At 63.6% G+C, this 110644-nt stretch carries 114 protein-coding genes, 2 tRNA genes and 1 pseudogene (2 of these 117 only partly in view); 56 read left to right on the top strand and 61 right to left on the bottom strand.

Annotated elements, in window-relative coordinates; all coding sequences use genetic code 11:
• Positions 1–539: the 5' portion of an LTA synthase family protein gene (locus H5P29_RS23545; RefSeq protein WP_154385196.1), read on the bottom strand. Its footprint begins 1318 nt before the window's first position; 539 of the gene's 1857 nt are visible here — the first part of the coding sequence; it begins with the start codon at positions 537–539; the stop codon falls past the left edge of the window.
• Positions 540–967: 428 nt separating this feature from the next.
• Here H5P29_RS23545 and fabD point away from each other — a divergent pair, with 428 nt between their 5' ends.
• The 7 genes from fabD to gmk all read left to right on the top strand — a co-directional run bounded on the left by fabD (position 968) and on the right by gmk (position 7719).
• Positions 968–1909: an ACP S-malonyltransferase gene (fabD, locus tag H5P29_RS23540; protein WP_154385083.1), complete on the top strand. Its 942-nt coding sequence runs from the start codon at positions 968–970 to the stop codon at positions 1907–1909.
• Positions 1910–2253: 344 nt separating this feature from the next.
• Complete coding sequence (gene fabG, locus H5P29_RS23535) at positions 2254–2991, top strand: 3-oxoacyl-[acyl-carrier-protein] reductase (RefSeq protein WP_067966850.1); 738 nt, start codon at positions 2254–2256, stop codon at positions 2989–2991.
• Positions 2992–3209: 218 nt separating this feature from the next.
• On the top strand, positions 3210–3446 hold the full coding sequence (locus H5P29_RS23530; protein ID WP_055978681.1) for an acyl carrier protein: 237 nt from the start codon (positions 3210–3212) through the stop codon (positions 3444–3446).
• A 29-nt stretch (positions 3447–3475) separates the two neighbouring features.
• Positions 3476–4738: a beta-ketoacyl-ACP synthase II gene (fabF, locus tag H5P29_RS23525; RefSeq protein WP_067964075.1), complete on the top strand. Its 1263-nt coding sequence runs from the start codon at positions 3476–3478 to the stop codon at positions 4736–4738.
• 99 nt (positions 4739–4837) lie between these two features.
• Positions 4838–6058, top strand: coding sequence for an endolytic transglycosylase MltG (gene mltG / locus H5P29_RS23520; RefSeq protein WP_067964073.1), 1221 nt, complete (start codon positions 4838–4840; stop codon positions 6056–6058).
• A 113-nt stretch (positions 6059–6171) separates the two neighbouring features.
• Complete coding sequence (locus H5P29_RS23515; RefSeq protein WP_067964071.1) at positions 6172–7062, top strand: YicC/YloC family endoribonuclease; 891 nt, start codon at positions 6172–6174, stop codon at positions 7060–7062.
• A 3-nt stretch (positions 7063–7065) separates the two neighbouring features.
• Entirely contained in the window at positions 7066–7719 is a 654-nt protein-coding gene (gene gmk / locus H5P29_RS23510; RefSeq protein WP_067964069.1) for a guanylate kinase, read from the top strand.
• A gap of 169 nt (positions 7720–7888) precedes the next feature.
• Here gmk and rsmA read toward each other — a convergent pair whose 3' ends face one another.
• The 6 genes from rsmA to lptF all read right to left on the bottom strand — a co-directional run bounded on the left by rsmA (position 7889) and on the right by lptF (position 15479).
• Entirely contained in the window at positions 7889–8719 is an 831-nt protein-coding gene (rsmA, locus tag H5P29_RS23505) for a 16S rRNA (adenine(1518)-N(6)/adenine(1519)-N(6))-dimethyltransferase RsmA (protein ID WP_154385084.1), read from the bottom strand.
• Positions 8716–9738 carry a 4-hydroxythreonine-4-phosphate dehydrogenase PdxA gene (gene pdxA, locus H5P29_RS23500; protein WP_185910181.1) on the bottom strand — a complete coding sequence of 341 codons (1023 nt, stop codon included), beginning with the start codon at positions 9736–9738 and terminating at the stop codon, positions 8716–8718. Before pdxA ends, rsmA begins: the two co-directional genes overlap by 4 nt.
• 3 nt (positions 9739–9741) lie before the next feature.
• Positions 9742–10677, bottom strand: a complete 936-nt coding sequence (locus H5P29_RS23495; RefSeq protein WP_154385085.1) for a peptidylprolyl isomerase — start codon at positions 10675–10677, stop codon at positions 9742–9744.
• A 129-nt stretch (positions 10678–10806) separates the two neighbouring features.
• Complete coding sequence (locus H5P29_RS23490; protein WP_154385086.1) at positions 10807–13182, bottom strand: LPS-assembly protein LptD; 2376 nt, start codon at positions 13180–13182, stop codon at positions 10807–10809.
• 12 nt (positions 13183–13194) lie between these two features.
• A complete protein-coding gene (gene lptG / locus H5P29_RS23485) occupies positions 13195–14283 on the bottom strand; it encodes an LPS export ABC transporter permease LptG (protein WP_185910180.1) in 1089 nt (362 codons plus the stop codon).
• On the bottom strand, positions 14280–15479 hold the full coding sequence (gene lptF, locus H5P29_RS23480) for an LPS export ABC transporter permease LptF (RefSeq protein WP_154385087.1): 1200 nt from the start codon (positions 15477–15479) through the stop codon (positions 14280–14282). The genes lptG and lptF overlap by 4 nt, the downstream gene beginning before the upstream one ends.
• Before the next feature lie 303 nt (positions 15480–15782).
• On the opposite strand from lptF, the gene H5P29_RS23475 reads away from it, so the two are divergent.
• Positions 15783–17291 (top strand): leucyl aminopeptidase, encoded by a 1509-nt coding sequence (locus H5P29_RS23475; RefSeq protein ID WP_154385088.1) that lies wholly within the window; start codon positions 15783–15785, stop codon positions 17289–17291.
• Positions 17292–17377: 86 nt separating this feature from the next.
• Positions 17378–17827 carry a DNA polymerase III subunit chi gene (locus H5P29_RS23470; RefSeq protein WP_154385089.1) on the top strand — a complete coding sequence of 150 codons (450 nt, stop codon included), beginning with the start codon at positions 17378–17380 and terminating at the stop codon, positions 17825–17827.
• A gap of 43 nt (positions 17828–17870) precedes the next feature.
• Here the strand turns inward: H5P29_RS23470 and H5P29_RS23465 are convergent, their stop codons facing one another.
• Positions 17871–18359: a carboxymuconolactone decarboxylase family protein gene (locus tag H5P29_RS23465; RefSeq protein ID WP_154385090.1), complete on the bottom strand. Its 489-nt coding sequence runs from the start codon at positions 18357–18359 to the stop codon at positions 17871–17873.
• Positions 18360–18445: 86 nt separating this feature from the next.
• Between H5P29_RS23465 and H5P29_RS23460 the strand changes: the two genes are divergently transcribed.
• The 6 genes from H5P29_RS23460 (at position 18446) to H5P29_RS23435 (ending at position 22648) form a co-directional block, all read left to right on the top strand.
• A complete protein-coding gene (locus H5P29_RS23460; RefSeq protein ID WP_154385091.1) occupies positions 18446–19126 on the top strand; it encodes a TetR/AcrR family transcriptional regulator in 681 nt (226 codons plus the stop codon).
• A gap of 57 nt (positions 19127–19183) precedes the next feature.
• Positions 19184–19819 (top strand): hypothetical protein, encoded by a 636-nt coding sequence (locus tag H5P29_RS23455; protein WP_154385092.1) that lies wholly within the window; start codon positions 19184–19186, stop codon positions 19817–19819.
• Positions 19816–20676, top strand: coding sequence for a 23S rRNA (adenine(2030)-N(6))-methyltransferase RlmJ (locus tag H5P29_RS23450; RefSeq protein ID WP_154385093.1), 861 nt, complete (start codon positions 19816–19818; stop codon positions 20674–20676). Before H5P29_RS23455 ends, H5P29_RS23450 begins: the two co-directional genes overlap by 4 nt.
• Positions 20677–20729: 53 nt before the next feature.
• A complete protein-coding gene (locus H5P29_RS23445; RefSeq protein WP_067964040.1) occupies positions 20730–21173 on the top strand; it encodes a hypothetical protein in 444 nt (147 codons plus the stop codon).
• A 16-nt stretch (positions 21174–21189) separates the two neighbouring features.
• The gene (locus tag H5P29_RS23440) at positions 21190–21969 is read left to right on the top strand and encodes a ribonuclease T2 (protein WP_154385094.1); all 780 of its coding nucleotides are present in this window, start codon (positions 21190–21192) and stop codon (positions 21967–21969) included.
• A 79-nt stretch (positions 21970–22048) separates the two neighbouring features.
• The gene (locus H5P29_RS23435) at positions 22049–22648 is read left to right on the top strand and encodes a glutathione S-transferase family protein (RefSeq protein ID WP_154385095.1); all 600 of its coding nucleotides are present in this window, start codon (positions 22049–22051) and stop codon (positions 22646–22648) included.
• Positions 22649–22698: 50 nt separating this feature from the next.
• On the opposite strand, the gene H5P29_RS23430 is transcribed toward H5P29_RS23435, so the two are convergent.
• Positions 22699–23574 carry an alpha-1,2-fucosyltransferase gene (locus H5P29_RS23430; protein ID WP_185910179.1) on the bottom strand — a complete coding sequence of 292 codons (876 nt, stop codon included), beginning with the start codon at positions 23572–23574 and terminating at the stop codon, positions 22699–22701.
• Positions 23575–24080: 506 nt separating this feature from the next.
• Here H5P29_RS23430 and H5P29_RS23425 point away from each other — a divergent pair.
• Positions 24081–24815 carry an FkbM family methyltransferase gene (locus H5P29_RS23425; protein ID WP_067964035.1) on the top strand — a complete coding sequence of 245 codons (735 nt, stop codon included), beginning with the start codon at positions 24081–24083 and terminating at the stop codon, positions 24813–24815.
• 101 nt (positions 24816–24916) lie between these two features.
• Here the strand turns inward: H5P29_RS23425 and H5P29_RS23420 are convergent, their stop codons facing one another.
• Genes H5P29_RS23420 through H5P29_RS23405 form a run of 4 tightly spaced genes read right to left on the bottom strand, consistent with a single transcriptional unit; the run spans position 24917 to position 27210 of the window.
• Positions 24917–25165: a hypothetical protein gene (locus H5P29_RS23420; protein WP_154385098.1), complete on the bottom strand. Its 249-nt coding sequence runs from the start codon at positions 25163–25165 to the stop codon at positions 24917–24919.
• 27 nt (positions 25166–25192) lie between these two features.
• Entirely contained in the window at positions 25193–25633 is a 441-nt protein-coding gene (locus tag H5P29_RS23415) for a hypothetical protein (protein ID WP_154385099.1), read from the bottom strand.
• Between the two features lie 38 nt (positions 25634–25671).
• Positions 25672–26667, bottom strand: a complete 996-nt coding sequence (locus tag H5P29_RS23410) for a hypothetical protein (protein ID WP_154385100.1) — start codon at positions 26665–26667, stop codon at positions 25672–25674.
• Between the two features lie 42 nt (positions 26668–26709).
• Positions 26710–27210, bottom strand: a complete 501-nt coding sequence (locus tag H5P29_RS23405; protein ID WP_154385101.1) for a hypothetical protein — start codon at positions 27208–27210, stop codon at positions 26710–26712.
• 90 nt (positions 27211–27300) lie between these two features.
• On the opposite strand from H5P29_RS23405, the gene H5P29_RS23400 reads away from it, so the two are divergent.
• Complete coding sequence (locus tag H5P29_RS23400) at positions 27301–27678, top strand: hypothetical protein (RefSeq protein WP_185910178.1); 378 nt, start codon at positions 27301–27303, stop codon at positions 27676–27678.
• A gap of 316 nt (positions 27679–27994) precedes the next feature.
• On the opposite strand, the gene H5P29_RS23395 is transcribed toward H5P29_RS23400, so the two are convergent.
• The gene (locus H5P29_RS23395) at positions 27995–28654 is read right to left on the bottom strand and encodes an outer membrane protein (RefSeq protein WP_067964021.1); all 660 of its coding nucleotides are present in this window, start codon (positions 28652–28654) and stop codon (positions 27995–27997) included.
• A 415-nt stretch (positions 28655–29069) separates the two neighbouring features.
• Here H5P29_RS23395 and H5P29_RS23390 point away from each other — a divergent pair, with 415 nt between their 5' ends.
• The 6 genes from H5P29_RS23390 to H5P29_RS23365 all read left to right on the top strand — a co-directional run bounded on the left by H5P29_RS23390 (position 29070) and on the right by H5P29_RS23365 (position 34267).
• Complete coding sequence (locus tag H5P29_RS23390; protein WP_154385102.1) at positions 29070–29834, top strand: SDR family oxidoreductase; 765 nt, start codon at positions 29070–29072, stop codon at positions 29832–29834.
• The gene (gene uvrC / locus H5P29_RS23385) at positions 29831–31915 is read left to right on the top strand and encodes an excinuclease ABC subunit UvrC (RefSeq protein WP_154385103.1); all 2085 of its coding nucleotides are present in this window, start codon (positions 29831–29833) and stop codon (positions 31913–31915) included. Before H5P29_RS23390 ends, uvrC begins: the two co-directional genes overlap by 4 nt.
• Before the next feature lie 105 nt (positions 31916–32020).
• On the top strand, positions 32021–32617 hold the full coding sequence (gene pgsA / locus H5P29_RS23380; RefSeq protein ID WP_154385104.1) for a CDP-diacylglycerol--glycerol-3-phosphate 3-phosphatidyltransferase: 597 nt from the start codon (positions 32021–32023) through the stop codon (positions 32615–32617).
• A 4-nt stretch (positions 32618–32621) separates the two neighbouring features.
• Entirely contained in the window at positions 32622–32876 is a 255-nt protein-coding gene (gene moaD, locus H5P29_RS23375) for a molybdopterin converting factor subunit 1 (protein ID WP_154385105.1), read from the top strand.
• 4 nt (positions 32877–32880) lie between these two features.
• Positions 32881–33348, top strand: coding sequence for a molybdenum cofactor biosynthesis protein MoaE (locus H5P29_RS23370; protein WP_154385106.1), 468 nt, complete (start codon positions 32881–32883; stop codon positions 33346–33348).
• Positions 33349–33499: 151 nt separating this feature from the next.
• Entirely contained in the window at positions 33500–34267 is a 768-nt protein-coding gene (locus H5P29_RS23365; RefSeq protein ID WP_154385107.1) for a YbaY family lipoprotein, read from the top strand.
• Positions 34268–34467: 200 nt separating this feature from the next.
• Here H5P29_RS23365 and H5P29_RS23360 read toward each other — a convergent pair whose 3' ends face one another.
• The 3 genes from H5P29_RS23360 to H5P29_RS23350 form a co-directional block, all read right to left on the bottom strand.
• On the bottom strand, positions 34468–34758 hold the full coding sequence (locus H5P29_RS23360; protein WP_067964007.1) for an immunity 53 family protein: 291 nt from the start codon (positions 34756–34758) through the stop codon (positions 34468–34470).
• 226 nt (positions 34759–34984) lie between these two features.
• Positions 34985–35407, bottom strand: a complete 423-nt coding sequence (gene ndk, locus H5P29_RS23355; protein ID WP_154385108.1) for a nucleoside-diphosphate kinase — start codon at positions 35405–35407, stop codon at positions 34985–34987.
• A gap of 74 nt (positions 35408–35481) precedes the next feature.
• Positions 35482–36174, bottom strand: a complete 693-nt coding sequence (locus H5P29_RS23350) for a glutathione S-transferase family protein (protein ID WP_067964003.1) — start codon at positions 36172–36174, stop codon at positions 35482–35484.
• Between the two features lie 62 nt (positions 36175–36236).
• Here H5P29_RS23350 and H5P29_RS23345 point away from each other — a divergent pair, with 62 nt between their 5' ends.
• From H5P29_RS23345 to H5P29_RS23320, 6 genes are all read left to right on the top strand, one after another.
• Positions 36237–36749: a DinB family protein gene (locus tag H5P29_RS23345; protein WP_067964002.1), complete on the top strand. Its 513-nt coding sequence runs from the start codon at positions 36237–36239 to the stop codon at positions 36747–36749.
• Between the two features lie 205 nt (positions 36750–36954).
• The gene (locus tag H5P29_RS23340; protein ID WP_067964000.1) at positions 36955–37566 is read left to right on the top strand and encodes a hypothetical protein; all 612 of its coding nucleotides are present in this window, start codon (positions 36955–36957) and stop codon (positions 37564–37566) included.
• Positions 37567–37843: 277 nt separating this feature from the next.
• On the top strand, positions 37844–39112 hold the full coding sequence (locus H5P29_RS23335) for an MFS transporter (RefSeq protein ID WP_185910177.1): 1269 nt from the start codon (positions 37844–37846) through the stop codon (positions 39110–39112).
• A gap of 94 nt (positions 39113–39206) precedes the next feature.
• Positions 39207–41084, top strand: coding sequence for an ABC-F family ATP-binding cassette domain-containing protein (locus H5P29_RS23330; protein ID WP_154385110.1), 1878 nt, complete (start codon positions 39207–39209; stop codon positions 41082–41084).
• Between the two features lie 194 nt (positions 41085–41278).
• Positions 41279–43384, top strand: coding sequence for a molybdopterin-dependent oxidoreductase (locus H5P29_RS23325; protein WP_154385111.1), 2106 nt, complete (start codon positions 41279–41281; stop codon positions 43382–43384).
• Between the two features lie 733 nt (positions 43385–44117).
• Positions 44118–44279: a hypothetical protein gene (locus H5P29_RS23320; protein WP_154385112.1), complete on the top strand. Its 162-nt coding sequence runs from the start codon at positions 44118–44120 to the stop codon at positions 44277–44279.
• Positions 44280–44381: 102 nt separating this feature from the next.
• On the opposite strand, the gene H5P29_RS23315 is transcribed toward H5P29_RS23320, so the two are convergent.
• Positions 44382–44774 carry a hypothetical protein gene (locus H5P29_RS23315; RefSeq protein ID WP_154385113.1) on the bottom strand — a complete coding sequence of 131 codons (393 nt, stop codon included), beginning with the start codon at positions 44772–44774 and terminating at the stop codon, positions 44382–44384.
• A 273-nt stretch (positions 44775–45047) separates the two neighbouring features.
• Here H5P29_RS23315 and H5P29_RS23310 point away from each other — a divergent pair, with 273 nt between their 5' ends.
• Positions 45048–47159 carry a DUF294 nucleotidyltransferase-like domain-containing protein gene (locus tag H5P29_RS23310; RefSeq protein WP_154385114.1) on the top strand — a complete coding sequence of 704 codons (2112 nt, stop codon included), beginning with the start codon at positions 45048–45050 and terminating at the stop codon, positions 47157–47159.
• A 6-nt stretch (positions 47160–47165) separates the two neighbouring features.
• Here H5P29_RS23310 and H5P29_RS23305 read toward each other — a convergent pair whose 3' ends face one another.
• On the bottom strand, positions 47166–47798 hold the full coding sequence (locus tag H5P29_RS23305) for a hypothetical protein (protein WP_154385115.1): 633 nt from the start codon (positions 47796–47798) through the stop codon (positions 47166–47168).
• 256 nt (positions 47799–48054) lie between these two features.
• Between H5P29_RS23305 and H5P29_RS23300 the strand changes: the two genes are divergently transcribed.
• The 4 genes from H5P29_RS23300 (at position 48055) to H5P29_RS23285 (ending at position 51054) form a co-directional block, all read left to right on the top strand.
• Positions 48055–48309: a DUF4212 domain-containing protein gene (locus H5P29_RS23300; protein WP_067963983.1), complete on the top strand. Its 255-nt coding sequence runs from the start codon at positions 48055–48057 to the stop codon at positions 48307–48309.
• A 10-nt stretch (positions 48310–48319) separates the two neighbouring features.
• Complete coding sequence (locus H5P29_RS23295; protein ID WP_154385116.1) at positions 48320–50302, top strand: sodium:solute symporter family protein; 1983 nt, start codon at positions 48320–48322, stop codon at positions 50300–50302.
• 122 nt (positions 50303–50424) lie between these two features.
• The gene (locus H5P29_RS23290; RefSeq protein ID WP_154385117.1) at positions 50425–50733 is read left to right on the top strand and encodes a YggT family protein; all 309 of its coding nucleotides are present in this window, start codon (positions 50425–50427) and stop codon (positions 50731–50733) included.
• Positions 50734–50736: 3 nt separating this feature from the next.
• Complete coding sequence (locus tag H5P29_RS23285; protein ID WP_154385118.1) at positions 50737–51054, top strand: hypothetical protein; 318 nt, start codon at positions 50737–50739, stop codon at positions 51052–51054.
• Between the two features lie 567 nt (positions 51055–51621).
• Here H5P29_RS23285 and H5P29_RS23280 read toward each other — a convergent pair.
• The 6 genes from H5P29_RS23280 to H5P29_RS23255 form a co-directional block, all read right to left on the bottom strand.
• Positions 51622–52863, bottom strand: coding sequence for a MalY/PatB family protein (locus H5P29_RS23280; protein WP_246670756.1), 1242 nt, complete (start codon positions 52861–52863; stop codon positions 51622–51624).
• A 58-nt stretch (positions 52864–52921) separates the two neighbouring features.
• Positions 52922–53725, bottom strand: coding sequence for an amino acid ABC transporter ATP-binding protein (locus H5P29_RS23275; protein ID WP_067963972.1), 804 nt, complete (start codon positions 53723–53725; stop codon positions 52922–52924).
• Positions 53722–54645 carry an amino acid ABC transporter permease gene (locus H5P29_RS23270; protein ID WP_154385119.1) on the bottom strand — a complete coding sequence of 308 codons (924 nt, stop codon included), beginning with the start codon at positions 54643–54645 and terminating at the stop codon, positions 53722–53724. The genes H5P29_RS23275 and H5P29_RS23270 overlap by 4 nt, the downstream gene beginning before the upstream one ends.
• Positions 54646–54720: 75 nt before the next feature.
• Entirely contained in the window at positions 54721–55572 is an 852-nt protein-coding gene (locus H5P29_RS23265) for an ABC transporter substrate-binding protein (RefSeq protein ID WP_154385120.1), read from the bottom strand.
• A 143-nt stretch (positions 55573–55715) separates the two neighbouring features.
• A complete protein-coding gene (locus H5P29_RS23260) occupies positions 55716–56678 on the bottom strand; it encodes a LysR family transcriptional regulator (RefSeq protein ID WP_246670757.1) in 963 nt (320 codons plus the stop codon).
• Between the two features lie 322 nt (positions 56679–57000).
• Positions 57001–57324, bottom strand: a complete 324-nt coding sequence (locus H5P29_RS23255) for a YciI family protein (RefSeq protein WP_154385122.1) — start codon at positions 57322–57324, stop codon at positions 57001–57003.
• A gap of 102 nt (positions 57325–57426) precedes the next feature.
• Between H5P29_RS23255 and H5P29_RS32655 the strand changes: the two are divergent.
• Positions 57427–57585: pseudogene (locus H5P29_RS32655) on the top strand (molybdopterin dinucleotide binding domain-containing protein); the annotation flags it as partial.
• A 49-nt stretch (positions 57586–57634) separates the two neighbouring features.
• On the opposite strand, the gene H5P29_RS32650 reads toward H5P29_RS32655, so the two are convergent.
• Together H5P29_RS32650 and H5P29_RS23240 are read right to left on the bottom strand one after the other, a co-directional pair.
• Positions 57635–57760, bottom strand: coding sequence for a hypothetical protein (locus tag H5P29_RS32650; RefSeq protein WP_246670764.1), 126 nt, complete (start codon positions 57758–57760; stop codon positions 57635–57637).
• A gap of 399 nt (positions 57761–58159) precedes the next feature.
• Positions 58160–59059, bottom strand: a complete 900-nt coding sequence (locus H5P29_RS23240) for a LysR substrate-binding domain-containing protein (protein ID WP_154385124.1) — start codon at positions 59057–59059, stop codon at positions 58160–58162.
• A 107-nt stretch (positions 59060–59166) separates the two neighbouring features.
• Between H5P29_RS23240 and H5P29_RS23235 the strand changes: the two genes are divergently transcribed.
• Genes H5P29_RS23235 through H5P29_RS23220 form a run of 4 tightly spaced genes read left to right on the top strand, consistent with a single transcriptional unit; the run spans position 59167 to position 64399 of the window.
• Positions 59167–60270, top strand: coding sequence for a glycine cleavage T C-terminal barrel domain-containing protein (locus tag H5P29_RS23235; protein WP_154385125.1), 1104 nt, complete (start codon positions 59167–59169; stop codon positions 60268–60270).
• An 8-nt stretch (positions 60271–60278) separates the two neighbouring features.
• Positions 60279–61892 (top strand): AMP-binding protein, encoded by a 1614-nt coding sequence (locus H5P29_RS23230; protein ID WP_154385126.1) that lies wholly within the window; start codon positions 60279–60281, stop codon positions 61890–61892.
• Complete coding sequence (locus H5P29_RS23225; protein ID WP_154385127.1) at positions 61889–63562, top strand: acyl-CoA dehydrogenase; 1674 nt, start codon at positions 61889–61891, stop codon at positions 63560–63562. Before H5P29_RS23230 ends, H5P29_RS23225 begins: the two co-directional genes overlap by 4 nt.
• Positions 63563–63592: 30 nt before the next feature.
• On the top strand, positions 63593–64399 hold the full coding sequence (locus H5P29_RS23220; RefSeq protein WP_154385128.1) for a crotonase/enoyl-CoA hydratase family protein: 807 nt from the start codon (positions 63593–63595) through the stop codon (positions 64397–64399).
• Positions 64400–64981: 582 nt separating this feature from the next.
• Here H5P29_RS23220 and H5P29_RS23215 read toward each other — a convergent pair.
• Positions 64982–65707, bottom strand: coding sequence for a glutathione S-transferase family protein (locus H5P29_RS23215; protein ID WP_154385129.1), 726 nt, complete (start codon positions 65705–65707; stop codon positions 64982–64984).
• Positions 65708–65804: 97 nt separating this feature from the next.
• Between H5P29_RS23215 and H5P29_RS23210 the strand changes: the two genes are divergently transcribed.
• Together H5P29_RS23210 and H5P29_RS23205 are read left to right on the top strand one after the other, a co-directional pair.
• Positions 65805–66695, top strand: coding sequence for a LysR family transcriptional regulator (locus H5P29_RS23210; protein WP_154385130.1), 891 nt, complete (start codon positions 65805–65807; stop codon positions 66693–66695).
• Between the two features lie 150 nt (positions 66696–66845).
• A complete protein-coding gene (locus H5P29_RS23205; RefSeq protein ID WP_154385131.1) occupies positions 66846–67862 on the top strand; it encodes a hypothetical protein in 1017 nt (338 codons plus the stop codon).
• Positions 67863–67968: 106 nt separating this feature from the next.
• On the opposite strand, the gene H5P29_RS23200 is transcribed toward H5P29_RS23205, so the two are convergent.
• Positions 67969–68871 (bottom strand): serine protease, encoded by a 903-nt coding sequence (locus tag H5P29_RS23200; RefSeq protein WP_067963948.1) that lies wholly within the window; start codon positions 68869–68871, stop codon positions 67969–67971.
• A gap of 205 nt (positions 68872–69076) precedes the next feature.
• On the opposite strand from H5P29_RS23200, the gene H5P29_RS23195 reads away from it, so the two are divergent.
• Both H5P29_RS23195 and H5P29_RS32645 read left to right on the top strand, forming a co-directional pair.
• Positions 69077–69970, top strand: a complete 894-nt coding sequence (locus tag H5P29_RS23195) for a cation diffusion facilitator family transporter (protein ID WP_154385132.1) — start codon at positions 69077–69079, stop codon at positions 69968–69970.
• A gap of 105 nt (positions 69971–70075) precedes the next feature.
• Entirely contained in the window at positions 70076–70705 is a 630-nt protein-coding gene (locus H5P29_RS32645; RefSeq protein WP_246670758.1) for a hypothetical protein, read from the top strand.
• A gap of 193 nt (positions 70706–70898) precedes the next feature.
• Here H5P29_RS32645 and H5P29_RS23185 read toward each other — a convergent pair whose 3' ends face one another.
• The 5 genes from H5P29_RS23185 to purM form a co-directional block, all read right to left on the bottom strand.
• Positions 70899–71291 carry a tautomerase family protein gene (locus H5P29_RS23185; protein WP_154385133.1) on the bottom strand — a complete coding sequence of 131 codons (393 nt, stop codon included), beginning with the start codon at positions 71289–71291 and terminating at the stop codon, positions 70899–70901.
• Between the two features lie 60 nt (positions 71292–71351).
• Entirely contained in the window at positions 71352–71768 is a 417-nt protein-coding gene (locus H5P29_RS23180) for a MarR family winged helix-turn-helix transcriptional regulator (RefSeq protein WP_154385134.1), read from the bottom strand.
• A 269-nt stretch (positions 71769–72037) separates the two neighbouring features.
• On the bottom strand, positions 72038–72565 hold the full coding sequence (locus H5P29_RS23175; protein ID WP_154385135.1) for a histidine phosphatase family protein: 528 nt from the start codon (positions 72563–72565) through the stop codon (positions 72038–72040).
• A 15-nt stretch (positions 72566–72580) separates the two neighbouring features.
• Positions 72581–73285 (bottom strand): phosphoribosylglycinamide formyltransferase, encoded by a 705-nt coding sequence (gene purN / locus H5P29_RS23170; protein WP_154385136.1) that lies wholly within the window; start codon positions 73283–73285, stop codon positions 72581–72583.
• Complete coding sequence (gene purM, locus H5P29_RS23165) at positions 73282–74346, bottom strand: phosphoribosylformylglycinamidine cyclo-ligase (RefSeq protein WP_154385137.1); 1065 nt, start codon at positions 74344–74346, stop codon at positions 73282–73284. Before purM ends, purN begins: the two co-directional genes overlap by 4 nt.
• A gap of 228 nt (positions 74347–74574) precedes the next feature.
• Here purM and H5P29_RS23160 point away from each other — a divergent pair, with 228 nt between their 5' ends.
• The 3 genes from H5P29_RS23160 to hdaA are packed head-to-tail and all read left to right on the top strand — an operon-like array spanning position 74575 to position 77124.
• A complete protein-coding gene (locus H5P29_RS23160) occupies positions 74575–75132 on the top strand; it encodes a CDP-alcohol phosphatidyltransferase family protein (protein ID WP_185910176.1) in 558 nt (185 codons plus the stop codon).
• Positions 75104–76420: an AI-2E family transporter gene (locus tag H5P29_RS23155; RefSeq protein ID WP_154385139.1), complete on the top strand. Its 1317-nt coding sequence runs from the start codon at positions 75104–75106 to the stop codon at positions 76418–76420. Before H5P29_RS23160 ends, H5P29_RS23155 begins: the two co-directional genes overlap by 29 nt.
• Positions 76417–77124 carry a DnaA regulatory inactivator HdaA gene (gene hdaA, locus H5P29_RS23150; RefSeq protein ID WP_154385140.1) on the top strand — a complete coding sequence of 236 codons (708 nt, stop codon included), beginning with the start codon at positions 76417–76419 and terminating at the stop codon, positions 77122–77124. Before H5P29_RS23155 ends, hdaA begins: the two co-directional genes overlap by 4 nt.
• A gap of 607 nt (positions 77125–77731) precedes the next feature.
• On the opposite strand, the gene H5P29_RS23145 is transcribed toward hdaA, so the two are convergent.
• The 11 genes from H5P29_RS23145 to H5P29_RS23095 all read right to left on the bottom strand — a co-directional run bounded on the left by H5P29_RS23145 (position 77732) and on the right by H5P29_RS23095 (position 89789).
• The gene (locus H5P29_RS23145; protein ID WP_154385141.1) at positions 77732–78016 is read right to left on the bottom strand and encodes a hypothetical protein; all 285 of its coding nucleotides are present in this window, start codon (positions 78014–78016) and stop codon (positions 77732–77734) included.
• A gap of 684 nt (positions 78017–78700) precedes the next feature.
• Entirely contained in the window at positions 78701–79801 is a 1101-nt protein-coding gene (locus H5P29_RS23140) for a helix-turn-helix transcriptional regulator (protein ID WP_154385142.1), read from the bottom strand.
• Between the two features lie 358 nt (positions 79802–80159).
• The gene (locus H5P29_RS23135) at positions 80160–81968 is read right to left on the bottom strand and encodes an ABC transporter ATP-binding protein (RefSeq protein ID WP_154385143.1); all 1809 of its coding nucleotides are present in this window, start codon (positions 81966–81968) and stop codon (positions 80160–80162) included.
• A complete protein-coding gene (locus H5P29_RS23130) occupies positions 81965–82909 on the bottom strand; it encodes an acetamidase/formamidase family protein (protein WP_067963922.1) in 945 nt (314 codons plus the stop codon). The genes H5P29_RS23135 and H5P29_RS23130 overlap by 4 nt, the downstream gene beginning before the upstream one ends.
• The gene (locus H5P29_RS23125; protein WP_067963920.1) at positions 82899–84542 is read right to left on the bottom strand and encodes an ABC transporter substrate-binding protein; all 1644 of its coding nucleotides are present in this window, start codon (positions 84540–84542) and stop codon (positions 82899–82901) included. The genes H5P29_RS23130 and H5P29_RS23125 overlap by 11 nt, the downstream gene beginning before the upstream one ends.
• 51 nt (positions 84543–84593) lie before the next feature.
• On the bottom strand, positions 84594–85514 hold the full coding sequence (locus H5P29_RS23120; RefSeq protein WP_154385144.1) for an ABC transporter permease: 921 nt from the start codon (positions 85512–85514) through the stop codon (positions 84594–84596).
• The gene (locus H5P29_RS23115; protein ID WP_067963916.1) at positions 85511–86416 is read right to left on the bottom strand and encodes an ABC transporter permease; all 906 of its coding nucleotides are present in this window, start codon (positions 86414–86416) and stop codon (positions 85511–85513) included. Before H5P29_RS23115 ends, H5P29_RS23120 begins: the two co-directional genes overlap by 4 nt.
• The gene (locus H5P29_RS23110; RefSeq protein ID WP_067963914.1) at positions 86394–87002 is read right to left on the bottom strand and encodes an ANTAR domain-containing response regulator; all 609 of its coding nucleotides are present in this window, start codon (positions 87000–87002) and stop codon (positions 86394–86396) included. The genes H5P29_RS23115 and H5P29_RS23110 overlap by 23 nt, the downstream gene beginning before the upstream one ends.
• Positions 86999–88105, bottom strand: a complete 1107-nt coding sequence (locus tag H5P29_RS23105) for a transporter substrate-binding protein (protein ID WP_067963912.1) — start codon at positions 88103–88105, stop codon at positions 86999–87001. The genes H5P29_RS23110 and H5P29_RS23105 overlap by 4 nt, the downstream gene beginning before the upstream one ends.
• A 186-nt stretch (positions 88106–88291) precedes the next feature.
• On the bottom strand, positions 88292–88924 hold the full coding sequence (locus H5P29_RS23100) for a LysE family translocator (RefSeq protein ID WP_067963910.1): 633 nt from the start codon (positions 88922–88924) through the stop codon (positions 88292–88294).
• Positions 88925–89129: 205 nt separating this feature from the next.
• Complete coding sequence (locus H5P29_RS23095) at positions 89130–89789, bottom strand: response regulator transcription factor (RefSeq protein ID WP_154385145.1); 660 nt, start codon at positions 89787–89789, stop codon at positions 89130–89132.
• A gap of 132 nt (positions 89790–89921) precedes the next feature.
• On the opposite strand from H5P29_RS23095, the gene H5P29_RS23090 reads away from it, so the two are divergent.
• The gene (locus H5P29_RS23090; protein WP_154385146.1) at positions 89922–91688 is read left to right on the top strand and encodes an ATP-binding protein; all 1767 of its coding nucleotides are present in this window, start codon (positions 89922–89924) and stop codon (positions 91686–91688) included.
• 373 nt (positions 91689–92061) lie between these two features.
• Here H5P29_RS23090 and H5P29_RS23085 read toward each other — a convergent pair whose 3' ends face one another.
• The 4 genes from H5P29_RS23085 to H5P29_RS23070 form a co-directional block, all read right to left on the bottom strand.
• On the bottom strand, positions 92062–92349 hold the full coding sequence (locus tag H5P29_RS23085; RefSeq protein WP_067963896.1) for a GIY-YIG nuclease family protein: 288 nt from the start codon (positions 92347–92349) through the stop codon (positions 92062–92064).
• A gap of 522 nt (positions 92350–92871) precedes the next feature.
• Positions 92872–94209 carry a cytosine permease gene (locus tag H5P29_RS23080; RefSeq protein ID WP_067963906.1) on the bottom strand — a complete coding sequence of 446 codons (1338 nt, stop codon included), beginning with the start codon at positions 94207–94209 and terminating at the stop codon, positions 92872–92874.
• Between the two features lie 107 nt (positions 94210–94316).
• Positions 94317–96326 (bottom strand): hydantoinase B/oxoprolinase family protein, encoded by a 2010-nt coding sequence (locus H5P29_RS23075; RefSeq protein WP_067963905.1) that lies wholly within the window; start codon positions 96324–96326, stop codon positions 94317–94319.
• Positions 96327–96373: 47 nt separating this feature from the next.
• On the bottom strand, positions 96374–98434 hold the full coding sequence (locus H5P29_RS23070; protein ID WP_067966834.1) for a hydantoinase/oxoprolinase family protein: 2061 nt from the start codon (positions 98432–98434) through the stop codon (positions 96374–96376).
• A gap of 201 nt (positions 98435–98635) precedes the next feature.
• Between H5P29_RS23070 and H5P29_RS23065 the strand changes: the two genes are divergently transcribed.
• The 4 genes from H5P29_RS23065 to H5P29_RS23050 all read left to right on the top strand — a co-directional run bounded on the left by H5P29_RS23065 (position 98636) and on the right by H5P29_RS23050 (position 102305).
• Positions 98636–98896 carry a hypothetical protein gene (locus H5P29_RS23065; RefSeq protein ID WP_154385147.1) on the top strand — a complete coding sequence of 87 codons (261 nt, stop codon included), beginning with the start codon at positions 98636–98638 and terminating at the stop codon, positions 98894–98896.
• Positions 98897–99040: 144 nt separating this feature from the next.
• Positions 99041–100198: a transporter substrate-binding domain-containing protein gene (locus H5P29_RS23060; protein ID WP_067963900.1), complete on the top strand. Its 1158-nt coding sequence runs from the start codon at positions 99041–99043 to the stop codon at positions 100196–100198.
• A gap of 134 nt (positions 100199–100332) precedes the next feature.
• Entirely contained in the window at positions 100333–100983 is a 651-nt protein-coding gene (locus H5P29_RS23055; RefSeq protein WP_083948635.1) for an ANTAR domain-containing response regulator, read from the top strand.
• A gap of 656 nt (positions 100984–101639) precedes the next feature.
• Positions 101640–102305, top strand: a complete 666-nt coding sequence (locus H5P29_RS23050) for an XRE family transcriptional regulator (RefSeq protein WP_154385148.1) — start codon at positions 101640–101642, stop codon at positions 102303–102305.
• A gap of 405 nt (positions 102306–102710) precedes the next feature.
• Here H5P29_RS23050 and H5P29_RS23045 read toward each other — a convergent pair.
• Positions 102711–102787, bottom strand: a tRNA-Pro gene (locus tag H5P29_RS23045).
• A 159-nt stretch (positions 102788–102946) separates the two neighbouring features.
• Here H5P29_RS23045 and H5P29_RS23040 point away from each other — a divergent pair.
• The 4 genes from H5P29_RS23040 to H5P29_RS23030 all read left to right on the top strand — a co-directional run bounded on the left by H5P29_RS23040 (position 102947) and on the right by H5P29_RS23030 (position 104154).
• Positions 102947–103252, top strand: coding sequence for an ETC complex I subunit (locus tag H5P29_RS23040; RefSeq protein WP_067963894.1), 306 nt, complete (start codon positions 102947–102949; stop codon positions 103250–103252).
• Positions 103253–103284: 32 nt separating this feature from the next.
• Positions 103285–103361, top strand: a tRNA-Arg gene (locus H5P29_RS23035).
• Positions 103362–103491: 130 nt separating this feature from the next.
• Complete coding sequence (locus H5P29_RS32835) at positions 103492–103626, top strand: hypothetical protein (protein ID WP_256438513.1); 135 nt, start codon at positions 103492–103494, stop codon at positions 103624–103626.
• 165 nt (positions 103627–103791) lie between these two features.
• Positions 103792–104154 carry a phospholipid-binding protein gene (locus H5P29_RS23030; protein ID WP_246670759.1) on the top strand — a complete coding sequence of 121 codons (363 nt, stop codon included), beginning with the start codon at positions 103792–103794 and terminating at the stop codon, positions 104152–104154.
• Between the two features lie 204 nt (positions 104155–104358).
• Here the strand turns inward: H5P29_RS23030 and H5P29_RS23025 are convergent, their stop codons facing one another.
• The 3 genes from H5P29_RS23025 to H5P29_RS23015 form a co-directional block, all read right to left on the bottom strand.
• On the bottom strand, positions 104359–104502 hold the full coding sequence (locus tag H5P29_RS23025) for a hypothetical protein (protein WP_154385150.1): 144 nt from the start codon (positions 104500–104502) through the stop codon (positions 104359–104361).
• Positions 104503–104740: 238 nt separating this feature from the next.
• Positions 104741–104962 (bottom strand): hypothetical protein, encoded by a 222-nt coding sequence (locus H5P29_RS23020; protein ID WP_154385151.1) that lies wholly within the window; start codon positions 104960–104962, stop codon positions 104741–104743.
• A gap of 314 nt (positions 104963–105276) precedes the next feature.
• On the bottom strand, positions 105277–105969 hold the full coding sequence (locus tag H5P29_RS23015) for an outer membrane protein (RefSeq protein WP_154385152.1): 693 nt from the start codon (positions 105967–105969) through the stop codon (positions 105277–105279).
• A 350-nt stretch (positions 105970–106319) separates the two neighbouring features.
• Between H5P29_RS23015 and H5P29_RS23010 the strand changes: the two genes are divergently transcribed.
• Positions 106320–106526 carry a hypothetical protein gene (locus H5P29_RS23010; RefSeq protein ID WP_154385153.1) on the top strand — a complete coding sequence of 69 codons (207 nt, stop codon included), beginning with the start codon at positions 106320–106322 and terminating at the stop codon, positions 106524–106526.
• A gap of 788 nt (positions 106527–107314) precedes the next feature.
• Here the strand turns inward: H5P29_RS23010 and H5P29_RS23005 are convergent.
• From H5P29_RS23005 to H5P29_RS22970, 8 genes are all read right to left on the bottom strand, one after another.
• Positions 107315–107491 carry a hypothetical protein gene (locus tag H5P29_RS23005; protein ID WP_154385154.1) on the bottom strand — a complete coding sequence of 59 codons (177 nt, stop codon included), beginning with the start codon at positions 107489–107491 and terminating at the stop codon, positions 107315–107317.
• Between the two features lie 238 nt (positions 107492–107729).
• Positions 107730–107933 carry a hypothetical protein gene (locus H5P29_RS23000; protein WP_154385155.1) on the bottom strand — a complete coding sequence of 68 codons (204 nt, stop codon included), beginning with the start codon at positions 107931–107933 and terminating at the stop codon, positions 107730–107732.
• 25 nt (positions 107934–107958) lie between these two features.
• Positions 107959–108201, bottom strand: a complete 243-nt coding sequence (locus tag H5P29_RS22995) for a DUF982 domain-containing protein (RefSeq protein ID WP_083948634.1) — start codon at positions 108199–108201, stop codon at positions 107959–107961.
• Positions 108202–108222: 21 nt separating this feature from the next.
• Positions 108223–108651 (bottom strand): hypothetical protein, encoded by a 429-nt coding sequence (locus H5P29_RS22990; protein ID WP_067966828.1) that lies wholly within the window; start codon positions 108649–108651, stop codon positions 108223–108225.
• Between the two features lie 323 nt (positions 108652–108974).
• Complete coding sequence (locus tag H5P29_RS22985; RefSeq protein ID WP_067963891.1) at positions 108975–109271, bottom strand: PRC-barrel domain-containing protein; 297 nt, start codon at positions 109269–109271, stop codon at positions 108975–108977.
• A gap of 288 nt (positions 109272–109559) precedes the next feature.
• Positions 109560–109826 carry a hypothetical protein gene (locus tag H5P29_RS22980; RefSeq protein ID WP_154385156.1) on the bottom strand — a complete coding sequence of 89 codons (267 nt, stop codon included), beginning with the start codon at positions 109824–109826 and terminating at the stop codon, positions 109560–109562.
• Positions 109827–109866: 40 nt separating this feature from the next.
• Positions 109867–110436, bottom strand: a complete 570-nt coding sequence (locus tag H5P29_RS22975; protein WP_154385157.1) for a hypothetical protein — start codon at positions 110434–110436, stop codon at positions 109867–109869.
• 166 nt (positions 110437–110602) lie between these two features.
• Positions 110603–110644, bottom strand: partial view of a hypothetical protein gene (locus tag H5P29_RS22970; protein WP_154385158.1) — the 3' portion only. It continues 183 nt past the right edge of the window; 42 of the gene's 225 nt are visible here — the last part of the coding sequence; the start codon falls outside the window, past its right edge; its stop codon occupies positions 110603–110605.

Genomic DNA, 110644 nt, shown 5'->3' with positions numbered 1-110644 from the left:
ATCGGGATGATCTGCAGGCGGTCGCGCGTCCACGAGAAGGTGGCGTAGTCCATGATCGAGACGAAGAAGGCCAGCGCCGGAATGGCGATCGCCAGGCGCGACATGCGCGCCCAGAACGACAGCGCCGGCATGCGGCGGCGCCAGTAACGCCAGGCAAGCACCAGCAGCGAGATGCCGCCGATGAGGCCGACCGCAATGCCGATGCCGGCGAGCGGCCGCTCGCGCACCAAAAGCGGCATCAGTTCGACGATCTGCCTGATATAGAGGAAATCGGTCGGGTAGAGCGGATCGCCGAGATAGAGCGACTTCTGGTGGCCGACGAAGGCCAGCGCCAGCGCCACGGGTGCTACGACCAGAAGGCCGTTATAGGGCCGGCCGAGCAGCGCGTCGAAACCGATGATCAGCAGTGCAAACAGCGCCACAGTGGTCCAGCTCGGCTTGAACGGCTGCTGGAAGAAATTGAGCGTGTCGACGAAGGAACCGCGGGCGACGAATTCGATGGCGAAGACCAGCACCGCCGAGACGGCGAGCGTGATCATCACCGAGCGCAGCACGCCGAGCGCATAGGCACGCCGGCTGAGTGCTTCAGCCTCGTTTTCCTCGTCGCGGGCGACCGCTTTGCCTGTCGCGAACAGCTTTGCCAACTCAATTTCCTCGAACGCTGGACAGCGGCGTCACGCAACCGTCACGAAACTGTCATCGAAAACCTAGCGCATATGGCAAAATTGAGAAGGATGGGGCAAACAAAACGTTTTTCGCATTAATTCTCTGTGATTATTTGCCCCGGAGGGGTGCCAAAGCCCTCAAGGCTTGACTTGACGGTATCCATTGCGCCAGAGGCACAACGATATGGCGCGCCGCCGGTTCCAACGACGTCCGGCGCAGCACCTCGTGATATGTCTGCCCGCCGAAGCCCGAAAAACCGATTCCGGTTCGGGTCGATGCGGCAAGTAGCCAGGAGACCAACATGGCCGTTGCATTCACTTTTCCGGGGCAGGGCAGCCAGGCCGTCGGCATGGGCAAGGAATTGGCCGATGCCTTTCCGGAGGCACGCCGCGTCTTCGAGGAAGTCGACGACGCGCTCGGTGAAAAGCTGTCGAAGCTGATCTGGGAAGGGCCTGAGGAGACGCTGACCCTGACCGCCAACGCCCAGCCGGCGCTGATGGCGGTGTCGATGGCAGCCTTCCGGGCGCTGGAAGCGCGCGGCCTGTCGCTCAAGGACAAGGTGTCTTACGTCGCCGGCCACTCGCTCGGCGAATATTCGGCCCTTGCTGCCGCCGGTTTCGTCTCGGTCGCCGACGCGGCACGCCTGCTGCGCATCCGCGGAAACGCCATGCAGGCGGCGGTGCCGGCTGGCCAGGGCGCGATGGCTGCGATCATCGGCCTCGAACAGGGCGACGTCGACGCCGCCTGTGCCGAGGCAGCACAGGGCTCGGTCTGCCAGATCGCCAATGACAATGGCGGCGGCCAGCTGGTCATTTCGGGCGAGAAGGCAGCGGTCGAGCGTGCCGCGGCCCTTTGCACCGCCAAGGGCGCCAAGCGCGCGCTGATGCTGCAGGTCTCCGCCCCCTTCCATTCGGCGCTGATGGCACCCGCTGCCGAGAAGATGCGCGAAGCGCTGGCCGGGGTGAAGAAGAACGTGCCGGTCGTGCCGGTCGTTGCCAATGTCTCTGTCACGCCGATCACCGATCCGGAAGAGATCGCCGCCCGCCTCGTCGAGCAGGTCACCGGTCGTGTCCGCTGGGCCGAGACCGTCGAGTGGTTCGGCAACAACGGCGTCACCACGCTTTATGAAGTGGGCGCCGGCAAGGTGCTGTCGGGCCTCGCCCGCCGCATCAACAAGGAGATCGCGACGTCAGCCGTCAACAATCCGGCCGATGTCGAGGCGGCGATTGCCGCGCTCGCCTAGGAGCATCGGTGTTTACGCGGCGACAAACTGTTAAACTGTGGTTTGTAACCGCGGCCGCAATTTTGGTTTGGACGATCGGTTCCTGGCTCGCATTTCAAGATCAGCCGGCAGGAAGTCCTGCAATCCAGCTGGTTGGAATGGTTGCCTTTACGATGCTGATATTTGAGATTTTTCTCTCCTTTTCCATTTTTGTATCCAGCATGATTCAGCTTGTTTTCGTTTCGACGAGAGCTGACGAAACCATGAGGCAATATGGAAACATGTTTTACTACCTGTGTTGGAGAGAATTGCAGGAACACCTTGATAGACTACAAAATGATCCGCGCTGAGATAAAGGAAGAGACATGCTCGATCTGACCGGCCGCAAGGCACTCGTCACCGGTGCATCCGGCGGCATCGGCGAAGAAATCGCCCGCATCCTGCACAGCCAGGGCGCCATTGTCGGCCTGCACGGCACCCGCATCGAAAAGCTCGAGGCGCTGGCCGGCGAACTCGGCGACCGGGTCAAGCTGTTCCCGGCCAATCTCGCCGACCGCGACGAGGTCAAGGCGCTGGGCCAGAAGGCCGAAGCCGAACTCGAAGGCGTCGACATCCTGGTCAACAATGCCGGCATCACCAAGGACGGCCTGTTCGTGCGCATGTCGGATGCCGACTGGGACAGCGTCATCGAGATCAACCTGACGGCGATGTTCCGCCTGACGCGCGAATTGACCCATCCGATGATGCGCCGCCGTCATGGCCGCATCATCAACATCACCTCGGTCGTCGGCGTCACCGGCAATCCCGGCCAGACCAATTATTGCGCCTCCAAGGCCGGCATGATCGGCTTCTCCAAGTCGCTGGCCCAGGAGATCGCCACCCGCAACATCACCGTCAACTGCGTCGCTCCCGGCTTCATCGAATCGGCGATGACCGAGAAGCTCAACGACAAGCAAAAAGAGGCGATCATGGCGGCGATCCCGGCCAAGCGCATGGGCACCGGCAAGGAAGTTGCCTCGGCGGTCGCCTATCTCGCCTCCGATGAGGCGGCCTACGTCACCGGCCAGACGATTCACGTCAATGGCGGCATGGCAATGATTTGATTTGGGATCTGATTGGGATCTGATTGGCCGATTGGCCGGGATAACCGGCCCTTTTGCCTTGGACGCGGTGAATTTTTCGTGTATTGCCGCGCTCCATCAGGTGGCCAGGACGAAACCCGACCGCCGCCCGAGCGCTTGGGAAAGCGTAGATTACAGCTTGATTAGCGGCAATCCGCCCGCTAACGAAGACCTAACAACACCAGACTGAGGATGCCCACATGAGTGACACCGCAGAGCGCGTCAAGAAGATCGTCATCGAACATCTTGGCGTCGACGCCGACAAGGTGACGGAAGCTGCGAGCTTCATCGACGATCTGGGCGCGGACAGCCTCGACACGGTCGAGCTCGTCATGGCTTTCGAAGAAGAATTCGGCGTCGAGATCCCCGATGATGCGGCCGAGACCATCCTCACCGTTGGCGACGCCGTGAAGTACATCGACAAGGCTTCGGCCTGAGCGATCGCGAATTGTCAGGGGTGCCTGCGATGAGGCGTGTGGTCGTCACAGGCCTTGGCCTGCTTTCACCGTTCGGCATGGGCTACGAGCACGGCTGGAAAGAGCTTCTTTCCGGCCGCAGCGCAGCCCGGCGGATCACGGAGTTCGAGGTCGACGACCTTGCCTGCAAGATCGCCAACGTCATCCCTCGCGGCGACGGCTCCAACAACAGCTTCAATCCCGAAGCGGTCCTTGAACCCAAGGAACTGCGCAAGATCGGCGACTTCATCCTGTACGGGATCGCGGCCGCCGACGAGGCATTGAAGGATTCGGGTTGGCAGCCAAAGACGCCGGACGAACAGAATTCGACCGGCGTCATGATCGGCTCGGGCATCGGCGGCATTGACGGCATCGCCGAAAATGCCCTGATCCTCAAGGAGCGCGGCCCGCGCCGCATCAGCCCCTTCTTCATTCCGGGCCAGATCATCAATCTGGTTTCCGGCCAGGTGTCGATCCGGCACGGGCTCAAGGGCCCGAACCATGCCGTGGTCACCGCCTGCTCGACCGGCGCGCACGCCATCGGCGATGCGGCCCGCCTGATCATGTTCGGCGATGCCGACGTGATGGTGGCCGGCGGTGCCGAAGCGCCGGTGACGCGCCTGTCGCTGGCCGGCTTTGCCGCCTGCAAGGCGCTCTCCACCGACCGCAACGACGATCCCGAAAAGGCCTCGCGCCCCTATGACCGCGACCGTGACGGCTTCGTCATGGGCGAGGGTGCGGGTGTCGTCGTCCTCGAAGAGCTCGAACACGCCAAGGCGCGCGGTGCCAGGATCTATGCCGAAGTCGTCGGCTACGGCCTGACCGGCGATGCCCATCACATCACCGCACCGGCCGAGGATGGCGACGGCGCCTTCCGCTGCATGAGCGCTGCCCTCAAGCGCGCCAATCTGACGCCCGCCGACATCGACTACATCAACGCCCATGGCACCTCGACCATGGCCGATACGATCGAACTCGGCGCCGTCGAACGTCTCGTCGGCAACGCCGCCTCCAAGGTGTCGATGTCGTCGACCAAGTCGTCGATCGGCCACTTGCTGGGTGCTGCGGGTGCTGCCGAAGCGATCTTCTCGATCCTCGCCATCCGCGACAACATCGTGCCGGCGACGATCAACCTCGACAATCCGGAGCGCGAGACGGCCATCGATCTGGTGCCGAACACACCGCGCAAGCGGCAGGTCGACGTCGCCCTGTCGAACTCCTTCGGCTTCGGCGGCACCAACGCCTCGCTGGTGTTCCAGCGCTTCAACGGCTGATAGGTTGTGGGAAGGGGCCCCTCGCGGGCCCTTTGCCGTGATTTTTGCCACATTCAAGCCTAGTCTCCCGGCGGGGATTCGACGCAAAGGCGAGGCAAGATGAGCATCAATACGCCAGGGCAGGGAGAGGGCGCACCACGCGCCGCACCGGCCAATCCGGTTTCGGCCAATCCGATCGTTCCAAAGACCGCGCAGGAAGCGCTGCGGCCGGAAGCCGGCACGCCGCCGCCGTCCAAGCGGTCGCGTGCCTCGCGCAACCAGGTCGTCGTGTTCCTCAATTTCATGATGTCGACGGCGGTGCTGGTGATCCTCGCCAGCGGTGCCGCCCTCTATTTCGGCAAGCAGGAATTTGGCGGCGCGGGCCCCTCGACGGTGCCGGCGACCTTCCTGGTCAAGCCCGCCACCGGCGTGGCCGACATCGCCGACCAGCTCGAGCGGCGCGGCCTGATCAGCGACGCCCGCATCTTCCGCATGGGCGTGCGCGCCTATGGCAATGACGGCTCGCTCAAGGCAGGCGAATACGAGATCCAGGCCGGTGCGTCGATGCACGACATCATGGAGCTCTTGAAGAGCGGCAAGTCGGTGCAGTATTCGCTGACCATTCCGGAAGGACTGACCGTCGAGCAGGCGTGGAAACGCATTGCCGAGCAGGAAGCGCTGAGCGGCGACATGCCGACCGAGATGCCCGCCGAAGGCACGCTTGCCGCCGACACCCAGCGCTTCACCCGCGGCCTGACGCGGCAGCAGATCGTCAACAAGATGCTGGCCGACCAGAAGGAACTGGTCGAGACCATCTGGGCCCGGCGCTCGCCTGACCTGCCGCTCGCCGACATCAACGAGTTCGTGACGCTGGCCTCGATCGTCGAGAAGGAAACGGCGCGCGGCGACGAGCGCTCGCGCGTGGCGGCGGTGTTCATCAACCGCCTCAACAAGGGCATGCGGTTGCAGTCCGATCCGACGATCATCTACGGCATCTTCGGCGGCAAGGGGAAACCGGCCGACCGGCCGATCTATCGCTCCGACATCGACAAGCCGACGCCCTACAACACCTACACCATCAAGGGCCTGCCGCCGACGCCGATCGCCAATCCGGGCAAGGCCTCGCTGGAGGCGGTGGCCAATCCCTCCAAGACCAAGGATCTCTATTTCGTCGCCGACGGTTCGGGCGGCCACGTCTTTGCCGAGACGCTGGACGAGCACAACGAAAACGTCGCCCGCTGGCGCGCCTTCCAGCGCAAGGTCGTCGAGGACGAGAAGGCGGCTGACGAGGCCGATCCGGCCAAGAAGGACGCCGCCACCACCAACGCCGTCAAGAAGTAGGAACAGGCCTGCATTGCCCCGCCTGGGGCGCGCGCAGGGCACGCTGCAGGAAGACAGGACGCGCTGCCCGGATGAACCTCTTGAGATGAACCTGCCCAGATGACCCTACCCAAATGACCCTACAAAGCATGACAGGCTTCGCCCGCGTGGCCGCCGAGCACCAGGGAACGGCGATCGCCTGGGAGGTGAAGTCGGTCAACGGCAAGAGCGTCGACGTGCGCCTGCGCCTGCCCCAGGGCTTCGAGCGGCTCGAACCGGCGGTCAGGCAGGCGATCCAGAAGCGCTTTTCACGCGGCAATGTGCAGGCGACTTTGACGGTCAGCCGCACGGCCGGCGCTATGGTGCAGCCGGTCATCAACGAAAATTTCCTGCGCGACGTGGCCGAGCTTGCCACCCGCCTGGTCGAGCAATATGGCGCGGCCCCCGCCAGCGCCGACGGGCTGCTTGCCCTGCGCGGCGTGTTCGACATGCCCGAGGCCGTCGAGACGGAAGAGCAGCGGGCGGCGATTGACGCGGTGATCATGGATGGCCTGGAAAAGGGCCTCGCCGGTCTGGTCGAGGCGCGTAAGGCCGAGGGCGAGGCGCTGCGCGCGCTTTTGTCGGATCACATCGCAACCATCGAGACGCTGACGGTGCAGGCCGAAGCGGATCCATCGCGCGAGCCGGCGCAGATCCGCCAGCGCCTGGCCGAACAGGTGCGGCTGCTGCTCGAGGCGTCCCCCGCGCTCGACGAGACGCGGCTCAACATGGAAGCGGCCTTCCTCGCCACCAAGGCCGACATCCGCGAGGAGATCGACCGGCTGAAGACCCATGTCGCCTCCGCACGCATCCTGCTTGCCGGCGGCGGCGCCATCGGCCGCAAGCTCGATTTTCTGGCGCAGGAATTCAACCGCGAATCGAATACGCTGTGTTCGAAGTCGAATGCCGCCGCAGTGACCGCCATCGGGCTGGAACTGAAGGCCGTGGTCGATCAGTTCCGCGAGCAAGTTCAGAATCTGGAGTAGCGCATGAGCGCCGAGACCCCATCCATCGTCATCAAGCGGCGCGGCTTGATGCTGGTCCTGTCGTCGCCGTCGGGCGCCGGCAAGTCGACAATCTCGCGCAACCTGATCGAAACCGATCCCGAACTGAAGCTGTCGGTCAGCGTCACCACCCGGCCGCGCCGCGGCAGCGAGATCGACGGCGCCCACTATCATTTCACCTCGAAGCGCGAGTTCGAGCTGCTGCGCGACAATGACGCGCTGCTCGAATGGGCCGAGGTGCACGGCAATTTCTACGCCACCCCGCGCGAGCCGGTCGAGCTTGCCATGTCGCAGGGCCGCGACATGCTGTTCGACATCGACTGGCAGGGCGCCAAGCAGCTCAAGGAAAAGATGCGCGGCGACATCGTCTCGATCTTCATCCTGCCGCCGTCGATGGGCGAGCTGAAGGCCCGCCTCAAGCGCCGCGCCGAGGACCAGGACGCGGTGATCGAGACGCGGCTGAAGAACGCCCGCGACGAGATCGAGCACTGGGGCGAATACGACTATGTCGTGATCAACGAAGACCTCAACCGCGCCTTCGCCGAAGTCCGCGCCATCGTCGCCGCCGAGCGCCTGCGCCGCGACCGCCGGCCCGGCCTGTTCGATTTCGTGTCGAAACTGCTCGACGAGAAGCTCTGAGGTTTTCTTACCCTCCTTCTTGTGGCGCCTACCCTCCTTCTTATAGCGAGGGTCGACGCGCGGCGTCGGGGTCGGGGTATTCAGCCACGCCCACGCGTCGGCCTCGCCGACACCCTCCTCACAATGGGGAGGTAATTTACGGGAAGGATAATCTGCGGGGAGGGTGGTCTCACACCGCCTTTGCCAGTGCCACGAATTCCTCGACGCTGAGCGTTTCGGCGCGGCGGGTCGGGTCGATGCCGACGGCTTGCAGCAGCTTTTCGCCGCCCATGCTTTTCAGGCTCTGGCGCAGCATCTTGCGGCGCTGGCCGAAGGCGGCCTCGGTGACCCGGCCCAGCACCTTCACATCGGCTGCCAGCGGCTCCCGGCGCGGCTCCAGATGGATCACCGACGAGGTCACCTTGGGCGGCGGCGTAAAGGCCTGCGGCGGCACGTCGAAGGCGATGCGGGCATCGGTGCGCCAGCCCGCCAGCACGCCGAGCCGGCCAAAAGCGGAACTGGTTGGCTTTGCCACGATGCGCTCGGCGACCTCGCGCTGGAACATCAGTGTCAGCGACTGGTAGAAGGGCGGCCAGGTCTCGACGGTCAGCCAGCGCACCAGAAGCTCGGTGCCGATATTGTAGGGCAGGTTGGCGACGATCTTGACCGGCTCACCAGCGGCGAGGCCGGCGAAATCGGTCTTCAGCGCATCACCCGACACCACCTCGAGCCGGCCGGGATAGTGGTCGGACACCTCGGCAAGGGCGGCCAGGCAGCGCTCGTCGCGCTCGATGGCGATGACCTTCTTCGCGCCATGCATCAACAGCGCGCGTGTCAGGCCGCCGGGGCCGGGGCCGACCTCGATGACGGTGACGCCGGTCAGGTCGCCGGCGGCGCGTGCCACCTTGCCGGTAAGGTTGAGGTCGAGCAGGAAGTTCTGGCCGAGCGCCTTCTTGGCCTGCAGGCCATGGCGTTCGATGACGTCGCGGAGCGGCGGCAGGCCGTCGATGCTGGTGCTCATGATGCCTTTGCCTCGCCGTCGGCGAGCAGCCGCGCCAGCCTCAGCGCCGCGATCAGGCTATCGGGCCGGGCGATGCCCTTGCCTGAAATGTCGAAGGCGGTGCCGTGGTCGGGCGAGGTCCTGACGAAGGGCAGGCCGAGCGTGACGTTGACGGTCTCGTCGAAGGCCAGCGCCTTGGCCGGGATCAGCGCCTGGTCGTGATACATGCAGATGGCTGCGTCGTAGCCGGCACGCGCCCGGGCGTGGAACATCGTATCTGCGGGCAGGGGGCCGAAGGCGTCGATGCCTTCCGCCTTGAGCGCGGCGATCGCCGGGCGGATGATGCGCTCGTCCTCGTGGCCCATCGCCCCACCTTCGCCGGCATGCGGGTTGAGGCCGGAGACGGCGATGCGCGGCCTTGATATGCCGAAGCGGGCACTGAGGTCGCGTGCGGTGATGCGCGCGGTCTCGACGATGGCCTCGGTGGTCAGCGCCTTCGGCACCTCCGCCAGCGCGATGTGGATGGTCACAGGCACCGCGCGCAGTTCCGGCCCGGCGAGCATCATCACAGGGGTGGTGTCGACGCCGGTCCGCTCGGTCGCGAGATGGGCGAGATATTCGGTGTGGCCGGGAAAGCGGAAGCCGGCGTCATAAAGCGGCTTCTTGGCGATCGGGCAGGTGACGACGGCAGCGGCCCGGCCTTCGAAGGTGTCGGCCACCGCACGGTCGATGGCCTCGATGATGCCGGCGGCATTTGCCTTGTCGGGCTGGCCCGGCGTGTCGATGAATGGCGCTGTGAGCGGCACCACGGGCAGGGCTTCCGCGAAGGCTTGCGCAGCACCTGCGGGGTCGGTCTCGACGATGGCGACGTCGACGCCAAGGGCGCGCGCCCGCGCCGCAATCAGCTTCGGACAGCCAAGCAGATAGAAGGGCGGCACGCCGGCCGCCACACGCTGCCGCCAGGCGGCGACAGCGATTTCGGGGCCAATGCCCGAGGGATCGCCCGACGTCAGCGCCAGTGGCAGGCTGCTGGAAGCCACGGCCTAGCGGGTGACGATGCGGGCCTTGGCCCGCAGCTCTTCAAGGTACTTCTTGTTGAGCTCTTCGGCCTTGGCGTCGCCGCCCTTGCCGGTGGCGCCTTCGGCCTGGAAGACCATCTGGGCGACCTTGTCGTCGGAGACTTCGCGCGAGCTGCAGACGCCGATGAACTCGACGCCGCGGTCGGTCTCACGCACCGGCGTGGCACCGCCGGCCTTGAGCTTCTTGATCTGATCGGCCCATTCGGGCGGCAGCTGCGGGGCGATGACGCGGCCGAGGTCGCGCACGGTGACGTCGAGCAGGCCCTTGGCGAATTCGCGTGTCTGGTCGCAGCTGTTGAAACGGGCGCGCATCTGATCGGCCTCGCGCTTGCGCTTGCCGATCGTGCCGCGCTCGGAAGCGGGAACGACGAAGATCACCTGCTGCAGCATGTATTCGGTGGCGCTCGGCTTGGCGCCGCCCTGCTGCAGCATGCGGCGCACCGCGTCCTGCTCGGTCGACATGCCGCCGCCGTCAGCCGAGCGGAAGCGGGCGCCGAGCGCCTGGTTCCAGCCCATCTGGGCGCGGATATAGTCCTTGAAGTGGCTCGATGTTACGCCGGCCTGACCGAGGATCTGGTCCATCTGCGCCGGCTTGAGCTTGTTGGAGCCGGCGAAGCGGGCATAGGCGTCGTCGACCTGCTTGTCGGAGATGCGGATGTTGAGCCGCTTCATCTCGGCGATGCGCAGCGTCTGCTCGATCATCTCCTGGCCGGCATCGCCCTTGCGCTTCTGCAGCTTGAGGAACGCCGCGCGGCGCTGGATGTCGTAGCTGGTGATCGGCACATCGTTGACGATGTACTTGATCTCGCTGGCCTGAGCCGGCGGTGCATAGGCGGTGATCGAAAGCGACGTCGCCGCCACGAGCAGGGCAAGGCCTGCCGAAAAGAGGTGCTTCCGCATAGAAAAAGTCCCGTTCAAACCCCTGATCCGGGCATTGCCCGGATACATCTGCCCCGTCATTGCCGTCTTATGCGGCAAAACGATGTCGGGCCGCCCCGACAACTCAGTGCCGCCGTTCCCGCCGCTGGCCTAGAAGGCGCTCGTCGCGTTGCCGAAGTCGCCGATCGTGCGGAACGAGATGTTGAAGCCGACGGTGCGCGAGACGTCGTCCGGCTTGTTGTGATCGCGGCTCTCGGAATAGGACATCAGATAGGTGAAGCACTCGTCGTCATAAGCGAAGCCGACGCCGTTCTTGACCAGCAGGTCGCCCTGGATGTCGTAGGTGCCGGAGCCGAAGACGCGCCACTGGTCGTTGAAGCGGGCGGTGGCGCCCAGCGTCACTTCGTGGCGGTCGTTGGCAAAGCCGTAGAGCGGCTGCGCCTGGATGAAGGCATAACGCGCCGACACGGCGAGCGGACGGGCGTCGAGGCCGACCTTCATCTCGGCACGGCGGACATCGAACGTACGCTCGTCGAAGCGGCCGCTGACCGAAGCCGAGAAGCCGTTCGGGCTGGCGATGCCGGCGAGCGCGACATAGTCCGACGTGTCGGTCTCGAGGCCGGAATAGGCGCCGGCATTGACCAGATCGGGGGCGGCAAACGAGTTGTCGCCGGCAAGGTGGTAGGACTGGCCGACAAGCGCATTGGTGGTCCAGCCATTGTTGAAGCTGCCGGAATAACGCAGGCCGAGATTGGCGCGGGTGCCGCCTTCCATGCGGTCGTAGCCGGAGAACTTGTCGCGCTCGAACAGCGACGCCGCGTCGAAGACGAAGCTCTGCGCATCCTCGTTGGGGATGCCGAGGCCGCCAATGGCGCTTTCGCTCGGGCGGGCAAAGATCTGCGCCATCGGCTCGAGCACATGGGTCGAACTGGTCGACGAGAATAGCACGGGCCAGCGCAGTTCGAGGCCAAGCGTCGCCATGTAGCGGAACAGCGACGAGCGCACGTCCTCGGCGACGTTGATGCGGGGGTCGGCGGCCATGGTGTTGATGGCGGCGAGCGAAGCGGCCGACGCGTCGACATAGCTGCCGTCGGCGCGGAAGGCGAGCAGCGGCGTCACCAGCAGGCCGCCATCGGTGACGATGGTCCGCTTCCACTGGGCTTCGGCGGTGATGCGGCTCGACGTGCCTTCGATGCCGTGGACCGTCGGACCGTTCGGCGCCGTCAGGTTGGCATCGAGATCCGAGCGCTGGATGACGCGCGAATTGACGTTGAACGACAACTCGCCGCCGGCCAGCGGCGCGTCGGGAATATAGGCATAGTCGAGCGACGGCAGCACCCAGGGCTGCTTGTCGGCGCGGGCATTCGGGTCGCTGTCGAGCGCTTCTTCCTGGACCTGGAAGCGCATGGCGCGCAGGTCGAAATAGTTCCGGTCGTTGAGCCCGGTCAGGTAGACTTCCGAGCGATGCGTGCTCTCGGAGAAGCCGTTGATGCCGTAGGTGCGCGAGAAATTCTTGTCCGTCTGGGCAAGGATGTTCCAGCCGAAGGCCCAGCGCGGGTTGAGGTCGAAATGGCCCTTGGTGCCGACCATGCCGCGCAGCTTGTTTTCGTCGCCGGTCGGGCCGCGATCGACCGTGTTGACGTCGAACTTGTCCGGATTCATCTGGTAGATGCCGGCCATCTTCAGGCTGTATTCGCCATTGTTGAAGCGCTGGCGCCACTCGGCTTCGCCGAGGAAGCCCTGCTTGGTGTAGCCGGTGCCCTTGACGGTGAGGTCGTAGGTCGGCGAAAGCGCGAAATAATAGGGAACGGACACGCCGATGCCGAGCTTGCTGTTGAAGCTGACACCGGGCATCAGGAAGCCGCTCTTGCGCTTGACCGTCGGGTCGGCGATCTCGAAGGCCGGCAGGAAGGCGATCGGGAAGCCGAAGAACTCGAAATTCGAGTTTTCGAATCGCACTGTCTTCTTCTTGCCGTTCCAGATGATCTTCTGTGCCTTGACGCGCCAGATCGGCGCCTTGTCGGGCTTTGCCTCGCAAGGTTCGCAGGCGGTGTAGACGCCGTTGTTGAAGGTCGTCAGGAAGCCGCCTTCGCGCTTGGCGCTTTCGGCGGCGAAATAGGTCTTGTCGACGGTCTCGATGCGCAGCGTGTTGACGAAGCCGTCGGCAAAGTCGTCGGTGATGTCGATCTCCTGCGAGAAGATCTTGGTGCCGTCGGAATTCACGACCTCGACATTGCCGCTGGCGATCAGCCGCGACGTCTTGCGGTCATAGGTGACGCGCTGGGCGACCAGGCGGTTGCCGGCATAGTCGATCTGCACGCCGCCCACCGCAGTGACGGTGCTGGCGTCGTTGTCATAAACCAGCGTGTCCGCCTCGAGCAGCATCTGCGCGCCTTCCGGCACGCTGGGTGCGAGGTCGGCGACAGTCTGCGCGAAAGCAGGTGCGGACGGCAGCGCGACCGCAAACAGGCACGCGAGCGCGGTTGCGCCCAGAAGGCCTGCCATATGGGCCCTGCGGTTGGCCATTGCGCCCCTCAACTAACCGTCCTCTTTATAAAGCAGGAACGTCACCCCGAAAAACATTGCGACCACTACTGGAAACCACGCCGCAATATAAGTCGGCACGAATCCCGCATTGCCAAATGCTTTGACCAGAACCGAAACGACATAAAGCAGAAAGCCGGCGACGACGCCACCCAGAATCATCGTTGCCGACTGCCCCATACGTGCAAATCGCATCGACACTGTTGCAGCAATGAGCGTCATTGCAACCAAAAGGAAGGGCAGGGCGACAAGTGAATGAAATTGCATGGCGAATGCGTTGGCCCTGAGGCCGAAGGAACGCGCCACTTCGATCTTCGACGGCAGCTCGAAGAAGGGAATCGTTTCGGGCCGCGCCAGCCGTTCCTGCACGAATTCGGGCTTCAGGTTGGTGGGCACCTGATCGACCGGCTGGGAGGTGAAATTCTTGCCGCCCTTCATGCTGCGGACATTGACCAGTTCCCAGTGGCCGTCACGCAGATAGGCGCGCTCGGCGTCCTTGCGTTCGGCCATGTCACCCTTGTCGTCGAAGATGAAGAACACCGCGTCCGACAGCTCGAGACCCTGGTTGAGCACGGCGCGGGCGCCGATGATGACTTCGGTGCCCTCGGCCTTCTGGCGCAGCCACGGCGCCGAGAACGCCGAGACCGAATTGGACTGGCGCGAGCGCAGCTCGGATTCGATGGTTTCGGAATGCGAGAAGCCGTAAGCGGCGATCGGGTTGAGGATGCCGACGGTGACCAGGCCGAACAGCAGCGCGCCGATGCAGCAGGGCAACAGGAACTGCCAGGCCGAGATGCCGGCGGCGCGCGCGATCACCAGCTCATAACGCCGGTTGAGCGAAACCAGCGTCGCCATGGCGCTGAACAGTGCCACGAACGGCACGGTCTGTTGCATGATCATCGGCACGCGCAGGGCCGAAACGGTCATCGCGATCGAGAACTTGAAGCCGGGCAGGCCGCCGACATTGCTCGAGAATTCGGTGACGTCGATGATGAAGATCAGCGCGTAGATGCCGATGAAGAACCACGTCGTGATGACGGCGTAGCGGATGAGGAAATAGCGGCCAAGCGTCCAGCCCATCATGCCGCTCCCTGACCCGAAGCGCGGCCGGTGATGCGTTGGCGGAAGGCGGTGAAGCCGTCGCGCAGCCGTGCGGCTGCCGCTGCCATGCGGTCGGCGACCGAAACCGGCAGTTCCATGCTGCGGTGGTTGCGGATGAACCACAGCGCAAACAGCGAGGCGCCGATCGGAATGGCGTAGACGACATAGCCGATCCAGGCGAACGCTTCGGCCTTGCTGTTGGCGAAGAAGCCGAGCCAGCGGAAGAACAGGGCGATCGCCACCGTGGTGACAAGCGGATGGATTCGGGCCTCGCGGTGCGAGCGCGCGTCGCCGGCAACCGCAAGTGCGATGAAGGCGAAGGCGATCGAATAGAGCCAGTCGGAGAAGCGGCGGTTGAGCTCGGCGTCGAACAGGCGCGGGTTGCGCTGGTAGAATTTGTCGCCGTGCTGCGGCTGCATCAGATAGGACGTCGAGCGGTCCTTCGGCTGCATGGTGACTTCGTTGGCGGCAGCGGAAAACTCACTGAGATCAAAGGCATAGGAGTCGAAGCTGATGACCGAGACTTCGCCGCCCGGCGCCTTGCGATGGATGACGCCCTCATTCATCACCAGCATCTGCTTGTTGTTGCGTTCGATGAACGAGCCGTCCTTGGCATAATAGACGAGGTCGACATTGGGCTCGCGCGAATCGGCGACGAAGATGCCGCCCAGCCCGCCATTGGGCAGGCGCTCGCCGACCTGCACGAACAGGCCATCGTCGACCTTGCGGAAGGTGCCTTCCTGGATGATCAGCGACAGAAGGTCGGCGCGCGAGGTCGCGATCAGCTCGCGGTTGCGCTGGCGCGCCATCGGGTTGGCGACGTTGTCGACGATGAAGGAAAACATCGCCGCGCAGACCGCGAGGATGATGATTGGCCGGATGACGGTGAGCCGCGAGGCGCCGGCGGCATTGAGGATCACCAGCTCGGAATCGCTGTTCATCGTGCTCAGCGTCAGCGCCACGGCGATGATGACGGCAAACGGCACGACGATGGGAATGACCGTCGGCAGGATCAGGGCCGCGACCTCGAAGAAGGTCAGCGCCGACTGGCCGCTGTCGGTGACGAGGTCGATGCGACCGAGCACCTGGGTGGTCCAGACGATCGCCAATGTCCACGTCAACGCCGCGATGAAAACCGCGAACGCACGACGCAGAATGTAGCGCTCAACAACCTTCATCGATGATCAGGATTCCGTGTTTCCGACTTGGCCGGCCGACTGTCGTCGCGTGGCCGGTGGGTGTCCAAACTATAGTCCAAGGCATGCCGGCACAACTGCCGTCAGCACCGCCAACACTTTCTCCCGCCATTCGGACTCTCCTAGCCAATGGCTAAGAAACGCCGAACGGAAGTGGTTAACACGAGGTTTCCGAACAATTTTCAGCTTTAATCATATCGGGCCAACATGACGGGAGGCTTGCCAAACCGGCGAAAACGACGAAATGTCGCGCACCATCTGAACGGGATCCGAAAGCGGGATATCATGACTTCTAAGCCGTCGATCAGTTTTGCCAGGCCGGGCACGCCCAAGAAGGGCACCGTCATCGTCTTTTCCGCAGACGAGGGCGGGCTGAGCGATGCGGCGCGTGCCAACGATCCGGCCAAGGCGCTCGATCGTGCTTTTCCCGTCGCTGATTTCAAAGGCAAATTCGCCGGCGTCGTCGAAGTGCTGGCGCCCGAAGGCACCGCGGTCGACCGTCTCGTCGCGATCGGTACGGGCAAGGCGTCTTCGCTCGACGACTATGCCTGGCTGAAGCTCGGCGGCGTGGTCGCAGCACAGCTGCGCAAGGCAACCGAAGTGGCCGTGATCCTCGACATTCCTGATGTCGATGCCGATGGCGCGGCCGCGGCGGGCATTGCTTCGGGCATCCTGCTCAGGAGCTACAGCTTCGACAAATACAAGACCAAGAAGGACAATGGTGACAAAGGGGGCGACGGCAAGGCCGAGGACAGGAAGCCGGCCCGGATCACCATCCATTGCGCCGATCCGGCTGCCGCCAAGAAGGCCTTTGCCGACGCCGAGGCCGTCGTCGGCGGCGTGCTGCTCGCCCGCGACCTGGTCAACGAGCCGGCCAACATCCTCGGCCCGGTCGAGTTCGCCGCCCAGGCCAAGGAACTCGAAAAGCTCGGCGTCAAGGTCGAGATCCTGACCGAGAAGGAGATGAAGAAGCTCGGCATGGGCTCGCTGCTCGGCGTCGCCCAGGGTTCGGTGCGTCCGCCGCGTCTGGCTGTCATGCAGTGGAACGGCGGCAAGGCCAAGGACAAGCCGATAGCTTTCGTCGGCAAGGGCGTGACATTCGATTCGGGCGGCATATCGATCAAGCCGGCCGCCGGCATGGAAGACATGAAGGGCGACATGGGCGGTGCTGCCGCCGTCACCGGCCTGATGCAGGCGCTCGCCGCACGCAAGGCCAAGGTCAATGTCGTCGGCATCATCGGCATTGTCGAGAACATGGTCGACGGCAATGCCCAGCGTCCGGGCGACATCGTCACCTCGATGTCGGGCCAGACCATCGAAGTGCTCAACACCGACGCCGAAGGCCGCCTCGTGCTGGCCGATGCGCTGTGGTACTGCAACCAGCGCTTCGAGCCGAAATTCATGGTCAATCTGGCAACCCTGACCGGGGCGATCATGGTGGCGCTCGGCCAGAGCCATGCCGGCCTGTTCTCCAACAATGACGAGCTCGCCGAGCGCCTGACCGCCGCGGGCACGGCGACGCAGGAGAAATTGTGGCGCATGCCGCTCGGCTCGGACTACGACAAGCTGATCGATTCCAAGACTGCCGACATGAAGAACATCGGCGGCCGTTATGGCGGCTCGATCACCGCCGCGCAGTTCCTGCAGCGCTTCGTCAAGGACACGCCCTGGGCGCATCTCGACATCGCCGGCACCGCCATGGGCTCGCCGACCAGCGAGATCAACCAGTCCTGGGGTTCAGGCTACGGCGTGCGGCTGCTCGACAGGCTGGTGCGCGATCACTACGAAGGCTAAGGCTGAAGCCCAGGCAACCGCGCCTCGTCAGCGCGGTTGCCTGGGAAGCTTCACCCGCGACTGGAATTGGGGCATAGCATTGCCTCATGGCTGAAGTCCTTTTCTACCACCTGACCGAATCGACGCTCGAGGATGCCTTGCCGGGCCTGCTCGAGCGCAGTCTGCAGCGCGGCTGGAAGGCGGTGGTGCAGTGTGGCAGCGAAGAGCGCCGCGACGCGCTCGACCAGCATCTGTGGACGTTCCGCGACGATTCCTTCCTCGCCCATGGCAGCGACCGCGAGGCGCATGTCGCCGACCAGCCGGTGGTGCTGACGGTGACGGAAGCCAATGCCAACGCCGCCGAGATCCGGTTCCTCGTCGATGGTGCTGCGCCGCCCGACATTTCGCCCTACCAGCGGGCGGTGTTCCTGTTCGACGGCCATGATGCGGCCCAGCTCGAAGGGGCGAGGGAACACTGGAAGACGATGAAAACAGCCGGTCACACGGTGACCTACTGGCAGCAGGGTGCCGACAAGCGCTGGGAGCGCAAGGCCTGACGGCGCGACGCATGAGAGGTCGCCGCGCCGCGAGCGCGTCTTTCTACTTGGCAGCGCTCATCTCGCCGCCAAGATCCTTCTTGAAGGTCTCGAAATCGACCTGCATGCCGTTGAAGATGGTGCTCCAGTGGCGCGTCAGCGCCGCCATGGCGACGGCTTCCTGGATCTCTTCCGGCGAAGCACCCGCCTGTTTGGCGCTCTCGGTGTCGGCCCAGATGCAGTAGCTGCAGGGGATCTGGGCGGCGACGGCAAGCGAGATCAGCGCTTTGGTCTTCGGCGGCAGGGCGGTCTTGTCGCTGAGCTCGATGGCCTTCAGCTCCGCCCAGGCGCCGGGCAGGCCCGCCCTCGGGAACTGGTTGATGAAGGCGGGCACTGTGCCCATCGTCTTCTGGATGTCCTTGACTGTCGCGTCATAGTCGTCGGCAACAGCGGGCAGGGGCATTGCGGCAAGCGAGATGGCAAGGCTAGCTGTACCGGCCAGGACCGTCATCGAGCGGCGGAACGAGGCGAAGATGGATGCATATGCGGGCATGACTTCCTCCTCTGGATCATTTTTCCCTTACGGTGTAAGGTAAGCGAATTGATGATCCTTACAGTGTAAGTTGTCAAGGCGAGCGGATGGACAGGGCGATCAACAAAAAGCGAGCGAAGCTGTCGCGCGACATGATCGAGCAGGCCGCTTTCGCGGTCATCGAGCGCGAGGGCCTGGCCGGCTTTTCGATGCGCAAGCTGGCGCAGGCGCTCGGTTGCGAGGCGATGAGCATCTACCATCACTATGCCTCGCAGGCGCATCTGTTCGAGGCGATGGTCGAAAGGCTGGTCGGCGAGTTGCAGATCCCGCCGCGTGAACTGCCCTGGCGGCAGCGGGCACGGGCTGTCATGGGCGATTTCCGCGCCATCGGCCGCGCCCATCCGGCCTTCGCGCCGTTCCTCGTCACCTACCGCATGAATTCGCCCAAATGCCTGGCCTGGCTCGACGGCGTGCTCGGCGTGTTCGAGGATGGCGGCTTCGGCAAGGAGCGCGCCGCCCGGCTGTTCCGCGCGGTCGGTTATTACCTGATGGGGGCGATCCTCGACGAGACGGCAGGCTACGCCAGGGGCGCCTCGGCGGTGACCACCGTCGACGACGCGCAAATGCGGCGCGACTATCCCAATGTCGCTGCGGCCGGCGCATTCTTTACAGTGGCCGAGTTCGACAAGACCTTCGACCTCGGGCTCGACATGCTGCTCGACGAGATGGAGCGGGAAGTTGCCTCGCATGGCCGGGCGACCCTTTCCGCCACGCCGCAAAAGCCGTAGTACGAAAAAATCGTCCGGTCGGGGCGATTGCTGTTTCGGTCCAGAGTAACGAGCGACATGCGGTTCCTGTTTCTGATCATCCTGCTTGCCGGCACCGGTCTCGGCATCCTCTATCCCTGGGCGGCGACCAATTTTGCCGGCCGCGAGATCGGCACCTACCGCGCCTATGACCGGTCAGGGGGGTATCGCCCGGTCGAGGTCGCGCTGGCGTCGAGCGATGCGCCGGTGCGTGTGCTGGTGGATCTGACCACGCTGGCGCCGCCGCAGGTCACTCCGGCAAGTGCCGTCTTGACCATCACCGCCTCGACGCGCGGCCAGACCGTGCTCGCCGAGGCGCTGAATTTTTACGACACCACGCCGCGCGAGCGCAGCCCGCAGCTGCCCGATCCGGTGTTCCGCGACGATGCCGGGCTGATCCGCGAGGTCCAGCCGGGAAGCTATCGCTTCGTCATCGAGCAGGGCGACGCCGATAACGTCCAGATCCAGCGCGTCGATCTCATCTTGCGTTCGGGCGGCCTCGAGGTCGACCAGCGGGCGCAACCGATCGGGCTGTCGCTGATGGCCATAGGCTTTGTCGGCCTGGTGTTGTCCTTGCGCCGCAAGAAGGACAGCCGGCCCGACAATCCCAATTCCCAGCCGCCCAATTCGCCGCCTCCTGCGCCGCGCTGGGGCAGGGACGCCGACAGGTCATGAACTATCGCCACGCCTATCATGCCGGAAACTTTGCCGACGTGGTCAAGCACGCCGTGCTCGCCCGGCTGGTCGACTATCTCAAGCGCAAGGACAAGGCGTTTCGCGTCATCGACACCCATGCCGGCATCGGGCTCTACGACCTCGGATCGGAAGAGGCCGAAAAGACGGGCGAGTGGCATGACGGCATCGGCCGCCTGATCGAGGCCCGATTGCCCGCTGACGCCGCAGCTCTGCTGGCGCCCTATCTCGACGCCGTCAGGGCCGTCAACGCAGAGGGCGGCATCTCGCGCTATCCCGGCTCGCCTGTCATTGCGCGACATCTCATGCGCAAGCAGGACCGCCTGTCGGCGATCGAACTGCACCCCGAGGACGCAAGGGCGCTTGCCCAGCACTTCGAAGGCGACTTCCAGACCCGCGTCACCGAGCTCGACGGCTGGCTGGCGCTCGGCGCGCATCTGCCGCCCAAGGAAAAGCGCGGCCTGGTGCTCGTCGATCCGCCCTTCGAGATCGGCGGCGAGTTCGAGCGGCTGGTCGAGGGCCTGAAGAAGGCGCACCGGCGCTGGCCGGGCGGCATCTTCGCTTTGTGGTATCCGGTCAAGGACCGTAAGGCGGTGGCGGCGTTCCGTGAGGCGCTTGGCGATGCCGGCATCCCCAAGATCATGGACATCGAGTTCTACATCAGGCCGCCCTCGGCCGAGCCGCGGCTCGACGGCACCGGCATGGTGGTGGTCAACCCGCCTTACCAGCTCGAAAGCGAGCTCAACACCATGCTGCCGGCGCTCGGCAAGCTGCTGGCCGAAGGCCCCGGCGCGCGCTGGTCGGTCGAGTGGCTGGCGGGCGAAGACGCCGCTTCTTGACCGCGAAGCGGCGACACCGCAAACTGCGCGCCTCAAGCCTTGGAGTGGGAACCATGAGTCGCGTCGCCAGTACCATCTTTGCCGCCATGATCGGCCTCGGAACGGCCCTGTCGGGCGCGGGCTCCGCCCAGGCAGCCGACCTCTCCGTCGGCGCCGACTATTCCGATCCGGGCATCTGCGGCAACGCTGCCGTGCTCAACCGCATCACCAGCCGCTTCAGCTACCAGGTCCGCCACGTGCCGAACCTGCCGCAGGTTGCCATCACCGACTTCCAGCGCATCCACGAGCATCGCTACGAGCCGGCCGACGAGAACCATCCGATCGGCCGCCGCTATTGCGGCGCGACAGTGGTTCTGTCCGACGGTGCTGACCGCGACATCTGGTACCTGATCGAGGAAGGCATGGGTTTTGCCTCGATCGGCGACAATGTCGAGTTCTGCGTCTCGGGCTTTGACCGCTGGTACGTCTATAACGGCCGCTGCCGCGTCCTGCGCTGAGGCGAGCCGGGCTGACATGATCCGCAATTTCGTAAAGGCCGCGCTGACAGCTGCGGCCTTTGCCTTGCTGGCCGCCTGTGCGCCGGCCGAGCAGTCGCAACCCGCCGACAAGTCTGAAACTGGGGCTGCCGACAAGCCCGTCACCGCGCCTGCCGGCAAGCCCGCCACCGGGGCTGCCGACAAACCTGCCACTGGGGCGCAGCAGGCGGCTGTCCCGCGTGGACAAGGGTTCGACTTCTATGTGCTGGCTCTGTCCTGGTCGCCGAGCTATTGCGAGGCCGAGGGTGAGCAGGCCAACGGCCAGCAATGCCGCGCCGGCCGCCCCTATGGCTTCGTCGTGCATGGCCTGTGGCCGCAATATGAGCGCGGTTATCCCGAGAACTGCCCGACAAACATCAGCGACGTATCAAGCGACAGGCTGCGCGGCCTCTACGACCTGATCCCCTCGGCCGGCCTGATCCGCCATCAATGGCGCAAGCATGGCACCTGCAGCGGGCTTGGCCAGGACGACTATTTCAAGGTCTTGCGGGCGGCCCGCGACAGAATCGAAATTCCAAAGGAATTCAAGAGCCTGGCCAGCTATCGCACGCTGGCGCCCGGCCAGGCAGAGCGCGCCTTCCTGCAGTCCAATCCCGATATGCCGGCCGATGCGGTCGCAGTGACCTGCGACAGGCGCTATCTGCGCGAGCTGCGCATCTGCATGGGCAAGGATCTCGCCTTCCGCCCCTGTCCCGAGATCGACCGCCGCGCCTGCCGGCTCGACAAGGTGGTGATGCCGCCGGTGCGCGGCCGCTGATTTTGCCCCTGATTCTGGCAGCCGGATGTTGCCGGAACAGCACGTGCTGATATGGTCGCCGGCGCAAAAGGGGACCTCCATGCCGAAACTTTTCTATTCTCCCGCTTCGCCCTACAGCAGCAAGGTCCGCATGGCGGCCGCTTATGCCGGCATTCCAGTTGTAACAGTCACCGTCGAGACCGGCCCGCAGCCGGCGCTTTTGACCGACGCCAATCCGCTCGGCAAGATCCCGGTCTGGATTACAGATGACGGGCAGAGCATCTATGACAGCCGCGTCATCACCCAATATCTGAACCGGCTGTCCGGCAACAAGCTGTTCCCGCGCAATGCCGACAAGCGCCTCGATGCCGAACGCCTGGAAGCGCTGGCCGACGGCATCTGCGATTGCCTGCTCGCGATCGTCTACGAACGCCGCGGGCGTCCGGAAGAGATCATTCACCAGCCCTGGATCGACAAGCAGTGGTCGAAGGTGACGCGCTCGCTCGACCTGCTCAACGCCAATCCGCCGAAGCTGCCCAAGGTGATCACCGCGGGGCAGATCGCGCTCAGGGCGACGATCGGCTATCTCGACCTGCGCTTCCCCGGCAAGTGGGAAAAGGGCCGCCCGCGCCTCAAGCGCTGGGCCGCCCGCTTCGACGAAAAATTCCCGGAGCTGAAGGCCATCGTCCCGCAAGGTTGAGAGCCTGCGGCCGGACGCGGTTGCTCGGCCCTTGTGCTCGGGCCCGGCACTCAGCCTTGATTGGACAAGGGCAGCCAGCCATCGGGCAAGATGTCGGGGTTGCTGGCCGTGGGATCGGCAAACCATGCCGCCGGCCCGATGACGATCTTGTCGGGCGAGGGATTGAGCCAGGCGCCCCACCAGGAAAAGCTTGAGTTGGCGATGATGTGATGGCGGCAGGCGCTCATCAGGCGCATGTCCTCATAGTCGGCGTCGCGGCCATTATGGCCCATCACCCGTTTCTCGACAGGGAAGGCGAGGTTGTCGCGGGCCCAACTGGGATCGTCGGAGAAGACATAGATGACGGGCTCTTGCCGCATCGTCGCGATCATCTGGTCCACGGCCTTGGCGTAATACTGCTTGGAGCAGGCGGCAAACAGCGCCTGGTTCTCCGGCAACAGATAGTCGCCGCGCCTGACATGCAGCGAGATCGCCGGACAGGCGGCGATTGCCGCGAGGTGTTTGGCGTTCTCCGGGCTGGGCGGCGTGACGATGCGGAAATCGTTGGCGATGGTGTCGATGCAATCGGCGAAATAGCGCTGCGACTGCCAATAGCCGTCGAGCCAGAGATTGCTGCGCGGGGAAAGCATCGCCGGATCGAAGCCGAGGCCGTTTTCCCTGACCCGCTCAGGGAAGCGTCCCGCGGCGTGCCAGAGATAATAACGCAGCAGCTCGTCCTTCCGCCGTGGCGGCAGCGTGCCTGAGGTGACGGCCGGGCCGATGTTGAAATGGCCGAGCCGGAAGCTCACCGAGGGCGAGCTGTCGAACCACCTGGTGTCGAGCACAAGCGCGCTCCGGCTGCGCAGCGCCATGGCGCGGCCCATGGCGAACTGGAACATCTGGTTGCCAAGGCCGCCATAGATGGTGCTGACGATGTGCCGTGTCATGTGTATTGGCCGATGCAAATCATGCCGCTTAGTGCCAGCGGCAGCAGCGGAAATCAAATTCGAAGCGGCTGCGACGGATCTGCACTCCTGCTTTGCCCTCGGATGACGAAGGGGTGGGGGCGTCGCGATGGTCCTTGCCGCGAGCGGCCCCTCCGCTTCGGTTGCCGCGAACGGCCTCCTCTTTTCGTCATCCTCGGGCTTGACCCGAGGATCCATGCCGTGAGGGTGACGAAGGCTAAATAGGGTGTAGAAGAGCACACGTCCTACACCGCCTGCGCGCCGCTGCAACGTCACGGCATGGATCCCAGGGTCTCCGCGACGGAGCTGCGCTCCTGCTTCGCCCTGGGATGACGAAGGACGGGGGCGTCGCCGAGGGTCGCAAGCACGGGCCGCCGACCATGCTTATGCACAGCCGTCTCGCCACCGCTGTATCCAACCTGCAATGTCTCGTCTAATGGGCGGTCGAGGCTGGCGTTACAATGTCGCCAGCCAGCACAGGGTCAACAATGTTCCGACAGTTACTCGGCCAGTTTGGTGTTCTCGAAAGGCCGCGGGAGCCGCTGGTGCTGCTGCGCGAAGGTTTGTGCGCGCGCCTCGGGCTGAAGACGGCGATCCACGTCGGCGCCCATTATGGCGAGGAGCGTGATGCTTACGAGGCGCTCGGGCTGACCGATGTGTTGTGGGTCGAGGCCTCGACACACGTCTACCAGGAACTCGTCGAGCGCCTGGCAAAGCCGACCGGACACGGCACGCGCCATGTCGCGGTGAATGCCTTTGCCTCCGACAAGGCAGGCGACGAGGTCGTGCTGCGCCAGTTCAGCAATGAGGGGGCGTCGAGCTCGATCTTCGCGGCGACGGATCTGTTCCGTCAGACCTGGCCTCAGGTCAGCGAAACCGGCGGTTCCGAAGAGGTCGGCACCGACACGCTCGATCACATCGCCCTGGTCAACGGCTTCGAAAAGGCCGACCTTGTGGCCGCCGACGTGCAGGGCGCGGAACTGCTGGTGCTGAAGGGCGCAACCGGCCTGCTGGCACAAGCCAAGGCGGTGATCGTCGAAGTGTCGTTGCAGCGCTTCTATGACGGCGGCGTGCTGCAGCCGGAGCTGCGTCAATTCCTCAGGCAGCATGGCTTCATCGAAGTCCGGCGCCCGCCGAACCATGGCGACCAACTGTTCCTGCGCAAGAGCCTGTTCGGCCCCCTCCGCCGCTTCAGCGACAGCATGTGGGAAGCGCGCCGCTAGACCGCCGGCAGCGTCCAAACAGCAACAAAAAGGCCCGGGCGCGAGCCCGGCTTGTCTTTGGTGCCTACGCTTGGGCCTGGGTGAAGGTGCGCGGTGGCCGGTCAATCAACGACTTCGCCAGTCGCGAGGGCATGAATATCAGAACGCTTCGCCGGGCTATTACCCGTATTTGTCAACAGACTGCGAACGATCTCAACCGAAAGCAGCTTGTTCGGTTGAACAGTGGCGGTGACCCACTGTCCGAAAATCAGGCAGAACCAGACCCAGGACAGATATCTTCGGTGACTTACGCCAATCACTGGCGCGCTGCCGATGCCAAGCCCCGGCACCTCCCTGAACTTCTGGATCAAAGGGCACCCGTTCAGCGGGCGGGGTGACTATCCCGGGTACTCTTCGATGTAGCCAAAATCGGCCTTGCATCGTGGGCACACCGTATGTCGGCCGGCACCTTGCGAGGTTATGGTCTCGATCCACCGGTCGTCAGAAGCACAGGATGTGCAATATGCATGGCCAGCAGCGCCTCCGTCATCGTTCTTTCGATATCGGTACCCATTGACCAGAACGGTGTCCGCCTTAAAGCGCAGCGTCTCTTTGAGTGCCTCGATCTCCTGATCCTTTGCCTTTACCAAATCGCCGGCATCAAGAATGCCGTGCTTAGCGTCAGCTAGGGCCGAGCTGAGATCGGCAATCTTGAGTTTGAGCTCCGCTTTGTCGAACTGGTTGTCGATGTCGCGGAGTTCCTTGGCACACTGAGTGCGGCTGTGATTGCGCTTAGCGTGCCTGGTATGTCCATCGCCCCCTCCCATTGAGGCGCGCATCCTCCCATCACTCTCTGCACCTGTCGAGCGATTGGGGACTAGCCGATTGGGGCGAACTGATCGCCTAGGTTTGTAAAATATGCGTATCGCGCATGAGGGTATTTGCGGCGATCCGCAGGCAAGACGCTGATGGCTAGTTGAAATTTCCCGAACTGGGCATTGCTGGCGCAGAGAAAGGCAAGAAGTCCTTCAAATGAGGCGCTAACCTCGTCCAGTACGTCTCTGAGTAAGTTCGAAGCTGGAGTCGAAGTTTGGGGCACCGTGGGGTGCCTTATCTCGATTGAAGGTGGAGCAAATTGACCTGAGGGCATCAACCGGAAGTCACTAACCAGCATTTTCTCGTTGTCTTTGGGATGCACAACTGCGTTTCGCCACTGCCATATACGGCTAAGCGGGGCCAAGCTGCCGGCTAGCCAAGTCAAGAGCTCATCGGGTTCGGAACCTTTGCTACGCAGGTATGCGTCCAAAGAGTCAGGGTGAGTGATCGACTTGCCGTAGAACACTCGAGCAATATTCATCGAGGACTTGATGGAATCGTGCGCGCGATGGAACGAGGCTTTGCACCTAGCTTCGAGCCCAGATATCGACGGAAGCGTAAAGCTATGTTTCGCGTGGTTACCTGCCAACCCCTGAAAGGCACGAACAGTTTCCTCTTCCAACTTCCCCACATCGTCAGCGATGGCTGCGAGGTGTAGGGCAACGTCCAAAGCCGATTGCCGTGCGGAATCGCAATTGATAGTTGGCGGAAAAAACTGCTGATCAAGGAGACGATCAGCAGTCAGAAGCGTACGCCCCAGCAACTGACTTTCCGATCCTATCGATAAGATCCTCTGATGGGCGTTCGGAATGTCTGGGTTTGTACGCTCGGGATCGATTGAATCCGCAAGCAGAACTTCATAGACCGCGCGCTCCTTGATGATGAGCAGCCGCCCGCCGAGCTTAACGAAGCCTGATACTGCGCCCTCGTCGGTCCCGCCGACCGACATCCTGGCTGCACCTTCTCGAACCGCATCGATGTATCGTTTTTTCGTCATTGCGGCCCCCTTCGAGAAAAATCAGACCAGAAGTCTATCAAGTTAGCCGGACTTGAGTTCGGCAATTCGCTTTTGAATGGCCGCAAGTAACCGATCCGCTTGATCGCGCAGACCTTCCGCATTGATGATGTCAGAATCGGAGAGCCGATCGTGCAGTGCACGGTCGATCGCCAACCGCATGGACTTCGCAGTCGATGCCGCCTTGGCCTCAACCTTCCTCAGCGCGGTGACATTCTTGGCCCCGGTTGCATCTTGGGCCAGCTCAATCAATCGGGAGGTGGTATCTGCGAGGTGCTGGCGAGCGCGAACTGACCGCTGCTCCCGCCAGTTCTCGGTCATCGATACATGAGGTGACGGTCGATTATTTAGGTATGCTAGCGCGCAATCCTTGGCTTGATCGGCAGTCTGGTAGACGTCGGAGAAATACGGTTCGCGGTCGTCCCGGTCTGCCCTAGCAACGCAGAACTTGAAGCCAGCGTCCTGCGCGAAGAGAGTCAGCCGATGGTTTCCAACAACGATAGCCGGATTGCCGCTGTCGGACACTGCCCAAATCGGAGCAGCGGCGCCAAACAGCCACGATAATAGGCCCATCCCAACCCCCTTCTAAAATAGACAAAAAGTAGAGCAGGATAGATGGCAGTCGGCAAGAAGACTGGTGGACGCTCGAAAGGCACTCCAGGCAAGGCCATGGCTCGCCGAGAAAAGGAAATCGCCAAGGGTGGCGATACACCTCTCGACTACATGCTGAAGGTGATGCGAAACCCGAAGGCAGACGCTACCAGGCGCGACGACATGGCCAGGGCAGCAGCGCCTTATGTGCATCCCAAGCTCGCAGTCGTGCAGCACACAGGCCGCAATGGCGGCCCGATCCAGACAGTCGACCTGGCGAAACTGAGTGGTGATGAACTCGATCACCTCGAAAGCATCTTCGGCCCGCTTGCCGGACCCGGCGACGATGATGCGCCAGATCAGGCAAGAGGGCGCGGCGAGCTGCTGAGGCTGAGCGGGTAGCTCGCGATGCTGAGCGCATCAGGGCGCGGTGCCAGACGCTGTTCGCCTATGTCATCCAGCTTGCGGGCAATGCCCTTATCGGGTGGCTACGACTATTGCCAGGCGCCGATCGAGATGCGGTCAGGTTATCAGTTGACCGGCGCGGGAGCTGGAATACCTCCCCAGAACGTGCCGGTCGACATGGCCCCCTAAAGGATGTCATCGGCGAGGCGGCGACTCCATTCCGGCGCTCCCGACGAGCATTCCGCTCGAAGCCGAAACCAACAAAAAAGCCGGGCGTGAGCCCGGCTTTTTCGTGTGTGCTGATCTCTGGAGATCAGAACTTCATACCGACGCCGAACTGGATGCGGTGATCCTTGTTCGAGATCTCGGTGTTGCCTGCGCCCAGCGCGAAGGTGTCGGTGCCGAGGTCGGTGTAGCGGTACTCGACGCGGCCGAAGACCTGCTCGGTGAGCTTGACGTCGGTGCCGACGCCGGCGGTCCAGCCGAGCATGGTGTTCTTGTCTTCGATGCCGCCCTGCGTTGCCTTGACCTGTGCGCCAGCACCACCGGCGGTGGCATAGAGCAGGATGTCAGGGGTCACGACATAGCCGAGACGGGCGCGCAGCGAGCCTTCGAAGCCGTTCTTGACCGAGGTGCCGGCATTGTCGCCTTCGACGCCGCTGTAGCCGAGGTCGCCTTCGGCGCCGAGGACGAAGTTGTCCATCTGGTAGTTGTAACCGGCGAACGCACCGCCGAGGAAGCCGCTGGTGCTGATCTTGTTGCCGGCAGCGTCGGCTTCACCGCTGAAGCCGTAGCCGAGCGTCACACCGGCATAGGGGCCGGACCAGGTGTTGAGCGGGGGCTGTTCCATCGGCGCGGCAGGTGCCGGCGGCTCTTCCATGACGACGTCGGCAGCGAACGAAGGCATCGAAGCCAGCGCGACCAGGCCGAACGCCGCAGCGAGCGGACGAGCGTGCTTGAGAATGGCAGTCATTGTTTTACTCCTTAAGCCAACGATACACTGGCTCTTTTTCAACTGGCGCCCCTAGCCCGTCCGGGGGGAGAAACGGGCTGGGCGCCGAACGGTTCCGAATGTCGGGTCGAAATGCGGCTGAACCGAACCTGAAGTTGGGTGATTGCCCGGCGCAAATGAGGCTGAAGCGTGACGTTGCATCGCTGCAACAGCCGTGTCAGGAGCTTTGCCAGTCCTCTGCCTGAAGCCGCTTGGTACAAGGCGTTGGCCGTTCTATATCTCGCATGCAAGCCTGCTTCGCGGGCATGATTTGAGGCGGTATCCCGGGCATTCGCCACATTGCCGCCGGATCGATGAACGGCTTTTTACAGAGGTTACCAAGGGGTAGCCGAAAGCTGCCCGCGCGGAAGCTGGCAGACAGCATAAGAGGACTGGGATGGCTGAGATGGCGGGCAATGTGCTGGTGACGGGTGGGGCCAAGCGCATCGGCCGCGCCATCGTCGAAGACCTTGCCGCGCATGGCTTCGGCGTCGCCATCCATTGCAACCACGCGCGTAAGGCCGCCGACGATCTCGCCGCCACTATCAATGCTGGCGGCGGCCGCGCCGCCGTCGTGCAATGCGACCTCGCCGACATGGCCGATGTCGACGGGCTTGTCGCCGATGCCGCGGCAGCGCTCGGCCCGATCTCGCTTCTGGTCAACAATGCCTCGGTGTTCGAGGTCGATTCGGTGACCGATTTCGACTGGGAGGTGTGGGACAGGCATTTCGCCCTGCATGTGAAGACGCCGGCGCTGCTGGCCAAGAACTTCGCCGCCGCTTTGCCCGAGGGGACGGACGGCCTGATCGTCAACATGATCGACCAGCGCGTGCTCAAGCCGACACCGCATTATTTCTCCTATTCGCTGTCGAAGGCGGCGATGTGGGCGGCGACCAGGACGATGGCGCAGGCGCTGGCGCCCAGGATTCGCGTCAATGCCATCGGCCCCGGCCCGACGCTGCCGAGCGCGCGCCAGGATGCGGCAGCCTTCGCCGCCCAGCTCGACGGGCTGATCCTCAAGCACGGTCCCGCCCTCGGCGAGTTCGGCGCCACCATCCGCTATCTCTGGCAGTCGCGCTCGATAACCGGCCAGATGATCGCGCTGGACGGCGGCCAGCATCTTGCCTGGCAGACGCCTGACGTGACAGGCATGGTGGAATGAGTCCACGTCATTCCGATACCGGCACAAGCCTCCGCAAGGGCGGCAAGGCTGCCGAAGACATGCCCGAAGCCGAGCTCGATGACGACGAGGCGGCGGAAGAGATCGTCGCAGCCTCCGGTCCGGACCTGCCTTTCACCGCCATAGACTGGACCGCGCATGCCGGCGATGCCGACGGCATGGTCGGCGCCGAGGTAATCCAGACGCTGGTCAAGCGGCTGCCCAATGCGCCCGGCGTCTACCGCATGATGAATGCCGCGGGCGACGTGCTCTATGTCGGCAAGGCGCGCAGCCTGAAGAAGCGCGTCACCAACTACGCGCAGGGGCGCTTCCACACCAACCGCATCGGCAAGATGGTGCGCGAGACGGCGACGATGGAGTTCGTCGTCACCCGCACCGAGATCGAGGCGCTGCTGCTCGAAGCAAACCTGATCAAGCGCCTGAGGCCACGCTTCAACGTCCTGATGCGCGACGACAAGTCGTTTCCCTACATCATGCTGACCAGCGACCACACGGCGCCCGGCATCTACAAGCATCGCGGCGCGCGCTCGCGCAAGGGCGGCGACTATTTCGGCCCGTTCGCCTCGGCCCAGGCGGTCGGCCGCACCATCAACTCGCTGCAGCGCGCCTTCCTGTTGCGCAGCTGCACCGACAGCTTCTTCGACAACCGCACGCGGCCGTGCCTGCTGTTCCAGATCAAGCGCTGCGCCGGACCCTGCACCGGCGAGATTTCGCGCGAGGGCTATGACGAGCTGGTGCAGGAGGCCAAGGACTTCCTCTCCGGCCGCAGCCAGAAGGTGAAGACGGAGATTTCCGGCCAGATGCAGCAGGCGGCCGAAGATCTCGATTTCGAGCGCGCCGCCATCTATCGCGACCGCCTGGCAGCACTTTCGCATGTCCAGAGCCACCAGGGCATCAACCCGCAGACCATCGACGAGGCCGACGTCTTTGCCATCCACCAGGAAGGCGGCCAGACCGGCATCCAGGTGTTCTTCTTCCGCACCGGCCAGAACTGGGGCAACCGCGCCTATTTCCCCAAGGCCGACCCGTCGCTGGAGGCGGCCGAGGTGCTCGGCTCGTTCCTGGCCCAGTTCTATGACGACAAGCCGTCGCCGCGGGCGATCCTTCTGTCGCATGCCGTCGAGGAGCAGGAACTGCTGGCCGAGGCGCTGTCGACCCGCGCCGGCCACAAGGTGGCGATCTCGGTGCCGCAGCGCGGCGAAAAGAAGGACATCGTCGACCATGCCGTGCAGAACGCCCGCGAGGCGCTCGGCCGCCGGCTGGCGGAAACCTCGACCCAGGCACGGCTGCTCGAAGGTTTTGCCCAGACCTTCGGGCTGGACAAGCCGCCGGTGCGCATCGAGGTCTACGACAACTCGCACATCATGGGCACCAATGCCGTCGGCGGCATGGTGGTCGCCGGCCCCGAAGGCTTCGTCAAGAACCAGTACCGCAAGTTCAACATCCGCTCGACCGACATCACCCCCGGCGACGATTTCGGCATGATGCGCGAGGTGATGACGCGGCGCTTTTCGCGGCTGCTCAAGGAGCATGGCGGCGACCAGCCAGGGGCGGACGAGGCCGCCATGGATCAGGATGCGGGTATCGAGGATACGGGCGCGTTTCCGGCCTGGCCCGACGTCATCCTGATCGACGGCGGCCAGGGCCAGATGACGGCGGTGCGTGCCATGCTGGCCGAGCTCGGCATCGAGGACCGCGTGGTGGCGATCGGCGTCGCCAAGGGCCAGGACCGCGAGGCCGGACGTGAGCGTTTCTTCGTCAGGGGCAAGGAGTCGTTCTCGCTGCCGGTGCGCGACCCCGTGCTCTATTTCGTCCAGCGCCTGCGCGACGAGGCGCACCGCTTCGCCATCGGTTCGCACCGGGCGCGGCGCAAGAAGGAAATGGTCAAGAACCCGCTCGACGAGATCGGCGGCATCGGCCCGAGCCGCAAGCGCGCGCTGCTGTTGGCCTTCGGCACCGCCAAGGCGGTCAGCCGGGCGGCCGTCGACGACCTGATGGCCGTCGAAGGCATCTCGGAATCCATCGCGCGCCTTGTTTACAACCATTTTCACGATAATGGGTGATCAACGGGAATTGTCGTCCGGCGCCTGCCCGGGCTATCTCTAGACAGTTGACCCCCAAGCCCGCCTTCTGATTTCACTACGGCAGACGAAAGAGCATAAGAAACCATGGCCCAGCGCGCATTCAATCTGCCCAACATGCTGACCTATGCCCGCATTCTTGCCGTGCCGATGGTCGTGCTCTGCTTCTTCCTCGAAGGCCGGCTGCAATCGTCCGACTTCGCCCGCTGGAGCGCGCTGGCGATCTTCGTCATCGCCAGCATCACCGACTATCTCGACGGCTATCTGGCCCGCGCCTGGAAGCAGACCTCCAACATCGGCCGCATGCTCGACCCGATCGCCGACAAGCTGCTTGTCGCCACCTGCCTGCTTTTGCTCGCCGCCGACACCGACAATCGCGGCGGCATCGCCGGCTGGTCGCTGTGGGCGGCGATCATCATCCTGTGCCGCGAAATCCTGGTCTCGGGCCTGCGCGAATACCTTGCCGCACTCAAGGTCAGCGTGCCGGTGACCCAGCTGGCCAAGTGGAAGACGGCGATCCAGATGGTGGCCATCGCCTTCCTGCTGGCCGGCCCGGCCGGCGACAAGATCTTTCCGCTGACCACCCAGATCGGTCTGGTGCTGCTGTGGATCGCCGCCCTCGTCACACTCTATACCGGCTATGACTATTTCCGTGCCGGCCTGAAGCACATCATGGACGAGTGAGATCATGACCAAGCTCATCTATTTCGCCTGGGTGCGCGAGCGGATCGGCAAGGCCGAGGAAGAGGTCGAGCTGCCGACCGAGGTCAAGACGGTCCGCGACCTGTTGTTGTGGCTCAAGTCGCGCGGCGAAGAGTTCGAAAGTGCTTTGCAGCATCCCGAAGTGATCCGCGTCGCGATCAACCAAGAACATGTCGATCACCGCGAAGAGATCGGCCGCGCGCGCGAGATCGCGCTGTTTCCGCCGATGACGGGCGGCTGACCCAATGAGCGTCGTGCCTGTGGTGCGCATCCAGGCCGGCGACTTCGACGTCGCCGCCGAGATCGCGCGGATATCGGCGGGCAGGGCGGATGTCGGTGCCGTCGTCACCTTCAGCGGCCTCTGCCGCGACGAAGCCGGCACGCTGGCAGCACTCGAGCTCGAACATTATCCCGGCATGGCCGAGGCCGAGATCACCCGCATCGCCCAAGAGGCTCTGGCGCGCTGGCCGCTGGCCGGCATCACCGCCATCCACCGCTTCGGCAAGATCAGGCCGGGCGAAAACATCGTGCTGGTCGTCACCGCCTCCAGGCACCGGCAGGCGGCCTTCGACGCCGCGAATTTCCTGATGGACTATCTCAAGTCGCGCGCCCCATTCTGGAAGAAGGAACACCGTGTCGACGGCAGCGAGGGCAACTGGGTCGACGCCAAGGACAGCGACGAGGCGGCTGCCGCCCGCTGGGCGAAGTCCTGAGCGATGCCGGCCGCGATGTCACGTCGCGGCCATGGAACGACCTCATTCCCTGTTATTCACTGTCGAAACGCCAGGTTGATGCCGGGCGCGCGGTCACATTCTTTGTCTCGGCAAGATTGATCGTTTTGGCAACACGAACCAGGAGGCTGCCTTGCTTGGTAAGCTCGCGGAATTCCTCATTTTCGGCATGACGCCGCTGCTGGTCGGCATGATGGCCGTCCCCACTCTGGCAACGGCTGACGAAACGCTTGTCACCGGCGAGGTGCTGTATCGCGAACGCATCGCCTTGCCTGCGAATGCGGTGCTCGAGGTGCAGCTTGCCGACGTCTCGCTGGCCGACGCGCCGGCAAAGATCCTCGGCGCGCAGAAGATCGATCCGGCAGGCCAGGTGCCGATCAGGTTCGCCATCCCCTTCGATCCCACCGCGATCAAGACCAACATGACCTACGCGCTGCAGGCGCGCATCAGCGTCGATGACCAGCTCTGGTTCATCAACGATATCAGGCATGCGCTCGATCCGCTGACGGCGGGACCGCAGACGATCCAGGTCAAGATGGTCCGCCAGTCCGGCACTGCCGAAGAGGTGACGATTTTCGACCGCGACTGGGTTGCCGAGGCGATCGACGGCGCGGCCGCCCACGACAAGGCCAGGCCGACATTGCGCATCGGCAAGGACGGCAAGGTCTCCGGTCGCGGCGGCTGCAACGGCTTCTTCGGCAGCGCCAAGGTCGACGGCGACAAGGTGGCCTTCGGCCAGATCGGCTCGACCGAGATGGCCTGCGAGCAGGCGGTGATGGACCAGGAACACAGCTTCCATCAGGCGCTGGAGCGCACTGCCAGCTTCAGGATCGTCGAGGGCAAGCTTGTGCTGGCCGACAAGGACGGCAAGGACATATTGCGTTTTGCCGCGGCAAGCTGAATCAGTTTCGCAGCTGATTGAATCGGTTTCGCCTGAAACCCCGACAAACCGTTGATAACGCAGCTGAAATCTCTGGGGCGGGGGCGGCGGCCTGTGCCATTCCAGTCAGATCATGTCGGCATGCCTGCCTTGTCAGGGTTTCGGCAATCGATGACAGGCCAGGTCGGCGAGACGTCGGCCAGAAGCCGGCATGCGCCGCATCAGCGGGTCGCCCAGTCCCGAAAGGTTTCAAGCAGCGAGCTGAGGTGGCGGGGGCCGCCGGCGCCGCGAAACACATTGTCCTCGGTCCAGCACGTCCACCAGTCGGTGTCATGGGCGTCGTTGTGCGTGATCCGGTCAAGCGTCCGTCCATCGCAATCGGTCCCCTTGAGGTCGATCTTCAACGACCAGCCCGGATTGTCGATCGTGCCGATGGAAGCACCAAAGCCATGCTCCCAATCGCCGTCGCACTGCGCATCATACCACTGTGAAAACCAATCCAGCACATCCATTCGGCCAGGCTAGCGAAACGGCAGCGGCGTGAAAAGCGGCGACCATCGCGCGCTCGATCGCCGGCAGCTTATATCAGGCGTCACCGCCTGGAACCGGGCAAAAGCCGGGGCGTGCACCCCGGCCATTTGGGTTCCGGACACGCGGGCCAAACAAAAAGCCGGGGCTCGCACCCCGGCTTTTTCGATTCTGGATCAGCGGCTTGTCAGCCGCTGTTCGCCGGCTGGATCAGCCGACGATTTCGGTGCCCGAGAACCAGTAGGCGATCTCTTCAGCGGCGGTCTCGGGGGCGTCCGAGCCGTGCACCGAGTTTTCGCCGATCGACAGCGCGTGGACCTTGCGGACGGTGCCTTCGGCAGCGTTAGCCGGGTTGGTGGCGCCCATCACTTCGCGGTTCTTGGCAATGGCGTTCTCGCCTTCGAGAACCTGCACGATCGTCGGAGCCGACGACATGAACTCGACCAGCTCGCCGAAGAAGGGGCGTTCCTTGTGCACGGCGTAGAAGCCCTCGGCCTCGCGGCGGCTCATCCAGACGCGCTTCGAAGCGACGACGCGCAGGCCGGCGTCTTCGAGCATCTTGGTGATGGCGCCGGTCAGGTTGCGGCGGGTTGCGTCCGGCTTGATCATCGAAAATGTGCGTTCGATCGCCATGTCTGGTCCTTGTGATCTCTGGGATTTGCAGTGTGGCGGGCTCTATACAGGCCGCCCGCCGCATTGCCAAGGGGCTAGGCCGCCGCAGCCACGTGGCCGGCAAGGCCGTCATGGAGCTCAAGGCAACGGCCGAACCAGGCAGCGATCGGGTCGGCCGCGTCGAGCAGCTGGTAGGGCGTGGCGATGCGGGCCCATTGCAGCGCGCCGAAGACGATGTAGTCGGCAAACAGCGGACCGTCGCCGCCGATCCACGGCTGATAGCTAAGCATGCTGCGCAGCGGTTCGAGCGACGCCCTGAAGCTCTGCAGCCCGGCATCGCGTGCCGCGCTGACCTCTTCCAGCGACTTGCCGAAACGCGCCTCGCGGCTCTCCCGGAAATAGGCGGCGTTGGCCGCGTCCTGCATGCCGTGAAGGGCGGTCAGCGCGGCAGCACCGATATAGGGATGGATGGTCAGCTGCGACCAGCGCTCGACGAAGCGGGCATGGGCCTCGCCGCCGGCGCCTTCAAACAGCGACGGCCTGTCGGGATAGGCCTGTTCAAGATAGAGCGCGATGGCAAAGGAATCGGCGACCACGACGTCGCCGTCGCGGATTACCGGGACGGTCTTCGAGGCGCCGCCTTCGACCGCGGAGACGTCGAGAAATCGCGTCGGCACGCTGCGATAGTCGAGCCCCTTATGCGCCAGCGCCATCGCCGCTTTCCAGCAATGCGGGCTGAAGGGGCGCGTCATGTCGCTGCCGACGAGGTCGTAGAGGAGAATGGTCATTGGCGGCTGTTCCTGAAGGGCTGTAGTAAGAGGACGATTTTCGAAGCACCAAGGGATCTCGGATGAAACGGCATTTCATGATGTTGGCCTGTTATAATCAATGGGCCAACGAGCGCATCTATGAGGCAGCAGCCGAACTCGACGTGGCAGACTATGAGCGCGACACCGGCGCCGTCTTCAAGTCGATGAAAGGGACGCTCAATCATCTGCTGGTCGCCGACCGTGTCTGGCTGAAGCGCTTCACCGGCGAGGGCGACGCGCCATCTCAGCTCGATGCCATCATCCATGCCGATTTCGACAGATTGCGCGCCGCGCGCCAGGCTGAGGACAGGCGCATCGTCGAGTGGATCGGCTCGCTCGGCGACAAGGCATTCACCGGGCGCTTCACCTACATGACCATCACCGACATGCGCACCATCTCGCAGCGGCTGGCGCCGGCCCTGATGCACCTTTTCAACCACCAGACGCATCATCGCGGCCAGGCGCACATGATCCTGACAGTTCTCGGGCGCCCGTCCGTAGCTCTCGATCTCATTTACTTCCAGCGCACCGAAGACGGTAGAGCATTCGCCTAAATTGCATAAAATTTTATGCTTTCAACGAACATAATCAAAAGGATTCGATCGTCTACTGCTTCATGTAACGCAATTCATGGTGAGCAGTAAAAAAGTTGATGATGTCTAGGGGGTGGGTGAAACTTATTGTCACTTGGGTTCGTTACTATGCCGGCAGCCAGTCTCAAGGCTGGGTGCTGGGATCGGCAACCACAGGGAGACTTCCATGACTGGTATATCGAAGGCAATTGCCAAGACACTGGCGGGTGGTATCGTTTTTGCGGCGCTCTGCGCGCCAGCCAGCGCCCTGGACATCGGCGACCGTAGCAAGGGCCTCGGCGTCTCTGTCGACATCGGTAACAGCAATTCAAGAGGACTTGGCGTCGATGTCGGTGCAACCGTCGGTGGTTCGGGCGGCGTCAATGCAGACGTCAACGCCGATGTCGGCGGCAGCAAGGGCCTGGCTGATGCCAAGGCCAATGCGTCGGTCGGCGGCAGCAGCGGCCTGACCGCCAATGCCAGCGCCAATGTCGGCGGCAATCAGGGCCTGGCCGGCGTCAATGCCAATGTCGGCCTCGGCGGCAACACGCTCGCCGACATCGGCGTCAACATCGGCGGACCCGGCATTGCCGGTCCCGGCGGACCCGGAGGTCCTGGTGGCCCCGGCGGACCTGGCGGCCCCGGCGGCCCGGGAATCAACCCAGGCGTCATCGGCGGCATGTCGCAAGCCCAGGTGGCTGCCTATGTGAAGCGCTGCAAGATGGTGCTGTCCAACCCGATGGCATTCGAAAGCGACCTGCGCGAACTGTGCAAGCTTTTGCGCACCGCCAGCCGCTGAACCTTTCGCCAAGACGTTACGGACGGCCCGCTCAGGCGGGCCGTCTCGATTCCGGCGGTCGGTCGGCCCGGATATCGTCATGAGCCGGTCTTTTGGCATGCCCCGGTATTTGTCATGACCCCAGTATTTGTCATGAGATGTCTGGATCATCAGATAGCTGCCTCTGGGCAGCGTGAGTTGCCTTGTCTTTGCACGTCATCTCGGCCAGACGAAGCATCTGCGACCGCGCCCGGCCAGCCGGCCTGAAGTCGCTTTCTCTGTATCGGGATAAAAAAACGTGCGTCCATTCGGCGACAAGACCGGCCAGGCCATCGTGCTGTTGCTCATTGCCGGCTCCGGCATGGTGGCGATCGCCAGGGGCATGAGCCTGACCTTCCTGGCCATCCGCCTGCAGGGCGATTTCGGCCTGAGCCCGGCCTGGATCGGCGTGCTGATCGGCACCGGGCCGTTGCTCGGCGCTGCCATAAGCCCGTTTGCCGGAACGATTTCGGATCGCATCGGCCGGCGCGTGGTGCTGGTCACCGCACTTCTGTTTGCCGGGCTCGGGCTCGTCGGCCTCGGCCTGGCGCAATCGGTCGCGGCCTTTGCGCTGGCGCATGTCGTCTCGTCGGTGTCGGCTGCGGTCTATGAGCCGGTGTCGCGGGCGCTGATGAGCGATGCGGCGCCCGAGAAACTGCGGCTCAGGATGTTTTCCTGGCGCTACCTCGTGATCAATGCCGGCTGGGCCGTCGGGCCGATGATCGGCCTGGCCATCGGCGCCAATTCGCCCTTGCCCTTCGTCATTGCCGGCATGGTGCATTTCGTCTTTGCCGCGGCGATCTTTTTCGTCGTGCCGGCGGCGCTGGCCGACCGCAGCGGACAGGCCGCGCCGCAGCAGGCACCCGGGCTGCGCCGGCTCGGCGCTGCCCTGCGCGACCGCCGGCTGCTGTTTTATGTCGGCGGCGGCACGCTGCTGATGGCGGTCTACGGCCAGTGGTCGGTGACCCTGTCGCAATATCTGACCACCAACGTTGACGACGGCATGAAGATCTTTGCCTGGCTGGTCACCACCAACGCCGCCGTGGTGGTGCTCGCCACAGCGCCGGCGCGGCTGGTGATCGAGAAGATCGGGCCGTTGCGGGCGATGGTGCTGGGCTGCCTCTTGTTCCTCGGCGGCGAGCTCGGCTTTGCCGTCTCCACCGATGCTGCCATGCTGATCGGCTTCATGGTGCTGTTCACCATCGGCGAGGTGCTTGTCGTGCCGGCCGAATATGTGCTTGTCGACAGGATCTCCAATGACGGCAACCGCGGCGCCTATTTCGGCGCCCATTCGCTGAGTTCGGTCGGCAATTTCATCGGCCCGCTGTTCGGCGGGCTGGCGCTGGGCGCCTTTGGCGGGCAGGGCATGTTCATGCTGTTTGCCATGCTGGCCGCCGGCAGCGCTGTCCTGTTTGCCATCGGCCACGCCGCGCCGCCGCCCGCCACGTCAGACGGCGCGGCGATCGATGCGACAGGCGAGATCGCAGGCGAAGCGCTGCAGCGCAGCCACAGGCCGGCCTTCGCCTGATCGCCAGGCAACGGCTCTTTCCCTCATGCGTGCGCGCTAATGGCTGCGGCGCGCTCTTGCCATATCGGTAACTCTCGGCCAAAACCGCCACGCCATGCTCATCATCAATGACCTTTCCCTCCGCATTGCCGGACGCCTTCTTCTCGACCACGCGTCGCTGACCCTGCCTGCCGGCACCAAGGCCGGCCTTGTCGGCCGCAACGGCACCGGCAAGACCACGCTGTTCAAGGCGATCACCGGCGACTTCAGCTCGGAAACCGGCAGCATCAGCCTGCCCAAGAACACGCGTATCGGCCAGGTCGCGCAGGAAGCGCCCGGCACCGAGGAGCCGCTGATCGACATCGTGCTCAAGGCCGACGTCGAGCGCTCGGCACTGCTCGCCGAGGAAAAGACCGCCACCGACCCGCACCGCATCGCCGAGATCCACATCCGCCTGGCCGACATCGACGCGCATTCGGCCGAGTCCCGCGCCGCCACCATCCTCGCCGGCCTCGGCTTCGACGACGAGGCGCAGAAGCGCCCGGCCTCGTCATTCTCCGGCGGCTGGCGCATGCGCGTGGCGCTTGCCGCCGTGCTGTTTTCCGAGCCCGATCTGCTGCTGCTCGACGAGCCGACCAACTATCTCGATCTCGAAGGCACGTTGTGGCTCGAGAACTATGTCTCGAAATATCCGCACACCGTGCTGCTGATCAGCCACGACCGCGACCTGCTCAACCGCGCCGTCAATTCGATCGTCCATCTCGACCAGAAGAAGATGACCTTCTGGCGCGGCGGCTACGACCAGTTCGAGCGCCAGATATCAGAGCAGCGCGAGCTGCAGGAAAAGGGCCGCGTCAAGCAGGAGGCGGCACGCAAGCACCTGCAGTCCTTCGTCGACCGCTTCCGCGCCAAGGCGTCGAAGGCGCGCCAGGCGCAGTCGCGCATCAAGGCGCTGGAGAAGATGAAGCCGATCGCCGCACTGATCGAAGACAATGTGCGCCCGTTCAGCTTCCCCGAGCCGGTCAAGACGGTGGCCTCGCCGATCGTCGCGCTCGACCGGGTCAGCGTCGGCTACCAGGCCGACAAGCCGATCCTCAAGAAGATGACCTTGCGCATCGACGCCGACGACCGCATCGCGCTCCTCGGCGCCAACGGCAACGGCAAGTCGACCTTCGCCAAGCTGCTCGCCGGCCGGCTCAAGGCCGAGACCGGCTCGGTGACGATCGCGCCCGGGCTCAAGGTCGCGATCTTCGCCCAGCACCAGCTCGACGATCTGAGGCCCGAGGAAAACGCCTATGAGCATGTCCGCCGGCTGATGCCGGAGGCGCCGGAATCGAAGGTGAGGGCGCGTGTCGCCCAGTTCGGCCTGCCGACAGAGAAGATGAACACCGCCGCCAAGGACCTGTCCGGTGGCGAAAAGGCGCGGCTGCTGATGGGGCTGTCGGCCTTTGACGGGCCGAACCTGTTCATCCTCGACGAGCCGACCAACCATCTCGACATCGACAGCCGCGAGGCGTTGATCATGGCGCTCAACGAGTTTCCCGGCGCCGTGATCCTGATCAGCCACGACCGCCACCTGCTGGAAGCCACCGCCGACCGGCTGTGGCTGGTCAAGGACGGCGCGGTCAACCCTTATGACGGCGACCTCGAGGACTACAAGACGCTGGTGACGGGCGTGTCGGGCGACCGGCGCAAGGAGCGCGAGGCCGACAAGGCATCGAAGGCCGACAAGCGCCGCGAGGCCGCGGCACGGCGCGCCGCCCTCGAGCCGCTGGCCAAGGAAATCCGCGCCACCGAGGCGCTGATGGACCGCATCCGCAAGCGCATCGACGGCATCGAGGACCAGCTCGCCGATCCCAGGCTCTATGAAAAGGACCCGACGACGGCGACGCAGCTGGCCAAGGAGCGTTCGCAGCTGTCGGCCCAGCTCGAAACCAACGAAGAGAAGTGGCTGACCATGTCGGCCGAATATGAAGAAGGCGTCGCCGAGTAGGGCATCTTACCCTCCCTCTTTTTGCGAAGGGTCGGACCGAAGGTCCGGGGTGGGGAGGGTCGGACCGAAGCTCCGGGGTGGGTGGCCGAGATTAGCCCCATCCCGCCTTGCCCGCTCGGCCCACGAGGGGGAGGGTCATGCAGCGGTCCGCACTGGCCCTACACGGCAAGCCGACATCAGGGTAAAAGGGCGCCATGAACCAGCACGCCAAGATCAGGATCGGCCATTCGGCCTGCCCGCATGACTGCCCCTCGACCTGCGCGCTCGAGGTCGAGCTGCTCGACGACAAGCGCATCGGGCGTGTGCATGGCGCCAAGTCCAACAGCTATACGGCAGGCGTCATCTGCGCCAAGGTCGCCCGTTATGCCGACCGCGTCCACCATCCCGACCGGCTGCTGAAGCCGCTGGTCCGCGCGGGCGCCAAGGGCGACGGCAACTGGAAGGAAGCGAGCTGGGAGGCAGCGCTCGACCTCATCGCGGAAAAATTCATCGCCGCCGAGGCGCGCTACGGCTCGGAGACCGTCTGGCCCTATTTCTACGCTGGCACGATGGGGCTGGTGCAGCGCGACGGCATCGAAAGGCTGCGCCACGCCAAGAGATATTCCGGTTTCTTCGGCTCGATCTGCACCAATCTCGCCTGGACCGGCTATGTCATGGGCACAGGCGCGCTGCGCGGCACTGATCCGCGCGAGATCGGCAAGTCGGACTGCGTCGTCATCTGGGGCACCAATGCGGTGGTCACCCAGGTCAATGTGATGACCCATGCGATCAAGGCCCGCAAGGAACGCGGCGCCAGGATCGTCGTCATCGACATCTACGAGACCGCGACGCTGAAACAGGCCGACATGGGGCTGGTGCTGAAGCCCGGCACCGACGCCGCGCTCGCCTGCGCGGTCATGCATGTGCTGTTCCGCGACGGGTTTGCCGATCGCCCCTATCTCGAAAAATACACGGACGACCCCAGGGGCCTCGAAGCGCATCTCGCCGACAAGACGCCGCAATGGGCGGCCGCCATCACAGGTCTTTCGGTCGAGGAGATCGAGGCTTTCGCCCGGCTCGTCGGCACCACCAAGAAGACCTTCTTCCGCTTGGGCTACGGCTTTTCGCGCCAGCGCAACGGCTCGGTCAACATGCATGCGGCGCTGTCGATCCCGGCGGTGACGGGCGCCTGGCAATATGAGGGCGGCGGCGCCTTCCATTCCAATTCGGGCATCTTCAAGCTCAATGGCGAGCTGCTCGAAGGCACGAAATTCCGCGACCCCAGCATCCGCTATCTCGACCATTCGCGCATCGGCCCGGTGCTGACCAATGCCGAGGACGCGCTCTATGGCGGCCCGCCTGTCACCGCGATGCTGATCCAGAACACCAATCCGGCGAATGTCGCGCCCGAGCAGCGGCTGGTGGTCAAGGGCATGCTGCGCGACGACCTGTTCACCTGTGTGCACGAGCAGTTCATGACCGATACGGCCAAGCTCGCCGACGTCGTCCTGCCGGCAACGATGTTCCTCGAGCATGACGACATCTACAAGGGCGGCGGCAACCAGCACATCACGCTGGGGCCGAAGCTGATCGACCCGCCCGAGGGGCCGCGCACCAACCACTATGTCATCGAGGAACTGGCCAAGCGGCTTGGCGTGTCCGACATGCCGGGCTTCGGCATGACCGAACGCCAGCATATCGACGTCATGCTGGAGAAGAAGGGCCTGGGCAATTTCGACAGCTTCAAGGACCAGAAATGGGCCGACATGCAGCCGGAATTCGACAGCGCGCATTTCCTCAACGGCTTCGGCCATGCCGACGGCAAGTTCCGCTTCAAGCCGCACTGGAATGGCGGTGCGGCCCCCAACAAGCCGCCGCGCAGCATGGGCATCTTCGGCCCGGTCGCGCAGCTGCCCGAATTCCCCGATCATGTCGACCTGATCGAGGTGGCCGATGCGGAGCATCCGTTCCGCCTGGCGACGTCGCCGGCGCGCAACTTCCTCAACTCGACCTTCGCCGAGACGCCGGTGTCGCGCGAGAAGGAGGGGCGGCCGGAACTGTTGATCCATTCCGAGGACGCGGCAGAACTCGGGATAGCGACAGGCGACCGGGTCGAGATCGGCAATATGCGCGGCGAGGTCGTGCTGCATGCCCGCCTGTTCGACAAGATCAGGCGCGGCGTCGTCATCGCCGAGGGCATCTGGCCGAACTCCGACCATGAGCGCGGCGAAGGCATCAACGTGCTGACCGGCGCCGACGCGCCCGCGCCTTATGGCGGCGCTGCCGTGCATGACAACAAGGTCTGGGTGAGGGCGGCGTAGGGGCCGTCCCACAGCCGTATCGAGGCCGGTTGCGCGATGGCGCGGAATTGGGCTGCTCGCTTGTCGGGGAGCAGACGCTATGTCACCCCGCCGGAGTCGGTCAGATACACCGGCTCGTGCCGCTGCTTGACCGACATCGAGAAAGCGTCTGGCAGATTGCGCCATCTTTCGCTGACGCCTTGCAGTTTACCAGTCGAGACATCGGTAACCGAACGGCGCAACATGAAAGCGGCCATTCTGCAGCCAACCGATTGCGTCCGTTCGATGATGGAGCCGAAGACGACCACAGCGGACCATGTAGGTCCCAGTCAACGGCCACACTTCGACGACGCCATGCGCAACGGCACAGGGAACGCCTGAGACCTTCTTGACCGCCTCCGCCATATCCGCAGCCATCGATGATGGCGAAGCCGGCAACCGGCAAGGCCGACGACATGAATGGGCCATCCCGCGTCTCCGGGCCCGCCGCTTCGGGATTGCGCAGCTGGGGGACGCGATCGGGACGATAACCCTGTCTTTCGGCGCAACCGACGCCAACACAGTCGCATTGGGATTTGTGCTGGCGCGTGCGCATTGGGGGCAGGGACTGGGCGGCGAGTCTATCAGGATCGAGTTCAGGCGAAGCCTTCGGCCCGCATCGCAGCACCGACGGCGGGCCGCTCGCGCATCCGCGCGCAGTTCGGCCATCGGCTCGGGAACGTGAACGCCGAAGCGCTCGGCCTGGAACAGCAGCATGACGTTACAGATAGAAGTCGGCGGCCGCGTGCTCCTCGCCGAACAGGAACGTGCCGGTGATGCCGCCGTACAACCGGGCCAGCAGACCGGCGGCGACAAGAGTGCTGAAACGGGCGACAGCATCGCGGCGAAACAGCTGGCGGCTGCCTTGAAGGAGTGATCGGGATGGCTGTCAGACCTGAACCCCGGGACGCTTACGAATAGCGCGACATCTAAGAGATGATCTTCGCCTGCGCTTGTCCTTGCTCGATGGACCACTGACCTATCCCACGGGCGGCACATAGGCCTCGAGGCCAAACGCCATCAGCACCAGCGACAGCAGGAAGAAACCGACCGCAACGCAAAGCGCAATCCGCGCGAAAATACCATAGACGTCGCGCATGACGGTGCCGAACACCCGCCGCGCAGGATCATCGAGCGGGCGCGACTTCTCGTCGAGATAGAGCCAGATCTCGGTGCGCCTGGGCGCCTTGGTGCCGGCGGTCATCGCTTTCCACATCAGCACCAGCGCCATCATCAGTGTGAGGAAAGCGCCGCTGCGGAATGCCGATACGGGGTTGAAGGAGAAGCCGACCATGACGCATCCGATCGCGAGCGATCCGAACATGACCGCACGCCCGACGCACTCCACGGCGACCCGCCTGATCTCGCGCATTGACACATCCTGGCGATGAACCCGCGCAAGGTGGACCGACGCCCAGGCTGCGCGCAAATCACATTCAGGCGAATACCGCGCGGAAGAGAACCTCGAGGATCGAGCTTCACGGAACGGGCCGGCTTGCCGACATGTTCGGTGAGGCTGTTGGAGCAGCCTTCGACCTGGCGTGCCGGTCGCGCTATGCCGCGGCAGAAAATTGGCCGATATTGTCGGCCCGGGCAACAAGCGGGACATCCGAGCCGGGCATTCAGCAACCTCGCAGGAGCGGACATGAAGCCGGCGACCGGCGCGACACCCCTGATTTCAATGGCGGCGACGGCGGTCGACACCGAGACGACCGGGCTCGACGCCAGCAAGGCCCGTATCCTGCAGATCGGTGCGGTCGGCATCTGGCACGGCAAGATCAAACCGGAACGCCGCTTCGAACTTCTCGTCGATGCCGGCGAAGCTGTGCCGCCTGCGGCTTCCCGCATCCACGGCATTACCGACGACCAGCTCGTCGGCCAGCCGGATTTCACCGCAGCCTGGGACCGGTTCCAGCATTTCACCGGACCACGGGTTCTCGTCGGCCACTCCATCGGCTTCGACCTGGCGGTGATGGAGCGCGAATGCCGGCTTGCGAACCTGCCCTGGACCAAACCGCGTGCGCTATGCGTGCGCCTTCTTGCGGCGGTGGCCAATCCCAGTCTGGCGGACCATTCGCTCGACGCGGTCGCCGCCTGGCTGGGCGTGGAGGTTGCCGGCCGGCACACGGCTCTGGGGGACGCGTTCACGGCTGGCAAGGTCTTCATCGCGCTGCTGCCCGAATTGCGCAAGCGCAACGTCCGGACGCTGGGCGAAGCCGAACTGGCGTGCCTTGCCCTTTCGCGCGATCTTGAAGCCGGCCATCGCGCCGGCTGGAGCGAACCGGTGTCGCGTCCTCAGGCTCCTGTTTTCCAGTCGGTGGATCCTTACGCGTACCGCCACCGCGTCGGCAGCCTCATGAGCACCCCCGCCGTGGTGGTGACATCGGGCCAAACCATGCGGCAGGCCATCGAGCTGATGGTCACGCGAAAGATCAGCTCCCTGCTGGTGTCCGATGCCGGAGAACCGAACCGACCGGTCGCCGACTACGGCATCGTCACCGAGCGCGACGTGATGCGGCGACTGTCCGGCAGCGGCGCGGATGCGCTGGACCTGCCGGTCGGCACCTTCGCCTCCAGGCCGCTCGCCAGCGTGCGCGCCACAGCCTTTGCCTATCGCGCCATCGGGCGCATGGACCGGCTGAAGATACGTCACCTTGCCGTGCGCGACGATGCCGGAACGCTGGTGGGCGTGCTGTCGGCGCGTGACCTGCTGAGGCTGCGTGCCAGCGAAGCGATCAACCTCGACGACCAGATCGAACATGCCACGGGCGCCGCCGAACTGGCGGCGGCATGGGCCACGCTTCCCGGCGTCGTGCGCTCGCTGCTCGCCGAAGCGATCGATCCGCGCATCGTCGCCGAGATCATCTCCGAGGAGTTGCGCGCCATGACCCGCCGCGCCGCCGTGCTGGCGGAGCTTGCCTTGCAGGCGCAGGGTCACGGCGCGCCGCCCTGTCGATACGCCGTGCTGGTGCTCGGCTCCGGCGGACGCGGCGAAAGCCTGCTGGCACCCGACCAGGACAACGCCATCGTCTTCGAGCACGGCGAACCCGATGGTCGGCAAGACCTCTGGTTCAAGATGTTTGGCGAAAAGCTCGCCGATACGCTCGACGCCGCCGGCGTGCCTTACTGCAAGGGCGGCGTCATGGGCCGCAACGCGGCGTTCCGCGGCAGTCTCGAAACGTGGAAGAATCGCGTCGAGGAATGGGTCCGGCGCTCGCGGCCAAACGACCTGCTCAACGTCGACATCGTCTATGATCTGAAGCCCGTGCACGGTGAGGTGGCGTTGAGCGACGCGCTGTTCGACCATGCCTATGCACGCGGCCACGCCGAGCCGGTCTTTGCCAAGCTCCTCGGCGAGCAGATCGTTTCGGACAACCCGTTCACGCTTCTGGGCGGCCTGCGGCTCGACGACGGCCGGCTCGATATCAAGATGCACGGCCTGTTCCCGATCGTTGCGGCGGCACGGACGCTGGCAATTCGCCACGGCATCCGGGCACTGAGCACGCGCGACCGTCTCGAGGCGTTGATCGCCCGCGCTGTCGGCGGCGAGCAGGACATGAAGGCGATGCTGGCCGGCCATGCGTTTCTGATCGGGCTGCTGCTGGATCAACAGATTCGCGACGTCTATGCCGGCGTGCCCGTCTCCAACCGCGTCGACCTGGCCGCAATCCCGCGCGAACAGCAAGGCGAGTTGAAGACGCTGGTCAGGCGCCTTCAGTCCGTGCCGGGGCTGGTGCGCGACCTGATGTTCGCCTGAGGCCCGTCAAGCGCCGGGCGCGCCGAGCAGTTCATCGACGATCGCGGCGCGATCGGCCAGCTCCAGCAGGTCCTCATGCGCTCTCAGGATGTTCATCCGCAGGAAGTTGAAGATGTAGTCATAGTCGTTGGTCAGCAATTCGGGATGGATCGGCACCGCATCGAACACCATCCGCGCCAGCGGATCGGGGATCTCCCGCACCGGCCGCGGCGCTCCGGCCTGCGCTGCCGCCAGTCTGCCGCGCACCAGGGCGGCCGCGTCCTCCCAGAAGGTCCCAGGCGAGCCGTCGGGAACAGGGTGCTTTGCAAAACTCATGCGGGCGACCCGCTCGATCGCTGTCTCCAGACCGCGCTGACGCCCGGCTGCAACCTCGCGCAGCGACCCTTCAACCATCTCCGCGACCATGGCGTAGCACGGCGGGTAGGCCCGCCAGCGCGCCTGATCGAGCGCGGTCTGGAACTCCTTTTCGCTGAACAGCTTCTGCCAGAACACGCCCGCCCGCACGCGGCAGAATTCGACGATGCACTTCTGCGCCAGGAACGAGGCGCGCGCATCCATGAAATCTGCCAGGTCGGCGGTACCGTGGATCGGCGTGGCCTTGCGGAGAAATCCCGGAAGAAGACCATCGAGAAGGCCCATTGCAATATTCCCTTCGTCTGCCGCGTGCTGCCAAGCGTTAGCCTTCGCGACACCTCTTAGCCAGCCCGCCGAACCGATTCTAAAGTCGAATAACGGGCAGTTGCAAATACAGCTAGAGTTCAAGCAGCGTCGGCTGAGTCCATCATGACGCCGACGCTCGCCAGATTCCCGTTTGCGGGAGCTTGGCGACTTGCTGAACGGCCGGTTGGTCGGGGAGAATCTGCACAGGCTGTAAATCAAGGGAGGGATCAACGCGATGGCGACGCCGGACCGCGTAAGCTACTGGAATAAGACCCGCAGTCTCATGTTTCTTATGCTTGGGCTGTGGTTTTTCTTCGGATATGTCATCCACTTCTTCGTCGGCCCACTCAACAATATCGTCATTCTGGGCTTCCCGCTGGGCTTCTACATGGCCGCGCAGGGTTCGCTCATTGCTTTCGTCGTGATGCTCTTCTGGTTTGCACGCAAGCAGAACGGCATCGACGAAGAGCACGGTGTGTCGGAAGAGTGAGGGGGGAACCATGGCAACGACGACAACCAGCGGCGGCGGAGATTTCGTCTCCAATCTAGGCCGCATCTACGGAATCTACACCGGAGGCTTCATAGCCTTCGTCATCCTCATGGCGATCCTGAGCGCCGCCGGCGTGCCGAACTACATCATCGGCTACATGTTCGTCGGCTTCACCATCCTGATCTATGCCGTCATCGGCATTCTGTCGCGGACCATGCAGGTCGGCGAATATTATGTCGCCGGCCGCCGCGTGCCTGCGATCTACAACGGCATGGCGACAGGTGCGGACTGGATGTCGGGCGCCTCATTCGTCGGCATGGCCGGTACGCTTTACCTGCTCGGCTATGACGGCCTCGCCTTCGTCCTGGGCTGGACCGGCGGCTATGTTCTGGTCGCGATTCTGGTCGCGCCATATCTGCGCAAATTTGGCGCCTATACGGTGCCCGACTTCCTTTCGGCGCGCTATGGCGGCAATCTTGCCCGCTTCATCGGCGTGATCGTGCTGTTTTCGTGCTCTTTCACCTATGTCGTCGCGCAGGTCTATGCGACCGGCATCATCTCGGCCCGCTTCCTCGGCCTCGACTTCAACGTCGCGGTCTATGTCGGCCTTGCCGGCATTCTGGTCTGCTCCATGCTTGGCGGCATGCGTGCAGTCACCTGGACGCAGGTTGCCCAATACATCGTGCTGATCATCGCCTACCTCATTCCGGCGATCTGGATGTCCACGGTCAAGACCGGCGTCCCCATCCCGCAGCTCATGCAGGGCACGGCGCTGGCCAACATCACCGCGCTCGAAACCGCGCAGGGCATCGCGGTCCACCACATCACGCCGTTCGTCCACGGCGGCTACAACGCGCTCAACTTCTTCCTGCTCATCCTGTGCCTGATGGTCGGCACCGCTTCGCTGCCGCATGTGCTGATGCGCTACTTCACCACGCCTTCGGTGCGTGAGGCGCGCGTCTCGGTGGCATGGTCGCTGCTGTTCATCTTCATCCTCTACTTCACGGCGCCGGCCTATGCCGCTTTCGCCAAGTGGACCATGCTCGACCTGGTGGCTTCCGGCCTGACGCCGGACAACATCGCCGAGAAGGCGGGATGGATGATGCGCTGGGCCGCAGCCGACAACGCGCTGGTGCAGATCTGCGGCAAGGCTGCCATCGACGCAGCCGCCATCGCCGCAGCCTGCGCGGAACAGGGTGTGACCAATATCGGCTTTGCCAACATCAACCTCAATGCCGACATGATCGTGCTTGCCACGCCGGAAATGGCAGGCATGCCCTATGTCATTTCGGGCCTTGTCGCAGCCGGCGGTCTCGCAGCCGCGCTGTCGACGGCCGACGGCCTGCTTCTGGCCATCGCCAACGCGCTCAGCCACGACATCTACTACAAGATGATCGACCAGAACGCACCGACGGCGCGCCGCCTGGTGGTGTCGCGCGTGCTTCTGGTGCTGGTGGCGATCGCGGCGGCCTACGTCGCCTCGACCAAGCCTGCCGACATCCTGGCCATGGTGTCCTGGGCGTTCTCGCTTGCGGCGGCAGGCCTCTTCCCGGCGCTGGTTCTCGGCGTCTGGTGGAAGCGTGCCAATTCGGCGGGGGCGATTGCCGGCATGATCGCAGGCTTCGGCATCTGCCTCTACTATCTGCTGGGCACCCGCTATGGCGCGGTCGGCTTCGTGGAGATGTGGAGCGGCCTGTCGACGGCAACGGCCGAGCAGTTGGCCAAGTTCGAGGAGCTCAAAGCCGCCTTTGCGGCCGCTGCCCCCGATGCTCAGGCAGCCGCCTGGGCGGCGTTCGACAAGCATGCGCAGTCGATCGCGAACTGGGGCGGGGTGAAGAACCTGTCGGCGGCGGCGTTCGGCCTGCCCGTCGGCTTCGCGGTCATGTATGTCGTCTCGCGCCTGACCAAGGAGCCGTCACACGAGCTGCAGGAGTTCATCGAGGAGATCCGTGTTCCTCGCGGCAAGACGATCATGGAAGAAAAGACAGCCTGATCATCGCATCGGACGTCAGGGGAGGGGTCCGGACAGGACCCCTCTTTCTTTTTTTCGCGATGCCGCTATGGCTCGCATGACCGCCCCATGATCCCCCCCATGATCCCCATTGGACCGCGTGCATGAACGAATTCTGGAGCTACTGGTATTTCCACCTGCCCAATTTCGTGTTGGCAGCAGTGATGTACACATTGATCGGGCGGCTGGTTCTCGGTTTTTTCGTGCCGGAGAACTGGGACAACTTCATCTGGCGCGGCTTCCGCTTCGTCACGGACCATGTGGTGCGCGCCGTGCGCTACCTCACGCCTGAAGTGTTGGCCCAGCCGGTCGTGCTGATCTTCGCTGCACTGTGGCTGATGGCGCTGCGGCTTGGCTATTTCATGATGCTCTTCAACGCCGGGCTGGCACCCGGCGCAACGGCGGGGAACTGAGACATGGAACGCACGGGTCTGGTTCCGGTGATGGCGATCGCCATCGTCAACGGTATCTTCTCCCCCTGGGTGCTTGTGCTTTTCGTGCTGTACCCGGTCTGGTACCCATCCTGGGCGCCACCGACCAGCCAGTTCGTCTACATGGCGAGCGCGCTCATCCTGTCGACGCTCACCCTGATGGTGGCAGGCGTTCCGGCCGCACTCTACGAACGCCTTTCGGCGCGCCCCCAAAGCGTCGTCGTTGCGTCGATCTGGCTGGGATGCGCAGCGCTTCTCACACTGCCTGCCGTGCCCAACATCATGCGGGCCCTGGCCGGCTGATCCGATCGCGCAGCGACCCACGCATTTGAGTTGGGGTCATGACATCCCCGGCACGACAGAGTGTTCGCAACGCGCATCGGAAGTTGGTACGACCGACACAGATCCGAAACTCATGGCGTTGCAGACAGCAAGAACCATCGGCATCGCGCGTCTGGCGATTGTCTGTTCGCATTGATACGCTACGCCGGGCGGACCGCCCATGGCGATGGTCATGAAATCTACGCGTGAACACAGCCGACATCACTGTCGAAACCCGTGAACCAGGGAGCGGTATCCCAGTTGCACGACCCCGACGTCAAACATCTGGGAAGATGAGTTGGCAGCCCATGAACAGACAGGAATTATTATGGTTCTTGCTGCTTGTGGCCACCGGACTGGCCATCGCATCGTTGGTCATATCGCCCTTGCAATAACACAGGCTCCTCGTCCACAACCTCTCCGGCGGCGAATCCGGATCGAACGGCAAGGTGGCAATGGCGGCGGGATGCGCCGTCGCCACTGCGGTCGGAGGTCCGGCAACTCAATGCCCAGTGAGGGCTGCGAGACGCGTCTCTGCCGTGCTTGCCATCAGCAAGCGCTTTCATCAAAGGAACGTCCGGTAAGTGGAACGAGTACGGAGAGCAGCCGTCGCATGCCCGCCTCCAGGATCGTTCTCGAAGTGCCGAGGTTGATGCGGATGTGGTTCTCTCCACCAGGCCCCATCGGCTCGCCGTAGGTCACGACGAGCTTCGCCTGCCTTTCAATCAGCGGCTCATAGACGGCCTTCGGCGTGTTGAGCCTGGAGAGATCCAGCCAGGCGAAGTATGCTGCTTCGGCGACCGGAACCGTGACCTCGGGCAGGAATGACCGGATCAAATCCGTGACGTATGCGTGATTGCCGGCAATATGGTGCATCAGCGCGTGGCTCCAATCGTCACAATCCCGGAACGCCACTTCGGCAGCGGCGTATCCAAGTGCGCTGCCACCATACTGTAGATTGGCGCGCAGCAAGCCGCGCCGGAAGGCATCCCGCAGGACCGGGTTCGGGGTGACAACGATGGAATGCTTCAGTCCGGTGAGATTGAAGGGCTTGCTTGGTGAGAACAGGCAATAGGAATTCATCGCAGCCCATTCTGAAACCGCTGCAAAGGGTGTGAATTCCGTTCCCTCATACAGCATCCCGCTGTAGACCTCGTCGGAAACCACGATGACTCCGCGTTCGGAGCATATGCGTGCCAGCTCCTTCAGCTCGTCGCGAGTCCAGACCCGACCAACCGGATTGTGCGGGCTGCAGAGCAACAACAACTTTGTTCGGTCAGTAATGCAGGCCTCAAGCCCGGCAAAATCCATCTCGTATGTGCCGCCGCGATTGATCAGCTGATTGGCGACGGGCACGCGGTCGTTGGCCTTCACGATCTCCGCAAAAACGTGGTGGACGGGTGGCTGGTAGATGATCTCGTCGCCGGCCTGGGTCAGTTCCATGATAATCGAGTGCATCGATGGATAAATCGCGACACACGCGTCGATCCACGTCTTCTCCACCTGCCATCCAAAACGTCTGCTCAGATAGCCCGTGACCGCGTCGTAGTAGCTGGGTCGTCTCAGAGGATAACCAAAATGGCCGGCTTCGACCGCACGATGCAGCGCTTCGACGACGGCCGGTGGCGACCGGAAATCCAGATCGGCGGTTCCAAACGAGAAAAGGTCTTTGTCGCCCAGTCGGTCGATTTCCATCTCCCACTTGAGGGTGCTGAGAGCTGACCGATCTATCGCCTTGCTGAAGTCATGGAGCGATTGCTCGGATGCAGACCGAGCAGCTTTTGCGGACATGGGGTCTCCTTGCCCCGTGGTTTCACGGGGTCGATATCTGGTTGCTTATGGAAGCGGACTACTTGACGCGCGCCAGGAACTCGCGGAGGCGTTGTGATTGCGGATTTGCAATCATTTCTTTTGGAACGCCACGCTCGACAACCACGCCACCGTCCATGAAAACGAGTTGGTCGGCGACTTCTGACGCGAAGCCGATTTCGTGGGTAACCACCACCATGGTCATGCCGTCCCGCGCCAAATCCTTCATGACGGCAAGAACCTCCCCAACGAGTTCGGGATCGAGCGCCGAAGTCGGCTCGTCGAAGAGAATGACCTTGGGCCGCATGGCAAGCGCCCGAGCTATCGCCACGCGTTGTTGCTGCCCACCAGAAAGCTGTCGTGGATAAGCGTCACACTTCTCGGCCAGACCAACCTTGCCAAGCAGATGGACCGCCCGCTCCGTGGCAGATTTGACCGATTCACCCCGGACATGGACTGGTGCCTCGATGACGTTCTGCAGGACGGTCAGATGGCCGAAAAGGTTGAACTGCTGGAACACCATGCCGACCTCGGCACGACGGCGGCAGATTGCGCTGTCTGGCAGTTCATGGAGCCGGTCTTGCCTGAGCTCGTACCCTATGAAGTCCCCATCCACGAGGAGCAGGCCGCCATCGATCTTCTCCAGATGGTTGATGCATCGCAAGAACGTGCTCTTGCCCGAACCCGAAGGCCCGATGATGCAGGCGACGCTGCCTGTCGGGACGCTCAGGCTGACGTCTTTAAGCACTTCGAGGGACCCGAAGGATTTTCGGACGCCTTCGGCATAGACCATGACATTCTGGTCGATACCAAAGCGGCCGTGATGTGTCCTTGAAACAGTCATTGTGTGACCCTCCTGCGAACGGAGAAGGCATTGCCGAATGTTGCTTTCAGCATGCCCTTGCCTTGCCGGGTGGCATTGTCCCGGGAGAAATAGCGTTCCAGGTAAAACTGGCCGATCGACATGATCGCCACGACAATGAGGTACCAAAAGGTTACAACCAGCAACAGCGGTATGGTCTCGAAGGTACGGGCGTAGATGGATTGCGCCGAATAAAGCAGGTCACCCACCGCAACGACGCTGACCAGCGAAGTGGTCTTGAGCAGGTTGATCGTCTCGTTGCCGGATGGAGGGATGATTACTCGCATGGCTTGGGGGATGATGATGCGGCGCATCAACAGGCTCGGCTTCATCCCGAGGCACAGAGCCGCTTCCCGCTGGCCTTGGTTGACCGACTGCAGGCCGTTGCGGATGATTTCCGCCATGTAGCCGGATTCGTGGAGCGAAAGGCCGACGACGGCCGCGACCAGAGGCGTCATGACGTCGTTGGTCGAAATGGAAAAAATGGTGCCAAGACCAGGCAGCCAAAGCTCGAAGCGCGGAACGATCAGCGCCAGATTGTACCAGAGTATGAGCTGGACCAGCGCCGGCGTTCCCCGGAAGAACCAGACGAACACTTTTGCCGGCGTTGAAAGCAGCCGGCTCGGCGACAAGATCATAAGTGCCGCAATCGTGCCCAGGACAACGGCGATCACCATCACCAGAGCGGTCACGATGAGGGTCACCAGGAGACCATTCATGATCAGCGGATTGAAGAGATAGCTTCCGGCGATGGGCCATTGCAGCTTGGGGTTCATTGCCGCGCTGCGAACTGCCAGCGCGAGAAGCGACAGTACAAGAATGATCGCCGCGAGGCGGAACGGGTGGGGCAGCGGAACCACTTTAAGCTTGGCAATTGCCGCAGAGTTTTGATCGTTTTTCATGGGTGTCGCACAGCTCTCCCCGCCCGGCGGTCGAGGCCACCGGGCGTTCAGTCGATCTCGGATGAGAAATGGCGGTTAGTGGTTCAGTTGAGAGACGTCGGTATAGATGACCGGCGCGTCCAGGGACGACTTGCCCATGTTGTAACTGTCGAGCAGCTTTTTATAGGTGCCGTTCGCCATCAATTCCTTGAGGACGGCATCCACCATGGCTGCCGTAGCCTTGTCTCCCTTCGGGACCGCGATCCCAAGCGGTGACGGATAGTAGCTGTCGCCGGTAACGACGAGCTGCCCCTTGCTCGTTTTCTCAAAATAGCCTGTGGCCGTCGAGTCATCCAACCAGGCCTCGGCGCGACCTGAAAGCACCGCAGCGATGCTGTCCTTTGGCTCCGGATAGATCTGCTTGTTGATCTCCGGCAGGCTGGCGGCCTTGCAATCGGCCGAGATCCGGTCGGCAGCGATATCGCCGGAAGTGCCGGTCTGAACCGCGACAGCGTGCCCGCAAAGGTCAAGCTTCTTTGTGAATTTGTCCTTGTCCTCCGGCTTCACCGTTGCCACGGAGCCGGTTTCCATGAAGGAGATGAAGTCCACCTGCTTCAAACGCTCAGGCAGCACCGTGAAGGTGGTCCAGGCCATCGTTGCGCGCCCCGATGCGAGAGCCGGAATCTGCGAGGCGAAGGGAATTGTGACGACTTCCAGCTTCACCCCCATCAGGTCGGCAGCGGCCTGAGCCATCTCAATGTCCAGGCCAGCCGGCTTTCCGGAGGCGTCAGTGAACTCGAAGGGGGCGTAGGCGAGCGAACTGGCGATTGTGAGCTTGCCACTGGTCTTGACGGCATCCGTTACGGGAATGTCGGCAGCAAAGCTGCTGATGGTCGAAAATGCCGAGAGCGCAAGAACCACGCCACTCGTTGTAAGGCTACGCTTCATTGGTTCCTCCCTGTTTGAACCGTGGCCTACGGATAGCAGTCGCCTGCATGATCGGTGAAATTGATAATGTGACATAAGACTATGCATGTCATGCATAGTGCCGTCGTGAAACAGCCCATCAGGGGCCAACGCCTGGCGCACGCCTATTGTTGAGATTGACGGCCGCCGGAAATGTTCAGGCGTCCATACGCCGCTTCTTTCAATGCCCGCTGAACCTCTGTCGTGGCGATGATCAGGCTTCGCAGCCAGGCATGTCCCGCATCGGCCTCCAAACCACGTTCGTAAATCATGGAGACCCGAACGTCCGGGAGAGGGAACGGGGCCGGAACGATCTTGGTCTCGGTTTCTTCGGAGACCGCGAAAATGAAGTTGTCGCCAAAAACCGTTATGAGAGGCGTGTCCTTGATGATCCAAGGCGCTACGAGATAGTGCGGAATGGTAGCGACAACCTTCCGTTTGAGGCCAAGGCCTCTCAGGACGATATCGGCAACGCCATCCGCCTTGCCGTCTGCAGAGATCTGAAGATGAGGCGAAGACAGGTAGCGCTCTTGGGTGAAATCATCCAGCAGGCCATTTCCTTTCCAGCCGGCACAGACCATCTTGTGCGTCGATAGTTGCACGACTGTAATCTGGTCACTCTTGAGCGAAAAGTTGCCGAGCACCGCGCACTCGATTTGCTTGGATTTCAACAAGTCGAGGACTTCAGCCTCTCTGGTGTGCAAGACGTTGAGTGTGGCATTTGGCGCCTGAGCCGAGAAGTTCTGGATGAGGCTCGGAAGGATCGTAACGGCCGAGGAATCCGAGAGGCCGATCCTGAAGTTTCTGAATGTGCTTGCCGGCTCGAAATTCAAATGCCTTTCGACGACCTGACGAATGTCAGACAGCGCGCGAGTGAGAACAGCAGCCAGTTCTTTCGCCCGAGGCGTCGGCTCCATCACCCCTGAATCGCGAGAAAACAATTCGTCCTTGAAGATATGCCGCAACCTGGAAAGTGAATGGCTTGTGGCCGACTGCGTCCGACCAAGCAGTTCCGCCGCCTTTGTGACGCTACGCTCCTGCATCAATGCGTCGAACGTACGAAGCAGATTCAGATCGATTTGATTCAAGGAGAACGCGTGTGGGCTCGGAGGCATCTCACAACATCACGAATTTCAGCTCCGGCGACTTATACATACATACGAAAAATGTGCGCTACGATCACGATAATTAAGAAGCGGGGTTACCGCAGGTCCTCACCGCCAGGCACGATTGCCGATTTCCGTGCCGGGCTGAATCCAGCGTCCGCTTACATCATTTGCTCGCCAAAAGCAGCCGGGCAGAAAACCACTCCGCACCGGTCATCTTCACTATCTCGGCAGCGTGAGATAGCTGCGCAGGCTGCCGAGGCGGCGCGCATTTGCTCTGCGTCGGCTCTTGGAGCCGGTTTGCCTACTCCAACGGCCACACTTCGACGACGCCATGCGCAACGGCACAGGGAACGCCTGAGATCTTCTTGACCGCTTCCGCCATATCCGCAGCCTCGATGATGGCGAAGCCGGCAACCGGCAAGGCCGACGACATGAATGGGCCATCCCGCGTCTCCGGACCCGCCGCTTCGGGATTGCGCACCTGCATGGGCGCACCGGCGATTCCGATCAATGCGCCCTCCGCGCGCAGCATTGCATCCTGCGCGTGGGCGGCGTCGCGGACGGGTTGTGAGGTCCGGTCATATCCGGCCTGGTCGCCATATCCGATGGTGAGGAATTTCGGCATGGTGTCGTCTCCTTCTGGGGGGCTGCGGCACAACAGGCGGCCCGCAGACGATCCAAGTCGGTATGCTGAGGTGCTTCGGAGCGTCACAAATCTGATTGCATAATGCAACCTGTTTTATCGCGACACATGGAATCGACCTTCACCGAGCCGCCGGTGTCGCGCGACAAGGAGGGGCGGGCTGACCTTTTCATGCATTCCGAGGACGCGGCAGCCCTCGGGATCACCACAGGCGACCGGGTCGAGATCGGCAAGATGCGCGGCGAGGTCGTGCTGCATGCCCGCCTGTTCGACAAGATCAAGCGCGGCGTCGTCATGGCCAGACTTCAAAGGCGCCATGCGCCACCGCGCAGGGCACCTGCGAAACCTTTTCGATTGCTGCGGCCAGATCGGCGGCCTCGATGATGGCGAAGCCCGCAATCGGCAAGGCCGACGACATGAACGGTCCGTCGCGGGTTTGCAGGTCGCGGGCCTCTGGATTGCGGACCTGCACCGGTTTCCGGCAATGCCGATGACAGCGCCTTCGGACCGCAGTTTCGAAAGCAAGAAGTCGGCTCTTGACCGGAAATCGCCTGACTCATCCTCACCCCGCAAGAAGGCCGCGGAGGCGATTGAGGTGCGCATGAAAGCCATGGAAATCAGATCGCGCCAAGGTCACTATCTCCATAGTAAATGGCGTAGGCAATTTCCAATCGACGTAGCCAGTTCATGTCGGATGATACCGTCCAGTTGCTTCGCGCCGAGTGGCGGGCCGATGACCACCACGGCCTAGCCGGCGTTGGCCCGTGAGGGTCACTCTTGGCATGAAACGTCTCAGAGAGCGGCGGCGCGGGTGCGATCAGGTGGCGCGATTGCGCGCGTTTCTAGATGCTTGCGCAACAGACAGAAGCCAGTCTGTAAACAAGCCGGCGTCTGGATGCGTGCTATTGCCTGCGGGCTCAACCAGGTAAAAAGCCTCATCAATCGGCAGGGCGAGGGCAAACGGCGTGATAAGCCGTCCTGAAGCCAAAGCATGTTCGGCCAGCGATTTGCGCCCAAGCGCGATACCTCCGCCGTGCGCCGCCAGTTCAAATGCTGTCAGCGACGTGTCCAGATGGAGGCCGCTGCCGGCGTCGATCTCAGGAGCTCCGGCTGCCTTCAGCCAGATGCCCCAGCCCTCATGGTAGCCGAGCACATGCAGGAGCCTGTGGTTGCGCAGATCGTCGGTCTCTCGCAATAGGCTTGAAGGGGCGCAGAGTGGGGTAATCGTCTCCCATGTCAGGCGATGGCTATTGAACCCCGGCCACCGCCCGTTGCCATATTGGATGTCGAGGTCGAAATCTTCGGTGTCGAAGGCATCTTTCCAGACGCTGGATAAAAGGCGGATGGTCTTGCCCGGATATCGATTCAGATAGTCGGGCAGGCGTGGGGCAAGCCAGTTGACGGCGAAGGAAACCGCGCAGCGTAGGGTCAGGACGCTGCTACGGCGCTGGCCAAAGACCTCTCGCGTGCCGATGGCTAGACGCTCCATTGCATCCTGGATCTTGGGCAGATAGGCGGCGCCGGACTTGGTCAGCTCCAACCCGCGCGGTCGGCGGATGAACAAGGGCCGCCGCACATATTGCTCCAGCGCCTTCACGTGTTTTGAGACGGCAGCTTGAGTGAGATGCAATTCGGCAGCCGCCTGTGTGAAGCTCAGCGTCCGGGCCGAGGCCTCGAAGGCGCGGAGCCAGGTCAGGGGAGGGAGATCCAGATTCATCACAGCCTCAAAACGCAGATATAACTATTTGTATAGGCATTGCCCCCGAATACGTCGTTTGACCAATGCGCGCCAGAGGCGTCTCTGGGAGCATCCAGGGAGGTTTCATGTTCAATGTGTTTCCATCGGCGCGCCTGCGCCCATCGCCCTTTTACGCCAGCGCGGTTGCCGAAGGCATGACCGCTGCCAGCATCTACAACCGCATGATCATGCCGACCTCCTATGGCGACCCGGAGGCGGAATATTGGCGTCTGATCAACGGGGTCTCGCAATGGGATGTGGGGGTTGAGCGCCAGGTGCAGCTGAAGGGCCCGGACGCCGGGCGGCTGGCGCAGATCCTGTCGCCGCGCAATCTTTCGACCTGCCAGGTGGGACAGGGAAAATATGTGCCGCTGTGCAATCACCGGGGCACGATCATCAATGACCCGATCCTGTTGAAGCTGGCCGACGACCTCTACTGGTTCTCGATCGCCGACAGCGACATCTGGCTCTGGGCCGGGGCCATCGCCGCCGAGCGCGGCCTGAATGTGGAGGTCAGCGAACCCGACGTCTCGCCGATGGCCCTGCAGGGCCCCAAGGCCGAGGATGTCGTGGCCCATGTGCTGGGCGACTGGATACGGGGCCTGAGATACTTCTGGTTCCGCGAAACCGAGATCAAGGGCATCCCCGTTGCGGTGCAGCGCTCGGGCTGGTCGAAGCAAGGCGGCTTCGAGATCTACCTGAAGGATGGCAAATGCGGCACCGAGTTGTGGAACATCTTCAAGGACGCAGGCCGCCCCTGGGGTATCGGGCCCGGTGCGCCAGCCACTGCGGAACGTACCGAAAGCGGTCTCATATCGGTCGGCGGGGACACGGACGAGGCGACGAACCCGTTCGAAGTGCGTCTGGGCAAATATGTGGACCTTGACGTGCCCGACGACGTGGTGGGAATTCAGGCCCTGCGCCGGATCAAGGCCGAAGGAATAAGGCGACATCAGCTGGGCCTGGTGCTGGAGGGCGAGGCGCCCGCGCCGCTCGGTTTCCACCGCGAGCAGATCACCCGAAATGGCCAGTGCATCGGAATGATGACGAACTGCGTCTGGTCGCCGCGCATGAAAGCCAACATCGGTTATGCGCTGGTCGACGCAGGCGTTCCCACCGGCGAAACGGTGCAGGTTCTGCGCGATCATGGTCCGGTTGCCGCTAGGTTGGTCGATCTTCCTTTCCTCTGAGGCGCGCCATGCAACAGCACTTTGACGCGCCGATGCGGGACGCTGCCAACCACGTGGCGCTGTCGCCCTTGTCCTTTCTGAAGCGGGCGGAAACGGTCTACGCGAACCTCCCCGCCTTGACCTACGGCGACCGTCGCCGCACTTGGCGCGAGACCGCTGCGCATTGTCGGTCCGTCGCCGCGGGGCTGGCAGCATTGGGCGTCAAGGCGGGGGATACGGTGGCGGTTCTGTCGCCCAACATCCCCGAGTTGTTCGAGTTGCACTACGCCGTTCCGCTGCTCGGCGCCGTATTGAACACTATCAACACGCGGCTGGAGCCCGAAACGGTCGCCTATATCATCGACCATTCGGACGCCAGGCTGGTGATCGCCGACACCGCGCTTGCTCCCCTTTTGCGTCATGCGTTTGAGATCAATGGCAGGGACCTTCCGGTGGTCGATATCACGGACCTTCCGGGCCATGCCGGCTTTGGCCAGACCACCTTTGACGATCTGACCGCCCATCCTCCGATGGACTGGGCGCTGCCGCAAGATGAATGGCAAGCATTGGCACTGAACTATACTTCGGGCACCTCGGGACGGCCGAAGGGGGTGATCTATCACCATCGTGGCGCCTATCTGATGGCGATGGGAACGGTCGCGGGCTGGGCCCTGCCGCCGCACCCGACTTACCTGTCGGTCGTGCCCATGTTCCATTGCAATGGCTGGAATCACCCCTGGGCCATGGCGATCGTCGGCGGCCACATGATCTTCACGCGCGACATCGCCCCGGCGAAATTGCTGGCTGCCATAGCCGCGCATCGGGTCACCCATATGGGCGCGGCGCCGATCGTGCTGCAGATGCTCTGCGACAGTCCCGATGCACGCCCCTTCGATCCGAAGATCAGGGTGCTAACCGCAGGCGCCCCGCCGCCGCCCGCCATCCTGGAAAGGGCCTCGGCCCTCGGCCTCGACGTCATGCAGGTCTACGGCCTGACCGAAACATACGGCCATATCTCGCAGTGCCTGTGGCAGGACGAATGGGATAGGCTGCCCGCCGGCGCCCGAGCCGAGAAGCAGGCGCAGCAGGGCGTGGCGTTTCCCATGGTCGAGGATATCCGTGTGGTGGACCGCACGACCGGAGCCGACGTGCCGCGCGACGGCCTGACCCAGGGCGAAATCGCCATCCGGGGCAACACTGTGATGAAGGGATATTACAGGAACCCCGCCGCCACGACCGAAGCCTTCGCCGACGGCTGGTTCTGGTCGGGCGACGCCGCCGTGGTCCATCCCGACGGCTACGTGCAAATCCGCGATCGGCTGAAGGATGTCATCATCTCAGGCGGCGAGAATATCTCCTCGGTCGAGGTCGAGGCCGTCCTCTATCGCCACCCTGCCGTGCTTGCGGCGGCCGTCGTGGCCCGCCCGGACCCGAAATGGGGCGAAAGCCCATGTGCTTTCGTCGAACTTCGCGACGGGGCGACCCCGACCGAGGCAGAACTCATTGCCTTTTGCCGCGACCGCATTGCTCACTTCAAGGCGCCGAAGACGGTGGTTTTTGGCGCACTGCCAAAGACCGCCACGGGCAAGATCCAGAAGTTCGTTTTGCGCGCAGCCGCTCGTGATCTGGGGTCAAAATCATGACTTGGGAAGCTCCCGTAAAGGACCTGCTTTTCAACATCGCCCTTGCCGCGCCGGGCGAAATCGATCTGGACACGGCTGCCGCCGTGCTTGAGGAGTTCGGCCGCTTTTGCGCGGAGGAAATCGCACCGCTAAACCTCCCCGGCGATCGCGAAGGGTCGCGTTGTGACGCTGGTCGGGTGACCACACCCGGAGGCTTTCGCGCAGCCTATACCAAGTTCGTTGAAATGGGCTGGCAAGGTCTGCCGCATCCCGTGGAGTACGGCGGCCAGGGCCTACCCCGGACTGTGGCTGCTGCGGCGGGCGAAATTCTGAATGCCGCGAACATGAGTTTTGCGCTCTGCCCTCTCCTGACCGATGGCGCTATCGAAGCCTTGCGCCATTTCGGTTCGGATCAGATGAAGGCCGTCTACCTGCCGAATCTGGTTGCGGGGCGCTGGACCGGCACCATGAACCTCACCGAACCGCAGGCCGGTAGCGATCTGGCACTGCTGCGAACGCGCGCCGAGGCGCAAGGCGACGGCACCTATCGGATCACCGGTACCAAGATCTTCATCACCTATGGCGAACATGATCTGGCCGAGAACATCATCCATCTCGTCCTTGCCCGCACGCCTGATGCCCCACTGGGCGTCAAGGGGATTAGCCTGTTCCTGGTGCCAAAGGTCCTTCCCGATGGCAGCCGCAACCGCGTGACCTGCCAGAGTATCGAGCATAAGCTGGGAGTCCGGGCCAGTCCGACCTGCGTCCTGAACTACGAGGGCGCGACCGGGTTTCTGATCGGGGCCGAAAACGATGGCTTGGAGTACATGTTCACGATGATGAACGCCGCCCGCTTTGCGGTCGGCATCCAGGGGGTTGCGATCTCGGAACGCGCGAGCCAACAGGCACTGGCATACGCGGAAGCCCGCATCCAGGGCCGCCCGGTCGACGGCAGCGCCCCCGGAGCGGTCGCCATCATCCAGCATCCCGATGTGCGCCGGATGCTTTCGCACATGCGCGCCACAACCGAAGCTTGCCGTGCATTGGCGGTCTTTGCTGCGGGTTGGCAGGACCGTAGCGACGCGGCGATTGCGGAATTCCTCGTGCCGCTGGTCAAGGGGTACTGCACCGAAATGGCCGTGCACGTCGCCTCTCTGGGGGTGCAGGTTCACGGCGGCATGGGCTTTATCGAGGAAACCGGAGCCGCCCAGCACTACCGAGACGCCCGCATCCTCCCGATCTACGAAGGCACCACTGCCATTCAGGCCAACGACCTTTTAGGCCGCAAGACCCTGCGCGACGGTGGTACCACGGCAACCCGTATCGCCGCGATGATCGCAGAGACGGAAAAGGCGCTCAATGGCGGCTCACCGGTCGCGCAGGAGATCGCTGCACGGCTCGGCGCAGCGCGGCAAGACTTCGAAGCGACCGTCGCCTACCTTCTCTCCGCCCCCCCGACCGAAGCATATGGCGGTGCCGTGCCCTATCTCATTCTGGCTGGAAACCTGGTCGCAGGCTGGCAGATGGCGCGCTCGGTCCTTGCGGGCGAAGCATTCGTCGGCGACCGCGACTTCATGATCGCCAAGACCGCCACCGCGCGGTTCTACGCGCATCACATCCTGCCCGAGACTGGTCTCCAGCGCGCCCGCGTCATCCAGGGTGAGGCAAGCCTCCTGGACGCCGCCTTCTGATCCACTTGCCTTTTTGAACAGGACCGCAGAATGACCGTTGAGATCGACCGCACCCGCTTCGCAAACCTGGCCATCGAGGCGCATGATGACGGCGTCTGGGTTGTCACCCTGAACCGTCCCGCCAAGCGCAACGCGCTGGATTCGCACATGATCGAAGAGCTTGTCGAGTTCTTCTCGACCGCGCCGCGCGCCGGGATCCGCGCGATTGTGCTCGCCGCTAACGGGGATCATTTCTGCGCCGGGCTGGACCTGGTCGAGCATCATCAGGCCGACCGCAGCCCGGCCGAATTCATGCATCTTTGCATGCGTTGGCATGAGGCGTTCAACAAGATGGAGTACGGTGGTGTCCCCATCATCGCCGCACTGAAGGGTGCCGTTGTCGGCGGCGGTCTGGAACTAGCTAGCGCGGCCCACATTCGGGTGATGGACCAGACGACATATTTCGCGCTGCCCGAGGGCCAACGCGGACTTTTCACGGGCGGCGGCGCCACGATCCGCGTCACCGATCTGGTCGGCAAGTCGCGGATGATCGACATGATGCTGACGGGCCGTGTCTATCAGGGGCAAGAGGCGGTCAGTCTGGGGCTTGCGCAATACATCACCGAAGGCTCCAGCCTTGAAAAGGCAATGGAACTGGCTCGCAAGGCGGCTCAGAACTTACCGCTTTCGAACTTTGCCATCTGCTCGGCCGTGAGCCACATGCAGAACATGTCGGCACTGGATGCAGCCTATGCCGAGGCGGTCGTGGCGGGCGTGGTGAACACCCAGCCTGACGCCCGCGCCCGTCTTGCGGCCTTTGCCGACAAATCGGCGGCCAGGGTGCGGCCCAACAATTGACGAGGTTGCGCCGATGTTCCCGCCAAAAGAACAGGACTGGCGCTGAACCGGCAGCGTCCAGACTGTGAAGTGGACTGTGTCCCTCTGGCTCGAGGCCAGTCGGACGACGGTCTTGACCACGTTCCGGGGCTGTAGGGGCGCGTGCTGCTCCGGTCTGAGACAACCAAGCGTCGAGCGTGTCATGAAGACACTCGATTACGGCGACGCATCCATCTCCGTGTCGTTCGAGCCAATTCGTCCGTTTGCGTGGTGAGTTGATCGCCCGACATCGCGAAACAGCAGCAACGCCTCTACATGGCATCTGGCAGCAAGATCTGAACGCCGCGACGAATGGCAGGTTTTAAGTCTTTGGTGCAGAAGCCCATGACGACCGAATTGGAGGCGCTCAGCTGGTAGGCCGGTTTACGATTGGAACCCTTTGGTCGCCGATTTCGGCGAACAGAAGCTGAAGGTCAGGAATCCACCCCGCATCGTTCGAGATCTGCTCATGCCGTGGACTTGACCATATCGAGCGTCGTCTTTCCACCCGCACCGAAAAAAGGCTGCGCGCCGGACAACGCGCAGCCCTTTCTCCCTGACCGCTCAGGCGGCCTGCGCGGCAGCGGTGTCGCGCAGCACCTGGGCGAGCGGCACCAGCCCCTTCATCGCGCCGCTGCCCTTGGCCGTGACGTCGCCGTCCTCGATCGCCACCGCGAAGCGGAAGGCCGGGTCGGCTTCGAGGCGGTTGCGCAGGGCCAGGATGCGCGGGTAGTCGGCCGGGTTCACCGCCTTGTGGAAGTCGGTCCAGCGCGCCACGCCTGAAAACACCGCGTCCGCCAGCGTCGGCTTGTTACCGAGCAGATAGTCGCTGTCGCCGATCATCGCCTCGAACTGGGCGTGGCGGGTGGCGACGAAGCTGCGGCCGAACTTGCGCAGCGTCTCGCGCTCGGCTTCGCTGGCATGTTCGGCTTCGAGCGCCACCCAGAGCGGGCCGAAGGCGCCGGTGAATGCGGTGTTCAGGAAGGCGATATACTGGTGCATCCTGTCGGCCTCCGGCGTGCCCGGTTCGAAGCTGATGCGGCGCTCGGGATCGCGTGCTTCGAGCCACAAGGCGATTGCCATGGTTTCGGTCAAAACGCGGCCGTCATCGGTGACCAGAACCGGCGTTTCCACGCGGCCGTTGAAGCGCTTGTAGGCCTCGGTGCGCATCTCGCCGAGCATGTCGACGCGGGTCAACCGGTAGGGCTGGCCGAGCCATTCGAAGGCGGCGACGAGGCCGGCCGACGAGCCGAGCGGGAAGCCGGAGGTGAAGATCGGGGTGGTTGTCATGTCAGGTCTCCATTGTTGATGACCCTGATGTATCCTCGTGGACTTTGATCCTGTAGTCGGGCAATTTGAAACCAGACGTCCACATTCATAGACTTTGATGCTGAATCTCAACGATCTCCATTTCTTCGCAGCAGCGGTCGATCACGGTGGCTTTGCCGCCGCCGCCCGGCGGCTCGGCTGTCCCAAATCGACGGTCAGCAAACGGGTGGCGGCACTGGAAGCGTCGCTCGGCGCGTTGCTGATCCACCGCAGCTCGCGCAGTTTCACGCTGACCGACGTCGGCCGCGACTGTTATGACCATGCCCGTGCCGCAATCATCGAGGCCGAGGCGGTGGAGACGGTGGTGTTGAAGCGGCTGGCCGAGCCGGCCGGCACAGTCCGCATCACCACCTCGGTGCCCAACGCGCAGTTCCGGCTGGCGCATCGGCTGCCGCTGCTGGCGCGCCGCCACCCCAGGCTGCTGGTCCAGCTGCATGTCACCGACCGCTTCGTCGACCTGGTGCAGGACGGTTTCGACATCGCGCTGCGCAGCCACTTCGCGCCGCTGCCCGATTCCGACCTGATGCAGAGGCGGATGAGCGAGGATGCGATCACGCTGGTGGCGGCACCTTCCTATCTCACCTGTCATGGCGCGCCTGAAACGCCGGAGGCGCTCGCCTCTCATGACGGACTGATGAGCTCGATGACATCAAGGAGCTGGCAGCTGCGCAATGGCCAAGGCCGCCTCGTCGAGGTGGCGCCGCGGCAACGCTTCCATGCCGACGAGTCAGTGCCTTTGCTGATGGCGGCCGAAGCCGGCCTCGGCATCGTCTGCCTGCCCGAGCTGATTTCGGCCAGTTCAGTGGCGCAGGGCAGGCTGGTGCGGCTGCTGCCCGACTGGACGGCCGGGCGCGTCACCACGACCATCCTGACGCCGCACAAGCGCGGACAATTGCCGGCGGTGCGCGCGGTGATCGATTTCCTGCTCGAGAAGGAGCCGGCAAGCTAGCTGTCGCTGCGCCTGGCGTTCGGGGCGCACTCACGCGCATGACGAGGCTGGCAAAGGGCAAAGGGAAGAAGAGGGAAGAGAGGCAACAGAAGATGGCACAAAATAAAACTCGACGTTGAACAATGTCGCTGTGTATGTGCTTCGGTCGAGATGGCAAAGAAGAGTGTACTTCCGGCTGATTTAGCTCAGGCATTGGCGACAATTGGCCAGAAGCTGGCGCGTGGGGTGCGTGTCGATGGACAGCTCCTTTCAGCAATATCGGGCATGTCTGAAATTCCAGCAGGTGCCGTCGGCCAGGCCGCCCGGGAAATCCCCGAAATAGCCAACCTCTTCCGGGATCGTCGCAAGCCAGTCCGATCGCTGTTCTGGCCGCGCCTGTCCGATGAGGAGCAGCTGCAGAGATTTCCTGAATTCGCGTATCTGTGTCTGTTCCACCACGATGGCCGCCTCCGCAGCAAGGCCCTTCAACTGATATCGGGGCCGTTGCCGAGCCCCTTCCTGTTTGCATCAGTCGTTGTCAGATTGAACGATTGGGCCGAGCCTGTGCGATCGGCAGCGCTTGGGTGCGCGCAGCGATGCTTCCCGTTGACGTCGCCTGAAACAATTGCAGCTGCTGCAAACTTCGTGTTGTTGCGGCAGGACAGCTGGGGACGCTGGGGCACGGAGCGGGAAGCGGTCAGGACTGTGTTTTCTCGACCTGACGTGGTGGCCAAGCTGGTCGAAAACCTTCGCGAAGCCCGGACCGGCCCAGGGTCGCGTATCCTTCGCGAATTGTTGCGGTGGCCAACGCTGGATCCGTATCTCGAGACGCTGGCCCTGAATGCGTGGCAACCCGCGGTGCGCGCGGTGGCTGTCCAGGCGATAGGGGCGATGCAGGCCTCCTGGCGGACAGGGTCCGAGATCCAGTGGATCGACAAATCCATGGGCGAGGGCCGGTCGGTGCCAAAATTTGAGCGTCGCCCGCTCACGACAGCCATATCGCGGCTGGACGTGATGGGTGCCGCAACCAGGGATGGTTCGGCACTGGTGCGAAAAGTCGCGCTCGATTCCATCATCAGGCACGAGCTGGGCAGCCAGGCAGGTCGGGATCTGGCGTTACACCTGGCAAACGATGCCAGTCTGCCGGTTCGGGAACGGGCAGCGTTTATCCTGTCCAGAACAGCATGACCACCTGAGGTCGGCGGAAGGCGCCGCAGATCGATCCCGCTGAGGCGGATTGAACCGAAGACCCCGACGCCAGGCCGGGGTGGTCAATTTCTGCCGCGGTCAATCGTCAAATGGAGCAACTGGCGTCGTAAAGGCGCAATGCGAAGCACAGTTTCGCCCTCGTCAGGAGAGCGTCGTAGCTACCGAATGGAAACTGGGCATCTTCTGCAGAATGCACGGCGAAGACGTACCCCGAAATCCGAGCCATCGACGGGGAGCCGCTGGAGCCGGGGTGCGTGCGTTTTGATCCGTACACCAAGCCCTGGTAACAGCCACTCACGGCCTCGCCGCTCTCCCACTGGCGCTCGCCATTGTTGAGCAGTGGGGTGTAGCCGTGGCGGATGAACGGGAAATAGTCTCCAATCCGACACGACGGCTTGAACAAACCCAGGCCAATGCGATGAACGCTGCGCGGGACAGGTGTCACCCGGATAAAGGCAATGTCATGAGCGAAGTCGCCTGATTGGTACCATCCGGCAAAAACGGTCACCTCTTCGGCCGTAAAGCGTCCAACAAAGCTGCCGTCAGCATATCCGGGCAAGAACTCGATGTTGGTGTAGAAGTTGCCGCCATTGCCGGGGTGAACGCAGTGGCCGGCAGTAATTACGAGATCGCCGATCACCAGAGTTCCCGTGCACTGTTTCGGGTTCCCCGACGCGTCGGTGAAATACACCTTTCCAATGCTGGCGTCCGGAGGCGTTACAGGATTCCGCGTGCCAGGCGGCTCACCATTCGGCCGCCTGCTGTCTGTTGGCAGGCGGTCGTCCGCAGCTGAAAGCGGTGTTTTCTGAACGGAATTTCCAAACCGGTACCACGTTATTGCTTCGGGAGCGGCAGTGAATGCACCGGCCGCTCGTTCGTCAAAGGGAATATCCTGGAATGGTCTTTCGCTTTCGATCGACTGGGAAAAAGCATCGCCGATTTGCAGAATACTGCAAAGCGCTGCAGCCAAGTACTTGATCTTCGACATCGTCCCCCTCCCCAAAAAGCTCTCCCCAGAGCAGGGTTCGATCTAAGACGGTTTGTGCTGCGGTCACAAGCGGCGTGCTGCTGTCAGGAGATAAGTAAGTTCTCATCGATAATCTTGCCACGAGGCTTTTGCCTCGAAACCGCTTCACACTTTTCCTGGAAGTGCACTAGCGTGTGCCGACCGAAACCGGCGAGGGGAGGCCATGATGAGCGGCGACCATGATCACGGCGACATGACGAACACGCCGGTGTCGCGGCTGTGGATGGCCTTGGGCCTGACGGCTGCTTTCATGGTGGCCGAGGTGATCGGCGGGTTCGTCACCGGCAGCCTGGCGCTGATCTCGGATGCCACGCACATGCTGACCGACGCCATGGCGCTGGCGATTGCGCTGGTGGCGATCAAGGTCGGCCGCCGGCCGGCCGACCTGCTGCGCACCTATGGTTATGCCCGCTTCGAGATCCTGGCTGCGGCCTTCAACGCGCTGCTTCTGCTCGCCGTCGCCTTCTACATTCTCTACGAGGCCTATGTCAGGCTGTTCCAGCCGCAGGACATCGCCTCGCTCGGCATGCTCGGCATCGCCGTCGTCGGGCTGGTGGTCAACTGGACGTCTATGCGGCTGTTGGCCGGCCACAAGGACGGCAGCCTCAACGTCAAGGGCGCTTATCTCGAGGTCTGGGCCGACATGCTCGGTTCGATCGGCGTGATCGCCGGGGCTGCCCTGATCTGGCTCACCGGCTGGTCATGGGTCGATTCCGTCGTCGCCGTCGGCATCGGCTTCATGGTCTTCCCGCGCACCTGGGTGCTGCTCAAGGAGTGCATCAACATCCTGCTCGAAGGCGTGCCGCCTGGCATGGAGCTGGCAGAGGTCGAGCTGGCGATATCAACAGTGCCCGGCGTGACCTCGGTGCACGATCTGCATCTGTGGGCGATCACCCAGAGCAAGGCGTCGCTGACCGCGCATGTCGTGCTGGAGGAGGGCGCCGATGCCGAGGCGGTGCGCCGGGCGGTGGAGCTGCGGCTGCAGGAAAAATTCGACCTGCACCACACCACGCTGCAGATGGAGCGGGTGAGCTGCGCGCCGCTGGAGCGCATCCACTGACCTGCGTCAACCTGTCAGCACTCTGTCCCATTATCTCTAACATATGGAATGCCTATCTATGGCCCGGCCGATGCGTGTTCGGCGCGGAACCTCAGGAGAGCGTCGATGGGCGGGCATGATTTCAGGAACAGCGGCAATGGCCGCGACAGGGGCCGCGACAGGGACCGCAACAGGGGCGGCCGGGATGGCCTGCTCGGCACGGTGCTTGGCGAAATCGGCAAGCGGCTTGGCGACAAGGCCGCAAACGGCAGTCATGGCAGCGGCCATGGTGGCAGCAATCGGGGCGGCGGCGGCAACTGGGGCGCCGATCAGCGTTCGCCGTCAGGCGACACTGCATCGGCGGCCTTCGGGCGCGACGGGCGCGCGGCGTCGGTGAAAGCTGCGCCCCGCTCGCGAATGCCCGGCTTCGGCAGCACGGCAGCGCTGGTCGTGCTGGTGGTGTGGACGCTGCTCGCCTGGGGCGGCTACAGCCTCGTCGACGGCGTGCTTGCCTGGACGTCGAGCAATGCAGGCGCCCTGGTGCAGACCGGCCGGGATGCCGCGGCTGCGACCGGCATCGGCTCGGAGGTCGTCGGTGTGGTCGGCAGCGCCGAGACGTCGGGCCTGCTCGGCGGATTTTTCGCGCTCCTCGGTGCCGTGCTCAAGCCGCTTGTGGTTGTGGTCTGGCTGGTCGGCGCCGTGCTGATCGTGGCGACGCCCAGGCTGGTGTCCCTGCTCACGCGCAAGTTCCGCTAGGCGGCCGACGCGGCTGTCCCGGCAAGACGTGGGCGCCCCCAAGACCTGCGCGCCCCCCCAGGACGCGCCCAGAAGACGCGCCCGGAAGACAGGCGCCTTAAGACGCACCCCATGACAGGCGCGCGCCCCAAGGCCTGAAATGGCGCCGTGCGTTATGGCGTCATCACGGATGCTGCCATCAGGGGTGCTGCCATCAGGGGTGCTGGTAGCGGAACTCCTGGGTCTTGCCACCATACCCATAAGAGGCCGCGCGCACGTCATGGACGTGGATGTAGCTCTCTTCGTGGATGTCGCCGAGGATGTCGGCAAAACCTGAAAAAACCGCTTCGATGTAGCGCTTCTTCTCGTCCTTGGTGTTGGTCTCGTCGGTGACCTTGATGTCAAGCGCAAAGCTCGACTTGCCGTGGCTCTGCAACGACTTGCCGGCGATGATCCAGTCGCGCGGGTCGACGTAGCTGATGGCGATGGCGGTCACCTCGGGCTTCTTGCCGAGAATGGTGCTGGTGTGTTCGGCGAGCATCGCCGCCACCTTGTCGGTCAGCGTGTCACTGCGCCGGGCTGATATCTTGACGGTGAGGATAGGCATTGTCTGTCTCCAGTGGTTAGCTATGCAACTATTGTGAATGGCTTGTGTGTGATAGCAGGCTCACTCCAGTTTGGCGGCGATCGCCTTGGCCTGCTCGACAAAACCGGCAAAAACCTGTTCGCCGAAAAGGCTCGACAGGCGTTGGGTGACCGCGCCGCTGGCGGCGTTCAGCGCGTCCTTCATCGCAACCGCCTCCGCTGTCGGCGTGATCAGGGATTCGCGCCTGTCCCCGCTCGACTTGCTCCTGACGACAAGGCCCCTGGCTTCCAGCCCGTCGAGGCCGCGTGTCGCCGTCGCCCGGGCGATCTTCAACTCGTCAGCCAGTTCGCTCTGCAAAAGGCCGGGCCGCGCCAGCACCGCCCTGAGCATGAAGCCTTGCGGCGGCGTCAGGCCGAAGGGCTGAAAGGCCGCCGTCCAGACGCGGTCGAGCTGGCGCGCAAGGGCCGTGGTGTTGAAGTAGATGCAACGGTCGAACATGAAGGCAGCATAACCAATAGTAGTTGCATATGCAATTATTATTTTGACACCGATGCGGAAAAAGCGCGGTCCAACCGTGTGGCGGCGGCGACCTCAAGGCCTGATGTTGCCGGGCAGGGCGGCTGCCAGTCTCTGGCCGGCTTCAGCGGCTGGACGATCTCAGGAGCCGGCCGAAGTCAAAGCTGGCCGAGTTCAGAAGGTGAAGACAATCCGGAGCGGACAGCCGGACCCGGCCAGCGCTCCTCCGCGCCACGCGGCCTGGCTGCGCCTCAGGCCAGCTCTTTCGGCCTGAGGCAATGGGTCAGGCGCGCGCCGCCGGGGCTGAGCTCGTCCCAGTCGCCTTCGAACTCGAAGCGGGCCAGCGCGCCGCTGGGGAATTTCTCTTCGAGCGAGCTGACCGCATCGCTGCTCGAACCGGGACCGGCCAGCTGGGCGGCGAAGATCTCGAGCCCCGGATTGTGGCCGATGACCAGCAAGCTGCCGATCTCGTCGGGCACGGCTTTGGCAAGTGCAAACAGGTCGTTGGCCAAAGCGCCATAGATGCTGTCGTGGAAGCTTGCCGCGGGCAGGGGCGCCGGCCACTCGGCTGACGCAAGCTGCCATGTCTGGCGGGTGCGCGCGGCAGGCGAGACATAGACCAGCTCGGGCAGCCAGCCGCGTCTGGCGATCTCGGCGCCCATGCGCGGCGCCGCCGCCTTGCCCCTTGGCGCTAGCGGCCGGTCGAAATCGGACAGCGCTTCGTCGTCCCAGCTCGACTTGGCATGGCGCAGCAGCAGTAGGTGCCTGATCTTTGCCATGCGGGATCTTTCGGCTCAGGGCGTGATGCGGGCGAGCTGCTCCAGGTCGATCTCGTCGCGTGCCGGATGGGGGGCTGCGATCTCGTCGGTGCCGATGCTGTCGCTGAAACCTGAATAGGTCGTGCGGCTGCCCTCCATGCGCACCTTGCCTTCGGCGAAGAGCTTGAGGGCGAGCGGATAGAGCCGGTGCTCGGCCTTGAGCACGCGGGCCGACAGTGTCGGCTCGTCGTCGTCGATCAGCACCGGCACGGCGGCCTGGGCGATGATGGGGCCGTCATCCATTTCGGGCGTGACGAAATGCACGGTGCAGCCATGGACGCGGATGCCGGCGTCGAGCGCGCGCTGGTGGGTGTCAAGCCCCTTGAAGGACGGCAACAGTGCCGGATGGATGTTGATCATCCGGCCCTGCCATGTCTCGACGAAGCCGGTGGTCAACAGACGCATGTAGCCGGCCAGCGCCACGATCTCGGCGCCGAAGGTGTCGAGCGCCGAGCCGATCGCCTCGTCATGCGCTTCCTTGCTGGCGTGCTCCGCGCGGGTCACCACCTTGGTGGCGATGCCGCGGCTGGCGGCGATGCCGAGGCCGGGCGCGTTGGCCTTGTCGGAGATGACGCCGACGATCTCGGCGGGGAATGCCGGGTCGGCGGCGGCGTCGATCAGCGCGGCCATGTTGGAGCCGCGGCCCGAGATCAGGATGACTGTGCGTTTGCGCTGCATCATAGGGCGAGCGACCCGCGATAGATGACGCCGGTGTCGCGGCGCGGCACGATGCGGCCGATCGGCGTGACCGTTTCGCCGGCTTCCTGCAGCACGGCGGCGACCTGCGCTGCCTGTCCGGCGGCAACCACCGCGATCATGCCGATGCCGCAGTTGAAGGTGCGCATCATTTCTTCAGGCGAGACGCCGCCGGTGGCAGCAAGCCACGAGAACACGCGCGGGGCCTCGATCGCCGACAAATCGAGCTCGGCCGAGAATTCCTTGGGCAGCACCCTGGGGATGTTTTCGGGGAAACCGCCGCCGGTGATGTGGGCCAGCGCCTTGATGCCGTTGGTTTCGCGGATCGCCCGGAGCAGCGACTTGACATAGATGCGCGTCGGCTCGAGCAGGGCTTCGGCCAGCGTCGGGCCGTCGGCGAAGGGGGCGCGGTCGCTCCACTTCAGGCCGGAGACCTCGACGATGCGGCGGACCAGCGAATAGCCGTTGGAATGAACGCCCGAGGAGGCCAGGCCGAGCAGCACGTCGCCCTCGACGACGTCGTCGGTCGGCAGCAGCCGGCCACGCTCGGCGGCACCGACGGCAAAGCCGGCGAGGTCGTAGTCGTTGCCATGATACATGCCGGGCATTTCGGCGGTTTCGCCGCCGATCAGCGCGCAGCCGGCCTGGCGGCAGCCCTCGGCGATGCCCGAGACGATGTCGGCGCCCTGGTTGGGGTCGAGCTTGCCGGTGGCGAAATAGTCGAGGAACAAAAGCGGCTCGGCGCCCTGGACGACGATGTCGTTGACGCACATGGCGACGAGGTCGACGCCGATCGTGTCATGCTTGCCGGCATCGATGGCGATCTTGAGCTTGGTGCCGACGCCGTCATTGGCCGCGACCAGGATCGGGTCGTTGAAACCGGCGGCCTTGAGGTCGAACAGGCCGCCGAAGCCGCCGATCTCGCCATCCGCGCCCGGCCGGCGCGTCGAGCGCACCAGCGGCTTGATCTTCTCGACCATCAGGTTTCCGGCGTCGATGTCGACGCCCGCCTGCGCATAGGTGAGACCGTTCTTGCCTTCGCTCATCGCCAATTCCTGATGTCGTGCGCTTTTGGGGCGCTATTCGCATGAACGGCCGGTTCCCGCAAGCGAGAGAGCCGGATTGCCTTGGAAACGGCCGCCAAAGCGGTGGACAGGCGGCTGACACGGCCCGCTCTCTTGCGATGCCGTGAAGTCTCGCCCATTTATCGACCAAAGACAAAATATCTCAAAAGACAAAGCATAATGGCAAAAAGCCGAGACGGGATGCTGATTGTGACTATTCCGAACATGATCACCATCATGAGGCTGATCCTCGTGCCTTGCGTGATTTACGCCATGCTGGCGGGCGAGTGGGACTGGGCCTTCGCCGGCTTCGTCATTGCCGGCGTGTCCGACGGCGTCGACGGTTTCATCGCCCGCCATTTCAACCAGCGTTCGGAACTCGGCGCCTATCTCGATCCGATGGCCGACAAGCTGCTCCTGGTCAGCGTCTTTGTCGTGCTCGGCATCATGGGGCACCTGCCTTTGTGGCTGGTGATGCTGGCGGTGTCGCGCGACGCGCTGATCATCGGGGCGGTGCTGTTGTCGACCATCATGGGCCATCCGGTGAAGGTCAGCCCGCTGATGGTGTCCAAGGTCAACACGGCGATCCAGATCGTGCTGGCGGCGGTGGTGCTGGCCGAACTTGCCTTCAGCTTTGCGCTCGGCCCGGTCCGGCCGGCGTTGATAACCATTTCCGGCCTCTTGACCGTCGCTTCGGCGGCAGCCTATCTCGTGGCTTGGCTGAGGCACATGAGCGGTTATGGCGAAGGCGACACTCCCAACCGATAACGAGGCGGCCGAAGAAGCGGCAGCGGCGGCTTTCCGCAAGCAGATTCGCTTCTGGTTGATCACAGCCGTCCTGTTCTCTGTATTCCTTTACCTGTTCAGCGACATCCTGCTGCCGTTCGTCGCCGGCATGGCGCTGGCCTATTTCCTCGACCCGGTCGCCGACCGGCTGCAGAAGCTCGGCCTGTCCAGGCTGATGGCAACCGTCGTCATCCTGGTCTGCTTCCTGGTGCTTCTGGTTCTCGGTCTGGTCATCATCATTCCGGTGCTGGCCTCGCAGATGGCCGACTTCGCCGCCAAGGTGCCGGGCTATCTCGAACGCCTGCAGCAGCTGATCACCGACTTCAATCCGCAATGGCTGGAGCAGCGTTTCGGCGTCGATGCGCAAGGCCTGCGTGAGGGCCTGAATTCGCTGATCAAGTCGGGCTTCGGCTTCGTCACGACCATCTTCCAGGGCATCTGGAGCTCGGGCGTCGCGCTGTTTTCGATCGCCAGCCTGTTCGTGGTCACCCCGGTCGTTGCCTTCTACATGCTGCTCGACTGGGATCGCATGGTGTCAGTCGTCGACAGCTGGATCCCGCGCGACCACGTCGTCACCGTCAGGCAGATCGCCCGCGACATCAACACGGCGATTGCCGGCTTCGTGCGCGGGCAGGGCACTTTGTGCCTGATCCTCGGCATCTTCTATGCCGCCGGCCTGACGCTGACCGGGCTCAATTTCGGCGTGCTGATCGGCCTGTTTGCCGGCCTCGTCAGCTTCATTCCTTATGTCGGCTCGCTGCTTGGCCTGGTGCTGTCGATCGGCGTCGCCTTCGTCCAGTTCTGGCCCGACTGGACGATGGTGGCTGCGGTGGCGGCGGTGTTTTTCATCGGCCAGTTCATCGAGGGCAACATCCTGCAGCCGCGCCTCGTCGGCAAAAGCGTCGGCCTGCATCCGGTCTGGCTGATGTTCGCACTCGTCGCCTTCGGCGCGATGTTAGGTTTTGTCGGCCTTCTGGTGGCGGTGCCGTCGGCGGCGGCCGTTGCGGTGCTTGTGCGTTTCGCCATTGGCCGCTACCTCGATTCCCCGCTCTATCACGGCCATGCCGTGGAGGTGCCCGAGGCGCCCGCGCCGAGCGGTGCAAAAATCGAGGCCGCTCGCTTGCCGAGCGATGCCAAGACCGAGGCTGTCGCTTCGGGTAGCGCCAAGACCGCCGCTGCCATGCGGAGCCGTGCAAAAACCGAGGCCGATAGGCCGAGCCGCGCCAAAGTCCCGGCCCGCAAGCCGGGCGGCGCGAAACCGGAAAAATGACAGTGTCGCGCGAGCCGATCAAACCGCGCCAGCTGCCGCTCGACCTCGGTCATAGCCCGGGGTTTTCGCGCGACGACCTCGTTGTCTCAGGCGCCAATGCGCAAGCCGTGTCGCTGATCGACCGCTGGCCCGAATGGCCGGCATCCGTGGTGCTGCTCGCAGGTCCCGCCGGTTCGGGCAAGTCGCATCTCGCCGCGATCTGGCGCGACCATGCCGACGCACTTCAGCTCGACGTGTCAGACATTACGGCCCATCTCGGCGAGATCGGCACGGCCTCCGTGCTGATCGACGATGCCGACCAGGGCCGGCTCGACCAGAACGGGCTGTTTCACCTCATCAACACGGTGCGCGGCTCGGGCGCGCAGCTGCTGCTCACCGCGCGCAGCTTTCCCACCGCCTGGGGCGTGACGCTGCCCGACCTTGCCTCTCGGCTGAAGGCTGCGGCGACCGTCGAGATCGACGAGCCCGACGACCTTCTGCTCGCCGGCGTCATCACCAAGCTGTTCGCCGACCGCCAGGTCGAGGTCGAGCCGCATGTCGTGCAGTTCCTGGTCCGCCGCATCGAGCGCTCGCTGTCGACGGCCATCCGCGTCGTCGAGCGCCTCGACCGCGCCGCCCTCGAACAGAAGAGCCGCATCACCCGCGCGCTCGCCGCCGAGACCATCGGCGCGCTCGACGCCGGGCAAGGCGAGTTCGAGCTGTAGGGCGTAAAGCCATGAACGAGAGATGGCACGACGGGGCGGGCGCGGGCTCCCCACTTCGTCATCCCAGAGGCTCGACCCGCGGATCCATGCCGTGAGGGTGAGGAATGTGTTGCGGGTGGCAGAAGGCACAGACGTTCTGAACCGCCTGTGCGCTGCCGCAAGGTCACGGCATGGATCCCAGGGTCTCCGCGACGGAGCTTCGCTCCTGCTTCGCCCTAGGATGACGAAGGGGTGAGCATGCGCTTTAGCGGTTTTGGCTTGCCGGACAGGCCTCTCCATTCGTCATCCCAGAGGCTCGACTCGAGGATGACGAAGCGGGAGGCCGCGCCAACCTGCTCACCACCCAGGCCGGCGGCGACCACCCACAATTCGTCATCCTAGGGCGAAGCAGGAGCGAAGCTCCGTCGCGGAGACCCTGGGATCCATGCCGTGAAGGTGAGGAATGCGGAGAGGGCGGAAGAAAGAGCACTTGTTCGCTTGAACACAGTTGCCATGCCGTTGCCGGAAAACCAGCCAGGTCAATTCCAGCAAAACTGTGCAGCGGTTTTCCATCAGGAATTGCGCAGGAACAAAACCGTCTCTGCAACTCGAAGACAAGCGAAACGCCCTAGCCCCTGGCCAGCCTGGAATAGAGCGCCTTGGCCGCGAACAGCACGGCCAGCAGCGTGACGTTGGAAACCAGGCCGACGCCGACGGCGAACGCCTTGGCGACGTCGTCGGAGGCGCCGAAGCTGAAGGGGATGAGCACGGCGACGAAGACGATGCCCAGCGCGATCGGGATCCAGCGGTTCAGGGTCGGCGCGGTGTTGGCGGCGGTGACCACCAGCGCGACCAGCAGGCCGATCCGGAACGGGTCGGTCAGCTGGGCCAGATAGATGTCGAGATAAGGCATTGTCGTTTCTCCCCATTCCAGATGCGCAGGTCGCAGGCCAACTGTCGAGTAAGCCTATCGTCTAGATCGTCGACTTCTCGCCGAATGAACAATGATTGCGGGACCTTTGCGCGGCAGATATCCAAGCAAGATGAGAAAGTCCGGAACAGTCGACAGACAGATTCAACAATGCGTTGAATGCCTAAGCCCGTATTTTGTTGGCACTTCGCAGATGTTGGAAATGTGCCCTGAGTGTTCGCACCTGATCTACGGCTACGACAACTGCCAGCATGCGTTTGAGGAAGGCTGCTGCAAGCTTTGCGGCTGGGACGGTAGCCGGTCACGGCACATCAAGCGACGTTTCCTGGAAAACAGACGGTGGGGAAAAAACAGGCCGAGAATCGACGCACTCATCACTGCTACCCAGCACGAGGAAATCCGCAAGCTCGAGACTGCTGTTGGAATGACCGTGCAGGAAGCTTGCACGATCATTATCGAGCGTACGAATTGGGGAACGCACACTTTCCCGGACCTTCAAGGTGGCAAAGGCACCGTCTCCCAGCGACGCCTGGCCCTGTTGGCCAGATGGGACGAGTGGACACGCTTGTAAGGGGCTCCACGCGATAATGGCGGAGTTCAGCTGTGCTGCTCGTTTCGCATGTTGAGGTCACGGACTGGATCGTCTCCACTTCCAGCGATCACGCCCTAGCTGCCCGGTCGGGGCAGCGTCACGCCGAGCAGCAGCCGGACCAGCGACGACTGTTTGGACACACCCGACTTGGCGAAGATCGAGCGCAGATGCGAGCGCACGGTTTCCCGGGCGATGCCGAAATCCTGGCTGATGGCATCGATGCTGCGGCCGTCGGCAAGGGCCGCGGCGATGCGCGCTTCGCTCGGCGTCAGGTCGAACAGCGCCTGCAGCACCTTGACCGGCGGCGCGCCCGGGCCGGGCAGGGGCATGATGACCAGGATGCTGTTCATGCGGCTGAACAAATCGTTGGCCGAGCCGCGCACCGGCAACAGATGTGCCACGCCCGACGGCTTGCCGTCGCCGCCCTTGATCGGGAAGGACTGGACGATGCCGCGCCTGGTGCCGCCGGCCAGTGCCGAAAGGGCCTGATCGAGCAAGGCATCGGCCTTCCTGTCGGTGATCTGGGCACGCGCCGTGCCGTCCTGCACCATATCGGGGATCAGCCTGTCCATCAGCGCGTTGCAGGCAAGCAGCTGGCCGCGTCCACCGAGCACCGCTGCCGGCAGGCCAAGCGCCTCCAGCGCGTCGGCCCCGGCACGCGCCTTTTCCAGCCCGAGCCGCGCGCCGACCATGGCCGCGCGGGCGACATGTGGGCGTAAGCGGTCGAGTGCCTCGACAAGGGGACGCTCGAACGGGCCGCGTGCTGTTGCCCGCTCCAAGTTGAACGACAGCACGTCGCCGGTGGGCAGCGGGATATGGGTGCCGGCGGCCCAGCCCATGCCGCGCGGCCTGAGGAAGTCGCGGTAGATCGGCTCTTGCTCCAGCTCCTCTTCGCTGAAGGCATCGAGGTCGGTGATGAAGCCGGGATAGGCCAGCGCCTCGGCGCGCGCCGCCCGGCCGTTCACCGCCATCCAGCCTTCATCCATGAAGGCCCCGACATGGGGCGCGACCGCCTCCGAGGCGACATAGGCCGAAGCGCCGCGGCTGATGGTGAAGAGATAACCGCCGATGCCGTCGACGGCCCTGGCGAGGTCGTCGAGCAAGGCGGGCCATTTCTCCGGGACGAAGGACGCCTCATAGATCTGGTCGATGAATTTTTCCGACAGCTCCGCCAATCGTTGCCACTCCCACCCTGGCCCGCGACCGGTTATGCAAAGTCATTCGCGCGTAGCGCAAAGCCGGCGAGCGGATCCGCCAGGCCTGGGCATGGTGGAACGCACTGCTGTCATTCAGCTTTTGTTGACCATGCTTGATCGGACGATAGCACTACACTTTGATTCATCAAATGCTGGCTGCCCTGCGCAAACGTCGCAACGGCACAACTCCCTGTGATCTTTCCACAATCTATGGCCGGCGCCGTCCTGCACATCGGATGTGCGGGTGGGGGATGTGCGGGCGAAACGTGCCGGCGGGGGCGTCGCGGGCGGCCCCGGCGCTGTCGGCGCCGGGCAAGGTCGGCAGGCTTCAGCGGCTTCAGCTGACAGGCGATTCTGCGACGAGGTGGCCGCCGCCGACATCGGCGAGCACGAGTTTTCTAGGCGCGTCGCCGAGCTTGCGCACCGGGCTCGGGATCTCGCGCTCCATGCGCGCGAAACGGGCCCGGCGCCTCTGGGGATCGGGCACCGGCACCGCCTCGATCAGCCGCCTGGTGTAGGGATGGCGCGGATTGGAAAAGATCTGGTCGCGTGTGCCCATCTCGACGATCTGGCCGAGATACATGACGGCGACGCGGTCGGAGATGTTCTCGACCACCGCCATGTCATGCGAGATGAACAGATAGGCGACGCCGAATTCGGCCTGCAGCTCCTTCAGCAGCTGCAGCACCCGCGCCTGCACCGAGACGTCGAGCGCCGACACACTTTCATCGGCGATGATCAGCTTCGGCCTGAGCGCCAGGGCTCGGGCGATGCAGATGCGCTGGCGCTGGCCGCCGGAAAACTCGTGCGGATAACGCTCCATCTGGTCGACCGAAAGACCGACACGCTCGAACAGGGCGGCGACGCGTTCGGTCCGTTCCCCTGGGGTGCCGATGTCGTGGATCACAAGCGGTTCGGCGACGAGATCGCCGACACGCATGCGCGGATCGAGCGAGGCGTAAGGGTCCTGGAAAATCATCTGCACGTCGCGGCGCACCGCCTTGCGCGCCTCGCGGCCGAGGCCCTTGAGGTTGCGCCCGCCGATCTCGAGCTCGCCGTGATAGGGCACCAGCCCGGCAAGGGCCTTGGCCGTCGTCGACTTGCCGCAGCCGGATTCGCCGACAAGCGACAGCGTCTCGTTGGCGGCGATGGAAAAGCTGATGCCCTCGACGGCATGGACGCGGCGATTGACCCGGCCGAAGAAACCGCCGGTGAGGTCGAAGCGGACATGAAGGTCGCGCGCCACCGCGACATCAGTCGGCTGGCTGGGCTCGGCCTTGTCGGTCGGGACTTGGCGTGCGCCGCCGGTGCCCATGCGCGGCACCGCGGCGAGCAGGTCGCGTGTGTAGTCGACCTGGGGCCGTTCGAAGATGTCGGCAACCTTGCCCTGTTCGACCATGCGGCCGTAACGCATGATGATGACGCGGTCGGCCATTTCGGCAACGACGCCCATGTCGTGGGTGATCAAAATGACGCTGGTGCCGTGCTGGCGCTGCAGGTCGCGCAGCAGTTCCAGCACTTCGCCCTGCACGGTGACGTCAAGCGCCGTTGTCGGCTCGTCGGCGATCAGCACGTCGGGTTTCAGCGCCAGCGCCATGGCGATCATGACGCGCTGGCGCATGCCGCCCGAGAGTTCATGCGGATATTGTTTCAGCCGGCTTTCGGCCTCGGGAATGCGCACAGCGGTCAGCGCCTCGATGGCGAGGCGGCGCGATTCCGCGCTGGAAACACCGGTATGGGCCTCGATCGCCTCGACCAGCTGGCGGCCGATCGACAGCACCGGATTGAGCGAGGTCATCGGCTCCTGGAAGATCATGGCGATGCGGTTGCCGCGGATGCGGCGCATCCGGCCTTCGTCGAGTGCGGTGAGATCGGTGTCGCCGAGCCGGATCGACCCGGCCGAAATGCGTGCCTGCGGCTGCGGCAGCAGCGCCATGATCGCCAGCGAGGTCATCGACTTGCCGGAGCCGGATTCACCGGCGATGCACAAGGTCTCCCCGCGTGCCAGGGAGAAGGAGAGCTCGGAGACGACGGGTCGTTCGCCGTCCTCGCCGCGCACCGAAATGGTCAGCCCGGCGACGTCGAGCACCGGCCTGTCGGCTGCCGGGGCAGGGGCTCCGGCAGCATGTTTTGTCGCTGCGTTCATTCGAACACGCAGCGCGGGAAGTAGAACGACACGACCCAGTTCGGCATGTCGACGATCTCCGAAATGCGCAGGTCGCCGCACACCGACACCAGCATATAGGCGTCGACGGGATCCATCTGGTAACGCGCCGACAACAGGTCGACCATCTGCGCGACGGCCTCCTTGGCCCCGGTCATCAGATCGGGGCCGATGCCTGTCGTCACCTCGTAACCCTTGGCGTCGAGATGCCTGGTCACCGGTCCCGGCGTGGTGAAGCGCGGCGTCTTCAGCCTGGCATCCTTGACCAGGTCGAGGGTGAGCACGACGTTCATCGGGCTTTCGATCGCCGTGCCGCAGACCTCGCCGTCGCCCTGGGCAGCATGGGTGTCGCCGACCGAAAACAGCGCCCCCGCCACCTCGACCGGCAGGTAGAGCACAGTGCCGGCGGCAAGGTCGCGGATGTCGAGATTGCCGCCGACGCGGCGCGGCGGCACCACCGAGTGGTGCCCCATCTCGGCAGGGGCGTTGCCGATGGTGCCGGCGAAGGGCTTCAGCGGCACGCGGCCATTTTTGCCGAACAAGGCCGGCTCGAGCGAGGTCGCGTCATATTTCCAGATGGTCAGCGCCGGCTCGGTGAAGTCGTCGGCGAGCAGGCCAAAACCCGGAATGTTGGCCGTCCAGCCGAAGCCGGACGGCTTGAACGCCTCGATCGTCACCTTGAGCGCATCGCCAGGTTCTGCGCCCTCGACGAAGATCGGCCCGGTCACCGGATTGATCTGGTCGAAGTCGAGTTTGGCGATGTCGCCGACGGTGCTTTGGGCTGTGAGCTGGCCGCCCGAGGAATCAAGACATTCGAACTCGATCGTCGAGCCGGGCGTCACCCGATCGGCCGGGGCAAAGGAATTGTCCCAGCCGAAATGATGATGGCGTCCGTGGATGGTGTAGTTGCAGTTATTGCACATCGTTCACATACACATAGTCGTAGTTGATCGGGATATGGACCGGGTCGACATACAGCTTGTCGTCGCCGCCCATGCGCGGCGACTTCATGGTGAAGCGCTGCTCGTTGAAGACAGGTGCCCAGGGTGCGTCGGCCATGACCTTGGCGTAGATCTCGCCCCACAATTTGGCGCGTTCCTCGGCCTTGGCCGGATCGACGATCGAATCGGCGGCTGCCGCCTTTTCGTCGAGCTCCTTGTTGCAGTACCAGGCCCAGTTCCAGCCGCCCTGCACCGCACCACTGCAGCCGAGGATCGGGCCGTAGAAGTTGGACGGATCGGGGAAGTCGGCAATCCAGGCCATGCCGCCCGACCAGATCATCGGCGCGCCGCCCTTTTCGCCGCCGGCGGCAATGACATTGGCCTGGGCCAGCGACTGGATCGCCGCCTTGATGCCGATCGCCGCCAGATCCTGCTGGATCGCCTGGGCGATGCGCGGGTTGGGATCGGTGTTCATGACGAACAGTTCGGTCTCGAAGCCTTGGGGATGGCCGGCCTCGCCGAGCAGCGCCTTGGCCTTGTCGACATCATAGGCATAACCGGCAAATGCCTTGTCATAGCCGGGCATCGACGGCGGCAGCGGCTGGTTGGCAGGCACCGCGCGGTTGTTGATCAGCTTGACGATGCGGTCCTTGTTGATCGCCATGTTGACGGCCTGGCGCACCTTGACGTTGTCGAAGGGCGGCATTTGGGTGTTCATGGTGACGTAGCCGGTCTGCAGCTGGCCGCCTTCGACGACACGCGCCTTCTGCTCGGGATCGGCCATCACCTCCTGGAACTTGGCCGGCGGAATGCCGTCGCCCGGAACGTCGACCTCGCCATTCTGCAGGCGCAGAAGGGCGACGATCGGCTCCTGGCCGATCTCGAAGGTGATCTTGTCGATATAGGGCAGGCCCTTGTGCCAGTAGTCGGCGTTGCGCTCGAACACCAGGCGCTGGCCGAGCGTCCACTCGGCCATCTTGTAGGCGCCGGTACCGACAGGGTGCTTGCCGAAATCGGCGCCGTATTTCTCGACCTCCTCCTTCGGCACGACATGGCTGAAATTGATCGCCATGACATGCAGGAAGGTGGCGTCGGGCCGCGACAGCTCGATCTTGACGGTCGAGGGGTCGACGACGGTCACGCCCGACAGGCTTTCCGACTTGCCGCCGGCGACATCGTCATAACCGTTGATCGAGGCGAAGAAGCCGGCGCCCGGGCTCTGCGTCTTGGGGTTGGTGACGCGGTCGAGCGAATATTTGACGTCGTCTGCCGTCATCTCGCGGCCATTGTGGAATTTCACCCCCTTGCGCAGCTTGAAGGTGAAGGTCTTGCCGTCGGGCGAGATCTCGTAGCTCTCGGCGAGTTCTGGGCGCAGCGTGGTGGTGCCGGGCTCGTAATCCATCAGACCGTCGAACAGGCTCTTGATCATCGACCAGTTCTGCCAGTCATAACCGATCGCCGGGTCGAGGGTGGCGACATCGTCCTTGTAGGTGATGGTGATCGCGCCGCCCTGCTTGGCCTTGGGATCGAGCGTTTCCTGCGCGCTGGCCGAGGCCAGGCCGAGCGCCAGCACAAGCGCCGACGCGGCGACCGTTGATGTCAAATAATGTCTCATCCGAGGTTCCCTTCTCTTTGTTTGTTGTCGTCTGTCTGTTGGCAGTCTGGATCAGCGCAGCTTTATGCGCGGATCGATGAACGGGGCGACGATGTCGGCGAGCAGATTGCCGAGCACGATGGCGCAGGCCGACACCAGCGTGACGCCCATGATGATCGGGATGTCGACACGCTGGATCGCCTGCCAGGCGAGCTGGCCGATGCCGGGCCAGCCGAACACGCTTTCGACCACCACGATGCCGCCCATGAACAGGCCGATGTCGATGCCGATCATGGCTATGACAGGCAGGATGGCGTTGGGCAAAGCGTGGCCGAACAGCACGGCGCGCTGGGCCAGGCCCTTGGCGCGGGCGGTGCGGATATAGTCCTGGCGCAAAACGTCGATCATCGACGAGCGCATCATGCGCGAGTACCAGCCGGCGCCGAGGATGCCGAGCGTCAGCGACGGCAGCACCATGTGGCTGAAGGTGCCGTAACCGCCGATCGGAAACCAGCCGAGCTTGACGGCAAAGACGTAGAGCAGCAGCAGGCCGACGACGAATTGCGGCGCCGACACGCCGATGAAGGAGCCGACCATCAGCGCCTGGTCGGTGGCGCTGCCGCGCCTGACGGCGGCCACCAGGCCCATGCTCAGGCCGATGACCAGCTCGCAGACGATGGCGCCGACCATCAGAAGCAGGCTGGCCGGCAGGCGCGCCACGATCAGCTCGCTGACCTCCGAACGCTGGATGTAGGAGCGGCCGAGATCGCCGCTGACGAGGTTGGTCAGATAGCGCCAGTATTGCACCGCGAAGGGCTGATCGAGCCCGAGCTGCTGGCGGATGCTCTCGACAGTCTGCGGCGTGGCGCTGCGGCCGGCGATCTGGCGCACCGGATCGGCCGGCAGCAGATAGAGCAGGGCAAAGGTGATCAGCGACACGCCGAGCAGGATCAGGGCGGCCTGGATCAGCCGGCGGGTGAGATAGGCGATCATGCCCGGCCTCGCTGCGTCGGGTCGAGAATGTCGCGCAGCGCATCACCGACGAGGTTGAAGGCCAGCGCCAGGGCCAGGATCGCCGCACCTGGGAAGAACACCAGCCAGGGGGCTGCCTGGAAATAGGTCTGGTTCTCGAAGATGATGTTGCCCCACGACGCCGTCGGCGGCTGCACGCCGATGCCGAGATAGGACAGCGTCGCTTCCAGAAGCACCGTCGTCGAGATGCCGAGCGTGCCCCAGACGATGATGGTCGGCAGAAGATGCGGCAGGATGTGGCGGAACAGGATGCGCAAGGTGCCGGCGCCGATGGTGCGCTCGGCGTCGATGAACTCACGTTCGGCCAGCGAGCTGGTTTCGGTGAAGACGATGCGCGCCGTCTGCACCCAGTTGACCAGCGCGATCACCATGGCGACGATCCACAGGCTGGGCTGGAACACGGCGGCCAGGCAGATGGCGAGCAAAAGGGCCGGAAAGGCCATCATCAAATCGGTGAAGCGCATCAGCGCTGCCCCGACAAAGCCGCGGAAATAACCGGCGGTGATGCCGACGAGCGTGCCGATCAGGAGGGCAGCGCCATTGGCGACGATGCCGATAATCAGCGAGGTCCGCGCGCCATGGAGAATGCGGGTCAGCAGGTCCCGGCCGAGCAGGTCGGTGCCGAGCCAGAAGGTGGCGCTGGGCGGCAGCGGCGCGCCTTCCAGCGTCAGCCCGTCGAACATCTGCTCGTTGGGGTCGTAGCCGGTGAGATAGGGCGCGAGCACCGCACCTGCGACGGTCAGCGCAATGATCACCAGGCCGGTCAGCGCCAGCGGCCGCCTGACCAGGCGGCGCCAGACACCGGCGCGCGGCCGGGCTGGCACAGTGATGGCTGATACCTCAGGCGCGATGGGACTGGTCAACGCCGGCCTCCTTTTCGGTCAGGGCGACGACACGCCGGGCGGCGTCCTCGAGGCTGACCTGCCAGTTCATGGCGAGCGCGCGCAATTGCGCATAGGCGCGTTCGTCGTCGACGCCGTCCTGGCCCGACAGCGCGGAAACAGCGCGGACAATGGTCTGGCGTTCGGCGACACGCTGCTGCAGTGCCGTGATCTCGTCGGCCAGCTGCCGGCGCGCGGCAAAACTCTGGCGGGCAATCAGCAGCGCGCTGTAGACGCCGGCATTGCCGACCGGCTTCAGCAATTGCGCATCGGCCTTGTGCGCCAGCGCCCATTCGATGCGGCCCGGCGCTTCCGAACCGATCAAGGCGATGGTCGGCATGGGGGCGGCACCCCTTGGCCATGGAAACTGCTGGTCGAAGCCGAGATCGACATCGAAAAAGACGAAGTCGGCGGCCAGCGCCTCGGCCGGCAGCTCCGGCCAGCAGTCGACAACCTCGAGGCCGATCGCCTGGAGCTGGCGTGATATCGCGCTGACGGTTGCATGCGGGCGGTGCAGCACGAATGCCCTGGCGCCGCCGAGATTGGGGATGTGCGCGGCCCGGCTCATGATACGACCTTGAGCCGCTGGCGGCCGAAGGTCCTGGCCCGGTCGTAGCGCGAGAGATAGGGGTCCGGCGCCACACGTTCGATATGGCTGACCCGTTCGAAGCCGAGCCCCGAGATGCGGCCGATCTCGACCGGCAAGGTGGCGTGCTGGGTCTGCGGGTCGACGGTGATGCTGCCGAAGGGCGTGGCAAAACTGGTCCCGGCAAAGGCTGTGGACAGTTCGGCGAAGCCGGCAACAGGGTTTTGCGCCAGCACCTTGGCCAGCACCATGACCGAGGCGTAGCCTGAGGCCTCGAAGGACGACGCCGGCGTCTCGTCGGTGGCGGTGGCGGCATTGCGGAAATAGGGCCCGACCGAGAGGTGGCCATTGCCGGCCGCACCGATTGCCGGCAGCTCGGCCTCGGTCAGGTTGCAGGACAGGATCGGACAGCACTCGGGCCCGAAATGCGGGTCGTCGCGGGCGAGATCGGCGTAGGCGGCGAAAAAGGCGTAGGACGAGGTGCCGATCAGATTGTTGAGGATGAAGGACGGTTTTGTCGCTTTGATCTCCTCGATCAGCCTGGAGACGTCGGTCTCGCCGATCGGCAGGTAACGCTCGCCCAGAACCTTGCCGCCGGCGTCGGCAATCAGGTCGCGGGCGACACGGTTGGTCTCCCAGCCCCAGATGTAGTTGGAGCCGAGCAGGAAGCCGTTGGCGCCGAAGCGCGGCACGACATGGGCCAGAAGCGGCACCAGATGCTGGTTCGGGCAGGCATGCATGTAGACGACATGCTCATTGGCCTCGAAACCTTCATAAGGGCAGGCATACCACAATGCCGCGCCTGACTTTTCAAGGACGGGAATGACCTCCTTGCGGCTCCATGACGTCACGGCGCCGACGACATGGCGCGCGCTGCTCTGGCGCAGGATCTCGTCGCAGAGCGGCGCGTAGCGGTCGATATTACCGCCGGGGTCGCGCTCGACGGCAACGAGCTCGATGCCGCTTGCGGGGTCGGCATTGATATCAGCGATGGCGCGCATGGCACCCGCATGGCAGGCATTGGCGACCAGCTGATAGCTGCCCGAGCGCGAATAGAGCACGCCGATTTCGATGCGCGACTTCAAAAATTCCTCCCAAAAACAAAAATGCCCCGCAGCCGCCGCCGGGAGGCGAGGCATACGAGGCATGTTTGCCACCCGGCAGTCGGGGCCGGTATTTGCGGTCAGCCTAGCCTGTCGCGCTCTTCAGTCAAGGGGGGCAGATGCGAATGCATGGATCCGGGCGAAGGCATGGACAGGCGTCGTGTCATGTCAGATCTGGTGGCCGACCAGCGCCAGGCCGAGCCCGACAAGGATCGTGCCGCAGGCCTTGGGCACGATCCAGCCGGCTTCGCCCGATGCGACACGGGCGAGGGTGACCGAAGCGATGCCGACGGCGGCAATGTCGGCGACTGAGAACACTAGGTTGACGAACATGCCGAGCAGCAGGAACTGCAGCCACACCGGCAAGGCGGCCGCCGGATCGACGAATTGCGGCAGGAAGGTCAGGAAGAACAGGGCGGTCTTGGGGTTGAGGATCTCGACGATGATGCTGTCGCGCAGGCTTTGTGACGCGAGGTTGGGCGATGCCGGGCTGGCGACGTCGCCATGCGACTTGCCCCAGCCCATGAACATCTGAAGGCCGAGCCAGACCAGATAGGCGGCCCCGGTTAGCTTGATCGCCTCGAAAAGCATCGGTGCCTGCTCGATCAGCGAGGTCAGGCCGATGGCCGCGGCGAAGATGTGGACGTAGCAGCCGATATGGACGCCAAAGGCCGCCATCAACCCGGCCCGGCGGCCGAGCGCCACCGTCTGTGCCGTCATGTAGAGGATTGCCGGTCCCGGCATGCAGGCAAAGGCGAGGGTCGCCAGGGCAAACGGAATCCAAAGTTCCAGCGATGGCATGACGGCTCCTCCCCAATGATCCGATCGCTGGCCCGATGACGCGATCGCCAAATGACGCGATGGAAGGGAGGAGTAGGCTCGTCGCTGACGCGAAGACATACGACAGATGCCGTATTTAGAGCGCGCCCGGCCTTGGCTAAAGTGCTGATGGTTAAAGAGATATTGACGTGATGCCGGGCGCCGGCAGGGCGCTGCGCGGCAGCCTTCAGGCTGTGGGCAAACCCAGGCGAACCGCATAGGCGGTCAGTTCGGCGGCACTGTGGAGATTGAGCTTGCCCATCAGGTTTTCGCGGTGCTTGCGCACCGTCAGCGGGCTGATGCCGAGCCGCTCGGCGATTTCGCGCGCCGTCAGCCCCTGCGCCACCAGTGCGAGGATTTCGCGCTCGCGCCGGGTCAGCGGCACCGGCGACAGGATGTCGGGCACCGCGTGCTGCCTGCCGCTGCCGGACGCCTCGCCGACGGCGAAACGCACTGTGCGGGCAAGGTAGGTGCCGCCTTTCCCGATTGCCTCGATCGCCTCGCCGAGTTCCTCGGGGTCGCCGTCCTTGGTCAGGTAGCCGCTGGCGCCGGCCTCGACTGCGGCGCGCACCGTGCGCGGCTCGATATTGGCGGTCAGCACGATGATCTTCAGCCTGGGCACGAGCTCCCTGATGTCGGAGATGAACTGGATGCCGGCAACGCCGGGCATGCCGAGGTCGAGCAGCAAAATGTCGGCGCGGGTCTTTGTGACCTGTTCCAGCAAGGCCTCGCCATCCGCGGCTTCCGCCACCACCGACATGTTGTCCATCGTCGAGATCAGCATCTTCAGCCCTTCGCGCACCAGCGCGTGGTCGTCGGCGAGGATGAAGGTGAGAGGGCGGTTCATGTGGTCACCATTCATGATGAAGCGATGCGAATCGGCAGAACGCCAACTTATGGGAAATAAATTGTCGGTAGATCAACAGTCCCTGATGAGGAAAGCTTATGCGATCTTCATCCGGTACTTCAGGGGAATCGGATGCAGGAAGACAAGATACGCCAGGCTCTGGTCGAGCTTCTCTATCGCAATTCATATGGCGTGGTCATTTCCAACATCGTCATTTCGCTCGCCGCCGTCTATGTCTTGCGCAGCGGCATTTCCACGCCATGGCTGGTGGGATGGCTCGGCACGCTCTATGCGCTGACGGCGCTGCGCGTTTTCGCCTCCCGCCGCTTCTTCAGCCGGCCGCGCGATATCAGGACGATCATGCGCTGGGCCTGGCTGGCGGCCGCCTTTTCCTGGGTCTCGGGATTGTTGTGGGGCATGTTCGGCTGGGTCGGCTTCCTGCCGGAAGCGCCGCTTCTTCTGTCCTTCACCGTGGTGGTGCTGACCGGCCTGGTCTGCGGCACGGTGCCGTCGCTTTCGGCCTTTCCGCCGGCGCTGATCGGCTCGATCCTGGCGACGGTGCTGCCGGTCGCCGCCCGCGTCATCACCAGCGGCAGCGCGATTTCGGCGGGTTTTCTGTTCCTGCTCGTCTCGCTCGTGGTGATCAATTTCTACTATTGCCGCATCACCTACCGCATGTTGCGCGAGACCATCAGCCTGCGCCTGGAAAATGAACGGCTCGTCGAGCATCTGCAGGAGGAGCGCGACCGGGCGCAAACCGCCGACCGCGCCAAGACCCGCTTCCTCGCCGCGGCCAGCCACGATCTGCGCCAGCCGATCCATGCGCTCAGCCTGCTGGTGTCGACGATTGCCGTGCTGGCCAAACGCGGCAACGTGCCGGCCGAGCAGGCGCGCGGCCTCGCCGGCCGGGCCAAGTCGATCATCGGCAATCTCAGCGGCCTGCTGAACGCGCTTCTCGACATCTCCAAGCTCGATGCCGGCATCGTCACGGTTGCCCGCGAAACCGTGTGCCTGCGCGAACTGTTGCGCGATTTCCGCGAGGAGTTCGCCACCGAGGCCAAGGAGCGTGGCCTGAAATGGCGGGTGGTCGACAGCAGCCTCCTGGTCGAAAGCGACCCGATGATGCTGAAGCGCGTGCTGACCAACCTGGTCACCAACGCCTTCCGCTACACCAGGCAGGGTGGCGTCGTGCTCGGCTGCCGCAAGCGCGCCGGTTGCGTCGAGATCCAGGTCTGGGATAGCGGCCCCGGCATTCCAGACGACCAGCAGGCAGCGATCTTCGAGGAATTCGTGCAATTGCAGAACCCGGCGCGCGATCGCACGCAAGGGCTCGGCCTCGGCCTCGCCATCGTCCGCCGCACCGCCGGCTTGCTGAAGCATCCGCTGAGGCTGGTATCCAGACCGGGGCGCGGTTCGATGTTTTCGATCACCGTGCCGGAAGTCCGCGCCGCGAAGGCGCCGGTGCCGCCGCGCGAGACGCGGACTGAAGCCCTGACCGGCGGCATCATCGTCGTCGAGGACGAGACCGACATCCTCGAGGCGATGGAGCAGCTTTTGACCATCGAGGGCCACAGCGTCTATGCCGGACGCTCGGCGGCCGAGGCCCAGGCGGTGCATGCGGCCGCCGCCCTGCGCGGCGCGGCATCGGTCGACCTGATCATCTCGGACTACCGGCTGGCCCATGGCGCCACCGGGCTGGAAGCGATCCGCATGCTCAGCGCCTATCTCGGCCGCAGCGTGCCGTCGATCATCGTCACCGGCGACACCTCGCCGTCACGGCTGAAGGAGGTCAGCGCCGGCGGCAGCCGCATCCTGCACAAGCCGATCTCGGAAGCCGAGCTCAGCCAGGCGATCCAGGCGGCGTGGGCCGACGGCGGGGCGGTGACGGCGGGGGAATGAGCCTGGCTGGCGGAGCGTGGGCTCTCCGCTTCGTCAATCCAGGGGCGACGTTCCTGTTGGCTCGAGACAGGCGTTGGAGAGACCGGCAACGCCTGCGCATTCGTCATCCCAGGGCGGAGCAGGAAGCGTAGCGCATGGCGTAGACCCGGGGCCATGCCGTGAAGGTGAGGAATGTGGGGTGGGCAGAAGAAAGAGCACTTGTCCGCTCGCTTGAACACAGTTGCCATGCGGTGAGGGTGGTGGGTGGAAGAAGGAATGCGCGTCCTGCCCCGCTTGAGCCCGGCGGCAATTTCACGGCATGGATCCCAGGGTCTCCGCGACGGAGCTGCGCTCCTGCTTCGCCCTGGGATGACGAAATGGTGGGCTCCCGACATCACCACCCAAGCCCACGAAACAGCTCGTGCCATTCGGGATTGGTCTTCTCGATCAGCTCGACCTTCCACTGGCGTGGCCAGCGTTTGAGCGATTTCTCGCGCTGGATGGCGTCGCGGATGTCGAAGTGCTCCTCGTACCAGACGAGGCGATGTACGCCGTAACGCGCGGTGAAACGAGAGCCCTCGCTTGCCTTGTGTTCCGGCAGACGGCGCGCGAGATCGTTCGTCACGCCGATATAGATCGTGCCGCCCTTCTGGCTGGCGGTCATGTAGACATATCCGGTCATCGCGAGAGATTATTCGCGGCAGGGTTGCACGCAAGGCCTGCCACATGGGCGCACGCCCCGCAGTTGAACCCCACCTGGCGACGGCCCACCCCTTCGTCATCCCAGGGTCGCCGCGTCGCTGCGCTCCTGCTTCGCCCTAGGATGACGAAGCGGAGAGGCCGCTCGCGGCAACCGGCTCACCACCTAAGCCCGCGACGACGCCCCCGCCCTTCGTCATCCTAGGGCGAAGCAGGAGCGAAGCTCCGTCGCGGCGACCCTAGGATCCATGCCGTGACCTCGCGGCCGGGCTCAAGCGGTCCAGGACGCGTGCCCTTTCTGCACCCTGCATGCCGTTCGTCACCCTCACGGCATGGATCCTAGGGTCAAGCCCTAGGATGACGAATTGGAGAGGCCGCTCGGCAGGCCAAGACCACCCAAGCCAGCGGCGTCCACGCCGTCCTGCGGCGGGGCAAGGCACGGTCAAAAACAATCCGGGCGCCGTCGGGTCTCGATGGTCGAGACCGCAACGGCGCCCGGTTGGCCTCAGGAGGCGATGGCGACGGTTCTGATGCGCGACGACAGCGCCCAGAACAACAGGAAGCTGCTGGTGACGGTTGCCGGCGCCGACAGCAGTTCGAGGTTGGGGATGGCGAGCAGGATGATGCCGATGGCCACAGCACCGAACCAGGCGACCATTCCGGGCGCGTAATAGGCAGGGAAATCGTCGTCGGGACGGGCGCTTTCCTCGCCGCTGCCGTCATGCTGTCCGCACATGATATAGGCCAGCGCCACGCCGACCCAGGCGACGACGAAGATGCCCTGATAGGCGAGTGCGACGAGCAGATACTGGAAGATGTCGGCCAGCATCACGACATAGACGATGACGCCGACAATGATCGCCCAGACATATTTCGGCATCTCCAGCTTGAACACCAGCCGGAAGAACGCCTGCATGTTGACTGTCGACAGGTAGAAGTTGGTGGTGTTGATGCGCGTCTGGCTGATCCAGACGAACAGCAGGCCGAGCGCGCCCATCATCACGATCAGCGCCTTGACGACCGACACTTCCGAGGTTGCGCCCTCGAGCGGGATCGTCTGCACCAGGAAGATGCCGACCAGGCCGTTGACGAAATAGGTCAGCGTGTAGAAGGGCAGGCCGAAATTGAACACGGCGTGGTAGGTCTCGTCCTCCTTCTTGCCGAAGCGGGCGAAGTCGAAGGTGCACATCATCATCCACCAGACGCCCATGAAGGCGATGAAGACGTTGATCCAGCCATAGGGCGGGGCGCCGCCATCAGGCGTCATGGTCAGCCAGGCGTTGGAATAGCCGTAATGCGAGATGGCATAGATCACCGTGCCCATCAGGCCGACAAGATAGAGCGGCAAAAGATAGCCGTTGAACTTGTCGAGCCAGTGCTGGACGCTGCCGAGGATCAGCGGCACGCTGTAGATGCAGACGATAAGCGCTGCGACCGCGAAGGTCAGGCCTTCGAAATAGTAGGTCGCCGCCGTGGCGATGACCGAGCCTTCGAACACGGCGTAATAGATGCTCGACACCGCATAGATGAAGGTGGCAATCGCCGAGCCGTAGCGGCCGAACAAGAGCCTTGAAAATAGCGACACCGACAGGCCGCTCCTGATCGCGTAGCGGGTGATGACCGCATTGATCGCCGAGTAGGAGATAACAGTCAGTATCAGGCCGATAATCGTATTGGCGGTGCCATAGATCTCGGCGAGCGTCGCCGAGATGATGAGAAAGAACATGGCGCTGCAGATCGCCCAGAAGGCCATCGTCAGATTGAGCTTGGGCATGCGGCCTTTGGGTGGGACGGGCCGTTGCGAATAGTCGAGTTCCCCTGCGACATCGAGACTTCCAGACATGGTTCATCTCCGAATTTTTGTTTTTTGGCAGATTCTTGATTCTTGATATGCGAACCCCGTTGGCGAAGAAGGCAGCAAGCCTGCTGGAGCCTGCTGCCTTCCCTTGATCAGGCGACCTTCAGGGTCGCGTTGGCGGCCTGGCCCGATGCCGTCCAGTAGGGAACCGTCCGCCGCTTCAGCATCTCGCGGAACTCGGCGGTGGTCTTGGCAAGAAGCTCGCCCGAGCCCCAGTCGACGATGACGCCGTATTGCCGGATCAGGTCGAGCATGTTGAGCTTCTTGTCGCGATAAAGGGCGGCGATCTTCTCGGCGTCCTCGTTGAGCCAGTCCTTGCGGTGGCTGGCGATGCGCGCCCGTTCGGCCAGCGTGGCGTTCTCGTCGATCCTGTATTGGTCGAGATCGAGATCGACGACATGGACGACGACGCCATAGTCCTTCTTCGCCCGCTCGACCGAGACATAACCTTCGACCACGTCGCTGAGCACGCTCTGGATATCGCGCTTGAGCGGATCGCCGAGGCCGCCGCCGCCGGCCGAGGGCCGCTGCACGGTGTCGCCCTGCTGCAGCGGCACGCCTGAAAACAGCGAGCCGAGATAACGCTCCTTGTCCTGGCCGGGATTGACCCAGACGCCGTGCGGGATCGACGGCAGGCCGCCCCACAGGCCCCAGGTGATCGAGCGCTCGCGGTCGCAGCAATAAGACACCACGGTGCGTTCGCAGGCGTAGAGCGTGCCGCCCTTCTGGACGCCGAGGCCGCCGCGGAATTCGCCGGGGCCGCCGGAATCGACCATCAGCTCGTGGCAGGTGGTGAGAACGGGCGACAGCCGCTCCTGGCCTTCGAAGGGCTGGGTGCCGAGCTGGACGCCGAACACCGGGCCGGTTGCCGCCCAGCCGTCACGGCCGTTGCGCGCGCCCCAGCCGCCGACCATCCAGTCGTACCACATGAAGTAGGGCTTGCCTTCGTGACGCGTGTCGCGGCCGCCGATCAGCAGATAGTCGAGGTTGAAGGTGCAGGCCATGGCGCGTTCCGGCAAGACCTCCGCCCAGAGCTCGAACACCGCGTTCATGATCTTTTCGAAGGGACCGGAGGCGAAGCCGGCGACCGGGGTCGGCCATTCGGCATTGACCACCGAGCCGAGCGGTCCGGCATCGACCGTCACCACCCGGTAGAAGCCGGAGTTCATCGGAATGTCGGGCGACTGCATCTTGGTGCCGGCGACGACGGCGGCGAAGGCGCCGCCATAGCAGCAGTTGAGGAACGAGCCGACCGTCTTGGGGTGGGAGCCGGTCAGGTCGTAATGGACCCGGTCGCCGTCGATGGTCATCTTGACCTTGATCGGCACCAGCCCTTCGCCCTCGTCGGGATCGACGTCGATATAGTCGATTGTCTCCCAGGTACCGTCGGGCAGCTCGGAGATGCGCTGGCGCGTCATGTCCTCGACATAGTCCTGGACCTCGTTGAACGACTTCTTGATCGTGTCGACGCCATATTTGTCGCACAGGCGCTGGATCTCGCGCTCGGCCAGGCGGCAGGCTTCGGCCTGGGCCTGGAGGTCGCCGATGATGTCGCTGGGCGCACGCGTATTGTGGGCGATCAGCTCGGCGACGTCGGAGAGATAGACGCCCTTGCTGTAGACCCGGACCGGGGTGATGCGCAGGCCTTCGGCCATGTGGTCGAGTGCGTTGACGTTGAACGAGCCGGGCACGGCGCCGCCGACATCGGCCCAGTGGCCGTTGGCCTGGGCGAAGCCGAGCAGCTCGCCCTTGTAGAACATCGGCGCAAACAGGCGGGTGTCGTTGAAGTGGGTGCCGCCCTGGTAGACGTCGTTGATGACGAAGACGTCGCCCGGGTGCACGTCATGGCCGAACTTCTTGATCACCGCCTTGGCGGTCAGGTGCAGCGTGCCGACGTGAGCGGCGATGTCGCCGCTGCCTTGCATGATGGTGTCGCCGGTCGGGTCGCAGAGCGCCGAGGAGAAGTCGCGGGAGTAGATGACGAAGGAGTAGCAGGTGCGCAGGATCTGCTCCGCCATCTGGTCGACGATGTTGACATAGGCGTTCTTCAGGACCTCGAAGGTAACCGGATCGAGCGTACGGCGATCTTTTCTAGGTGCCATTTCCAATCTCCAATTCAGAATTTGCGTGAGGGCTAAAGCTCGGTCGTTCAGGACTGCTGCGGGACGTGCATCCTGATGATCAGGTACTCGTCCACTTCGGCCTTGATCCCGGGCGGCACGACGATGGTCGAGTCGAGCTGGTCGATGATGGCGGGGCCGGCGACGACGGCGCCCGCATGCAGGGTCGAGCGGTCATAGACCGGGGTCTTGATGCGCTCCGGCGCTTCGTCGAAGCGGACCAGGCGTTCGCCGACGGGGGCGGGCAAGGGTGCTGTGCGCAGTTCGTGCCGGGCGAGCTCCGCCTTGCGGTTGAGGCCGGTGGCCTTGACCTGGATGCGGCACACCTCGACCGGGGCGTCGGGCCGCGAATAATTGTGCTCGCGGCCATGCTCCTCGTGGAACTGCCTGACCGCCTCGTCGAGATTTTCGATGTCGGCGCTGACCGGGATCGACATCGAGCGCCACTGGCCGAGATACCGCATGTCGATGTAGCGCTGGAACAGCATCTGGTCGGGCGAGATATCCTCGCTCAGCAGGCGGTCGTGGCCGTCTTCTTCGAGCAGGCGGAAGGCGCTGTTGAGCTCGGCCATGTCGATGTCGCCGACCGTGTCGGTGTACATCTGGGTGATGTCATGGGTGATGTCGACGAGCAGGCAGCCCATGGCCGAGGTGACGCCGGGATTTGGCGGGATCAGCACCACGGGGATGTAGAGGTCGCGGGCCAGCGCCACGCCATGCAGGGCACCGGCGCCGCCGAAGGCGACCAGCGCGAAGTCGCGCGGGTCGTAGCCCTTGCGCAGCGACACCAGCCGCACGGCGTCGGCCATGTTGGCGTTGGCGACCTTGAGGATCGACAGTGCCGCCTGTTCCGCATCCATGCCGAACGGTTCGGCGATGACGCGGTTGATGGCGCTTTCGGCCAGCTTGACGTCGAGTTCGACCCTGCCGCCGGCGAGCTTGGTGCCGAGGCGGCCGAGATAGACATTGGCGTCGCAGTTGGTCGGCTCCGTGCCGCCCTGGTTGTAGCACACCGGTCCCGGCGTCGAGCCGGCCGATTGCGGTCCGTTGCGCAAGGCACCGGCCGCGTCGCGCCAGGCCAGCGAGCCGCCGCCGGCGCCGATGGTCAGGACCTCGATGCTGGGGAAGCGGATCGGATAGCCATATTCGACATGCCAGTCATTGGTGACGTGGAGATGGCCGTCGGAGCACAGGCTGATGTCGGTGCTGGTGCCGCCCATGTCGAGGCTGATCGAGTTCTTGTAGCCGGCAAGCTCGGAGATGAAGCGGCTGGCAATGGCACCCGCAGCGATGCCCGATGCCGCCAGACGCGCGGCAAATTTGGTGGCGCCCTTGGCGGTCATGACGCCGCCGCCGGAATGCAGCAAAAGCACGTCGCCGGCATAACCGCCGTCCTGCATGCGGCTTTCGAGCTCGGCGCCATACTGGCCGGCGACCGGTCCGAGCACGGTGTTGGCGACCGTGGTGTTGAAGCGTTCATGCTCGAAGATCTCGGGCATGATGTCGCTCGACAGCGAGATCGACACGCCGGGCAGTTCCTCGAGCAGGATGTCGCGCATGCGCTGCTCGTTTGCGGGATTGACGAAGGAATTGACGAAGCAGATGGCGACGTTGTTGACGTTGCGTTTTTTGATGACGCGGGCGAGCTCGCGCGCCTCGGCTTCATTGACGCCTTCGATGACCTTGCCCGAATAGTCGATGCGCTCCGTCACCACCAGGCGGTCGCGGCGCGGCAGATAGGGCGGGGCCATTTCCTTGTAGGTGTCCCAGAGATCGTCACGCGTGCCGCGGCGGATTTCGATGACGTCGCGAAAGCCCTTGGTCGTGACCATGATGGCCGGCGGGAAGCGGCGGGTGATCAGCGCATTGGTGGCAAGCGTCGTGCCATGCGAGAACAGGATGATGTCGCGCAGCGCGACGCCGCCCGCCTCGATGCCCTTGAGCACGCCGTCGATCGGGTCCGGCGTGGTCGGCGTCTTGGCGACATGGATCTTGCCGGAAGCCTCGTTCAGGATGCACACATCGGTGAATGTGCCGCCCACATCGCAGGCCACACGCACCGCAGTGCCAAATGTCTCTACCTTGTTCACGTCCAGTTCCTCCTCAGGCTGATGGGTGTTGTCGTGCTTCCGCCGGGCGGGGCCGTTTGGCACAGCTCCGCACGTCTGGAATCCTTGCGGAATCCCAGGGAATTCGGGGTGCGAGCGAGGTCAGTCGCTCGAAGCGGCAATGGGTATCGTCAGCGTCGTTGCTGTCTGCGCAGCCGAAGAGACGGGGCGCGCAGCGCACTGGTGGTAAAACGCAAAAAGGCTCCGGCGGAGATGAACCGCGGGAGCCTTTTTGCTCTGGTCTCAGCCCGCAGCGTCGCAGGCCTGATGTCGATGATCATCCGCAACTTCCCGATTTCTGTCAACCGGGATTTCGTCCGATCGGCGCAACATCAGGCAAAGCAACGTGTCTGGCGGTTTGTCGGCTCGCCTGCGAGCGTCGGACAGGCTTTGCCGGAACAGGGCAGTTGCCTGATATCGTTTGCCCAGGCGCAAGCGAGTTGACGGGGCAGGGCGCTTGAGGCACAGTTTACGCAAGGACAGCGATGTCCCGATCAGTCGAGCAAAGGCGCTTGCTGCGGTAACCCGCGCTGGGCGCTTTTTTTGTGTCGAGTTCGCGGATGAACAATCTGACGGAGTTGGCAATCGATGGCGACAAGAACCGAGGAGCCGATGAAGGTCGGCGTGTTGTTCTCTGAGACCGGCGTCACTTCGGTGATGGAACGCAGCATGCTGAATGCGACGCTGTTTGCCATCGACGAGGTCAATGAAGCAGGCGGCATCGACGGCCGTGAGCTTGTTGCCGTCCATTACGATCCGGGCTGCGATGCGGTTGCCTATCACCACCTCGCCAACCGCCTGCTTGTCGAGGACGGCGTCCGGATCATCTTCGGCTGCTACATGTCGAGCACGCGCAAGGCGGTGCTGAAGGCGGTCGAGCACCGCAACGGGCTGCTCTGTTATCCCGCGCAATATGAGGGCTTCGAATATTCGCGCAACGCCATCTATTGCGGTGCCGCCCCCAACCAGAACAGCGTCCAGCTCGGCGAGCATCTGCTCAATCATGTCGGCCAGCGCTTCTACATGGTCGGCTCCGACTATATCTGGCCGCGCGAGTCCGACCGCATCATGAACGAGATGTTGCTGAGGCATGGCGGCGAGGTGGCGGGCCGCGGCTATCTCAAGCTCGACGCCCGGCGCTCGGCCTACAAGCCGCTGATAGCAGACATCAAGCGCAAGCAGCCTGACGTGATCTTCTGCAATTTCGTCGGCGAAAGCATCGTCCATTTCTACCAGGCCTTCGCCGAAGCCGGCCTCGATGCCAGGGCGATGCCGATCGCCAGCCTGACCACCAGCGAAACCGACATCCAGGCGATGGGCATCGACGTCGGCGCCGGCCACATCACCTCGGCCAGCTATTTCCAGTCGGTCGGCGGGCTTGAGAACGAACGCTGCGTCGAGCGCTACAAGAAGAGGTTCGGCAGCGATGCGGTGACCAACATGTGCTGGGAGGCGGCCTATTTCCAGGTCCATGTCGTGGCCAATGCGCTGCGCAAGACAGGCACCGACGATGTCGAGACGCTCAGGCCGGCCATTCTCGGTTCGGAATTCGACGCCCCGCAAGGACGCATCCGCATCGACCCCGACAATGCGCATACCTATGTGTGGCCGCGGGTGGCGCGGGCGCGCGAGGACGGCCAGTTCGAGATCCTGTCGAGATCGGCAACGGCCATCCGCCCCGATCCCTATCTCGCCAGCTACAATCCCGAGGAATGGGGGGAGCGCCTGGCCATGCATTCCTTATGACCCGTGCTGGGAGGCAAGGGACTTCAGCGATGACCCTGTGCCGAGGGGCATGGGGACAAGAAACCGCCCGACATCAGGGCAAACGACACCCTGGGCAAGCGTTGTTGCCGACGACATTGCCGTAATGAGGACCAATGGTATCACGTAGCCCCCACGTGGCGCCGCATGACGGATCAGCGCCGATCCAGATCAAGGACATACGCTCGCTGCGTGTGCTTCTGCTGCAGCCCAAGAGCAGCGAGGGCGAGGAGCTTTGGCAGCACCTCAACCGCATCGGCTGCCAGGTCCAGACCAACTGGCCGCCGCCGGCGGAAATTCCTGCCAATATCGACGTGGTGTTCGCCTTCATCCGCCCGCTCGTCGAAGGCGGCATCAGCTGGAACTGGAACGCCGACGACCCGCCGGCGGTGCTGATCGCCATCGTCGACTATGAGAACCCGATCATCGTCGAGAAGGTGCTGCGGCTCAGGGCGCAGGCGGTGATCGGCCTGCCGCTCAGGACGTTCGGAATCCTCGCCAACATCCTTTTGAGCGTCAACAACCACCGCCGCGAAGAGCGGCTGCGCATCCGCGTCGAGCGGCTCTCCGCCAAGCTCAAGGCGCATCGCGACATCGACAAGGCCAAGGAGATCCTGATGGCCACCAATAAGGTGTCGGAGCAGGTTGCCTACGAGACCTTGCGCGAGCAGGCGATGAACAAGCGCACCACCATCGAGGCGATCGCGCTCGCCATCATCAACGCCAGCGACGCGCTCAAGCTGCCGGTGAAGGAGGCCGTTGCCTAGGCATCTCCGGGAGCGGGGCCGATGCACGCCGCGGTTGCTGGGGCCGGTCTGACATGCCGGCGGTGCGGGCCTGTGGCGCATTGCCGGCGCGCCGCCGTCGCGCTTGAGGCGATTCGCCATTCGGCCCGAGCCCGCGTGGCCCGTGACGCATGCAGTGCCGGCGCGCCGGAGCCCCCTCGACGTGTCCGCCCCGAGTCCCAGAGATCCACCCCGGGACGCCCCCCGGATGCCCCCCCGGATTCCCATTGACATGACCGGCTAAATCCCTGACGCTTCACCCCATCGCGCCCGCACCGATGCGGGCCGATGGCAGAGCAAAAAAGCTCCCGCGGGTCACCCCGCCGGGAGCTTTTTGCGTTCTGGATGCAACCAGGCGGGCCGCCTCGCGCCGCAGCCGAGGTCCGCAGACCACTGACGTCGCGCCGGCGTGCAAACGGGTGCCGGAATTAGGGGGCGGAGTTCGGGTCGGGCCGTCGCGACCGGCGGTCGTTGCGATAGGGCGGCAGACGCCGGCGACAGATGCCGGTGGCAGACGCCGGCGACAGATGCCGGTGGCAGACGCCGGCGACAGATGCCGGTGAAGGATGCCGGTGAAAGATGCCGGCAACAGGGAGCCGACGAGACCGGCGACATGGGCATTTCAGGAGGTGACGCGCATGACAATTTCAGGCCTCGACTTCGGCGGAGGCGACATGGCCGACGCGGCTCTGGCGTTGAACCAGGACCCGCACGCCCTGCGCGGCGCTGCCGGCAACCGGCTCGAAATGGCCATCGGCCGCGAGGTCAGGGCCTGCAGGCGAAGGCATGGCATGACCATCATCGAGCTGGCACGGGCCGCCGGCCTGTCGCTCGGCATGATGTCGAAGATCGAAAACGGCATCATCTCGGCGTCGCTGACCACGCTGCACCAGCTGTCGCGCGCCCTGGCCGTGCCGCTGAGCGTCTTGCTGAAACCGTCCGAGGAACTGCGCGACGCCAGGTTCGTGAAGGCCGGCTTGCCAACCGAGCGCTGCGGCACGCGCGCCGGTCATCGCCCGCTCGGCTATGTCGTCCCCGATGCCGCCGGTGTCTCGGTCGACCCCTGTCTCGTTTTCCTGACCGATGACGCCGACCGCCCCGCCTTGCGCCAGCATGCCGGCACGACATTCATCTATCTGCTGGAAGGCGAGATGGTCTGGCGCCACGGCATGGAGCTTTACCGCATGGCCCCTGATGACAGCCTGTTCTTCGACGCAGCCGCCCCGCACGGCCCCGATCAGCTGCTGACGCTGCCGGTGCGGTACCTGTCGGTCGCGTCATGGCGGCCGTCCAGAAAGGGCTGAGCGAGGGCCGGGCGCATTCCATTGCCCACGATTGAACTGGGCATGGCAGAGGCGCGAGGATGAGGAACCTGGGGCGGAAGCAGGAGAGCTTTCTGGACCGCTTGAATACAGTTGCCATGCCGTGACCTTGCCGCCGGGCTCAAGCGGTTGAGAACCAGTGCTCTTTCTGCACCCGCAGCACCGCACGGCCCCGAGCAGTTGCTTGAGCTGCCGGTGCGTTTCCTTTCGGTCGCGTCATGCCGGAAGGCAGGGACGGGCTGAGCGCTGGCCGATGTCGGCCGTTCCATCGCGCGCGATTCGCCTGCGCATGGCTGTGGCGTGATGCGCAAGGCCGTTGCCATCGCACGCCAGATGCCATGGGCGGACAGATCGATGTCCTGGGAAAAAGCTGTCGCGGGGAGAAAATGGTCGGAGTGGAGAGATTCGAACTCCCGACCCTCTGGTCCCAAACCAGATGCGCTACCAGACTGCGCTACACTCCGAAATCACATTTCGACGCCGTGCCTAGTGGCTTCCGCTCGACATGGCAAGGGCAAAAAAGCGGAAACCGGCTTTCGCCTTGCAGCAATGGCGATTGCGCAGTAAATGACGGGCGCATCTGGATGTCCGCGCTCGCTGCGGACTCACGAATGAGGGAATTAATGTCCGCGCGAATTTTCAGCCCTGCCAAGACCGCCATGCAGTCGGGCAAAGCCAAGACCGGGCACTGGGTGCTCGAATTCGACGCCGAGAAGCCGAAGAAGATCGACCCGCTGATGGGCTACACCAGCTCCGGCGACATGATGAGCCAGATCCGGCTGACCTTCGAGACCCGCGAAGAAGCTGTCGCCTACGCCGAGAAGGAAGGCATCGCCTTCCGCGTGCAGGAGCCGAAGGAAGCCAAGCGCCGGCAGATTTCCTACTCCGACAATTTCCGTTATGACCGCAGGACGCCCTGGACGCACTGACGTCCACGATCACGCCGGCCCCGCCGGCCAGCGGTCCCGTAGCTCAGCTGGATAGAGCACCGGCCTTCTAAGCCGATGGTCACAGGTTCGAATCCTGTCGGGATCGCCAATCTTTTCAATGTGTTAGCCTATCAAATAGATCGCCAGAAGGCAAGGATTCCTGCCGGTTTACATAGCGTTTGTCGAAAATGTTCGTCATGGGTTCTTCTCCATGCGGAGAATGACGGCATCGCTCGACTGTGCGGTTTTCGACGCTCGACGCCAAGATCGATGGCGTCAGCGGCACGCTCAACTGGATCGCCAAGCTGGTCATCAGCGGCATCATCCTGGCCATCGTCGCCTTCATGATGGGCGGAGGCTTCAAGCTGCCGTGATCAAAATGTATCGTTTGTATATGCCCCACTGACCTCGGCTGGCGAGGGCTTTTTGTTGTGACGTGGTCCTCCGGAATCGCCTATCAATGGTTGTGGTCGGGGCAACCTGAGGGGAGGTCCTTCAGCGTCGACTAGGGGGAAGAGAGAATGCGAAGACTTTTTGTCATGGCCACCGTGTTGTCGGTGGTCACTTCCAGCTCGTTTGCTGCCGGCATGGCCGTTTCCTTTGAATGGGGCCCAACCAAGAAATGCTTCGATTCAAAGTCCCCACCGATCGTGCTCTCGAATGTGCCAGAGGGAACGGTGAAGCTCGAGATCAAGATGATTGATCAGAATGCGAGCTACAATCATGGCGGCGGCAACGTAGCATTCAGCGGCCAGAGCCAATTGCCCTACGGCGCCTTCAAGTACAAAGGGCCTTGCCCACCTTCTGGTACACATTTCTACAAGATTACGGTGAAGGCGCTTGATGAGAGCGGCAAGGCTCTGGCAAGTGGGTCAGCGACCCGGCCATTCTCAAAGAAATGATCTCTAGCGCCGCAGGACACAATGCCCCGCCGCCGTAAGGTCGCGGGGCTTTCGCGTCTTGGCGAGACACCGCTCAACCGCATCGACGAGATCCTGTTCTATCTTGATGCCTTAATCGGCGTATAGCCGCTGCTGCGTGCTGCTTACGATCGTCGCCGGGTTCATTTCCTGTGGGCGAATGGCGGTTCGCGAGATCCCGCTGTACTATTTTGATGGCTTCGCTCGCTTTCCCTCATCGACCTTCTTTTCCCCGGTTTCCTTTTTCGGTGTCGCCGTCTGAAGATGCTTGGAAGCTTCGGTCCCCTTTTTCGAGAGCGAGTCCTTGCCGCCTGCCTTGGTCGTGGCCATTGCATTTGCTCCGGGTGAGAGAGAGGTTCGGCATTGGAACGTTGGCACCCACCGCAAGTTCCAACGGACAGCGGTTTTTGTCTCGGCGAGTCTGCGGAACCGAAACCGATCTATCGAATTGTGAGGATAACCCGGTTCGAGGCGGGTGACGTGGTGAACCCTTTCAACCACGTTGAGGGCAAAGGCCTGCCGAGGCAAAGCGGCGGGCCTTTGTCTCTGTGGACACGCTCCAAGCAACTCACGCTAGGCGTCTGATCCGGCCCTTATCGATACGAAATACACCATCTGCACCGCCCTGGCGTTCAAAGTCGGTTTGCAACTCATCCCACATACCAAGATGTCGGCCACAATCCTCACGCGAGATCGGGGAATCCGGCTGCACATCGTCAGGAATGCGCAGGCGAATGGTGCCGCAGTAAGGACATTCGAGTTTGTGATTGAGGTACTGAGCGTCGCCCATGGTCAGATCCTCCCGCTATGCCTAAATCGTATTCAGGCGAGGACGGATTTCAAGGGTCAAGGATTGCGAAAGCGGCCTGCTTGGTTGTTGCCAAGTCGGGCCGCCCGCATTGCGTGGTGGGGTGGGCATGGTTGCGGGCAACAGCCCAAGGGATGAGGGCGACCTAGCCAATGTGCGGTGCTGGCGTGCATTAGATCTTGGCATTCCGACCGGTTGGCTTTGATGTCTTTTTGCTGTCAGGCCGATGCCGCGGTCCGCACAAAAAGAAACCCCGGCGCTGAGCCGGGGTCAAAGAGCATGGATCAGTCCAAACTTCAAAACTTGTATGAGAGACCGACACGGACAGCATGGAACTGCGGGTCGTGATCATAGGTAAAGCCTGGGAAAGCGACCGCCGACAAATTGGAAACGCTTCCGAAGTCGGTATACCGATATTCCAAGCGGGTGGTGATGTTGTCGGTAACGGCATACTCAATGCCTGCGCCGGCCGTCCAACCGACTTTCGTCTCGTCAAACGATTCAAACGTCGTGTTGGCGCTGACGTAGGTATATTCGAGGTTGGCAAAAGCGGCGCCAACAGTGCCATAGACCAACAGACGCTCCATCGGAACGAAACCAAGTCGGCCACGAATGGACGCCTGCCAATTCATATCGAAGTCAGTGCCATTGCCGTTGTCGAGGCGGTATCCGCCATCGACAGCGGCGAACTCGAAATCGCCCTCGATACCGTAGACCACCTGTCCTGACTGCCAGTTGTAACCGGCGTGGACACCCCCAATAAAGCCATCGCTGTCGAGGTCTTCATCGAAACCAGTGGCGACGCCACCGAAGAACTCTTCGGTGTGGTCTCTACCCCACTGCCAACCGGCTTGAATACCGACATATCCACCCGTCCAGACAAAGCCTGCTGGGACGATAGGAGCAGGCTCTTCGACCACGACATCTGCCGCGTTAGCAGATCCGGCGATTGCCAAAAGAAAGGTAGTCGCGACAAGGAAGTTTTTCATCCAGGTACCCCCTCCAGTTAAGAGTTGCCTCAAGCATTACGTAGCGGAACTAATTTAGCAAACACAATCTACTTCGGGGCCTAACCTTTGGCGCTCCCTAGTTGCAATGCTGCAACTCATTTGGCTCGCTGAGGCAAAGCAGGGATGCGGCCAGCAATGGATTAGAAAATGGCGCGCCCGCCCGTTGCCGGAGGGTGGAATGAAGCGGGCGCCAGGCTCGGTTGCCGTCGGCGCCAGCGTGCCGGGGTAGACGTCACGGGACGCTTCGTTGAAGCCAGTCATGTCACGGCGGGTGCGGCGTCAATTGGGGCGGTGGTTTTCAACTGCCAACCGGCGCGCTAGGGCGGGGCATGAACGTCACTTATGATTCTGCAGCCGGCACCTTCACGATGGCGAATGGTGACTGGACAAACACCTATCCAATCTCGGACCTGCCGAAGTGGCTCGCATTTTACAGGAACCAGCAGGAGCTGTTTCCGCGCTATGCAGCGTCCTATCAAGGGTCAGTCGACGGCCTCGAAAAGCTGGCCGCGGAGCTTGGTTCCGACATGATGTGAATTGACTCCAAAAGGAGTTTGTTCCTATTTCGTTCTCATGCCGCAGCCGAGCCGAACCACACCCTTTCCGCTGTCCAAGCTGAACGATGCCCGCGATTTGGTCGAGGTTCGGTGCGCTATGCAGGCGAGCTCACGTCTATTACCCGACGGACCTGATCCAACTGTTCGGCGACGTTGACGTCGATTCTCTTTCCGGTCGGATGAAGTGTGAGAGTGTCCCCGGCGGCCATGGGTTCCTCAAGGTCGAGCGCGTTTTCTCCGGTTCCAGGGAGATGGTCGGGAAGAAGATCCGGCGGCTTGGGCCATGCGCATCATTCAGCTCATCCATGACCGTCATCATTGCGAGGATGTCGCACCAGCCGCGGCCACCACAAACAAGCACTCTCATCACCATCTCCTTGACCGTATCAGCGGGTAGGGCGGCACAACAATTCTGTAACTGAATCAGTGGGCCAGTTCATTTGGAAGTTCGGGCGGACGTCCTTGATTCCACAATGAATTTTGCGGATTTGGCAATCCTGTCGGGATCGCCACTTAATTCAATGGCTTAAGTCGCGCCAGGCTCGGCCGCTTGGACAGATCGCGTGTTACGATCTTATGGAGAGCGCTGAGGGTAGGTCGAATTCGAAGGCCGACACCGTGGAGCTTTTCAAGGCATCCTCCCTCATGTTTCGGGGCGGAAGCTTGCCGATAATCGCTCGCAGTCGACGGTGGCGCATATCAGCAACCGTCAATGTTCCGACAATAGGTCATTCTGGCGCCAAGTGCCCTTGGCGGGTCGATTGCGCCTAAAAGAGCGCAGCGATGGCGCCGGCTATTCCGAAGGCTGCCAATGCGAGGATGGCGATCGGATAAACGACAAACGCGGCAACATCGCCGCCAGGCAACGACGTTCGGAAGTTTGTGAGCACAGGCAACAGGGCAACCGCGAGCAGGATAAAAATCGCGCTGACCGACAAAGCCACTTAGCTCTCCTTCCTGTTGCAGCAGACGCGGCCACGTCATCGCAGCCGGAAGAGCGTTCTACAGCGCACAGTTCACGGCGACGATCACGTGCGCCACATCCTCGGCAGTCGCCGATCCTGTTGGCGTTCATTCTTCTGGGCAGCGGTCATCCCCAACGGAAAAGACCGCCCGGATGTTCCTCCCGATCCGGGCGGTCGCTTCAGGAGATCGCCTGCCGTCCTTCCATCTCCTGAAGTCTTATGTGCGTTCCGCACACCACGCTTCGGGCAGTGCACTTGGCTCGGCCATAGCTTGCCCCGTCTTAAGCGCATCCTCGAGGCAATCGGTGAAATACGCGGTTTCCGCAGTCGCCCCGAAGTGGTTGATGCGTATGCGGCCCTGGGACTTGCTCATGACGATGCCAACCATCCTCAGCCTTTCCTGCACGTCGCGATACTTCATCCCTCTCCACCCCCTTCATTTCACGTCAGAACACACGCCGGCCAACCTCCCTGGCGGCTGATATGAAGGCTCGGCGGGCGTCCGGGGGAGCCCGCAACCCATCGAGCACATCGCGACATATGCGAACGGCCGAACGGTATCGCGGGCCTGTGCAAGCCGGTCTTCGCAGTCGCAACCACTCCAGCGCTTCCCAGGCGGACGCTATCGTCCTGCGTCCGGCTCGGTTCTCGCGTGCTATCACCACCGGTGGGTTGAATTCCTTGTCCATGTTGAAACTCCCGGCGCGGGGCTATCCTTCGACCGCCGCCGAGGACGTCGTTTCGGGCACGCCGTCCATGGCTGCGAGCTTGTCAGCGCACATCACGGCAGCGCCTGCGACTTCCTCCGACCCGAACTGGCTCCAGCCGCCGTCTTTGACAAAGTCATCTCGTTGCCAGGAACTGAGAGCTTTCAGGTCGGTCAGTCTTTGGGCCGCATCGGTGCCACCGAGAAAGCGGTTCACACATTCCGTAGAGGCCAGTTCCGCCACGGCATCCCGCGCTGCCACCGTCGCCATAAGCCTCGCGGATCCGCCGGTAACCCAGCCTCCAGCAGTAAAACCGAATATCATGGTCAAAATAGCGCTGATCACAATTGACCAAGCCAAACTCTTCTTGCTTGGTCTGTAATCTGAAATCCTCTGATCCAAGGACTTCCGGTCATTGTTCGCCTGGTTCATTTCGGGCTCCTTCCGCATTGATTGCTGCGAGATTGAGCATTCACGAAGTGTAACACATTATTTCGATCTGTGGGGCCGCCCTCACGGGATCGTGAACAAGCGTTACTGTAGGGATATCATCAAGAAGTGAGCGTTCGCTTGGCGGCGCGCTCACTGGCCGCGCACGCGGCCCGCAACCTGCAGGCGCCGGCAGAGGCGGGCGCCAGAACCAGATGTCCGGGCGCCGCATCTTTCACCGGCGGCCAATCATGGCCATTTCGCGTGAAGGTGCGCGCCTGCCCCGTGGCGCGGGCCCATCCCGCGCCACTGACGCGACATGCAGATCAGTCGAGATGCTCCGGCATGTCTTTCAACTGGTCCTTCGTCCACGATGTCACCGCGTGGACCTCGCCATCCTGGTCGCGCATGAAATCGAGCTGGCTGACGGGCACCGCGACCGGTTTTGCCCCGATGCCGAGGAAGCCGCCGACATCGATGATCACCTGGGCCGTGCTGCCGGATCCGTGGACATGCGACACCGATCCGATGTCCTCGTCGTCGGGGCCATAGATGGTGGTGTCGGCAAGCAGATCGGGCGTGAGTTCGGCCTCGGTGAGGCGGACGTGATTGCTGTGGTCCATGACTGATCTCCTCTGGGGGGAATGGCGAAACCATCCAGTCGGCGATCCGTTCCGACAAACCCGCCGCGCGGCGGCAATTGTGATCGTGATGCGGCAGCTGCGGGTGTGCCGGCTCGCGGTTCGATCCGGGCGGGGCTCGGCTGGGTGCTCACCCAACGATGGAACTTCGGCGCTGTTGTCGGGTTTAGACACTGCACATGTAGCCGGTTTCGTCCCTTTCCCGGCTGCGCATCCCAGAACCTGACGGCCTGCCGACGGAGACGTGGGCAGGCCTTTCTTTTTGGTGCATCAGCGCTTCAGCTTGCGCTGAAGCTTTTCGACGTCCTTGTGGGGCGCGGTGTCGGGCTGGTTTTCGTCGGCGTCCGGATTGGCTGACGGGTCGTCCCGCGTGTCTCGTGTCGGTTTGTCGTTGCGCGTCGGTTCGTTCCTGGGCGTCGGTTTGTCGTTGCGCGTCGGTTTGTCCTGGGGCGTCGGTTTCACCCTGGGCGTCGGATTGTCCGGGGGCAGTGCCGGCCTGGGTTCGGCTGGGCTTTGCCGCGTTGCTGTCTTGGCCATGGTGGGTCTCCGTTTCCTGTCAACAACCCGCCGTGCTCAGCTAGGGTTCCCCCACGCAGCGAAGGATGCCGCCCGGCTCAAAAAATGTGCGTCTGTAAAAGAGGCCCGTCTGGTTGCGGCTGAAGGCGATATCAGCCGTCACCACCCGGTTTCCGGTCTGCGGGTGTCGTTCGACAGTGACGATGCGCATTTTGCCGGCAATCCTGCTCGCCACCTGCATGGTGGCGACCCGCGCGCCTGAGCCGCGGTCAGGCCAGTTGATCTGCAGCGTGACAGTATCGCCGCTGCGTCTGCCCGCAAGGCTGGCCGCACCGCGACGTGAACCGACATAGGTGCCGGAATAACGCGCCCCTTCGGCGCGCAGATCGACGCCGATGCGCCTGGAGAAGACGATTTTTGCCCGGCAATTGCCGTCCAGATTGAGCGAAGCGCCCTTGCTGCGTGATCGCAGCGTGCAGACGACCGGGACCGGCGCCGTATCAGGCCGCAGCCGGACCTGGCCGGAGCCCTGCCAACTGCCGGAAAGCGTTTGAAGAAAGTCCTTCTCCGTCGCAGGGGCCGCCGACAGCGACATCAGCGCCAGCGGGAGTGCCAACAATGCCTTGCTCATCTCTGCCCTCTCGAGGTCATGGGCCTGCCCTCTGCGCGAGACGACCGGCCGGTGGTCATGGATCATGCCGAAAGTGCCTGACGATTGGCCTTGTTGTCGGCCAGCGCCGTCAGGTCCTTGCAGCGGCGGAGGTCCCGGTAACCCCTTGGTCGGGACCCGGGACGTGTCATTGTCTGTCGTCGTCGCGGCAACGATCGACCGTGGTTCC

Source organism: Aminobacter sp. MDW-2, assembly GCF_014250155.1.
Taxonomy (GTDB): domain Bacteria; phylum Pseudomonadota; class Alphaproteobacteria; order Rhizobiales; family Rhizobiaceae; genus Aminobacter; species Aminobacter ciceronei.
The sequence above is the reverse complement of the archived record's forward strand: the minus strand, read 5'-3'. Positions and strand labels throughout refer to the sequence as shown.

What these genes read in the sequence shown, in the direction of transcription:
- H5P29_RS23100 (WP_067963910.1), bottom strand. Translation starts at nt 88,924, where the DNA reads ATGCCATCGCTGGAACTTTGGATTCCGTTTGCCCTGGCGACCCTCGCC.
- H5P29_RS23040 (WP_067963894.1), top strand. Translation starts at nt 102,947, where the DNA reads ATGTCCGCGCGAATTTTCAGCCCTGCCAAGACCGCCATGCAGTCGGGC.
- H5P29_RS23235 (WP_154385125.1), top strand. Translation starts at nt 59,167, where the DNA reads ATGTTCAATGTGTTTCCATCGGCGCGCCTGCGCCCATCGCCCTTTTAC.
- pgsA (WP_154385104.1), top strand. Translation starts at nt 32,021, where the DNA reads ATGGCCCAGCGCGCATTCAATCTGCCCAACATGCTGACCTATGCCCGC.
- H5P29_RS23265 (WP_154385120.1), bottom strand. Translation starts at nt 55,572, where the DNA reads ATGAAGCGTAGCCTTACAACGAGTGGCGTGGTTCTTGCGCTCTCGGCA.
- H5P29_RS23445 (WP_067964040.1), top strand. Translation starts at nt 20,730, where the DNA reads ATGAGTCGCGTCGCCAGTACCATCTTTGCCGCCATGATCGGCCTCGGA.
- H5P29_RS23095 (WP_154385145.1), bottom strand. Translation starts at nt 89,789, where the DNA reads ATGAACCGCCCTCTCACCTTCATCCTCGCCGACGACCACGCGCTGGTG.
- H5P29_RS23455 (WP_154385092.1), top strand. Translation starts at nt 19,184, where the DNA reads ATGCGGTTCCTGTTTCTGATCATCCTGCTTGCCGGCACCGGTCTCGGC.
- H5P29_RS23120 (WP_154385144.1), bottom strand. Translation starts at nt 85,514, where the DNA reads ATGATCGCCTATCTCACCCGCCGGCTGATCCAGGCCGCCCTGATCCTG.
- H5P29_RS23205 (WP_154385131.1), top strand. Translation starts at nt 66,846, where the DNA reads ATGGCAAAGAAGAGTGTACTTCCGGCTGATTTAGCTCAGGCATTGGCG.
- H5P29_RS23135 (WP_154385143.1), bottom strand. Translation starts at nt 81,968, where the DNA reads ATGAACGCAGCGACAAAACATGCTGCCGGAGCCCCTGCCCCGGCAGCC.
- mltG (WP_067964073.1), top strand. Translation starts at nt 4,838, where the DNA reads ATGAGCATCAATACGCCAGGGCAGGGAGAGGGCGCACCACGCGCCGCA.
- H5P29_RS23200 (WP_067963948.1), bottom strand. Translation starts at nt 68,871, where the DNA reads ATGTCGAAGATCAAGTACTTGGCTGCAGCGCTTTGCAGTATTCTGCAA.
- H5P29_RS23275 (WP_067963972.1), bottom strand. Translation starts at nt 53,725, where the DNA reads ATGACTGTTTCAAGGACACATCACGGCCGCTTTGGTATCGACCAGAAT.
- H5P29_RS23020 (WP_154385151.1), bottom strand. Translation starts at nt 104,962, where the DNA reads ATGGGCGACGCTCAGTACCTCAATCACAAACTCGAATGTCCTTACTGC.
- H5P29_RS23010 (WP_154385153.1), top strand. Translation starts at nt 106,320, where the DNA reads ATGAACGTCACTTATGATTCTGCAGCCGGCACCTTCACGATGGCGAAT.
- H5P29_RS23060 (WP_067963900.1), top strand. Translation starts at nt 99,041, where the DNA reads ATGGCGACAAGAACCGAGGAGCCGATGAAGGTCGGCGTGTTGTTCTCT.
- H5P29_RS23195 (WP_154385132.1), top strand. Translation starts at nt 69,077, where the DNA reads ATGAGCGGCGACCATGATCACGGCGACATGACGAACACGCCGGTGTCG.
- gmk (WP_067964069.1), top strand. Translation starts at nt 7,066, where the DNA reads ATGAGCGCCGAGACCCCATCCATCGTCATCAAGCGGCGCGGCTTGATG.
- H5P29_RS23395 (WP_067964021.1), bottom strand. Translation starts at nt 28,654, where the DNA reads ATGACTGCCATTCTCAAGCACGCTCGTCCGCTCGCTGCGGCGTTCGGC.
- H5P29_RS23175 (WP_154385135.1), bottom strand. Translation starts at nt 72,565, where the DNA reads ATGGCAAAGATCAGGCACCTACTGCTGCTGCGCCATGCCAAGTCGAGC.
- H5P29_RS23450 (WP_154385093.1), top strand. Translation starts at nt 19,816, where the DNA reads ATGAACTATCGCCACGCCTATCATGCCGGAAACTTTGCCGACGTGGTC.
- H5P29_RS23475 (WP_154385088.1), top strand. Translation starts at nt 15,783, where the DNA reads ATGACTTCTAAGCCGTCGATCAGTTTTGCCAGGCCGGGCACGCCCAAG.
- H5P29_RS23290 (WP_154385117.1), top strand. Translation starts at nt 50,425, where the DNA reads ATGAACGAATTCTGGAGCTACTGGTATTTCCACCTGCCCAATTTCGTG.
- H5P29_RS23255 (WP_154385122.1), bottom strand. Translation starts at nt 57,324, where the DNA reads ATGCCGAAATTCCTCACCATCGGATATGGCGACCAGGCCGGATATGAC.
- H5P29_RS23270 (WP_154385119.1), bottom strand. Translation starts at nt 54,645, where the DNA reads ATGAAAAACGATCAAAACTCTGCGGCAATTGCCAAGCTTAAAGTGGTT.
- H5P29_RS23315 (WP_154385113.1), bottom strand. Translation starts at nt 44,774, where the DNA reads ATGCGCGAGATCAGGCGGGTCGCCGTGGAGTGCGTCGGGCGTGCGGTC.
- H5P29_RS23465 (WP_154385090.1), bottom strand. Translation starts at nt 18,359, where the DNA reads ATGCCCGCATATGCATCCATCTTCGCCTCGTTCCGCCGCTCGATGACG.
- H5P29_RS23075 (WP_067963905.1), bottom strand. Translation starts at nt 96,326, where the DNA reads ATGGCACCTAGAAAAGATCGCCGTACGCTCGATCCGGTTACCTTCGAG.
- H5P29_RS23330 (WP_154385110.1), top strand. Translation starts at nt 39,207, where the DNA reads ATGCTCATCATCAATGACCTTTCCCTCCGCATTGCCGGACGCCTTCTT.
- H5P29_RS23015 (WP_154385152.1), bottom strand. Translation starts at nt 105,969, where the DNA reads ATGAAAAACTTCCTTGTCGCGACTACCTTTCTTTTGGCAATCGCCGGA.
- H5P29_RS23180 (WP_154385134.1), bottom strand. Translation starts at nt 71,768, where the DNA reads ATGTTCGACCGTTGCATCTACTTCAACACCACGGCCCTTGCGCGCCAG.
- H5P29_RS23370 (WP_154385106.1), top strand. Translation starts at nt 32,881, where the DNA reads ATGAGCGTCGTGCCTGTGGTGCGCATCCAGGCCGGCGACTTCGACGTC.
- H5P29_RS23285 (WP_154385118.1), top strand. Translation starts at nt 50,737, where the DNA reads ATGGAACGCACGGGTCTGGTTCCGGTGATGGCGATCGCCATCGTCAAC.
- lptG (WP_185910180.1), bottom strand. Translation starts at nt 14,283, where the DNA reads ATGATGGGCTGGACGCTTGGCCGCTATTTCCTCATCCGCTACGCCGTC.
- H5P29_RS23320 (WP_154385112.1), top strand. Translation starts at nt 44,118, where the DNA reads ATGACGTTACAGATAGAAGTCGGCGGCCGCGTGCTCCTCGCCGAACAG.
- H5P29_RS23295 (WP_154385116.1), top strand. Translation starts at nt 48,320, where the DNA reads ATGGCAACGACGACAACCAGCGGCGGCGGAGATTTCGTCTCCAATCTA.
- H5P29_RS23345 (WP_067964002.1), top strand. Translation starts at nt 36,237, where the DNA reads ATGAAACGGCATTTCATGATGTTGGCCTGTTATAATCAATGGGCCAAC.
- H5P29_RS23280 (WP_246670756.1), bottom strand. Translation starts at nt 52,863, where the DNA reads ATGTCCGCAAAAGCTGCTCGGTCTGCATCCGAGCAATCGCTCCATGAC.
- H5P29_RS23440 (WP_154385094.1), top strand. Translation starts at nt 21,190, where the DNA reads ATGATCCGCAATTTCGTAAAGGCCGCGCTGACAGCTGCGGCCTTTGCC.
- H5P29_RS23110 (WP_067963914.1), bottom strand. Translation starts at nt 87,002, where the DNA reads ATGAGCCGGGCCGCGCACATCCCCAATCTCGGCGGCGCCAGGGCATTC.
- H5P29_RS23495 (WP_154385085.1), bottom strand. Translation starts at nt 10,677, where the DNA reads ATGCGGAAGCACCTCTTTTCGGCAGGCCTTGCCCTGCTCGTGGCGGCG.
- H5P29_RS23435 (WP_154385095.1), top strand. Translation starts at nt 22,049, where the DNA reads ATGCCGAAACTTTTCTATTCTCCCGCTTCGCCCTACAGCAGCAAGGTC.
- H5P29_RS23085 (WP_067963896.1), bottom strand. Translation starts at nt 92,349, where the DNA reads ATGACCGGATATGTCTACATGACCGCCAGCCAGAAGGGCGGCACGATC.
- H5P29_RS23415 (WP_154385099.1), bottom strand. Translation starts at nt 25,633, where the DNA reads ATGCGCGCCTCAATGGGAGGGGGCGATGGACATACCAGGCACGCTAAG.
- H5P29_RS32645 (WP_246670758.1), top strand. Translation starts at nt 70,076, where the DNA reads ATGGGCGGGCATGATTTCAGGAACAGCGGCAATGGCCGCGACAGGGGC.
- H5P29_RS23055 (WP_083948635.1), top strand. Translation starts at nt 100,333, where the DNA reads ATGGTATCACGTAGCCCCCACGTGGCGCCGCATGACGGATCAGCGCCG.
- lptF (WP_154385087.1), bottom strand. Translation starts at nt 15,479, where the DNA reads ATGAAGGTTGTTGAGCGCTACATTCTGCGTCGTGCGTTCGCGGTTTTC.
- H5P29_RS23230 (WP_154385126.1), top strand. Translation starts at nt 60,279, where the DNA reads ATGCAACAGCACTTTGACGCGCCGATGCGGGACGCTGCCAACCACGTG.
- H5P29_RS23305 (WP_154385115.1), bottom strand. Translation starts at nt 47,798, where the DNA reads ATGGGCCTTCTCGATGGTCTTCTTCCGGGATTTCTCCGCAAGGCCACG.
- H5P29_RS23340 (WP_067964000.1), top strand. Translation starts at nt 36,955, where the DNA reads ATGACTGGTATATCGAAGGCAATTGCCAAGACACTGGCGGGTGGTATC.
- H5P29_RS23225 (WP_154385127.1), top strand. Translation starts at nt 61,889, where the DNA reads ATGACTTGGGAAGCTCCCGTAAAGGACCTGCTTTTCAACATCGCCCTT.
- H5P29_RS23215 (WP_154385129.1), bottom strand. Translation starts at nt 65,707, where the DNA reads ATGACAACCACCCCGATCTTCACCTCCGGCTTCCCGCTCGGCTCGTCG.
- H5P29_RS23400 (WP_185910178.1), top strand. Translation starts at nt 27,301, where the DNA reads ATGGCAGTCGGCAAGAAGACTGGTGGACGCTCGAAAGGCACTCCAGGC.
- H5P29_RS23360 (WP_067964007.1), bottom strand. Translation starts at nt 34,758, where the DNA reads ATGGATGTGCTGGATTGGTTTTCACAGTGGTATGATGCGCAGTGCGAC.
- fabD (WP_154385083.1), top strand. Translation starts at nt 968, where the DNA reads ATGGCCGTTGCATTCACTTTTCCGGGGCAGGGCAGCCAGGCCGTCGGC.
- H5P29_RS32650 (WP_246670764.1), bottom strand. Translation starts at nt 57,760, where the DNA reads ATGTCGTCGGCCTTGCCGATTGCGGGCTTCGCCATCATCGAGGCCGCC.
- H5P29_RS23430 (WP_185910179.1), bottom strand. Translation starts at nt 23,574, where the DNA reads ATGACACGGCACATCGTCAGCACCATCTATGGCGGCCTTGGCAACCAG.
- H5P29_RS23310 (WP_154385114.1), top strand. Translation starts at nt 45,048, where the DNA reads ATGAAGCCGGCGACCGGCGCGACACCCCTGATTTCAATGGCGGCGACG.
- H5P29_RS22980 (WP_154385156.1), bottom strand. Translation starts at nt 109,826, where the DNA reads ATGGCCAAGACAGCAACGCGGCAAAGCCCAGCCGAACCCAGGCCGGCA.
- H5P29_RS23460 (WP_154385091.1), top strand. Translation starts at nt 18,446, where the DNA reads ATGGACAGGGCGATCAACAAAAAGCGAGCGAAGCTGTCGCGCGACATG.
- H5P29_RS23470 (WP_154385089.1), top strand. Translation starts at nt 17,378, where the DNA reads ATGGCTGAAGTCCTTTTCTACCACCTGACCGAATCGACGCTCGAGGAT.
- H5P29_RS23030 (WP_246670759.1), top strand. Translation starts at nt 103,792, where the DNA reads ATGGCCACCGTGTTGTCGGTGGTCACTTCCAGCTCGTTTGCTGCCGGC.
- H5P29_RS23240 (WP_154385124.1), bottom strand. Translation starts at nt 59,059, where the DNA reads ATGAATCTGGATCTCCCTCCCCTGACCTGGCTCCGCGCCTTCGAGGCC.
- H5P29_RS23050 (WP_154385148.1), top strand. Translation starts at nt 101,640, where the DNA reads ATGACAATTTCAGGCCTCGACTTCGGCGGAGGCGACATGGCCGACGCG.
- H5P29_RS23390 (WP_154385102.1), top strand. Translation starts at nt 29,070, where the DNA reads ATGGCTGAGATGGCGGGCAATGTGCTGGTGACGGGTGGGGCCAAGCGC.
- H5P29_RS23410 (WP_154385100.1), bottom strand. Translation starts at nt 26,667, where the DNA reads ATGACGAAAAAACGATACATCGATGCGGTTCGAGAAGGTGCAGCCAGG.
- fabF (WP_067964075.1), top strand. Translation starts at nt 3,476, where the DNA reads ATGAGGCGTGTGGTCGTCACAGGCCTTGGCCTGCTTTCACCGTTCGGC.
- H5P29_RS22975 (WP_154385157.1), bottom strand. Translation starts at nt 110,436, where the DNA reads ATGAGCAAGGCATTGTTGGCACTCCCGCTGGCGCTGATGTCGCTGTCG.
- H5P29_RS22995 (WP_083948634.1), bottom strand. Translation starts at nt 108,201, where the DNA reads ATGGACAAGGAATTCAACCCACCGGTGGTGATAGCACGCGAGAACCGA.
- H5P29_RS23210 (WP_154385130.1), top strand. Translation starts at nt 65,805, where the DNA reads ATGCTGAATCTCAACGATCTCCATTTCTTCGCAGCAGCGGTCGATCAC.
- purN (WP_154385136.1), bottom strand. Translation starts at nt 73,285, where the DNA reads ATGATGCAGCGCAAACGCACAGTCATCCTGATCTCGGGCCGCGGCTCC.
- uvrC (WP_154385103.1), top strand. Translation starts at nt 29,831, where the DNA reads ATGAGTCCACGTCATTCCGATACCGGCACAAGCCTCCGCAAGGGCGGC.
- purM (WP_154385137.1), bottom strand. Translation starts at nt 74,346, where the DNA reads ATGAGCGAAGGCAAGAACGGTCTCACCTATGCGCAGGCGGGCGTCGAC.
- H5P29_RS23425 (WP_067964035.1), top strand. Translation starts at nt 24,081, where the DNA reads ATGTTCCGACAGTTACTCGGCCAGTTTGGTGTTCTCGAAAGGCCGCGG.
- H5P29_RS23490 (WP_154385086.1), bottom strand. Translation starts at nt 13,182, where the DNA reads ATGGCCAACCGCAGGGCCCATATGGCAGGCCTTCTGGGCGCAACCGCG.
- fabG (WP_067966850.1), top strand. Translation starts at nt 2,254, where the DNA reads ATGCTCGATCTGACCGGCCGCAAGGCACTCGTCACCGGTGCATCCGGC.
- H5P29_RS23130 (WP_067963922.1), bottom strand. Translation starts at nt 82,909, where the DNA reads ATGTGCAATAACTGCAACTACACCATCCACGGACGCCATCATCATTTC.
- H5P29_RS23000 (WP_154385155.1), bottom strand. Translation starts at nt 107,933, where the DNA reads ATGAAGTATCGCGACGTGCAGGAAAGGCTGAGGATGGTTGGCATCGTC.
- H5P29_RS22985 (WP_067963891.1), bottom strand. Translation starts at nt 109,271, where the DNA reads ATGGACCACAGCAATCACGTCCGCCTCACCGAGGCCGAACTCACGCCC.
- H5P29_RS23155 (WP_154385139.1), top strand. Translation starts at nt 75,104, where the DNA reads ATGGCGAAGGCGACACTCCCAACCGATAACGAGGCGGCCGAAGAAGCG.
- H5P29_RS23025 (WP_154385150.1), bottom strand. Translation starts at nt 104,502, where the DNA reads ATGGCCACGACCAAGGCAGGCGGCAAGGACTCGCTCTCGAAAAAGGGG.
- H5P29_RS23530 (WP_055978681.1), top strand. Translation starts at nt 3,210, where the DNA reads ATGAGTGACACCGCAGAGCGCGTCAAGAAGATCGTCATCGAACATCTT.
- H5P29_RS23080 (WP_067963906.1), bottom strand. Translation starts at nt 94,209, where the DNA reads ATGTCTGGAAGTCTCGATGTCGCAGGGGAACTCGACTATTCGCAACGG.
- H5P29_RS23515 (WP_067964071.1), top strand. Translation starts at nt 6,172, where the DNA reads ATGACCCTACAAAGCATGACAGGCTTCGCCCGCGTGGCCGCCGAGCAC.
- ndk (WP_154385108.1), bottom strand. Translation starts at nt 35,407, where the DNA reads ATGGCGATCGAACGCACATTTTCGATGATCAAGCCGGACGCAACCCGC.
- H5P29_RS23185 (WP_154385133.1), bottom strand. Translation starts at nt 71,291, where the DNA reads ATGCCTATCCTCACCGTCAAGATATCAGCCCGGCGCAGTGACACGCTG.
- H5P29_RS23350 (WP_067964003.1), bottom strand. Translation starts at nt 36,174, where the DNA reads ATGACCATTCTCCTCTACGACCTCGTCGGCAGCGACATGACGCGCCCC.
- H5P29_RS23220 (WP_154385128.1), top strand. Translation starts at nt 63,593, where the DNA reads ATGACCGTTGAGATCGACCGCACCCGCTTCGCAAACCTGGCCATCGAG.
- H5P29_RS22990 (WP_067966828.1), bottom strand. Translation starts at nt 108,651, where the DNA reads ATGAACCAGGCGAACAATGACCGGAAGTCCTTGGATCAGAGGATTTCA.
- H5P29_RS23090 (WP_154385146.1), top strand. Translation starts at nt 89,922, where the DNA reads ATGCAGGAAGACAAGATACGCCAGGCTCTGGTCGAGCTTCTCTATCGC.
- H5P29_RS23145 (WP_154385141.1), bottom strand. Translation starts at nt 78,016, where the DNA reads ATGCCTTATCTCGACATCTATCTGGCCCAGCTGACCGACCCGTTCCGG.
- rsmA (WP_154385084.1), bottom strand. Translation starts at nt 8,719, where the DNA reads ATGAGCACCAGCATCGACGGCCTGCCGCCGCTCCGCGACGTCATCGAA.
- H5P29_RS23300 (WP_067963983.1), top strand. Translation starts at nt 48,055, where the DNA reads ATGGCGACGCCGGACCGCGTAAGCTACTGGAATAAGACCCGCAGTCTC.
- hdaA (WP_154385140.1), top strand. Translation starts at nt 76,417, where the DNA reads ATGACAGTGTCGCGCGAGCCGATCAAACCGCGCCAGCTGCCGCTCGAC.
- H5P29_RS23125 (WP_067963920.1), bottom strand. Translation starts at nt 84,542, where the DNA reads ATGAGACATTATTTGACATCAACGGTCGCCGCGTCGGCGCTTGTGCTG.
- moaD (WP_154385105.1), top strand. Translation starts at nt 32,622, where the DNA reads ATGACCAAGCTCATCTATTTCGCCTGGGTGCGCGAGCGGATCGGCAAG.
- H5P29_RS23325 (WP_154385111.1), top strand. Translation starts at nt 41,279, where the DNA reads ATGAACCAGCACGCCAAGATCAGGATCGGCCATTCGGCCTGCCCGCAT.